Source organism: Paenibacillus sanfengchensis (assembly GCF_036864765.1).
Lineage (GTDB): Bacteria > Bacillota > Bacilli > Paenibacillales > Paenibacillaceae > Fontibacillus > Fontibacillus sanfengchensis.
Map to the genome: position 1 here is coordinate 57,672 of NZ_JBAGJC010000008.1, position 115,343 is coordinate 173,014.

Genomic DNA, 115,343 nt, shown 5'->3' on the forward strand with positions numbered 1-115,343 from the left:
GCAACTACAAAAGTACAACGAATTACGAAACGCTGTCATGGCTGAATATAAATAATGAAAATGTGAAATTTACTCTTGGCGGATCCGGAAAGCCTTTCTCCGGGTCCCTTTTTGTGCTGTCAGCGGATTCTATGACATATATTGATCGAATACGACAAAAAAATCATGGAAGGGAAGGGGGTTATAAGGTATTGTGTTATAATATGTAATTTTGTTTCATCATTTATACATACAGGAGGGAATAGTTTTGCAAGTTTTACGCCAACACAAAAAGCTCGCGGTTTCCTTGCTCCTCGCCTTTGCGGGGGTGGCCGTATTGGTGGTGCTATGGATCTTCAAACCATGGGGAGCAGGTTCCGCCTTGGAGAGTCCCGTCGTCTTTGTCAGAGACGACTTGCTCATGATGATGCAAGAGGATGAGCAGCAGCCGCTCGAGTTGGGTGGACCCTTGCCGGAGGACGAATTAAGGCCGTGGCCGCACTCTTCGGTGGAGAGGTATATGAAAGATAGACTGATCAAGGTAAATGAACGGCGGAGCAGGATGTTTTTTGTAAGGGAGATTACGAAGGATGGTAAAGCTGTCTTATCTTACCGTGATTTGTCCAAAAGTTCCTCCGCCAGTGAACCCGGATCAGACCTGGCTTCCGGCATCAGTGAAATGAATTCGAGTTTTTTCGAGATCAGCGGCGACGGTGAGTTCGCCTTTTACTTGAAGGATGACGACAGGGGAGCTCTTTATGTACATAATCTGGACAAGGAAACTTTAATCGATGAGAGGATAGTCATCTACAACTATATCGATGAGCCTGGACTGCTATACTACATAACCCTGGATGACCAGAACCAACGGACTCTTAAAATGGCCAAACGTAGGGGTTTCCATAAGCAGGCGGTTATTGATACGAATGTGTCCCGTATATCGAATATCGATACTAAATCCGGGGAAATCCATTACTTGAAAAAGACGTCAAACAGATCGAACGATCTTTACAGCATGATGCCCGGCAAATCCCCGGTCAAACTGATCTCTAATGTGGATTATGAGGTAGGGGAAGTGCATGAAGGGGCGCTCTTCTATCGCGCGACCGAGCCAACGAATTTGACGCTTTACGATGTGGTGGTCGACGATCTCAAGGAAAGCGATGCGGCCATCATAAAACCGAAGGAAGAGGATTATGCGAGCGTAGAAAAGAGAACGCTGACTAACTACTGGACGGGCGAGCCCTATGAAGCGGATGTGGAGGTTTTCGATGAATCGGGCTTTGACAAGGCCGAAGAGGCGTATGACAAGAAGGTCGAACGGGACAGATTACGCAGTGTCCTCAAGACAAGGAGCCTGGGCACCTTTGGAAGTCTACATTATTTCAGCGGGGGACAATCTGTGGATGTAACGGATAGATATGAGCGCATGCTATTGGTCGACGCCAAAACGGGCCTAATCATTTACAAGAAATTGCCCGATTATACCAAGGCACCTAAAATTCCGTTATCGGAGGTGGAATTCCCGGAGCAGGCGGAAGCCGATTATAAGAAAAAACTGGACGAGGCTTCGGAGGTTTATCTTTATACGCCCCGCACCGGCGCGGTCAAGCTGGATAAGGACTCGGGCTCCTTGCTGATACAGGCTGCATTAAGCCCGGATGGCAAAAAGCTCTATGGCAATGAAGAAGGAAAGACGTTTGTTTCTTACGATCTGGAGGAAGGCTTACCTGTTCACCGTAAAGTGCTGGATGAGGATGTTTCCTTGTTTTTGCCTCTAGGGGAAAACAGAGACAAGCTGTTCTATTTCAAAATTTCAGGCGAGGAATCTACGCTCTATGCCTATGCCAATGGGGCAAGCCACCAAATCTTTAAAGGCGTCGATTACAGTTCCAATAAATACTATTCGCAGACGGACGAGCTTTACTATTTAGCGGATTACGATTTGGAAGAACGGGCCGGAACTTTATACCGTTATCGCAACGGAAAGTCCGTCAAAATTTCGGAGCATGTCCACGCTTTTGACTATAACGAATCCAGCGGTCTCTACTACATCATCAACTTTGATCCTTCCAAGGGAACCGGGGATTTGATGCGCGAAAAGAACGGAAAACCCGAGCAGGTGGCCGATCGTGTAAGATTTATGCTCGGAGTAGCCGATTACGAAATTCTCTAGCCTCATTGAAGTACGGGTTATGGGGTAATAACTCCTGAACATCGTTTATAATAGTAGGAGTTAAGATTCCATCACTTCTGTAAGGAGGCTGCTCAAAATGAATCGGAACATCCCGGAACATACGCTAAACGATGGCTTAAAGGTCCCCGCGATCGGGCTTGGCACGTATAGCCTGAAGGGGGAAGAGGGCGTAAAGGCGATGGCCGCCGCGATGGATGCGGGGTATCGGTTAATTGACTCGGCTTTTAACTATGAGAACGAGGGGGCAGTCGGGAAGGCGATCAAGCGGAGTTCCGTTCCCCGGGAAGAGCTGTTGATTTGTTCCAAGCTGCCGGGACGCCGTCACGCCTACAAAGAGGCGCTCGCGACCATCGAGGAATCGCTGTACCGGGCCGATCTGGATTATTATGACCTCTATCTGATCCATTGGCCCAATCCCAAGACGGATCTGTACGTGGAAGCTTGGCAGGCGATGATCGAGGCCCGGAAGCGAGGCTATATCCGGTCGATCGGCGTCAGCAACTTCCTTCCCGAGCATCTGGAGCGCCTGATTCAAGAAACTGGCGTGACTCCGAGTATGAATCAGGTGGAGCTGCATCCTTTCTTCGACCAGGCCGATCAGCGGCGGAAGCATGCCGAGCTTGGCATCGTGACGGAATCCTGGAGTCCGCTCGGGCGCGGGAATGATATTGTGGAGCACGAGAAAATCGTCAAGATCGGACAGGCCCACGGAAAAACGGGCGCTCAGGTGATTTTGCGCTGGCACACCCAGCTCGGGGCGATTCCGATTCCGAAATCAGGCTCCGTACAGCATCAGCAGGCTAATCTTGATATTTTCGATTTCAAGCTGTCGGCGGAGGAGATGGAAGTCATCTCGTCCTTCAGCCGCGAAGACGGGCGGTTATGGGGGCAGGATCCGAGCGAGTACGAGGAGTTTTGACCCTAGGACTAAACGATGGAGCATGAGAAGTCCTTGATGGAGAGGATCCGGAAGAATTTTTTCCGGGTCCTTCTTTTTGCGTATACCCCGCTTATAGCCGGAAAAACCATCTCCATTAGATGTTATGAATGTAAAAGGGTTTGGTACGAATTAAAGGGAATTCTTCCCGTTAATTTGGTGCGTGTGCGGCTGCAGAGGCGAATTAGCTGGAAAACCTCCCGTTAATTCGCCTGAAATTGTGTCTATCGGAAATTAGGCCGCCAAATAGATGGAGAATTTCCAGCTAAATCCGCCAAGAGCGGTAAATTAACGGGAGCTTTTCCCGTTAGTGTGTAGACTCCGACGGCGGGACTTTATAAGGGGGCTTATATGGCAGGCTTTTTTGGGTTTTTGTTCATTATATTGGGACTTATAGCCGCAATACGGCCTTAATCCGTATGGTATCTGCAACTTGGATGGAAGTTTAAAGACGCGGAGCCCAGTGCTCTAGCGTTACGTAGGGAACGTTTTGCGGGTTTTATGCTGGTGATGGTCGGCGTCATCCTGCTTGTTTCGAGCTGCTTTGAATCCGGGAGATCCTCGGATGGATGGCCGCGCGCGTTTTAAAGAAAAACTTTCCGCAGATCGGGTGTTAGAAATCAATATCGGGATGACCCACCCTGTAACCTTAACCCAAGAGGAGACAGACACGGTCATCGAAATGATACAAGCGGCGGAGCTTAGCCCCTTCGAGCCAGGCAATGCCTATGGTGCGAGCAATACCGGCGATTTTGTTCAAAGATCATACGAGGGTGAAACTTTTGTTTTTTGGACCATCCGGTGGCATCGAATTGCATCCGGAACAATCCGAGAAAAAGTATGTGATCATAAGCGAGAATTTAATAAAATGGTATCGTACAAATCATTTTGACGACCTATGGAACAAATTGATCGGCATACAGCCACGGTCTAAATTAGAGGGGGAAGGTTCAATATGAGCACCAATGTCGGGGGCGTCCAAACGTTTAAAGCCACAGGAAAGCATGTCAAAAGGCTGGGGCGGACTTATGTTTACAATGATGCGCTATGGCTGGCTTTGTCCGGTGGTGGCGTGGAATTCACGTTTTATGGCAAAAAAGCGGAAGTGACGATAAAGGGCGATAATATCGCGTCAGGCGAGGAGAATCTGGCCCGCATCGGCATCGAGGTGAATGGAGAACGGGTTGTCGATGATCTGGTGAATCAACCCTTGAAAACGTATACTTTTTTCGAAAGTGATGTGAAGCAGCAGGTTACGGTAAGGATCGTGAAGCTGTCGGAGGCGGCGATGTCCACGGTGGGGATTCAGGAGATTACGGTGGAAGCCGAAGAGGGGATCAAGCCCACCCCGGAACAGGCGCGTAAAATCGAGTTTATCGGCGATTCGATCACCTGCGGCTATGGGATGGATGATGAGAAGGTGGAGTCTGTTTTTTCCACGGCGACGGAAGATGCCACGAAAACCTATGCCTACCAAACCGCCCAGGCCCTTCAGGCGGACTACAGCATGGTTTCGTATAGCGGGTATGGCATAATCTCGGGATTTACGGATAACGATCAAAAACTGCTGACGCATCTTCTGCCGGATTATTACGACTTGGTGGCCAAGTCCGAGGGGAGATTTGACGGCATTCTGGACCCTACATCGCTTCGCTGGGATTTCCGGCAGTTTGTCCCCGATCTGATCGTCATTAACCTTGGAACGAATGATGATACCTACGCGAAGGAAGATGCCGACAGACAGGCGGAATACGCCGGACAATACGTCGAATTCCTGAAACGGGTCAGGGCGCAGAATGCGGGTGCGACGATCCTTTGTACGCTCGGGATCATGGGAGACCGGTTATATCCCAAGGTGGAACAAGCGGTTCGCGAGTACACGAAAGAAACGGGGGATACCCACATCTCCACGATGAAGTTTGACGTGCAGTCGGCGGAGGACGGATATACCGTCAACTACCATCCGTCGCATGCGACGCATACCAAAGCGGCGAAAAAACTGGTTGCCTGCATTAAAGGCCTTATGAGCTGGGAATGAGCTGAGTCACTCCCCTCGAAGGGCTGTGTTACCGTCGGTTGCCGACTAAGGCGTTAATGAGCCCGCGCCATAACCCATTATACCTACTCCGCGTTCCATCCAAACGGAACCTTATTCCTATTCCTCCCAATTCAGGTTTTTGGTAAAATATCCTGAATTCGGTGTATGGAATGTTGAGGCGAGTGGGATGCAAAAAACGGATACCCAAAAGATAGAGCAATTATCAAGCGATTTGAGCCGTTTGAGGCAGAACCTGGAGAATTCACTGACCCATCTGTCCGGGAGGTTAAGCAGCCTGATTAGCCAGGTGGAATCTTCCTATCCCGAACCCTCGGTCCGCGACGCGGTGCGTGAGGTGACGGCACAGCTTGGGGAGATGATGAGGATGGCAAAACAGTTGGACGACCGGCTGTACGACAAGGTGAGGGCGCTGGGCGAGGTGGCTAGCGCGTACCTGCAAACGGAACGCGAAGTCTTTGCGCTTGCGCAGGCAAAGCGGGGGGCCGTTTTTACGTTAAAAAGCTTTGCGCTAGGTTTGGCAAGCCGCTTCGATCGGTATAGCCGGAACAATGTGGCCGAAGCGCGGAACACCCCGCTGTCCTTGCTGCAAATTTTGAAGGGAGCGCTACTGGAAGTCCAGGACATCTCCTTGAAGGGGCGTTTAAGCCCGGTCCAAGCCGATAAGCGCATCGGATCCCTGCTGGACATGCTGGATTACGGGTCTCCTGAAGCGCAGAAGTGGGCAAGGGGAGAATTGGAGGACATCGTCGGAACGCTTGAGGAAATCGCCCGCGATCGGTCGGCCTATCGAATTTATGAAACCTATCAAAATGAGAAGTACATGGCGTACATCCATAAACGGATGGATCAGCAGCGCAGCCGATTGGCCGATCTGGGCGTAGCGGAGGAGTGGTATGGCGAAGGGGGAAGTTTGTCCTCTTTTTACAAAGGGTCGCCGTTAAACGCCTGTGACTATAACCCACTAAATAATGATTTCTCACGCATGCCCTTGGAAAGCGAATTGAGATTTGTCATTGCGGCCGGGTTGTTTAACCCCGCGTATCGGAAGTGGGCTGCCCTGCATTATCCTCGAATTGAGGCAGCGGTACATAAGGCGGTCGAGCAGCGCAAGCGGATGGAGCAGGTTCTGGAGCAGTACAATAAAGAAGTTTCGGCCAAGGATATCCGCAAAATGCAGGAACATCTGAAAGAGATGAATCTCTACCATGGGGAGATTACCGGGAAATACAATCTGGAGTTCCTAGTCGCTGTTGCGGGCTATCAGCATATCGGCAATACCGTTAGTTCCGTGGCTGCCGTCCGGCGGGACATGTTTCATTTAGACCGCTATCAGTTCGAGGTAAACGGGAAAATCACGCAGGAACTGCTGGATTTGGCGGCTGCGGAAAGAGGGCTGGGCATCTGGAATAACCCGGATGTGAAAGCCGGCGGCCTCGCGGCTTCCGTGACGCTAGTAGGGGTAGGCGATGGGATTGCTAGCCAGCTCCTCACCGACACATGGGATGCGGCCCAATTCGCGTATAAGACGAACCCCGTAACCCTCCAATACTGGACAGAAACCGTTCCCGCCTATTACGATTTTGGTAAAGCGGTTTATAGCGGCGACATGACCTTCGAAGACATCAAGGCTGCGATCGGCGAGGCGGCGGCCGCGGAATTTGTCGTGCCGTTTCGGGATATCCGGGAGCTGTACGATAAAGTCCTGAGCGGCAAGGCCTCCTACGAGGAAAGTCAGCGTTTTGGGCGGGCGCTGGCCAAGGCGGTGGAAGTTGCCGCCCTGGTTAAGGCGGCGGCCCAGGCCGGCGCGAAAGTCTCCTCCAAAGTAACCAAACAGGTGGACAAAACGTTGTCCCAACTCGAGGAACCCCTGAAACCTCCAGCCCTGAACCCGGAGCGTACCGGCGATTTAACGGTGCCGAAGGTGGATGACCTTGGGCCGCCGCGGGAGAGGGAGCTTGGGGATGGTCGGGGGGCGGGGGAAGTGCGAAAGTTAAATCTATATGATGAATCTGGTAAATATACCGGAGGGAGAACACCCGAGGAATTAGCTGATTTAGCATATGATCCACATAAAAAGAAAACTACAGAGGGATCTGAAATCGAACGAGAAGTGATTCTTGAATTAGAAGAGGAGGGAATAATAAAAAGAGCAATTAGAGACACAATTGGCCAAGGTGATTATATCGACGAAGTAACAGGACTTAATTATGATATAAAGAGCTTCCAATCATACCCTTTGGATAATCAAGGAAATAAAATCACTAATCCGAGAGCAGGAGCATTTAAATTATCTAATGCAATGCGAGATATTATAAAAGAGTTTGATGTAAACGGCATGGATTTTGTTATCATAAACACAAGAAAGGTAGAAGAAGAGCATGTAAGGCAATTGATAGATGCTTTAAAGAGTGCAGGATTGTACGACAAGATTATTTGGAAATAAAGAGGTGTGTTGTAGTCAATGATAAAAATATCTCAAAGCGAATTGGATGAAAAGTTTGCTAAGCATATGAGTTATATTAATACAAAAGGAGAAGAAGGGGAAAAGATAATACTAGATCATGTTGACTTTTCTGATCTATCATTCAATGGAGTTACTTTTATAGACGCCCAAATTACAAGTTCATTATTTAAGAATAACGTTTTTGAGAATACCGAATTTTTCGATTGCCTATTGTGTGATTGCAAGTTTGATAATGTAGCTTTTAATAATATTAACATGGTTAAAGCAAATCTCTCGTATAGTAAATTTGTTCAATGTAGTTTTCAAGGTTCACAAATTTGGAGATGTCAGACTAATGAAACGGAGTATATAAACAGTAATTTTTGTAATTGTAAATTGTACGATTGTTTTGCTTATTCATGTTTAGATGGTATCACCTTTAATGATATAGATTTTGAAAAATTGAATTTCTATTGTGCGTCGGTAAAAAATCTAAGTTTTATTAATATTCAAAATTTTGATGAAAAAAAAGTTGGTAATAATTTAAATATAGGAAACTTTGATGAAGAAAAAATAATAAAGAACGATGAAGCTATCTTTCATTTAAAGTCTCAATCTGTTTGGCTATAAACATTCATTATAGGTTTTTATTATTAAATTGTTACGCTGTAAGCAGCGCAAATTCGATCCTTATGGAGTGTTAGGCTCTATGCGAAGAATGATTGCTTTTACATTTAACAGATCGGTTATGGGAAGGTATTACCATTAATCGATCTGTTTTCTGTTATGCCGACTTTTCACTGCCTGTTGAAATTACTATAATATCTGGCGTACAGACAATTAAACATTGCCCAAGGTGGATGACCTTGGACCGACGCGGGAGAGGGAGCTTGGGGATGGTCGGGGGACGGGTAATAATAAATCTAACAGCTACACTTTAGAAAAAGTAGATATAAATTCAAAAGGGATAGGTGGAGATTTAGCAAGAAGAGGTAAAGAATTAAGAAAAGAGTTACCAAAAAGGAATTCGTAAAAGCGGTAACTTTGGTATAGCTGAAGTTAACACTGACCGTGAGCCTTGTGCGAGCTGTAGTCCGATAATCGAACAATTTAAAGCGAAGTACCCTGATATCGAGGTGTTTGTGTACTTTGTAAAGAGCAAAAAAGATAATGGAAGGTGAGTTGAATGTTTGAAAAAATTACTTGCGAGAAATTAATGGAGTATGTTCCAAATGATTTTGATAAGTTTGTATCCGACGGTTTATCTTCAATTCAAGCTGTTTCAAGGTTAATCAACGAGTATGAAAACCAAACAGATGACTATGAGGATGTCAGGTGGATGTTTACAGTTTTACTAGCCGAGATAGGTATAAAGCACGATTGTTTGAGAGATGAGATTAAATTAGAGGCACTTAGTATTATAAACGATAAGAAATTAGTGGATTATTGGAAAGAAGAAGGGATAAATGATGCAGAAGTATTCAACAGAGTTTTACATTTAGAAAAAGTAAAAAATATCATTATAGAGTTTGGGTCTTAAATCAAGTAAGGGGCTGTCAACATTTTTGTGTTAGCCTATTTATAACCAGTAACTAGATTGTACAACCAATAAACTAAACATTAAATAGTTCAAACACTTGATAAACTTTTATAAGCTCTTCCAACTTAATATATGAGTGGAATGGGCTTTTTTGCGTGATCTTGTCACGGCATCGGCTCGGGAAATAGGCGAGGAAGACCCAAGCTATTATGTTGTTCATGACAGAATAGCCGAGTATAGAAGCCGTTATAAGCTTGAACAGTAGTTCAATCTGGCAGGTAAGAAGTCACCATGAATTAGGGTGTACGAGATGTCTACCTACTAGCGAAATCGCGTTACACGAAACAGGTCGATCCATCATGGTCAGATACCACCGGGATTGATCTGTTTTTTTCGTTCATTTTATAACGCAAGGTCCGCTTATACTACTATATATCCTGGGGGACATAAAAGATGATTTGGAGAATCGAGGAAAATAAGAACATCCTATGGTATACAAGTGATTTATGCCAATTAAAGCTAATAACAGAAGAAGATCGCATACATATTTATCTAAATTACAAAGGTTTTAATATCATTATGCCGATGATAATGTGGGATTTTGATGAAGAAGTAACGGAAAGAGGGATTGAGTACAGTATAGAAGGTGACAAAATGGTCAACTGGCACTTTATTGTACAAAACAAGGATTTACGACTGTTTATTGACCTAATTTACTTTTTTATTAAAGAAAATAGTGCGGACAAAATGCTTGATCCTGATTTAGCTATTGAGCAATGGTAAGCTCTTCAGTATCAACATAACCTTGGATACGAAAGGTGGATTGAAGAAGGTAAAGTAACGAAGTTTTATAAGAGGTGAAAAAAATGGACTATTCGTTATTTATAAATACAAGCTTAGATGGTGGAATGTTAGGGGAGTTGTTTTATAAGCTATTGAGTCAAGTTCTGAAAGAATCCCCGACATTTAATAAGTATCAGCATAGGTATGGATATCGATATATAAATATAGGATGTGAATACTTTCTTTTGACAATAACCCTTGATGACGACGACATGACTGATACTTTAGAGTGTAGTAAAGAAGATTTTGGTATTGAATCAAGCTGGGTAATTAGTGTGCAATTTGTCTCAAGGAATTTTGGCTTAGGTTGGTTGAAATTTCTTGAGGTTATTGGAAAGTTCCTGCGAGAAGTTGAGGGTGAAATGCTGCTTTTGGACGATGGGTCAAGCCCTATCATGAAAAGAGCTGGCGGTACTCTATTCGTAAGCGATGATTTGGATGCACATCAATCAAGTTTTATAACAAATGAAAATCTTAAGAGTCTTAATTATCCATATCTATATGGAAGTATGAGGTGAAATCAAACAATCAACTACCGAATTTAGGGAACCTATATTGTAATGGAATATCCATTTTACCGGAGTGATGGTATGGTCGCATTGAATATAAATAAAACCATGTTTAAGAAACACCTGTTGCAAACCTTGAATGAAATTTCCATATGTCAAAATATTACGATCGACGAAACGTGTAAGTTCATAGTTGTGCCTAAAATGGAGCATGGAAAAAGGCTTAATTCTACCGATGATTCTCTACATCGTTGGATGTTAAATGATTAAAACTTAAGTGGGAGAGAATTTGACTTAGAAACCGTTATTGATATGCTCGGGTGTAAAATTCCATTTTGCCCCGTTTGGATTAATGTAGTACACCCTGTAGCTCAATTAAAACGCTGATTAAATTTGGACTGGGAGAGGGATGTGTTGGAGTGAGTGATAGGAATGAGGCCGATGGCAACGGAGCAGATCCGACTAACCGCCGGCAGAAGAACCAGAGTCCCTGGAAGGAGCCCTGTAACTGGTCAGATCCTTAGGGGGTGAGGCGGTGGCAGATCCAATGAAAACACGACCAATATCTCTATTTGTAGTCGTCGATGGAAAAGAGATTAAGTTCTGGAGAGAGAGCTGAGGAAAACTGCAATAATAATTTATTTCTAAATTTATCCTTGTAAATATTTATAAAAAAAGAGGATTATATAAATGAATGTAGTATATTACATATATAACCTATTTTAGGAAGGAGATATTAAATTATGAAAAAGCTTCTGAAGTCTGTTATGTTGGCTACTGTTGTTTCAGCGTTAGTTCTCTCTTCGCAAGCAATTGCAGCTCCTACGAGTGAAAGGGGGGGGGAAGAACTGATGCGGGAAACCAACAAGATTCTAAGAGAATCAGGGGCACTAACTCAGAAAGATCGCTTAGAGGAGTTAAAAAAACTTGGATGGGAAGTTCAAACTTCGGAGGGTAATGACTCAATTTCACCGCAAAGCCTTCCTGGTGATGGGAAGGTTACTAACTACTTCATGAGAAACCCTGATAAACCTGGGACATATTTAGTTGAAGTACTCTGGGACTATACTGGTACAAATAATACTTGGGATACTACATCAGGATCGGCGTACGACTTTTTAGGTATAGCTATTACAGATGAAAACGGTAGATCGGTTAATGCTCAAGGAACAAACGGTGGCATCGTGATGCAAGATAAAGATTACACCAAATATACTAACGGTGCTTCTCTTTATAGTTATCAGAATTCAGGTGCAACTTATACTTTTGCTGACAACTACGCATATGGGCAAGGTATGCATGGCTATGCATGGTTTTATATAACTAAACCAACCAGTGGAAAATCTTATTATATGAAGTCGCAATGGGTCCACACTTGGAATACTTTAAGTGCAACTTTAACAAGTCTTACTTTAAGCTACCCTTTTAGTTTGAATGCAACATTTACAAGAACTCCATCACAATGGGGTGTCTCCGATCAGGATTCTGTTGTTTTTAATTAACAACTTTTACTGAAGATATCATTCAATAAAGAGACGCCCTTATATTGCCAAATTGGCAAAATAAGGGCATCTCTTCAAGCAGTTTATTTTTTTACAGATTTATAAATTATCATTACTGTCGAATAAATAACCAGTATTAATCCTGTAATATTCAAGGCGTGTAAAATGTATAGTTCAATGTTTGAAAAGAAAAAACCGAAGAACATTTTAAACAAAAATAAAGGTTCTAATGTTGGGGAAAGATTTAACAATAAATATCCTGTTACCAATAAAACCATAGGCCCTACGTATTTTTCCAAAAAAAAACCTCCAATATCATATTGATTTCATTTATTTATTAAAATTAGAAAAATATGATCTTAATTACATATTATATTTTTTTCTGTTTTAGTCAAGTTTTAGGCACTTACCTCGGAACGGATCCGGAAGAACAGAACCGTCGGTAACTTTCGTTTGAAGGATCTGGCGCGGCAGCCGACAGAGAAAGACCAGTTGAAAGGAAGAAGCTCTGCAGTAGGTCAGATTCTGAGGGGCTGAGGCTAATGGGCACGGAGCGAATCGTGCGAGCGGCGGTAGCGAACGGAGAAGCCATGGCGGTAGCCAGCAGAAACCAAAGGAAGACCAGGGAGGGAACACATTTTTAATAAAGTGCTAAGCGCCTGCTCCAATTCATCAAGTGGAACCGCTTGTCTTTTACTAGTGTCCTATCAGACGACCTTGATCTTGTTTGTTCGCGTAAGATAGCTCCGTGACGCTTATTTTTGTTTCTGCAGCTAAGATATGCCTGGATGGCAGAAGATAGATCCTTGTACTCAGAGGCTCGAAATTACTCCATGGTGATGTTCCGGGGAGAAGTTGTTCAGGATGAAATAAAGACGCTCGGAACGATGGTAACGGCGGCGGAGTATCCTGAAAAAGCGCAGATTACCCGTGTGTTTTTTACTCTGTGAAGTGTGGCCATACAACTGGTTCGATCTCAAGTCCAGCGCAGAGAGTAAGTGCTTAACTCCTCTTTTGTGTGTATAGGTGCCCGCAAACACGTTTCGGAGTGCTGCTGAACCTAACTTTTACCGCGATAAGGTTGAAGAGAAAGTGGGCCAAACTCATCACCGCAGATCACCTTACCGTCTTTTGGAGAACTGTTGTATAGGGCTTCGATTCGTTTTTTACTTTCAAATTCAGTATCATCGGACTGCTTCCATGTCTTAGTGTTCTGGTAGGTAATCTTGGCTTCGTCCAGAATCACACGGATGGTTTCAATGGGGATCGATAGGCATTCTCCTTCTGCTCTACTACTTCTTTCAGCTTTAGATAGAGACCAATTCGTAAACTGATAGCTCAGCGTGCGAGGAGGAATCTGTGCCAGTTCAACAATTCGAGAACACTGTTTTTCCGTAAACGTTCGAGGTTAACCTCCTACATAATTAGGTTTAAGCGAGGCTATCCCTTCTTGATTGAAGCGGTGGATCGTTTTAACGATTATGCTCCTGGGAAATATCATAAAGCTGACTTATTCTAAGGCATCTTCATTTTCTGAGCAGAGGCAAGGATAAGGAAATTCCGCCGAACCTGGACAGGATCAGCTCTTTTTCGTTGCAAACTACGATATCTAATGGGGCACCAGAGCGGTTCCGGAGGTATACCTAATGGATTTTTCATTAAACATGGGTTTTGATTTGCCTAAAGAAGGATTGGGGAAGTTGCTCTACAATATGATGTTCGAGGTATTATTTGTAGAATTAATCGATTATGAGGCGGAAGTATGGAATCACTCTTATGGTCAAGAAGTAAGTGTCGGGTGCACCTATTTTTCAATGGGCATTGATTTAGAAGATGAGGATGATTATATGGAGCGTTATCGGCAGGCCAATCTCGAGGCGTATGGGGTGGATACGAATGTTTTTATTAGTATTCAATTTAAATCGTACATCTTTGAGATCGGATGGGTAAAATTTCTTGAAGTCATTGAAAAGCTGTTGCGCTTAAACAATCTGGATTTGCTTGTTTTGGACGACACCTCGTATCCTTTATTCAAAAGAGTTCAAAGGCGTTTGCTGATTAATAGTCATTTAGATTATCGGACATGGTTGATGGCAAAGGAAAATCTGGCGCTGCTGAATTATCCTTATGAAGAAGAGGCTTTCTAGAGAGGGTGAGTAATATCCATTCGCAAAATGGACTCGGCATGTTCCTCACGGGGAGGACCACTGACGACCATCTTCCTTCAATGACCCCATCCCGCTTTCCCCGTTGTTTATTCACCTATACAAAAAACCAGCCTAAGCTGGTTTAATCTCTACCTGGCAGCATCGGGGTTAGAACGACTCTCCCTGTTCTCCGATACTACACATAAAGCTGCACATCCTTCTGCGCTTCATTGACGGGAATATACGTGAAGTGTCTGAAAATATCCCCAGGGTGCGTAACGATCAACGGGCCCCACGAAGGGTTGGCGTCATGCATCAATTTCAGCAGGGTAACCATCCGTTGGAAGACGATTTCCGGATTTGCATTCTTGGATAGAGCTTCTGTAACGGCGGCCGCAACGACATGCGCCGCATAGAAACCATCTCTGTATAGAGCCGGAAGCGGCGTGCCCGTGGTTTGTAATAAAGGGCGCAAAGCAAGGATGATTTGTTCATCCCGGTCTCTCCAGTTCTGGATCTGGCTGAGGCTGGTATGCTCCAAGCTTCTCAGCTTGGCTTTCATGATCGTTTCCGCCACAATCCGGGCCGATTCCCTGGCTGCGTTCGCGTCGACAGCGCGATTTTCGAGGCGAATCGAAGCAAGGTCTTTGTCGGTTTCCGCAAGAATCACGCGCTGCCACTCCTGGGCTCCGGAGAATTCCAAGAGGCCGGTCGCGAAGGCTCCCAAATACCCCCTTAGAATGTCGGCGGGGTGGGAATCATTGGCCGGGCCTATGTTTCTAAGCGCGGCATTTCCCGTGAACGCGGCATTCATCCCTCGAAAATAGCCGATCAAACCGATGGCGGCCGCGGGTCCCACATTTAATACGCCGAGCACGTCCGAAGCGGTTTCGTCGATCCGGGACGCCCAATAATCAGGCAGATTATGACCGACATTGGCCCGGTTTAGTTCGGTCCAAACCGTTTGCGAAAGTTCCTCAAGCAAACCGATATCCGCATGAAGAATGTCGTGGCCGCATACCTCATGAGGCAGGCTGGACCAGGAGAGGACCCCGGCATTCGCATGAATGGGCGGCAGGCTGACGATAGCGGCTTGCAGGTCGAAAACCGAGGTAGCGTCGATCGGCCAGGTGTAGGGGCCGCTTTCCGGGCTTCCCCATTTCACAAGCGCCGGAATAACGCTTAAGTCCGGCGGCTTCACGCCTACACGGTCGGCGGCGCTCAGGAATCCGTCGTACAGGTCGCTTACGACCTCTTGAAAAGCATCCGTGGCCAGCGGCAAGTAACCCTCGCCGTGCTGGAGAATGGATTGGGCGATGTCCAACATCAATCGGGCGCTGGAATTCCGTTCGGGATCACGAATCAGAATCTCTACGAAGCCCCGCGGTCCCAGCTCGTCCAATTTTCTCAGGAAGGGCTTGACCACCGTTTCCTGATAAAGCTTGGGCAGCTTGTCCTTGACCGCTTCCAATCGGCCCCGAAGCTCGTGAAAGTCGGTTGGCGGCTCAGGGGACTGGAGAGGGGTCAAAACCGCTCTTCTGACATCTTCGATGCAAACGGCCAAATTGGAAATGTCCACCGTATTTACGGCGATCCGGTTCGTCACATTTTTATTGAATAACTCTTGCAAACCAATACCTCCTTGGGGTTCATTGGGATTCGGAAGTATTTTTTGCCAAGGGGCTTTACAATATGCGTTTTACAAAATGGTTACCGTCGTTGTTGTGGGTGATAGAATAGGCAGCAGGGTTAGCGAGCGCCATCATCCGGTCGAAAGAAAAAGCGGGCTCATACTGCCGGATCAACAGCGCCATCGAAATCCGGTGCGTAATCAGAAGAAACCCTTCATTGAGATTAAGCAATTCATGCGTCAGTTCAAGCACCCTTGAGGCCACTTCCCGGTTCGATTCCCCGTTAGGGAACCGCAAATCCACATTTTCATCGTGCTTCCGCAGTTCGTCCAGCAGTACGCTTCCATCCTCAGGGGCGCTGCCCAAATTGCGTTCCACCAATCGCGGGTCGGCTTTCATTTCTTTTTCCAATCTTCGTGCCAAAAGAACCGCGGTTTGTCCCGCACGCAAGTAAGGGCTGGTAACAATCCGGCTAAAATCGGTGAAACCTTGTTGAATCAGCAAATCTACCAAGCGCTCCACTTGTTCAATTCCTTTAAGCGTCAAGGGAGCTTCGGGTTCATTGCCGGAGGCTTGACCATGGCGAATCACATAGAAGGTTTGAGACACGGGCGACACTCCTTCTGCAGGAAAGTAACTTTCTCTAAAAATTGGATAAACGCGTATCCGGAGGTTGAGGGAGGTGGAGGAATTATGGAAAACAGCCCCCGATATGTTTGTAAATCAGCAAGAGAATCCCTTATTGAAAAATTAGGGTTACCTGAGCCTGATGAGTTTTGTCAGGATTGGGAATACGTTGTTGCGAACTCATCCCGTTTAGAAGAGTTTCTTGCATTTTATGGAAAAGGTTCACTGAATAGTGAAGAAAAATTTGCTCTTATGGTGATTATCGTATCTTCATTTAATGATCACCTTAGTGAATATGATTTTGATATTGTGATCTGGAACAGAATCAGGCATCTTCTTGAAGAAGATATGCAAATCCATGTGAATACCATTTTATATTGGTCGCTGGAGGGGGAAGATTTGGAGGATTGTTTTCCAATTACTCGTTACATGAGGGAAATAGAGATTAGTCCCTCTCGTGATTGATGGGATAGAGCGAATTTGTGAGCAGACTAATAGCCTGGGAGGCCCGGATGGTGGAAAATAAGGCAAAAAGCGATACGAACGGAGTTGTTGTCTGTGCCAACCCATCCATCGATCGGTGTTATTCTCGCCCAAATTGGAACGCCGTCCATGCCGGAAGCGAAGGCGGTGCGTTCTTATTTGCGGCGATTTTTGTCGGACCGGAGAATCATTGACCGGAGTCCCTGGCTGTGGCAGCCGATCCTCCAGGGAATTATCCTTCGGACGCGGCCCCGAAAGTCGGCCCGATTGTACCGACAAATTTGGACCGAGGAAGGGTCTCCGTTATTGGTGAACTCTTTTCGTCAACAATCCGCTTTACAGGAGAGATTGGGTCCGAAGTTTCAAGTGGAGCTGGGACTGGCGTACAGTGACCATAGCATAGAAAAGGCCATGCAGCGCTTGGAGCAAGCGGGAATCGGCCGCGTTCTCGTTGTCCCGCTGTTTCCCCAATATTCTTCAACAACAACGGCTTCCGTCTATGATCAGGCCTGTTTTGCCGCGCTTGGCCGTGCCAGTTCCAAGGCGCCGGCCCTCAAGCGGCATGTTCCGGCGCTCCGGTTTGTGGAGCCCTATTACAAGGACCCGGGATATATCTCTGCGATGAAGGCGCACTTGCTCCGCCATATGGAGCGGTTGAATCGGGAGCCGGATCGGGTGGTGCTGTCTTTTCACGGGATTCCCAAACGGTATGTGGACACCGGAGATCCTTACCCTGAACATTGCATGGAGACGGCGCGGCTGCTCGCTGAAGCTATGGGCTGGCGGGAGGACCAGTGGCAGGTAGCGTTTCAATCCCGATTTGGCCCGGAGGAGTGGGTTGGACCTTCCACGGATGATGTGATCGGGAGTTTGGCGAAACACGGAGTCGCCCATCTCCTGATCTTTGCCCCCGGTTTTGCGGCCGATTGTCTGGAGACGCTGCATGAGCTGGATATCGAAGGACGGGATCACTTTTGTGCTTCCGGCGGGCGGGCTGAGCAGTTTCATTATGCCCCCTGCCTGAATGATCAGCCGGAATGGCTGGATTTCTTGGCAGGGCTGGTTGAGCGGAATGCCGGGGGCTGGGGATGACCTGAAATTTCCGCGAATCTAGCGGCTGCACTTTTTTCGAAAAGTACGACTGCTTCCCACGCACCGCCCCCGTCAGCGGAGTTAGTCGGTATGGGCAATAGCGCTGATTTCGACTAACTGCTCGGGAAACGCCAGGGAGGATACACCGATGAGACTGCCGGCTGGCCGATGTTGTCCCATGTATTCCTTAAACAGCCCGATGACCGGCTCGGCATGCACTTCCGCGTTGGTTAGATAAACTTCCACATAGGCGAGGTTCGATCTGGTTACACCGAATTCCCTCAATACGCGGTCGAGATTCTCCAGGGTTTGCCGCGTTTGCGCCTCGATATCGCCCTCGCCAATGAAGGCCCCCTTCATGTCGTGGGCAAATTGCCCCGAAATGTAGACCGTTCCGTTGACGCTGTAACCTTGGGAGATGCCGTGATCCCAAAGATCGTGATTGTACATTTTTACTTGAGCCATGTTGTTCTCTCCTTTTATCTGAAAGTAAGGTCAGTATAAAAGGAGAGGACGGCAAAAAGAAGTACGCACTTTTTTGATAGCTACTGTCAGAAAGGATAGTGCAGAAGCGGAGTAAGGTTGACGCTATAGGGTTTCTGGAGGGATATTAGGATGAAAAAAATGACGGTGTTGTTTATTTTGCTGATCGATGCGATAAGTTCATTCCAGGTTGCGGCGGCAGAAATGGCGGCCAGTGAGATGGAAGTGATTGTGAACGGCAACTTTGTGCGGATGGAGGTTCCTCCCGCCGTTATCGACAACTATACATACCTGCCGATCCGGGCGCTGTCATCTTTGGGATTATCTTATAGGTGGGAGCCCGGCTCCAAGACGGCTGTGGTTCAAAACAAGGCAGGGGACGAATTAAAAATTACCGTGGATCAGAAAACAGCCACAAAGAACGGGAAGTCGCTCGGCATGGAGACGCCTGCCCGAAGTCAAGCAGGACGCGTGCTGGTTCCCGCCCGATTTGTAACGGAGGCGCTGGGCTATCGGGTTCAGTATGAATCCATTCGCAGCTTTGTTTTTATCACATCCCCGGATTACCAGACGGATCGCCGTCTGTTGGAGCAGAATGATTTGCAGATTGCGCGCGCAACAGCGATTTCGCTGCCGATTACCACCCCTTTTAAGCCTCTTGCGGCTAAGACATATAAAGATCATGCCTACTTTTTTCCGGGCGGAAGGGCCGATGTTTATGCGTTTTACGATGGATATACGACCTCTGTGATAGAGATTAAAGATGGCAAGGCCATTCTGGCGGGTCAATGGATTCAATCCCCTCAAGGCAATGAATATTTGGGGACAGCAGGTACGGTGTTTCTGTTGAGTGACCCTGCTTTGGAGCCTTTAATTCAGACAGGGGTGAAGTTTTCCAGAACAGGGAACGGGATTACCACAGATTATTGGCAAGAAGGGAGAAAAGAAGGCACCTTTACTAGCCCTTACAAGGTATATTCCGATTTCATTCAACGCGTCCCGGAGAATCTATGAATGAGGACTAAGGACCTCCCCAGTCGACGTGCCGCCAAGTGCACTAACAAGAAGCTGTCCCAAAAGAAAACTTTGGAACACCCTCACCAACAAAATAGGATGTTATCGTAAAAACCAAAGAGCTAAGTGGTCTGTTTTCCCTTAGCTCTTTGGCTTTTGGCGTCTATGGCTGTTTTCTTAAAGTGCCACCGCCGGAGTCTACACATTAACGGGAAAATCTCCCGTTAATGTACCGCTCTTGGCTCTTGGATCGGATTTAGCTGGAAAAGCTCCATCTATTTCGCGGCCCAATTGCGTATATACACAATTTCAGGCGAATTAACGGGAGGTTTTCCAGCTAAATCGCCTCTGCAGCCGCATGCGCACCAAATTAACGGGAAGAATTCCCGTTAATTTGAACCAAACAATTAATGTGCATCCAATCATACTTTTGAGGAGCACTTTGGCGACGTTATTCCCACAGAACAAATATATGGAAGCATGGAAGAGCTGATTGATATCGTGAATAAAAGCGTGAAGGAAGGGAAGAATCTCCTTCCTGAGTATTACGGTTACTAAAGATATTAACGGACTTCTGACAAAAAAATAGACCGCCCACAGGAAGGTACGGTCTATTTCTGTTCCAGCGTTTAACCTCAACCTGCTTTGCCGAGCAAGAAGCTGGCGATCAGAATGACGAAGACGACTGCTGTGATCAGGACAAAACGGTAGTCTTTTTCCGCCCAAAACACAAACAGCGATACGAAAACGCGGAACACCGGGGTCAGGATGAGCAGCAGCAGTCCGGCCTGGATCACTGCGGCCGCCTTTAGGGCGAACAGCCCTGTCATGATGTCCCCAAAATCGGTAGGGAAGGTATCTTCCGGGTAACCGCTGTCCCCAGTCACCAGGAATAGCAGCAGGCCGGTGATGATCACCGCGGCTGCCAAAAGGACGCCGATTCGCAGCATTTTGCTAATGATGATTTCAACTTCAAAGGCGCGTTTCTTTTCCGCCGGATGGCCTTCGTTCATGTTAACCCCTCCATCCCTGATAGATCATTTGGCACGCGATATAGATCATCACCGGAATGAACAGCTTGCGTATTGTTTTGCTTTTCATCCGCTGCATGATGCGCGACCCGACGGTTGCCCCGACGAGAACGCCCAGCGCTACCGGGGCCGAGATAATCGGAATGATGTCGCCGCGCAGCAAATAAATGCCCGCGCTGGCCGCCGCCGTAACCCCCATCATAAAATTGCTGGTGGCCGTGGATACTTTCAGCGGCATTTTCATGAACACGTCCATCGCCATCACCTTAAAGCTGCCGCTGCCGATGCCCAGTAAGCCTGAAACGACGCCCGCACCGTACATGACCCCGAAGCCTTCATAGACCCGGTCGACGTTGTAGGCTACCTGCTTGCCCACCGCCTTGTCGTAATACTCTCCCTGCAGCCCCAGTTTCTCCGCGACGGGGTGAAGCCTGACGCTCGCCGGGATTTCCTCCTTGCCCTTTTTGATCATGGCGTAAGCCGAATAAAGCAAGAGCACCGCGAAGATGAAAAATAAAAACCGCGGCGCGATCAGCGCCCCGAGAAAAGCCCCCGTAATCGCCCCGACGGTCGTGGCGATTTCCAGAAACATGCCGACCCGCAAATTCGTGATCCGGTCGCGCAAATACGCCACGGCCGAACCGCTGGACGTGGCGATCACGGATATGACGCTTGCCCCAATCGCATGATTAATGTCGACGCCAAACAGCAGAGTGAGCGCAGGCGTAACGATAATACCCCCGCCCAGACCTAGAATCGAGCCCACGATCCCCGCCAATATGGCAATCAGAAAAATTTCAATGACGGTCGTTGTCAAAACTGCATCCCCTTTGCTGGTCATTCTTCACGACGCTATGTAAAAGTGCCGCAATACATCCTGTTCCTTTCGTCAGTTTCCAAGTATAGCACTTTGTATTTGGGACTTCATCCTTAAGTTTCGGAAAATCCTGCCGATTTGTTGACGAAATGCTTCCCCATGAGGTTAGAAGCCCAGGTTGGCAGAATACTTTGAAAAAAATATACAATTTATTTATAATGTATAATTTTTATACATTTTTATCTAATTGTATATATAATTTGTTATATATTGACATTATCCTGGGGTTGAACCAGAGTTTGGTGTTGTGTTGAAAATCCTGTTAAAGCAAGGGAGGCACTAGGATGGGAAGTTTTGTGAAAGACCCGAAGGCGATCATGAGATTCAATAACCGACCGAAAACATTTTATGATGCGGAGGTTCTTACGGTTTATTGGGAGACCCGGCGTGAGATCATTGAACGGATCCTTCCGGCGCCGCTCAAAGCGGCCAGTAGGCCGCTGGTTCATGCTTTTGTCGCACATTATCCCAGAACCAGCTTCTCGCTTCCTTACAGCGAAGCGGCATTATTCGTACTGGCGGACTATCATGGGGAGGTCGGCACCTATTGCTTGTCCATGCCCATCAGCGATGACGTGGCCATGGGGCTGGGAAGAGAGATTTGCGGCTTTCCCAAGAAGATCGCGGATATAGAGATGAAGAAGGACGGAAATCTTGTGGAAGGAACGGTAAGGCGGCATGGGATCGACTTTTTTCGGGTGAGAGCCCATTTGAACGGGAAGATGAATGCGGAAGACGGACAGAAGGTTATCGATGAATACTATGGCCATGATTTGGCGGTCTTCAATATTAAATACTCCCAAGCTATAGACGGCAGTGGATTCGATTTAAAGCCAACGCTTGTAAAACAGAATACAACGATGGACGTTCGTGTGCTTCGAAAAGGGGAAGTCGAAATCAGCATGCAGGATTCGCCGCACGATCCGTGGGCGGAGTTGGAAGTCGTAAATTTGCTGGGGGGTGTATACACGGTCAGCGATACGGTTCTCTTAAAAGGGACGATGCTGGAGCAACTGAAGCCCGATGAATTTCTGCCATATTCGTATCTGAGATGGGATTGGTGGGAGGATACTCCCGCAGAAGGAGGAGATGGACGATATGGAGAATCCGTTTGATTTAACCGGCAAAGTTGCCGTGGTTACAGGCGGTTCCGGCGGAATTGGCTTTGAAATCGCCAGAGTTTTTGCTGTCCAGGGGGCCGACGTGGCGCTGCTTGATAAGAAGGCGGATCATCTGGAAGCCCAGGCCGGGAAAATCCGGGATTGCGGAAGAAAGGCGATTTCTGTCCCCTGCGATGTGACGAAGGAAGAGGAGGTCAGGGAGGCCGTTAACAGGGTGTTGGATACATTTTCAAAAATAGACATTCTCGTGAACAACGCGGGCGTTGCGGGGGCCGGGTCGGTCGATCAATTGGAGGAATCGGAATGGGACGCCGTGGTCGATCCGAACCTGAAGGGCATCTATCTCATGTCCAAGCATGTCGTCAAGTATATGAAGCAAAGAAAATACGGGAAGATCATTAACATGGCTTCCGTTTGCGGGCTTGTAGGGAGTAAAGCCGTGCCCCTTCACGCCTATTCGGCGTCCAAGGGAGCGGTGGTCAATTTAACGAGAGCCATGGGAGCTTCCTACGCACAGGACGGCATCACCGTGAATGCGATCGGTCCAAGCCTGTTCAGAACGGAAATGACGGAAGCCGCATTATACAAAGGCGATTTTTTGAAAATGTACAATAATCTATGCCCCATGGGAAGACCCGGAAATCCCGAAGAATTGAATGGGGCGGCCCTATATTTTGCCTCGGATGCTTCCAGCTATACGACAGGCCAAACTTTATTTGTGGATGGCGGCTGGTCGGCCGTTTAATTCGTACGCAAACGCACCTTTTCTCATAAGATGTGGTATGAGAGGAGGTGACGTATGAGAAACATTCCCGTAAAGGGTTATTTGATGGATCAGCATGATAACGATTCAAAGCATTCGCATAAGTTGTTCATTACGTCTTGGGACGGTCGGCCGGTTCATACCCATCCGTTCAAGGGCGTGACTTCCTTCGATGTCGGTCATGATCACCACTACGCCGGGGTTACAGAACCCGCTCCCAATGGTGTGCCGCATGTTCATGGTTATTTTGCGGTTACCTCGTTTAACGATGGGCATGAGCATATCATTCGAGGAAGGACCGGACCGGCTATTCCTTTGCCGAATGGAGGCCATGTCCACCACTTTGAGGGCCATACCACGGTGAATGGGCGTATCCCCCATGTCCATGCCTACAGAGGAACGACTGGTAACGAATCCTGATGAAGGAGCTTGGGTAGATCAAAAAAAGCCGGTTTCCGCTCTTGGAAATGGGCTTTTTTGATTTGGTGTGATAAACATCACCGTAAATAATGTTCAAATTTAAAATAATAGAAGTACCTATAATAATACTAGAGAAAGTCTATTGTGAAGGAGGCATGAGAACATGGCAATCCGCCGTGGCCCCGTGGCACAAGATTATATTATTGAGCGTGTGACGGATTTGTTCCCGTGCAGGGTGTTGTGGAGCGAAGGACGTCCGTGCTTGGAGTATGGCAGTACGGAGGAGCTGGAGAAGATCGGTGAATACGTAAATGGAACCTTTGGCGTAGAGCTGCTGGATGTGTTTTTTACTACCGTGGAAAGTCTTCCGCCGGATCTTTAACTCTGGTCCATATCATCTGCCGCTTGACGATACCGGGGAGCATCCAACAAAAAGCAGTGACTCTGACACTTCGGAGTCACTGCTTTTTGTTGCTGAAGGCAAAAAAATCAATGCCCGATTTTCGGCGGAACGATGTCTCCGGACACGTTATAATCGGAATTGTTACTCGTGAAGGTGCTTCAACCTTCAAAACCGCATAAAAAAGGAGGAGCAGGATGATACCGGCCGACAAGAAACAAGTGTATTATCAGGCGCTTATCGATAAAAAGTCGGAGTATGAAGGGATTTTTTATGTCGGAGTGAAGACAACCGGTGTATTTTGCCGACCTACATGCCCGGCGCGAAAGCCTAAATTTGAAAACTGCGAATTTTATGAGACGGCCAAGGAAGCTCTGCTGGCCTCATTCCGCCCCTGTCAACGCTGCCGCCCCTTGTCTCATCCAAACCATGTCTCGGAGCTTGTCCGCAAATTAGTCGAAGCGGTAGAAGAGAACCCGGAACATCGCTGGAAAGAAGAAGATTTTCGCAGATTATCCGTGGATGCGTCAACGGCTCGCAGGCAGTTCAAGAAAAGATTCGGAATGACGTTTGTTGAATATGCGAGAGCCCGGCGCATGGGCATCGCCTTAAAGCAGATCCGGTCCGGCAGCGCGGTTATCGATGCGCAGTTGTCCACGGGGTATGAATCGGGCAGCGGGTTTAGGGACGCGTTTTCGCGGATTATGGGAGCCGCGCCTGCCCAACTGGGCGAGCAGCAGATTTTGAAGGCCTCGTGGTTGGATACGCGCCTGGGTCCGATGGTCGCCATCGCCGACGAACAAGCCCTATATTTGCTCGAATTCGTGGACCGCAGAGGACTGGAGCGCGAGATAGAGCGCTTGAGAAAACGCACAAAAGCCGCAATCATTCCGGGCAGCACACCGCCGATCGCTTCGATCGAAAGGGAGCTGACGGATTATTTCGCAGGCTGTCTAACGGAATTCAAAACTCCGGTGAAACTGCTGGGCTCGTCTTTTCAGCAAGAGGTGTGGGAACAACTGCGCAAAATTCCGCCGGGTCAGACGGCTTCGTATGCCGGCCTGGCCGCGGCGATGGGAAAGCCGAGTGCTTATCGCGCCGTAGCCCAAGCCAATGGAGCCAACCAGTTGGCGATCATGATTCCATGTCACCGCGTGATCAACTCGAACGGCGATTTGGGCGGTTATGGGGGAGGCCTATCCCGGAAACAATGGCTGCTTGACCATGAGAAGGGTGGGGGGGTGGCGGAGAAATTCATACATACGCCACAAACAAAATAGGGGATGCGGAGGAGTTGGTTTTGGAGACCAAGAATATGTTTAATATCTTCTTATTTGGAAGTGAGTTGATATCCATGAACGATATCATGGTCGGTATTTTATGGAGACAGTTTGAACCAGCGTTGAAAATGTTGAAGCAGCTAATCGGCATATTTTTTGTTCACTTCACATTAAATCATGAAGACTTTATGAAGTTGCTTGTAATTGAGAACGGTTCGCATATAATAATTAGTATAAATATAAAGCATAGCAAGTTAAGGGAATGGGATACACTATCTCTAACTCTATGCTGTTTTACGAAACCAAATTTCCAGGAGGTACGAAAATCATGTCATTGATTGGAAAAGAAGTCCTGCCTTTTAAAGCACAAGCTTATCAAAACGGAAAATTCATCGAGGTTACCGAGGCCGATCTTAAGGGAAAATGGAGTATTTTCTGCTTCTATCCGGCTGACTTTACGTTCGTTTGCCCTACTGAACTTGAAGACCTGCAAAATCAATATGCCACGCTGAAAGATCTGGGTGTTGAAGTTTACTCCGTTTCGACAGACACACATTATGTACACAAAGCTTGGCACGACAGCTCCGAAGCGATCGGCAAAGTAACTTACATTATGATCGGCGACCCTTCCCATACGATCTCCCGCAACTTCGATGTGTTGGTTGAAGAAGAAGGCGTTGCTAACCGCGGTACGTTCATCATCGATCCGGACGGTGTCGTTCAAGCGATCGAGATCACGGCGGAAGGCATCGGGCGCGATGCAAGCACATTGATCGACAAAGTGAAAGCCGCTCAATACGTTCGGAATCATCCAGGCGAAGTATGCCCTGCGAAATGGAAAGAAGGCGGCGAAACTCTGAAACCAAGCCTTGACCTTGTAGGCAAAATCTAAGGAGCGTTAAAATCATGAAACTGGATGCAGATATAAAGCAACAACTGGAACAATACCTCCAGCTCATGGAAGGCAATGTTCTGCTGAAAGTCAGTGCAGGAACCGATTCTGTATCCAACGACATGCTGGACCTCGTTCAAGAGTTGTCCAGCATGTCGGACAAAATTTCAGTTGAACAAACCACGTTGCCCCGAACTCCAAGTTTTAGTGTCAATCGGGTAGGGGAAGATACGGGGGTTACCTTTGCTGGAGTACCGTTAGGCCATGAGTTTACCTCTTTGGTGCTGGCTTTGCTGCAAGTGAGCGGAAGACCGCCCAAAGTGGAACAAAGCGTTATCGACCAGATTAAAAGCATCAAAGGCGAGTACCACTTCGAAACCTATGTCAGTCTGACCTGCCATAATTGTCCCGATGTGGTGCAGGCGCTGAACATGATGAGTGTCCTGAATCCCGGCATCACCCACACGATGATTGACGGCGCGGCATTCAAGGAAGAAGTGGAACGCAAAGAAATTATGGCGGTACCGACGGTCCACCTGAATGGCGAATTTTTCGAGAGCGGACGTATGTCCATTGAGGATATTCTCGGCAAAATGGGCACTTCGGACGCGTCCGAGTTCGAAGGTAAAGAGCCGTATGACGTGCTGGTGGTCGGCGGCGGGCCTGCCGGTGCCAGTGCAGCGATCTATGCGGCACGTAAAGGCATCCGCACCGGGATTGTAGCCGAACGCTTCGGTGGTCAGGTGAACGATACGCTGGGCATTGAGAACTTTATCAGCGTGAAGTACACAGAAGGTCCCAAGCTCGCGGCCAGCCTGGAAGAGCATACGAAGGAATACGGCGTCGACATCATGAAGGGACAGCGTGCGAAGCGTCTGGAGAAGAAAGAACTCGTTGAACTTGAATTGGAGAACGGTGCGGTTCTGAAGAGTAAGACCGTCATCATTTCCACCGGGGCCCGTTGGCGCAATCTCGGCGTACCGGGCGAAGCGGAATTCAAGAACAAAGGCGTGGCTTACTGCCCGCATTGCGACGGCCCTCTGTTCGCGGGCAAACATGTCGCGGTGGTCGGCGGAGGTAACTCCGGGATTGAGGCGGCGATCGACCTTGCCGGGATCGCGGAGCATGTTACGGTGCTGGAATTTATGCCGGAATTGAAAGCCGACTCCGTACTGCAGGATCGCCTGAACAGTTTGCCGAATACGACCGTCCTCAAAAACGCCCAAGTGAAGGAAATCACAGGTGACACTAAAGTAAACGGTGTAACTTACATCGAGCGTGCGACCGGAGAAGAGAAGCACATCGAGCTTCAGGGCGTATTTGTCCAAATCGGTCTCGTGCCGAATACGGATTGGTTAGGCGATACGATAGAGCGCACCCGCATGGGCGAGATTGTCGTAGACAGTCACGGCGCGACCAACGTTCCTGGCGTATTCGCCGCAGGGGACTGCACCCATACTCCATATAAACAAATTATCATTTCGATGGGATCAGGCGCGACAGCAGCCCTAGGCGCATTTGATTATATGATTCGGAATCAATAGTTTTAGATATCTGGCGGTTGACTTAATCGCTTATTAACGGGAATTCCTCCCGTTAATTTACCGCTATTGGCTCTTGGATCTGATTTAGCTGGAAAAACTCCATCTATTTCGCAGCCCAAACGGCCGGGAACCAAATTTCAGTTAAATTAGCAGGAGGTTTTCCAGCTAATTTAACTCTGTAACCGCATAGGTGCCCAATTAACGGGAGGAATTCCCGTTAATTGGGGCACCGTCCCTTCAAGCGTATATCGCTGCTCAAAAACCCGCTCTATGAGCGGGTTTTTGAGTACCCTAAAACAAATTCCAAAACCGAAACGGAATAACCCGCCGCTTCCGCCCGGGTGGCGACTCCCCGGCCGTCTTCAAACGTTTCGTGATACACCGTAACCGTGCCTGCCTCCGGGATCGGCGCCGCAGCGAGTGCATCCGGAGCAAGCCAGCTTGACGGGATCAACAAGGCTGCGGCGAGCAGGATCATGATGGTGGGCTTCATCCTTTTACTCATTCATGGCACTCCCCTCAGTGATATGGTCTCACAACAACAAGGTAAAGCGCTTACATATTGTGAAGAACGTTCCCTCCTTTCGGTACCAGATCATACCATCTTTTCAAGGGACCGACCTTAACCAAATTAAAGGATTTTCCTTGTTTTTCTTAGGTCATTTCTCTTCTTAATGAAAGAGGATGATAACTTTTTTAAAATTTGTTATTTAAGTACATTGACTTTCCTTATAACAGGATATAAATTATGGATAATTCAACGGATACAAGCGCTTAACCGTTACTTTGCATAATCCTCAATACATCCCGCCTATCACTCTCAATCCGGAATAAACTTTCAATCCCTTGACACGAAACTACAGGAAGCATTTCACCAAACCGCAGCAAACGTCCTAGATGTTTTCAAACGAACCTATTTGAAAACATTTATATAAGTTTGAGCACCTTACACCCGCTTTTTGTCAAACCCAAAATGATAGCGCTTACCAAAGAGGTTCGTGAAAGGGGGGATGTGTTGTAGATTGATTAAAATTTAAAACATTTTAAACAAATGACAGGAGACACAAAGTGTAAGGTGTTTCAAAAAGTAATCCATAAATAGGAGGTCAAGGAATGAAGAGGATTTTAGCCTGTGTGGTCGTATTTGGTTTGCTATTTAGCCTCATACCGTCAATGAATGCGGGAGCTGGAGCGGCCGCGGTCAATCTGGCCCAAAACAAGCCGGCGGCGGCAAGCACTGTGGAGGATTCCGATAAAACACCGGCCATGGCGTTCGACGGGAATGCTTCAACGAGGTGGTCATCCGTTTATTCCGATCCGCATTGGATCAGCGTCGATCTGGAAACGGTCCGTGAGATAAACGGGGTCCTGCTGAACTGGGAAATTGCTTACGGAAAATCCTATCAAATTCAAACCTCCTTGGACAATCAACAGTGGGACACCGTTTATTCCACAACGGAAGGGGACGGGGGAATAGACCAAATCTCCTTTGAAACGAAGTCCGCCCGGTATGTGAGGATGTACGGAACGCAAAGGGGCACTCAGTGGGGCTATTCTCTTTGGGAATTTGAAGTGTACGGTCCGGACGGCACGCCTGATACTGCGGCCCCTTCCGCTCCCGCCAATCTTGCTGTCTCCTCCAAAACCGATACGACCGTAACCCTTGCCTGGACTGCGTCCACGGATAATGTAGGGGTAACCGGCTATGACATTTACCGCGGATCGGCGCTCGCAGGTTCAAGTGCCACGACAAGTTACACCGTAACGGGCTTAACGGCGAACACCGAGTACAGCTTTACGGTCAAAGCCAAAGACGCCGCAGGCAATGTGTCGGGAGCGAGCGGTGAAGTAAGGATTACAACCAGTCCTGTCTCAACGCACACCGGGTTCTACATTGACGGGACGACGCTTTACGATGCGAACGGAAACCCGTTTGTGATGAGGGGGATCAATCATGCGCATACGTGGTACAAAGATCAGCTCTCCGCCGCCATCCCCGCGATCGCCGCGACAGGCGCCAACACGGTAAGAATCGTGCTTTCCGATGGCCAACAGTGGTCGAAAGACAGCTTATCCTCTATCCAGAATCTTATTACGCTATGCGAACAAAATAAGCTGGTCGTCGTGCTCGAAGTCCATGATGGAACCGGATCGGACAGCCAAGCGGTCTTGGACAACATCGCAAATTACTGGATCGAAATGAAGAGCGCCTTAATCGGCAAAGAAAAAACCGTGATCCTGAATATAGCGAACGAATGGTATGGCTCATGGGATGGAGCGGGATGGGCAAACGGCTATACGTCCGTCATCCCCAAACTCCGGAATGCCGGCATCAAGAACACGATCATCGTGGACAGCGCGGGATGGGGGCAATATCCGCAATCGGTTTTCGACTACGGGACCCAGGTTTTTAATGCCGACCCTCTTCGAAATACGATGTTTGCGATTCATATGTACGAGTATGCCGGAGGAAACGCCTCGACCGTCAAGAGCAACATAGATCAGGTATTGAACAAGAATCTGGCCCTCGTGATCGGCGAATTCGGAATCCGGCATACGAATGGGGATGTGGACGAGGCCACGATCATGAGCTATAGCGAGGAAAAGGGCGTAGGTTATCTCGGCTGGTCCTGGAAAGGAAACGGTTCGGGGCTGGAGTATCTGGACATGTCCCACGATTGGGCGGGCACCAGCTATACCGAGCAGGGGAATATCCTCATCAACGGGCCGAACGGCATTCGGGCGACTTCGGAGATTTGTTCCGTTTATGATCATGCCCCGTCTGATCGTGAGGCTCCGTCACCCCCCGCGAACCTTACGGGGACATCGCCGGATTACTCCACGGTAGAGCTCGCCTGGAATGCTTCCACCGATAATGTCGGCGTGACCGGATATAATGTGTACAAGGACGAAGTATTGGTGGATATCAGTCCGACTACGACTTATCGGGTAACCGGGCTAAAGGCCAACATGACTTACACTTTTACGGTAAAAGCGGTCGATGCCGCGGGAAACTTATCCGAAGCGAGCAACCCGGCAAGCGTGAAAACCGCGGACAGCCACGATCAAACGGCGCCTACGGCACCTGCGGGCCTCACCGTTGTACCCGCCGTCACAACAGCGAATCTGTCCTGGACGGCATCCACGGACAATATTGGAGTGGCGGGCTATCAGGTGTACAGAGATGGAGTCCTGATCGGCTCCGTCCCGGCAACCGGGTATATCGCTTCAGGCCTGGAGGGGAATACAACGTACACGTTCACTGTGAAGGCTTTTGACGATGCGGGGAATGTGTCGGAGGCCAGCAATGCCGTCACGGTAACCACCGGGGACCCGAATCAACTGCCGGCGATCGATCCGGGCATCATCGACGATTACTCGAACTGGTACGTTGGGATTAACGGCGGTGATCAGCCGACGAATCCGACTGAAGCCAAGCTGGCCCCGCTTGAAAACGGCGGGTTAAACATGACCTTCGATCTCCAGAAGGAGAATTACCCCAGCTTTCAAGTGGATCCCAGCCCGGCGGCAGACTGGAGTTCTTTTAACCACATGAAGCTCATCATCACCAATCCGAATCCGGTTGAAATTCAACTGCAGCCGATTGTTAAAGACCGCACTTGGAAGTGGGTGGAACTTGGCCAGTACATCCAAATTCCGGCGAAAACGACCATGCTGGCTACCGTTCCGCTAACGGCTCTCTCCGATAAAGAAGTAAATCGGATCATTCTTAGGGTGCAAGGCGGAGGCGGCAATCTGAAGGGAAGCATTCAACTGCATACCGTCAGCTTTGATTTACCGGCCGACGCCTATGCGGCGACGATTGCCGAGATGAACCGTCCCAAAACCGCAAGTCATTATCCGTGGAACTTTACGGATTCGGCTTTTACGGGGAACATTTCGAGCGGCTTAAATGGAGAAACCGTGTTTGTGAATTACGCCTCTACCTTAAGCGATACGGTTGCGGCCGGCGTGGCGACCGAGACGAAGCCCGGTTTGGGGAAGGGGGATGACTGGTCCCGGTATGCCGGCATTTCCTCCACATTAACCAATGAAGGAACCAAGCCGATTCGCGTCTCCCTGGTGCTCCGGACCGGTACCGGATGGAATTGGGAAGAGACGGGAGGGCAAACCGCAACGGATCCTTCCGTCGAGCGGGTCATCGCGGCAGGGGAATCGGTGGACGTAACATACGCGTTCAATGCCCCGATCTGGAAATCCAAAGACACAAACTGGGTCCATAGTGCGCCCGTATCCCATCTGACGGACATTCGGGCCATCGCGTTCAAGGTATATGCGGGAACCGGCGAAACCGTAGAGGCGGGTACCCTGAATATCACGAACTTTGAGGTGAATTTCTAGGAGGACCCGTATAGTTCCCATATAATAAAACAAAAAGCAGGGGCCGCTCCCGGGTCATCCGTCGATGGCCGAGGGGCGCCCCTAATTAAATTTTTCTTATATAAGAGTTTTGGTCATTATAAAGTCCGTTTGTTCTTCATCACCCATATAAAAAGAGTGGGCTCCAGTTTGAACAAACCCCATTTTCTTATAAAAAGCAATTGCATTTTCATTTTTTTCCCATACGCCCAGCCAGATATTCTTTTTATTACGTTCCACCGCAATTTCCATAGCTTTATTCAGCAGATATTTACCAAGCCCATGTTTTTGGAATTTGTTCTTTATATAAATCCTCTCGATTTCAAGTGATGCGTCCCCCATTTCTTCGGACTGGGCATCATTGGTATTGACCTTTAGATATCCGGCGATTTCATTATTAAAATAAACAAAAAAGAATTGCGAAGAAATATGGGATAATTCTTGTTCTAATTGGTTTAAGTTAAAAGCCCTTTCCAAATAGGCATTCATATTTTCGGGTGAATTCTGATGCTTAAATGTCTCATTAAATGTTTCATAACTAATAGCTTGAAGTTGGTGTGAATCCTCAAGGGTACACTTTTTTAAATTTATAGTCATCTGAATATGTCGCTCCTTTATGTCATCAATAAGTTCTTTTGTTTCCCTTTTTTACAAAATCCCAGTCTTTTTCTATATTTTTTCTTACTCTTTGAAGAAGATTGAACATGGTTTCCGCTTCTCTTTCGGAGAATCCCTCTAATGCGACGCTATTGGAATAATCATGTTCTCTTTTTAAAAAAGGATATACACTTTTCCCTTTCTCTGATGGAAAGAGCATTTTAATTTTTTTGTTGTGTGTATCGTCTTTCTTTTCAATAAAGCCATTAATTTCAAGCTTTTTTATAGCGCGGGCTGCTGTAGTCCGGTCTACTTTTATCATCTCAGCCAACTTTTCTTGAATGACTCCCGGGTTTTCACAAATTCGTACAAGGTACAAATACTGCCCTTTTGTCAGGTCGTATTCTTTAAATTCAATATTACTTATAGAGTCTAATGCCCTTGCGATCATTCCAATTTCACGCAGAATCTCCTTCATAATTAACTCCTCAGCACATATTTTTGTTGCAAATGCAATAAAAATAATACATATTAAATTTAACCTAATTTTATTGTATTTGCAACAAAAACACGTCAATATCGCAAATTTTTGATGAGGTTGTTCCCGTTTGGGCATCGGACTTGAGGGAGCCCCGAGGTCACCGGAAGTGAATTTGGAGCTCCCTCCTTGTTTGCGTCAGCGCTTGTTTTCGCCGATCATCCGCAGCTCCTTGGCCTGGGCGATGGCACTCATGCGGCGGTTGACCTTCAATTTGGCAAAGATATTTTTTTGATGGACCCAAAAAGCATTTAAGATTCACTAAAGGTTCCTGCCCTAAGATAAGGCCATGGAGATCACGGAAGGAGGTGAGCGCCAATGAAACGATCTTCAATACTTCTGAGTATCGCTCTCGCAGGGATCGCGATCCTGCTGATTGCTTTAGCATTCAAAATGAGCATGGGTGCCCCGTCCGGCGAACCATTCCCACACCGCCAGGCATGGCATGATGGGATGAGGCACGGTCAGCACGGATTTGCGTTTGCGATGAAAGGTGCGAGGTTCGCGAAGCCGGAAATGGCCGGAGCGTCAGACTCAGCAGCCTCGGCAGGAACGATTCTGCTTCAACTGGCGGTCTTGCTCGGGGGCGTCGCTCTTTTTGTAAAAGGTACGGGGATTCTCAAATGGATCGGAGCCGTATTCGCGGCTTTATGTACCCTAAGTTTGCTGACGCCGCTTTGGGGCTTGATCGTGCTGCTTCTCGCTTTTTGGCTGTACAGACGGATTGCAAACCATCGTAACAATACATCCCCCCAGGCTCTTATCGCCTACACTTCTTCCATGGAACCCGGTGTAAGCCGAGGCCGCTTCTTGGATGAATGGGAACGGGATCAACATAAAAAGGAGGATGAATAACATGGGGATTTTCGGAAGAATTAAAGATATTGCCGCGGCAGACGTACATCGGCTGCTCGATCAGGTGGAGGATCCGGTCAGCATGGCCAAGTATTATATCCGGCAGCTGGAGGAGCAGATCGATAAGGTTCGCGCGGCGCTGGAAGTCCAAATCGCGGCGGAGCAGCAGTTCGATGTGCTGATCGCCAGAACCATCCAGGTGGTGGACAAGCGGTCCCGCCAAGCCGGGCTCGCCGTGGACCGCGGCGAGGAGGACATCGCGAAGCTGGCGATTCAGGAGAAGCTGCATCATGCGAAGCTGCATCAGACCTATACGGAGCAGCGCGAAGCGATCCGGCAGCAGATGGAGGCGCTTCGCGGGGAGATGGACCGTCTGCTCGACCTGCGCCGGGAGTTGAACGACAAGCTGACGTTTCTGATGGCGCGCATGAACGCGGCGGCGGCTTTGCGGGCTACGGCGCGCGCTGTTCCGGCCATCGACGCGGGCCGAATTTCCCGCGGATTCGATCAAATGGAGCAAAAAATCATGCGGCTGGAAGCAAGCACCCTGGCCTATCAAGCCGTGGGCCAACCGACTTCCCGCCTGGCGGACTGGTCGGAGCAGGATGAAGTGCAGGCGGAACTGGACAACCTCAAGGCAGCCAGACAAAGCTCATAAACCACTTAACTTAGGAGGAAACTTTCATGAATAAAAAAATACTGGCAGCAGGTGTGCTTGCATTGACTATCACATTGGGCGGCGGTGCCGCCCTGGCCGGACAGGCTTATGCCGCGGCGGCGGATACGGCCGCCGATACGCAGCAATCGTCCGCTTCAACGGACACTGCGGCGAAAGGGACGCTGAAAAAAAGAGGCGGCGCCAAAAAGCTGGACCATGCGGCGATCGCATCGCTGCTGGGGGTGACCGAGGAGGAGCTGCGGACGGCGCAGCGTGAAGGGAAGTCGCTGGCGACCCTGGCCGAAGAGAAAAACATCGAGGTACAGTCGGTGATTGATTTGGTTGCGGAGCAGCTAGCCGCGAATCTGGATGTGAAGCTGGCGGACGGCAGCCTGGCGCAGGATCAATATAACACGGAAAAAGCCGAAGTCTCGGCGAAAGCGGCGGAGCTGGTGAACCGGGTGTCGGATGGAAAAGGCGGGTTTGGCGGACACGGCGGAACTCATCTGGATAAGGAGGGTGTCGCTTCGCTGCTCGGGATGACGGCGGATGATCTGAAAACCGGCTTGCATGCGGGAAAATCTCTGGCTACCCTGGCTGAAGAAAAAGGCGTGGCCCAGAAATCGGTCGTTGACCTCGTCACGAGCGAGTTGACCACCGCGCTGGATGAGCGATTGTCCGACGGCAAGATTACGCAAACGGAGTATGATAGCCGCAAGGCCAGCCTAGCGGATAAAGCGCTGGAGATTGTCAACGGGACGCATACGCATATGGGGAAAGGCGGGCAGCAGGAATCCGGGACTAAAACAGACACGGATGAAGCGCAGACGACGGCAAGCTGATGATGAGAATCCCTCTGCTTCGAATGAAGCGGGGGGATTCTAAATGTTGATACAGCCCGGTAACTTAAGAAGTGGAGCAAGGTTGCTTTACTTTGACAATCCCCAGGAAGATGTATACATTTGTAATCGTATACTTGTCGTATACATAGGTATATGCCAGTGAAGGAGATGACGGAAAACCATGACAAAATTGACGGAGGCCATGAAGACCCGGAGAAATATCAAGATGTTTAAACCCGATCCGGTCGGTGAACAGGACTTAACCGCCTGGCTGGAAGCCGCAAGCTACGCGCCCAATCACCGGATGAACGAACCTTGGGAGATCCTGTTCATCGGGCCGGAGACGAGAGCGAGTTTGAACCATAAAACCGACTTTGGCGGTGCCCCAGTCGTACTTGCAATTTTATCCAAACCGGCTTCCACTCCTTTAGAGCGGGATGAGAATGTGATGGCCGTATCCTGCTTCATTCAAAACTTCATGCTGGCGGCTCATGAGGCGGGTGCGGGTGTGTTTTGGTCGTCCATCGGCGCCACGCCACGTAATCGCGAAGTTCTCGGCGTCCAGGAGAATTACGATGTCGTCGGAGTCTTGGGAGTCGGTTACCCGGCGGAAGTACCGGCGGCCAAGCCAAGAACGCCGATTACCTCAAAAATTGCGTATCTGCCTTGAGCGATCAACATCTGCTCTATGTGTAGGATAGCTGGCTTCTCGGAGGACATTTTTCCTATGGTATAATGTAAGAATCTTGGAGATTTCGTGGAAATCTTCTAACCTAGTTTTAGGTTAAACTTTGCCGGAATTCACCATGTAGATATCAAGCACCACCGTTGGAGTCTACACATTTAACCTCTATCATTAACGGGAAAACCTCCCGTTAATATACCGCTCTTGGCCCTTGGACCCGAATTAGCTGGAAAAGCTCCATCTATTTCGCGACCCAACTGCCGAAATACGCAATTTCAGGCGAATTACCGGGAGGTTTTCCAGCTAATTTGCCTCTGCAGCCGCATAGGCATCAAATTAACGGGAGGAATTCCAGTTAATTTAAATTAAAGAATTGGCATTGCGTAAGAGTACGATAAAGACACTTCACACCTTATCTGGTAAAAACGACAGTTTGACTTATACAGAGGCGTATACTTTTGGTGCGAATATGAAGCGAACATGATTTTCTAGGGGGATTCGCACTAAAATATCTTACTTAAGTTTCCATATTCACATAAAATATACCAGTAAAATAATCACTCAATTGCTTAAAGTAGTCGTTTTGTAGTTTTGAAGTATATTTTCTAACAATATATGTTAAAAAACGCGTCGCACCTTACATAGGTGCGTGGATTGAAATCCCCTTGCCTTCGGCACATCCTTAAACCTTGGCGTCGCACCTTACATAGGTGCGTGGATTGAAATCATTTGGATTTTTACGGCTTTCATGGCCATTCGGTCGCACCTTACATAGGTGCGTGGATTGAAATCTGTCGAATAGCATAATCCTTTGGGCATACCCAGTCGCACCTTACATAGGTGCGTGGATTGAAATAAAAATCGGACCACTTTGGCGAAGTAGCCCGTGAACCGTCGCACCTTACATAGGTGCGTGGATTGAAATTTCATAACACCAAATACCTCGGATTGATCGGGACAGGTCGCACCTTACATAGGTGCGTGGATTGAAATGCTGGAGGATCGACATCAACAGGTTTCGCAGGAGTCGCACCTTACATAGGTGCGTGGATTGAAATATACATTGCCTACTTATTACAAAGGTTTTCGACATGGTCGCACCTTACATAGGTGCGTGGATTGAAATAAAAAGAAAGTCCCCGATGAACCTTCTGGAATCTCGTCGCACCTTACATAGGTGCGTGGATTGAAATCTTTGGTTCGCAGGACATCCCTTTTGCACTCACTGTCGCACCTTACATAGGTGCGTGGATTGAAATTGAGAAGAACGGGGCGCCGCGTCCGGATGGCCGGGTCGCACCTTACATAGGTGCGTGGATTTAAATTTGGCGGATGAGGAATTAATTCCGGCCGATCCATGGTCGCACCTTACATAGGTGCGTGGATTTAAATATTGAGAACACTAAGAAGTTGTGTTACAAATTGAGTCGCACTTACGTAGGTGCGTGGCTTGAAATAGCGGAATGACTTGAAATCATTTGAGGATTAGTCGCACACTTAACTAGGTGCATAGATTCCATGTAAGACACTACGCTACCTAACTTAACATTTTATGGATAAGGCAGCCCGGCAGGGGCTGTTCTTTTTTTACCCAATAGATGTGTACACAAAATGTGAGACTTCATAAGCTAGAAATAAAACAATAAATAAAGAAATATGTAGAATTTTGGAAGGGAAATGCGATAGTGCTAGAGAATTAGTAAATAACAATTTAACGAGTCGTTTGAACTATTTTTTTGAAAGGGGGAGGTAGGGCTATGGAGTTTATCGCTCATATCCGTGAAAGCGACCGGGAACGGCAATCCCTGAAGGCCCATTTGCACGGAGTTCGGAAGCTGGCGGAATCCTTTGGGGCAAAGCTCGGAATCACCCATGTAGCCGGGCTGGCGGGGGTGCTGCATGATATGGGGAAATTCTCGAACGCGTTTCAGGATTATCTGATGGAGGCGGTGAATCATCCGGAGGCTCCCCCCAAACGCGGGAGCGTAGATCATTCCACGGCAGGCGGGCGGCTTCTCTACGATTTGTACCACAAAAGCAATATTGAGCTGGAAAAGGGGATCCTGGCTGAAATTGTAGGCAACGCGATTATATCCCACCACTCTTATGTGCACGACTATCTGGACCCGGATTTGGAATCCCCTTATTTGCGGCGTGTCAGAGACAAAGAAGATATCGCGGATTATGACGAAAGTGTACGCCTTTTCTTTGAACAAGTGATGAGTGAAGTGGAGTTTCAGCATTATGTCGATCAGGCTGTAAGGGAACTAAAACAATATTTGTTGGCTCCTTCTTCTTTTAGCAGGGAAGCTAAATGCATGTTTTTAACAAAGTTTGTATTCAGCGCTCTAATTGACGGGGACCGTACGGATACTAGGCGTTTCGAAGACAATGTTGCTGATGGAGAGGAGGAGGCTCCTCCCGCCAATGAACTCTTTCAGGGTTATTACGATAAATTGATGGCTGTGATCCAGTCCATGGGTAAACAGACAGGCTCATCTTCTTCCATTAACAAGTTAAGGAACGACATGTCGGAGCAGTGTGACCGATTTGCGGACAGGCTGTCGGGGATTTACACGCTGTCCATTCCTACGGGAGGCGGGAAAACGCTGGCGAGCCTTCGATATGCCTTGAAGCATGCGATAATCCATGGCAAAAAACATATTATTTATGTGCTGCCCTACACCACGATCATTGAGCAGAATGCTGCCGAAGTCCGCAGAATTTTGCAGGATGACGCCCACATTCTGGAGCACCATTCCAATGTGATTGAAGATTTGGATGGGGATGATGAAGCGGATGACGGTCTTATGAATGTGCGGCAAAAGCTAAAGCTGGCCAAGGACAACTGGGACTCTCCCGTCATCTTCACTACATTGGTGCAGTTTTTGAATGTGTTTTATGCCAAGGGCAGCAGAAATATTAGGAGATTGCATAACCTTAGCGAGTCCGTGATTATTTTTGATGAAGTTCAGAAAGTGCCGGTTTCTTGTGTGTCTTTGTTTAATGAGGCGGTGAATTTTCTGAATGATTTTTGCCGTACGGGTATCGTGCTATGCACGGCGACCCAACCGGCGCTAAACTTTGTGAAGCATCAGCTCCAGATCCAACAGAATGCAGAAATGATTCAAGATCTGGGTCAAGTGATTACGGCGTTTAAGCGTGTAGAACTGATGGATGAAGCAAGTCATGAAAAATACACGAATGAGAAGCTGGCCAACTTTGTCCTCCATATGCTGAAGGAAAAACGCAATATTCTAATTATTCTGAACACCAAAGCCGTAGTGAAGGAGTTGTATCAGCGTCTCCTTAACCAGCTGCGGGATATCCCGGTTTATCACTTAAGCACGTCGATGTGTCCGGCGCATCGGAAGGATAGGATGGGCAAAATCCGTGAACATCTAGCGAATCAGGAGCAAATGGTTTGCATCAGTACACCGCTGATCGAAGCAGGCGTCGATATCAGCTTTCAATGTGTCGTTCGTTCGTTGGCCGGGCTGGATTCCCTGGCTCAAGCGGCCGGAAGATGCAACCGGCACGGGGAAGACACCTTGCAGCAGGTTTATCTGATCGATCATGCGGAAGAGAATTTGCGGCATTTGCAGGAAATCGGCAAGGGCAAGGAAATCACGAAGCAAATGCTCATTGATCTGCGGCATAAGGCATCCAGCCATGGCGGCGATCTTTTGTCGGTGGAGGCGATGACTTATTACTTTCAGCGGTTTTATACGGAAGTGAAGCCATTCCTGGATTTTAATGTTCCAAAATTGAATATGGACATGACCACCTTACTTTTTGCCGGGTATAAGGAAAATAAATATTTTCAGGACTATTGCCTTAACCATCCAAAGCGGCCCCCTCTGTTTCTGGTCAACAGCTACCGCACGGCCGCAGAGCATTTTCACGTCATTGATAATATGACCACACCGGTCATTGTGCCGTATGGAGAAGGCGAGGAGATCATTACCGAGTTAAACGGGGCAAAAAGTATCGAAGATTTCGGCAGGGTGATGCGGAAGGCGCAGCAGTTCACTGTAAACCTTTTTCCGTATGAATTGGAGCAATTGAGTAAAAACGGCGGTCTGGAATACTGTCTGGATGGACAGGTACGGGTGCTGAAAGACGGTGCTTATAACGAGGAGTACGGATTGGATCTGGAGAATGAGAGCTGGTCGGGGGCTAGTATTTTTTGAAAAATAAAGCGTAACAGTGAACTCGAAAGGAGGTGAATCTATATGATCAGAAACTCCGTTGAATTTTCCGTGTATGGAGATTACGCCTTGTTTACCGATCCGCTAACCAAACTCGGCGGTGAGAAGCTGAGCTATCAGGTCCCCACCTACCAGGCGATCAAAGGGATATGTGAAAGTATCTATTGGAAGCCTACGATCCTCATGATCGTCGACGAGATCCGGGTAATGAATGCGATTCGAATGGAGTCCAAGGGGGTTCGCCCCATTGACTATAGCGGCGGTAATACGCTTGCCAATTACACCTATTTAAAAGAAGTGCACTATCAAGTCAGATGCCATTTTGAGTTCAATATGAACCGTCCGGATATGGCTTACGATCGGAACGAGCACAAACACCATAATATTCTTATGCGCAGCGTCAAGGCAGGAGGGCGGAGGGATATTTTTCTCGGCACTCGGGAGTGTCAGGGATATGTGGAGCCGTGCCGGTTTGGGGAAGGCGATAGTTATTATGACGACTATGGCGAAATTCATCTTGGCACGATGGTGCATGGGATCAACTACCCGGATGAAACGGGTAGAGATCAGTTGGAAGTTCGACTGTGGCAACCGGTAATGAAGAATGGAATCATTACGTTCCCGCGGCCGGAGGAATGCCCACAGGTCCGTGTAATATCGGAGATGGAGCCGAAGCGCTTTGATTCGGCAGATGTAGAATCCGCAGACCAACTGTTGGCCAGTTGGGGAGAGGAGGAATATCTATGAGTTGGCTGCTCAGCTTATATGAAACTTATGAAGCCAATCTGGATCGTGTAGGCGAGATTGAACTGAAAAACGGCCGGGAATACACACTCCTCCCCGTCTCGCACACGACTCAGAATGCACATATTGAAGTGCTGATTACGGAGGAGGGCGAGTTCCATTTCGCAAAAGTGATCGACAAAAGCGACGCAAGCACCTTGATTCCCTGTACCGAGAAGTCCGCCAGCCGGGCGGGGTCCGTCATCGCACCTTACCCGCTGCATGACAAATTAAGTTACGTGGCGGGGGACTTTGTGGCTTACGGCGGGAAAATTAAAGGTGAGGAGCCTTTTGAAACTTACATACATGAATTGCAGAATTGGGCGGAGTCACCTTATGCTCACCCCAAAATAGTAAGCATTTACCGGTATCTCAGCAAAAGAACGCTGATCCATGACCTGGTCAATCATAAACACGTTCTGGCAGTGGATGAGGACAACCGTTTGATTGAGAAATGGGACAAAAAATATGAAGCGCGTTATCCTGAAAAACCGGATATTTTTGGCGTAGTAGCGGGAGATCAGACTAGTGCTTTTGTGCGGTTTAATGTCCATTCGCCGGACCGGATTTTAACCGACATCTGGAAAGATCGCGAAGTGTATGATTCTTTCATCGCTTTTTACCAAGAACGGTTGGGTGAAGAGGATGTATGTTATGTCACAGGAAAAAACTTGCCCAGCACAGAACGGCATGCGAACAAAATTCGCAATGCGGCGGATAAGGCCAAGCTCATTTCGGCGAACGATACCAGCGGATTTACTTTTCGGGGTCGTTTTGTTCAGAGCAGGGATGCCGCCAACATTAGCTATGAGGTATCTCAAAAAGCGCACAATGCCCTGAAATGGCTCATTAACCGTCAAGGAAAGACGATAGATCAACGGGTATTCCTGGTGTGGGGCAATGATTCGTTATATATTCCCGATCCGTCGGAAGACACGTTCGCACTGGATCCGGACGCCATTCCCGCCGTGACTCACAAGTCTAATACGAATGAGTCGTTAGCCCAAGAAGTAGCCAAAGCTTTGGACGGTTACCGAAATAAACTTGGGGAGGGAACTCGCGGCAAGCTCCAACCCACCGTTAATATTATGGTATTGGACTCGGCGACCACAGGTCGTATGGCGGTTTTGTATTTCCGCAATATGGATAAGGAGCTCTATTTGGACAGGCTTGCCGAGTGGCATACCACCTGCGCCTGGCTTCACCGGTACCGGAAGAACAACCAGAGTGAATTTGTCGCTTTTTACGGGGCTCCGGCCACTAAAGAGATCGCATTTGCGGCCTACGGGCCCAGGGCGGGAGATAAGGTTGTCAAAGGTCTGATGGAGCGCATGCTTCCGTGTATCGTGGACGGCACGAGAATTCCTTTGGATATCATCACGAGCGCGATTAACCGGGCCTCCAATCCTGTGGGCATGGAAAATTGGGAATGGGAGAAGACGCTAAGTATCGCCTGCGCTTTGATTAACAAGCATTTAACGGATAAACAGGAGGGAATCAGAATGGCGCTTGATGTAAACAGCGACGACCGCAGCTACTTGTTCGGACGCATGTTGGCCGTGGCCGATGTGCTTGAGAGACGGGCACTGGGAAAAGAAGAGAAACGGGCAACCAATGCCATACGCTATATGAATGCATTCTCCAAACACCCCGAACGGACCTGGCGGATTATTCAGGAAGGCCTGCAGCCTTACTTGGCCCGATTGGGCAGGGATGCCGCATTTTGGACAAGAGTGATCGACGAGATCGGCTTCAAGTTCAAACCGGAGGATTTTAATAACAAACCGTTATCCGGCAAGTATTTGCTTGGATTTTATAGTCAGAGACATGTCTTCTATCAAGGTAAAAATCAAGAAAGCAGCACGGAAGCGGAAGTATCATCAAATATGGAGGAGTGATTGGAATGAGCAGTTTGGACCATAAAATTGATTTTGCCGTTGTTTTGTCAGTGAATTGCGCTAATCCCAACGGGGACCCTTTAAATGGAAACCGTCCAAGACAGAACTATGACGGTTATGGAGAAATATCGGATGTGGCCCTCAAGCGGAAGATCAGAAACCGGCTGCAGGATCTGGGGGAAGCTATTTTCGTACAATCGAACGATCGTAAGGTAGATGAGTATGATAGTTTAAGAGAGCGTGCGGATGGTAATGCGGAATTGAATCAAATTTTGAAATCCAAAACCGCATCGAGTGAGGCTTTCGCCACCGTCGCTTGTCGGGAATGGATCGATGTGCGCAGCTTTGGACAAGTATTTGCTTTTAAAGGATCGGGTAACGGTGCCGGCGTTTCCGTTGGCGTTAGAGGTCCCGTGTCCATTCATACGGCCAGAAGTGTAGATCCCATCGACATTAGTAGTATGCAGATTACCAAGAGTGTCAACTCGGAGCCGGGCAAAGACCGCGGGTCCGATACCATGGGGATGAAACACCGCGTGGATTTCGGGATGTATGTTTTCTATGGAAGTATCAATACCCAATTGGCGGAGAAAACAGGCTTTACAAACGATGATGCGGAAAAAATAAAACAAGCCCTTTTGACGCTCTTTGAAAATGACCTATCGTCAGCCAGACCGGAGGGCAGCATGGAGGTGCATAAAGTGTATTGGTGGGAGCATAGTTCCAAATTGGGGCAATACTCCTCCGCTAAGGTGCATCGCTCCTTACAGGTCAAATCCAAGGTGGAGGAACCGCGTTCCTTTGAGGATTATGCCATCGAACTCTATGACTTGGACGGATTGAAGGTCGAAGTTTTGGATGGACGCTAATCCGGAAGAGGATTATCTGATGCTGTCCGGCATTCAGCATTTTCAATTTTGCAAGCGCCAGTGGGCGCTGATTCATATCGAACAGCAGTGGGAAGAAAATGTGGGAACGATTGAGGGCCAGCATCTGCATCGTAAAGCCGATCAGCCTTTCGTAAGAGAGAAGCGTGGCGACAAGCTGACTGTAAGGGCGCTTCCCGTTAAGTCCGAGGAACTGAAAATCACGGGGATTTGCGATGTAGTCGAATTTATTCGAGATGAAGATGGTGTTGAAATTAGCGAGGCCGAAGGAAGGTACAAGGCTTGCCCCGTGGAATATAAGCGGGGCAAGCCTAAAAAGAACGACGCGGATATTTTGCAACTGGCGGCGCAGGCAATTTGTTTGGAGGAAATGCTGCTCTGCTCCGTTCCGGTGGGCTACATGTTCTACAATGAAATTAAACGCCGAGTCGAAGTACCATTGACCACGGAATTGAAAGATAAGGTACGGGGAATTGTTGCCGAAATGTGGGATTACTATGGGCGAAGATATACGCCTCGGGTGAAGGCGGGTTCTTTTTGCCAAAGCTGTTCCTTGAAGTCGGTGTGTCTGCCGGAGGTTTTGCAAAAGCGTTCGGTGCGAAGCTATATTGAAGGGAAGCTGAAGGAATGAAGAAGCTGCTAAATACGCTGTTCATTAATCAGCCGGACGTTTATTTATCGTTGGATGGCGACAATATCGTACTTTTGAAAGAGCAGGAGAAACTGGGCCGCTTGCCGCTGCATAATCTGGAATCGATTATCGCTTTTGGATATACCGGAGCGAGCCCCGCGTTGATGGGCTATTGTGCGGAGCGGAATATTTCTATTGTCTTCATGACGTTAAATGGGAGATTTCTGGCTAGGGTTATCGGCGCTAGCCGGGGAAATGTGGTGTTGCGTAAGAAACAATATGCCATCTCGGAGAACGAGGCACTGTCAGCCAGAGTGGCGCGCAACTTTATTTTGGGTAAGGTGTACAACCACAAATGGATGCTGGAAAGAATGACTCGGGATTATCCTTTGCGGATTGATGTGCCCCAGTTTAAGGAAGCTTCACTCCAATTGTCGGAACTGATGATGGTCATCCAGGAATGTGAGGACCTGGACCGGCTGAGAGGGCTGGAGGGGCAGGCGGCGTTAAGTTACAACAAGCTGCTGGATGCCATGATTTTGCAACAGAAAGAAGATTTTTATTTTCATACTCGGTCCCGGAGACCTCCACTGGATCATGTCAATGCCATGTTGTCTTTAGCCTACACTTTGCTGGCCAATGATACGGCCTCTGCGCTGGAAGGAGTCGGATTGGATGCCTATGTAGGCTTCTTGCATCGCGACCGGCCGGGGCGAGTATCTTTGGCCCTGGATGTGATGGAGGAACTGCGCGGGATATTTGCCGACCGGTTTGTCCTGTCACTGATCAATAAAAAGATAGTGACTGCAAATGACTTTGTCCGCAAGGAGAACGGTGCCGTACTAATGACCGAGGACGCTCGAAAAAAGTTCCTTTCCGCCTGGCAGAGCAGGAAGCAAGAGAAAATGACCCACCCTTACCTAGGTGAAAATATAGCCTGGGGGCTGGTGCCCCATGTCCAAGCCTTACTGCTGGCTCGATACTTGCGAGGGGATCTGGATGAGTACCCTCCATTTTTATGGAAGTAGGTGGATCGGATGCTGGTACTGATTACTTATGATGTAAGTACCGTTGATGCAGCAGGACAAAGAAGATTACGACAGGTTTCTAAAGCATGTCAAAATTATGGACAGCGTGTTCAAAACTCCGTATTCGAGTGTATCGTTGACGCGGCGCAATGGGCGACGCTAAAAATCAGGTTGATGGAACTCATTGATCCGGAGCAAGATAGCCTCCGATTTTATCAGTTGGGGAATCAGTATAAGAATAAAGTGGAACATGTGGGAATTAAGGCCGCCCTCGACTTGGAGGGCCCCCTCATTCTGTAGTGCGAATGTGAAGCGAACATGATTTTCCCGGGGGATTCGCACCATGAAATTTAAATTAATTTCCATAAAAGCTAAATCTTTTCATTGTAAAAAAGAAGGAATGCGCTAATCAAGGAGTCTATATTAACAGTATTTATATTTTATTACTTTTCTTGTAGTAAAAATCGGAGTCGCACCCTACGCGGGTGCGTGGATTGAAATACAAAAGCTCGGGTTTTGTACATATGTCTTGAATGTCGCACCCTACGCGGGTGCGTGGATTGAAATCAAGCACGAATGGACCTTTATCAATGGTAGCGTCATGTCGCACCCTACGCGGGTGCGTGGATTGAAATGGATACCCCAAAATGATAAAGAAAGACCAGATGACCGTCGCACCCTACGCGGGTGCGTGGATTGAAATATCGATAAAAAGGACGATGACACAAATAAACCTAGTCGCACCCTACGCGGGTGCGTGGATTGAAATGGGTGTACCCCTGCTGCCTTTGCCGCCAAAACAGCGTCGCACCCTACGCGGGTGCGTGGATTGAAATCTCCGTACCGTCTTCGTCATCAATCCAACTCGACGTCGCACCCTACGCGGGTGCGTGGATTGAAATATGACCTTGGCGCAAATACCTATGTGACCAAGGCCGTCGCACCCTACGCGGGTGCGTGGATTGAAATCCAAGCTCCGCGACAAAAGGGAAAAATAATCCCCTTGTCGCACCCTACGCGGGTGCGTGGATTGAAATTAAAGAGTCCTGGTTTAAAAATTCACCAATCGGAAGTCGCACCCTACGCGGGTGCGTGGATTGAAATTACGCCACAGTCCTGGACTTTAACATGGAGTGGGTCGCACCCTACGCGGGTGCGTGGATTGAAATTTTTAATCCGCCTACGGGGATATTTACTTTAACGTCGCACCCTACGCGGGTGCGTGGATTGAAATATTTGTTGCGATCCCTGGTATTCCGGACGGTATGTCGCACCCTACGCGGGTGCGTGGATTGAAATAAGTGGTTAAGGTGGTAAAAATGCCTCCAACAGCTCGTCGCACCCTACGCGGGTGCGTGGATTGAAATATATGTCTGCGCAGCGCCTCTACCACGATGTCTATGGTCGCACCCTACGCGGGTGCGTGGATTGAAATCTTTAGGAAAGCTGTAGAACGCTATGGTATCCCTGTCGCACCCTACGCGGGTGCGTGGATTGAAATTACCACCCCAGGACCTTTCGGATTTCAATCGTCGTCGCACCCTACGCGGGTGCGTGGATTGAAATCAACCTTATCCACGGTGCCCATCAAAGATTTTCCGTCGCACCCTACGCGGGTGCGTGGATTGAAATTCATACTCCGCCTCGTCAAACAGGACCAGCTTGCCCGTCGCACCCTACGCGGGTGCGTGGATTGAAATTTATGGGTGTCCGTCCATATGCAAACGGCGGCCAAGTCGCACCCTACGCGGGTGCGTGGATTGAAATTATCGATGGAGGGATAAACTTGAAAAAGTGGGCGTAGTCGCACCCTACGCGGGTGCGTGGATTGAAATTATCGATGGAGGGATAAACTTGAAAAAGTGGGCGTAGTCGCACCCTACGCGGGTGCGTGGATTGAAATCTTTGCCGCTGGCAAACTTTTTAAGGGCGTTTGGTCGTCGCACCCTACGCGGGTGCGTGGATTGAAATTCAAACTGGATATGGCAAAAGAACTGGCTATGGTTGGTCGCACCCTACGCGGGTGCGTGGATTGAAATATCGTTTTGACTGAAAGGAGCAACAAAGTTGGCTCTCGTCGCACCCTACGCGGGTGCGTGGATTGAAATCCTAGAAAGGTGCTCGCCGCCATGGCAAACGATGTGTCGCACCCTACGCGGGTGCGTGGATTGAAATTGGGGTGGATTGGCTTTAGTCGCTGTTGTATTTAGTCGCACCCTACGCGGGTGCGTGGATTGAAATATTATGCTCGTCCATCCAGAAGTCACACTTAATGTCGCACCCTACGCGGGTGCGTGGATTGAAATAATCAGGAAACAGAACTTTGGCCGGGGGCGCGCGAAGGTCGCACCCTACGCGGGTGCGTGGATTGAAATAATAGTCAAACGTTTGATTGTAGCCATGTTATTTGTCGCACCCTACGCGGGTGCGTGGATTGAAATAGGACAACACGGTGTACAAAGGAACTGCACGATATGTCGCACCCTACGCGGGTGCGTGGATTGAAATGATGGTGTCCACTGTCAACGATAAAATATTTATGTCGCACCCTACGCGGGTGCGTGGATTGAAATTGCAGATCATCCGTATCATCATCGGATTCCGGATGTCGCACCCTACGCGGGTGCGTGGATTGAAATGATTGATCAAGGATTAGGGGGAATGGCGAGTGAAGTCGCACCCTACGCGGGTGCGTGGATTGAAATTGCTCGATTGTGTCGAGATTGGCCAGCAGATCAGCGTCGCACCCTACGCGGGTGCGTGGATTGAAATAAGAATAGGACGGTTCAAGTAGAGGGAGCTTCCGGGTCGCACCCTACGCGGGTGCGTGGATTGAAATAAGGACAAGTGACGCAGGTGGTATTCGATGTATAACGTCGCACCCTACGCGGGTGCGTGGATTGAAATCAAATGGGTTGATGATTTCTGTCTTGATCGTTCTTGTCGCACCCTACGCGGGTGCGTGGATTGAAATGAAATGACGGTAACGTATCTGCCCGTGAATCAGTGTCGCACCCTACGCGGGTGCGTGGATTGAAATTCGATGTCCTTGACGTGGCGCTCGATATCCTCCGCGTCGCACCCTACGCGGGTGCGTGGATTGAAATTTATAAAGGATGGGAAGAAACGGAATATCACCCAGTCGCACCCTACGCGGGTGCGTGGATTGAAATCGTGGTTCGACGCTACGGGGCGATTGTTGACCGTGTCGCACCCTACGCGGGTGCGTGGATTGAAATACTAATACGCGCAAAGGACCGTACTCATCGAGAATGTCGCACCCTACGCGGGTGCGTGGATTGAAATATAGCTGAGCAAGCGGCCAAGTATAAGGAACTTGTCGCACTCTACGCGGGTGCGTGGATTGAAATATCGGGTGGACGATACAGGCAGCCTGAAGGACATCGTCGCACCCTACGCGGGTGCGTGGATTGAAATCAACGTAGACATCCACGTTACAGCAGACAAAAAGGTCGCACCCTACGCGGGTGCGTGGATTGAAATTGTGTATGGACCGCATGGAGCCTTTGCCGTGCCCTCGTCGCACCCTACGCGGGTGCGTGGATTGAAATAGGCACGGTACAAAGCAGGATCGGAAGAAAGAATGTCGCACCCTACGCGGGTGCGTGGATTGAAATGGCAACGTGCAGTTTTTGGTCACTGCCTTATTGGGGTCGCACCCTACGCGGGTGCGTGGATTGAAATAGCTCTCAGGACTCGATAACCCCAAATCGGTCCAGCGTCGCACCCTACGCGGGTGCGTGGATTGAAATATTCCCGCCACAGTAAGAGATAATCAAGCCCTGCTCGTCGCACCCTACGCGGGTGCGTGGATTGAAATAAGGTATACAAGGCTGTCGATCACGTAACCGGCAATGTCGCACCCTACGCGGGTGCGTGGATTGAAATTCGCGTCGGAGCGGGCGTTCGTGTACCGGCAGCTGTCGCACCCTACGCGGGTCCGTGGATTGAAATATACAGACTATCATGTTTCCAGGTGACGAAATCAAAGTCGCACCCTACACGGGTGCACCGATAAAATTTGGCGACCCACGCTGAATAGCGGCTTCCTGTCCGAATGATGAAGCCTTGCCTCCGTTTTCTGACTCAAGGATGCAGTGCGGCATGCAGCGGATTGATGCCACAACTCATCTGGATTAAACAACACAATCCGATATCTCCCCCTCTTTAGGAAACGTCAACTCGTTTTCCGAGAGGGGTGTTTTTTTGGCAAAAATTATTTCATGGCGGCAATATTAAAATCCTCTAAATTTATTCCGATAAAGACTTATTGCAAATTAACACTCCATAAGGAAAGGGCGGAGACAGCAGGAATTTACAGACAAGAGAACATCGGAACGTAATGAGAGATGGAACGTCGCTAAAGTTTATTTCATCCAAGAAGGAGCAACCCAGAATTGAAAAAGAACAAATGGTTATCAGCGGTTCTATCTATCGTATTATCGGCAAGTTTCGTGTTGACCTCCGCCTATGCGGGAACGGAAGCTGCCTATGCAACGGCTGCAATTGTTAATGTGGACAGCGTCGAAATTACCGGGGATGTCGAGGAAGTGTACGTGGGGGAATCCGTGCAGCTGACCGCCCGAGTGCTACCGACCGATGCCACGAATCAAGGAATTCATTGGATGGTTCTATACAGGGACGGGGTAGCGAACATTGATTCGGAGACCGGTATTTTGTGGGGAATTTATCCGGGGATCGTCGAGGTGTACGCCTTGGCTGACGAGAACAACGTCATCCGGGCTACAAAGCAGATTATGGTTAAAGGGCAGACTTTGCCCGCCAGTATGACGATCAGCAATCAAGAAAATACAACCCAGGTTACGTTGGGCGAGTCCTTACACTTTATAGCGGATATTCAGCCCACGGACGCTTTTAACAAAAAGGTGACATGGTCGATTAACGGCCTGCCGACTCCGGGGACAGACGATCAGGGGCGGCCCGTTACCCTGCCGGGAGGCTACGGAAGCTTCGATGAGAATGGCGTGTTGACCACAACTCAGACCGGTAGAGCCGAAGTGATGGCCATATCCGTCGGGAACCCTAATGTGAAAGACACGATGCAAATTGAAATTGTTCCGCCGCAAGTGGATGTGAGCGGAATTACGGTATCTTCTTTGACTGATGAAGTCTATACTGGGGGCACGCTGCCCATGACCGCAACCGTGGCACCGTCAAACGCGACGGATAAACGGGTAACCTGGAGCGTAGAGCCTCTGGACGGCCAAGCCGTGATTCACCCCGTTAGCGGTGAAGTTAGCGGATTAACTCCCGGTGAAGTGAAAATTGTCGCAACTTCGGTGCAAAACCCGGCAGTTAGCGGAAGCAAGACAATTACGGTCAAGGCGCCTCCGGCCATCCCCGTATCTTCCATCGCGATCACTTCGCCCGACACCGTTCAGGTTGAAAATACGTTGCAGTTGAACGCAAGCGTACAACCGGACAGCGCCCATAACCGCGGAGTGACTTGGAACGTGCAGAACGGAACGGGCTCGGCGACAGTGGATGCCGCAACCGGACTACTCACGGCGACGGGGGTTGGGAAGGTAACCGTCACCGCCACGGCGGCCGACGGCAGCGGTGTTTTTGCGACCCAGGAGATCACGGTGACGCCGATTCTGGTGAACGAGATCGTAGTGACGAGCGAAGGATCAGCCACCTCGGTCACTGCCGGAAACAAGCTTCAATTCAGCGCAGAGGTTAAACCGTCCAACGCGACCAACAAGAACGTGATTTGGACGGTTGCGAATGAAACGGGCTCTGCCGTCATTTCCGATGCGGGCTTGTTGACTGCCAACGCAGCGGGAACCGTAACCGTAAAAGCAACAGCAGCAGATGCCAGTCAAACCATTGGAACATTTGATTTGACCATCCTTGCTGCGGCTCCGGGATCGAACCCGGACCCATCCGACGGCGGATCGGCCGGAAACGGCGGCTCCGGTGGAGGAACTGGCGGCGGGTCTAATGGTGGATCCACAGGCGGGTCTACTGGAGGATCCGGCAGCAGCACCTCCGGCGGTTCAGGCGGCAGCTCAGCATCGGCACCGGCCGGCAACACCAAGGAAATTGAAGTCATTGTGGATATGGGCCAAGGTCAGTCCGAAGTTTCCAAAGCAAAAATTCAGCGTACCACCGGAACGGACGGTATCGTCAAGGACAACGTGACCCTCGGCCGGGAGAAGGCGCAGGAAGCGGTGGACAAGGCCATCGCCGCAAATCAGCCGACCGTACGAGTCGTCATTCCGGACGAGGAGGACGAGGTCGGCGAGACCAAAGTCAACGTACCGGTTGCCGCGTTGAATGTCGTAAGTTCCGGGGGCAAAAACCTGGGGATTTATACGGAGAACGGCAGCGTGCTGGTGCCAAACGGCTCGCTGTTGAACTTCCCGGATGATTTGTATTTCCGGCTGGTGCCGGTGAAACAAAAGTCCGAACAAGAGGTTATCCGCGACCGCGCCGTAAAAGAGACTGTGGTTACAACCATCTCGAAGGACTTGGCACCGTTCGTAGTCAGCCGTCCGATGACAATCGAAACCAATATGCAGAGCCGTCCGGTTACTTTGGTGCTGCCGCTGCGCGATGTAACTATGCCGGCCAGCGAGCAGGAGAAAAAGGCCTTCCTCGATTCCCTGGCGATTTACATCGAACATAGCGATGGATCAAAGGAATTGGTTCGCGGTTCGGTTGTGGATTATGGAAGCGGGGAGCAGGGGCTCCAGTTCCAAGTGAATAAATTCAGTACTTTTACCATTTTAAGTTGGGATGGAAAAGACCTGACCGCTCATCAGGCTTACATCAAGGGTTACCCTGATGGCACCTTTAAGCCCGATCGTTCCGTGACCCGGGCGGAGATGGCCATGATGCTGGCGCGGAACCTGGGCTATGCGGGTACGGCAAGCCGCGCGGTTTACCCGGATATGGCGGACGGCTATTGGGCCAATGGAGCGATTTCGTTTGTAAAAGAGAAGAACCTGATGATCGGGGACGAGCGGGGAAATTTCCGGCCGGAAGCGGCCGTAACCCGCGCCGAGATGGCGGTGACCGCCGCCAGAATTAAGCAGCTGACCCCGCTGGGCGAGGCGGAGGCAAGTGGCGCCTTCAACGATATCCAGGGCCACTGGGCCGCGGGTTATATCGCGGCGGGTAAAGCGTCCGGCGTGATCGCTGGCTACCAAGACAGCAGCTTTGCTCCGTCGAAGGAGCTCACCCGTGCCGAAACCGTCACCGTCGTGAACCGGTTATTCAACCGAGGTCCTTTGTACGGCGTAGACATTCGGTTTTGGAGTGACGTTGAGACCGCTCATTGGGCATATCAAAATATTATGGAAGCTTCCTACAGCCATGATTTCGAAGCACGGGCCGAAGGTGGCGAACAGGTGAAATAACATAGAAAGTGCTCCGGAGGAACACCCTCCGGGGCTCTTTCTTTTTCCGCATATGATACAATTGCAATATATTAAATAGGATTGGAGAACATAAAATGTCTAATTTGCCTAATTGCCCGCAGTGCGGATCGGAATATACCTATGAGGACGGTAGTCTATTGGTTTGTCCGGAGTGTGCCCATGAGTGGATGCCCGGGTCCGAGAGCGGGACGGAGCCGGTTGAGGGCGCCAAAACGGTCAAGGATGCCAACGGAAACGTGCTGCAGGATGGCGACTCGGTAACGATTACCAAGGATTTGAAGGTGAAGGGGAGCTCGTCCGTTTTGAAAATAGGAACGAAGGTCAAGAGTATCCGGCTGATCGAGGACGGAGACCACAACATCGATTGCAAAATCGACGGATTCGGGGCGATGAAGCTTAAATCGGAGTTTGTGAAGAAGGTCTAAAGTGGGGAATTTAACCGCTTGGAAGGCAGGGGACGCGGGGCGCGGCCCTTGTTTTTTTTGTGAATTGAATTGAATTTGCGGGAATCCTTCCCGTTAATTTAGTAAAATGTGTCCTTTGAGCAAATGCCGGAATGGTAACGGACACAGGAGCTGCTATTTCGCGTAAAATTGCCGTTTCCCGATTATAACGGAAATCATAGCGCCTATTTTCCGCAATCACACCTCAAATGGCCGCATTTTGGCAAAATAGCAGCTACTATTACCGTTAAAAACTGAAATCGGTATTTTATGCAGTTATAGCGGCTATTATTTCCGCAAGCCATGGGGATGGACCACAGTTTGAGTTCACGCCCGGAAGAACTGAATTCACTCTATTGCCAATCCCCCGCCTCAACGTTACGATAAAAAAAGCTGACAGTTGGAATAGGAAGGTGGGACCGGATTGGGAAGAAACAAGGTGAATTTGCTGACAAAGCTGTTGATTTCTTATCTGCTCGTACTGCTGTTTCCGGTGATGATTCTGTTGTTTTATTACTATCCGTACTCGGCAGAGGTCGTGAAGCAGAAGGAGCTGGACTGGAACGCCCATATTACGGAGCAGTTCATGACTTCCATGGATACGTTCACGCGCTATGTCTATAATCTGCCGTTCGAGCTGGTGCAGAACCGCGAGTTTCGAATGTACCGGGCGGAAGAGAGTGACTATCAGCGGGTGCTGATTGCCAATGAAATGAAAAAATACAACGCGACCGATGCTTTTATCTACAACACCTTGCTGTACGTAAAGAACATCGGTTATTTGTTCTCCAAAACTGGAAGCGCATACATGATGGAGGATATGGCGAAGCCGGGAATCGGCTTTTACTACGAAAACTGGCCGTACGAGGATTTGGCGGAGACGCTGAATACGCTGGACTCCCCTGTCGTCCGGCCCGTGGAGGATGTGATCATTCCGGGGCATAACCGCGTGCGGATGCTGACTTTCCTGCAACCGCTGCCGGTCGGCGGCTCCCACTCCCCCGGCGCGGTGCTGATTATGGTGCGGGAGGATACGATTCTCCGCATGATGAAATCGGTTTCCGAAACGTACCGCGGGGAGTTTTTTATTTTTGACGGGCAGGGAAAACCGCTGGTGGCCTCAAACGGGTCGCTGTACCGCAGCTCGGACGACCTGTCCCGGCTGGTGGACCGGATGGGCCAGGCGTCAGGCCTCGTATCCGGCATCCACAAGATCAACGGCGTTTCCTACCTCATTTCCGCGACGGTTTCGGAGAAAAACGGCTGGAAGTACGTCAGTATGCTCCCGGAATCGGCAACCTTGCAGGACATACGCGCGATTCAATGGAACACGGCGCTCCTGGTCGGACTGATTCTTTTGCTGGAAGTGATCGTAATCTACATTTCGATCCGCAAAAACTACCACCCGATCAAACGGTTGGTCGAGTTTGCTACGGGGCTTTTTGAACCGGGAGCCTCGAGGTCGATGAACGAAATCGAGACGATCCGCTATACCCTGGACGGACTGTCCGCGGCCAACAGCCGGCTGGACGAGGAAGTCAAGGGAACGCTTCCCTACCTGCGGGACAATGTGCTGCTCGAGCTGGTGAACGGCCATTTCACGGCCTGGGAGGATTTTGAACGGGAGGCGTCCCGGGCGGGAATTGTCCTGAATGGCCCCAGCCTGACGGTAGCCGTCCTCTCCTGCGAAGCCGAGCGGGGCGGGGAGACGAACCGGGTGCTTGAGTTTTGTAAAACCCGGGAGTCCGAGCTGCCCGAAGCGATCCGGGGGTATTTTTTCAAAAGTATGTATCATCACGAAATCATCCTGGTCTGCTCGCATGAAGCGGGCGTTCCGGCGAAAGCGCATTTGGCGCAGCTGCAGGAGGCGCTCCAGGCCGAAATCCGGGAGAGGACCCTCGTCGGGATCGGTAGTCCGGCGGAAGCCCGCTGTCCCCACGGGGCGCACGTTTCCTATTTGCAGGCGCTGCGGACGGTGGAGCAACTGCGGCTCCGCGGCACTTCCCGCATCCTCTGCTTTGAGGAGATCGAGGTGTCATCGTCCGGAACGGTCTCTTATTTCGCCGAACTGCTGCAGTCCCTGGAATTGTCGATTCTGAAAAATGAAGCCGCCCAAGTAGAATCGCTGGTCGAGCGCATCATCGGTTATATAAGCGGGGAGGGGCTGTCCCCGCACATGCTGCGCAGCATCTATTTGAACACGGCCAGCGTGATTTTTAACGGGCTGCAGCGCTTCCGGGATGACGATCAGCGCTTGCTGCGCCTGACGGATGCCGCCTTTCAGCCGCGCTATACGCTGGAGCAAATGACGGGGATTCTGCGGGAGAGCAGCGCCAAGCTCTGCGAGATGATTCGGGAGACGCTGCCGGCGTCCGCCCGCTCGGCCACCCGGGAGGAAATCCTTGCGGTCCTTGAAGCGAAGAGCCTGGACCCGAACTGCTCCTTGCAGCTGATGGCCGACCATTTCGGGATGTCGGTTTCAAATTTCAGCCACCATTTCAAAAAAACGGTGGGGCAGAACTTCAAGGAAACCCTCGACCGCCTCCGGATCCAGAAGTCCGTGCAACTGCTTCGGGAGAGCGAGGAAACGTTGGATTCGATCTCTGCCCGGGTCGGTTTCACCAATACCTCGAGTTTTATCCGAACCTTCAAAAAAATCGTGGGCACCACTCCCGGGCAATACCGCCAAACTCATAAGAACTGAGTCCCGGCGCGTTATCCAACCTATCATCTTCCACCCGGGCCGCAGAATCCACGCTCAAGGAAGAACTGCCTAGCGGGAGCCCGATGGCTTCACGGAATGGCTGATCTTAAATTCAAATCTAATAACCCGGAGGGTGATCCGCATTCGTCGTAGGAGGCTGGGAGACCCAAATAACGGGAAAACCTCCCTTTATTTGGGTCCTATGCGGCTGTAGAGGCAAATTAGCTGGAAAACCTCCCGCTAATGCGCCTGAAACTAGGCTATTTCGGCGGTTTGGCCGCGAAATAGATGGAGCTTTTCCAGCTAAATCGGATTCAGGGACCCGGAGAGGAAAATTAACCGGAGTTTTTCCCGTTAATAAGGAGTTAAGTGGAGTAGAACGTTCATTTTTTGAAGATCCACAAAATTTGAATCTTCCGCCATTATTAAGCGCTTTCAAAAAGTGTGAACCGCCGGAAAACTGCCCGTATACGCGGCCCGGAACCTCCCGTTACAGTCATAGGTGCCGGCTTAAGCCAGGCGAAACTGTGGCAGCGATCCAATCGATGTGCCCAAATCCAACGTGTGGAGGTAGAGAAATGCGGAAAAAGGTAACCGTTTTCACGTCGCTCGTCATCATCATGGCCATGCTGTTGTCCGGGTGCGGTTCGGGGGGAGAGAGCAAGGAATCCGCGGAGGCATCCGGGGAGGCGTCGGGTGAAAAGGTGAAGCTGACGGCGATCATGACCAAGCATCCGCTCACCAAGCCGCTGAAGGAAATGGAGTGGCTCCAGCAGGTGGAGGAAGCCGCGGGGGTAGAGATCGAATGGCAAGAGATCACGTCCGACTGGGGGCAAAAGAAAGGAACGATGCTGGCCAGCGGCGATATTCCGGATCTGTTCATCGGACCGAATGTCATTACGGATGCCGATTTCGCCCAGTTCCAGGGGTTGTTCCAGGATCTGTCCACGATGCTGGATCAGGCGCCGAACGTGCAGAACATGTTCAAGGAAAAGCCGGAGACCAAGCTCATCGCCACCCAGCCCGACGGAAAGATCTACGGTCTCCCGAAGTATCAGCGCTTCTGGCCTTCGTCCGCCCAACGACAGTACATCAACCAAAAGTGGCTGGATGAACTGGGCCTCGCCATGCCGACGACCTGGGATGAGCTGTATGAAGTGCTCGTCGCTTTCAAGGAGAAGGATGCCAACGGCAACGGGGATCCGAACGATGAAATCCCGATGGATTGGCCGGGCGGCATCGGCGGCTACTTCAATCCGGCAGTGCTGCTCGGCAGCATGGGCGTCACCCTCTCCGACGGGAACGCGGAGGGCTACTTCGTCGAGGGCGGCCAGGTGAAGAATTTTCTGATCGATGACCGCTACAAAATGATGGTCGCCTTCCTGAACAAACTGTACAAGGCCGGCTTAATCAATAAGGAAGTGTTTACCCATGATTATACGAAGTTCCAGTCTGTCGCCCGCGGCGAGGGAGATATCGCAAAGGTCGGGTTCACCTGGGGCTGGGTGGCCTCGGACCGCTTCGGGGAACAGCTTGCCCCGCAGTATGTGTCCATGTCCCCGCTGAAGGTCTCCGCCGATTATACCGGGAAGCTGAGCTGGAGCTACGACCATTACAACCTGAACTACGGCGTGAACCATATCGTGATGTCGGCCAAAACCAAGCATAAGGAAGCGGCCATGCGGTTTATTAACGAATTATACGATCCAAAGGTGGGCATGCAGGTGCTGTTCGGTTCCATCGGCCCGAATATCAAGGATAACGGAGACGGCAGCTATACCGTTCTGCCTCCGGCCAAGGCGGAGATGGACCCGGGAACCTGGAAATGGACGTCCACGATGGCGGACCACGGCGCTTTTTATATCCCGGATTCCCTGAAGTTAACGCTCGGCAAAGATATGCAGGAAGTGCTCGCGCAGTCCGAACCTTTGAAAGAGGCGCAGAAGGTCGATTTGGACAACGACATCTTCCCGGCTTTGTTTATCAAATACTCCACGATGGATAACAACATCCTTAGTTTGAACAATACAAACGTGATGAATCTGGCCGATTCCAGCTTCGCGAAATGGGTAACCAAAGGCGGAATCGAGGCGGAATGGGACGCTTACGTGAAGGAGGCCCAAAAGGCCGGCATCACTCAGAACCTCGAAATCATGCAGAAATACTACGAGGAATACAAAAGCAAGCAGTAAGGGGGAGATGTTATGCCGTCCCGCAAAGGACTTCAGGTTCTGAAACGCGACTACCAGCTGTGGATTATGATCCTGCCCGCCATTATCGTGATTCTGATGTTCAACTATATTCCGATGTACGGGATTCAGCTGGCTTTTCGCGATTATGACTTCAGCAAAGGGCTGACCGGCGGCGAATGGCGGGGGCTGGCGTACTTTCAACAGTTTATCGACAGCTACCTGTTCACCGATTTGATGCGAAACACATTTATGATCAGTCTGGCCAGTATCGTGCTCGGCTTTCCGGCTCCCATTGTTCTGGCGCTTATCTTAAACCAAATCCGGCGCAAAAAAATGAAGCAGCTCATGCAGACGACGGTGTATCTGCCGCATTTTATTTCGGTCATCGTGCTCGTGGGGATGCTGAACGTGCTGCTGTCCTCCGAAACCGGGGTGGTCGGGCATTTCATGAAATCGATCGGGCTGGGCCATATCAATCTGCTGGCGTCCACCTCCACGTTCATCCCGGTCTATGTGCTGTCCGATATTTGGCAGCATTGCGGCTGGAACAGCATCATCTATCTCGCCGCGCTGTCCTCGGTCGATCCCCAGCTTTACGACGCGGCCAAAATCGACGGAGCCAGCCGGTGGCAGACGATCCGCTACGTCGATATTCCGGCGCTCGTACCGACGATTATCATTCTGTTCATCCTCAGTATGGGCAACATTCTCAGCACCGGATTCGAGAAAATATTCCTGATGCAGAACTCGCTGAACCTTCCGGTCTCCGAGGTGATCGCCACCTACGTGTACAAGATCGGGATCGTCTCCAACCAGTTCAGCCTGGCCTCGGCGATCGGCCTGTTCAATACGCAGATTAACTTCGTGTTCCTGTTCGCCATGAACACGATTTCCAAACGGGCCTCGCAGACCAGCCTCTTCTAAAAATGATAAACCGTGTGAAAGGAGGGACCGGCTATGGAGCTGACCAGAACGCGGGCGGGCAAAGCGTTAAACGGACCGCGGACCGGAGGTAAAGACCTCGTCTTTAAAGTGGTGCTCGGGTTCATCTGTACCGTCATCTTTTTGCTGATCGTATATCCGCTGTACTTTATCGTTATCGCCTCTTTCAGCGATTCAACCCTCGTCTCGACGGGCAAGGTGTTGTTCTATCCGAAAGGGATCAGCTTCTTCGGATACCAGGAGATTTTCAAGGATGCCCGGATTTGGACGGGTTACCGCAACACGGTGTTCTACACGTTATTCGGGACGCTGGTCAACATGGTGTTTACGATGCCGGCCGCTTACGTGCTGTCCCGGCGCGAATTTCGGGCGAGACGGGTGATCATGTTTCTTTTCGTGGTGACGATGTTCTTTAACGGGGGCTTGATCCCGACTTATTTGCTGATGAAAGACCTGCATATGACCAACACGATCTGGGTCTTTATTCTTCCGTTCTGCGTGAACGTGTTTTATCTGATTATCGCCCGCACATTTTTTGAAAATTCGCTGCCGCAGGAGCTGCATGAAGCGGCGGTCATCGACGGCTGCTCCCATTTCACCTTTTTCTTCAAGGTGGCCCTGCCGCTATCCAAGGCGCTGATTTCCGTGATCGGCCTCTACTATTTGGTCGGGCATTGGAACGATTTCTTTACGGCCTTGATTTACATTCGGGACAATGAACTGCAGCCGCTGCAGATCATATTGCGGGACATCCTGCTGTCCAACCAGGTGTTTGCCGGCGGGGCGGGCACCGGCGGTGACGGCGGGGGCTACGCGCAGCGGTATGCCGACCAGATCAAGTACGGCGTGATTATCGTCTCCACGCTGCCGATATTGATCATCTATCCGTTTATTCAGAAGTATTTTGAGAAAGGCGTGATGATCGGGTCCATTAAGGGATGAGGCGGATTGCATAAAAACCTGGCTTATTACAAAAACTGGTCAAAAACGGCCAGGAGGGTGCGCGATGAAACAGGATTATGTGTTTACCGACTTGGAAAAGAAGGAACACTTGATTCAGGAAATCCGAAATCTGGAGGAAAAACTGGAACAATCGACGGGGGAAAAAGTCAATCTGATCGCTTACTCCGAGAAAAAGGCGGATACGGAAGCCGAATGAATGCCGCCCCTGTCCCGGAAGGACCCAACTTTAGAGGTTGGGTTCTTTTTTTATGGCTAGTGCCCCATCAGACATCCAAATCCGTACTAAGCCCACGGCCATCAAGGCGCCGAGCGCACTTCCAACACTTCCAACTCCAAAAAGATGCAAATCTGCAGGTATTTAGGCCGATCCACGAGGGGATTCGAAAAAAGATGCAAATCTGCAGGAATTTCTAGTGATTTTAGAGAACCGAGCCGGTTTCGCCGAAAATTCCTGCAGAATCGCAGGAATTTTGAAATTTTGGCCCCGAACAAGAAAAAAACATGCAGATATGCAGGAATTCTATGTTATCAAGGTTGTCTGACGGGGTACTAGTGTAACTAAATATTCAAAATAAACGTTTTTTTGATGAAACTATATGAATAGATTTCAAAATAAGGAAAGGTGTGACAAGCGTGGACCTCAAGTTGAGCGAAAACCGGGAGAGTAACCCTGAAAAATCAGGAGGCAGCAGGTTATTGATCTTCCTATTTTACTTGATTTTTATTGCCTATGCTTTCATTGCTATTAAAGTTATTTTGTTTAAGACCATTCCTTTTTCCGCACTGTTCCATTCAGGGGTCATGTCAGCATTAAGAAGTATTAATATCATTCCATTACATACGATTATAGAATTTCTTACAAGTGAGAACATGGACATGGGGAGGGCTTTGGCGAATATCGGAGGGAATGTAGCGATATTTGTTCCTTTGGGGATTTTTGTGGCTTATGCCGCACACAACAAGCCGCTTCGCATTTCACTTCTTTACCTGCTGCTGACCTCATTTGCGCTTGAAGTGATTCAGTATGTGTTGGCTTTGGGCAGCAGCGACATCGATGATATTTTATTGAATTTTGCTGGCGGGGCTATAGGTGTCGGTATATATAAATGGTTCCGCAAAACAACGTCCTCCCGGAATCAATTCTTGATGTCTCTTATTGGTTTCTTCTTGGTTACAGGACTCTTGGGGGGCGCCGCGATTAGGATGATTGCTCCCGATTTGCTGCCTTTCTCATCGGCTAAGGTCGAATTTATTTATGAAAATGAGGAGGTAATGGCGGGATGGGATGAAGCAAAGGCAGACTTGGTTGGAGATTTGGCAGGTGTGGAAACAAATAAAATAACAGTCTATATGAATCCTAAATCTGTGCGAACAACTGGGGAAAAAGAAACGGACGATGAGTATGTTCATATCCAAATCAATGCCTCAACCCAAATATTTGCCAGTTATATTTCCTCCAAGGAAAATACCGTCATCAGCAAGTATGAAGAAATAACAGGTTCCGATATATCCTCTTTGTTAGAAACCGGGGATCCCGCTCCCTCGGTTAGGGTTTGGCTATCCAACGAAGATAAGCAGGTGGCTGAAGCGGTTCTCATTAGTACTTTGAAGGAATAGACGGATTACTTTCTACATTTTAGGTAACAATTCTTCCTCTAAAACGTGAAACAATCGGCAGTAAAATAAACGTTGTTTTGGAGGTCAGGATGAGAAGTAAATGGCTACATAAGGCCCTACTGTTACTTTTATGCGGTGTCGTGTTTGGGGGGTGCTCCGGTGCTCCCGCCAAGGAAACGGAGCAGCGCTCCAGTTTCAAAATCATGTATATGGACGATATAAACGAATCGACTTTCTTCCAACAATATTGCGATTTGTTTGCGATGAAACATCCCAACATCGACATTGAAGTGGTCAGCCCGTTTAGTATTTTCAGGGAGGAGGTTCAGGATTACAACAAAGCGTTCGCGGACCTCGTGGAGAAGGAACAGCCGGATGTAGTATTGTTGCGAATGGACACTTACGAGAAATTCGCCGCGGAAGGCAAATTGCTGGACCTCGATACTTTGATTAAACGCGACAAATACGATCTCAAGGGCATTTATCCGGCGCTGATCGAGATTCTTAAGAAGAAAGGCGGCGGCAAGCTGTACGGCTTATCTCCTTCTTTTTACGGTAACGCCCTCTTCTATAATGCGGATCTGTTCGCTAAATACGGCGTCGAAGTGCCGCATGACGGAATGACATGGCAGGAAATCATTGACACGGCCCGGCGGTTTCCGACCGAAGGCGACGAGAAGACCCGTGTCTACGGATTTGGCAGCGACTACGGCATGTCTCTGGAGAGTCTTGCATCGGCCATCGCAGGTACCCAGGGTTTAAAATCTATCAATACGGATACGATGAAAATCACGCTGAATACGGATTCCTGGAAGCAGGCCTATAAACTGGCCAAGACTGCGGTCGATTCGGGTACGATCTACAATCCTCAGGATGGCGGGTTCCAGGGCGGAACGATCGAAGCGTATTACCAGAGCCAGCCTTTTTTGATAGGACGTATGGCCATGACAACCGGCAGCGCGTATTTGTTGCGCAGCATGAAAGAAGCCAAAAGCACACTAAAGGATTACAAACCTTTTCAAGTCGGCGTCGTCGCGGGGCCGGTCGATCCGGCCGAACCCGAAACAACCCGGGATATCGACATTAATGAAATTTTTACCATCCGCGCGGACTCGCCGAATCTGGATGCCGCTTGGGAGTTCCTGAAATTTGTGAACGGGGAACAATACGCCAAAGTTAAATCGAGATCGTTGAATAACGGTTTTTTGTCCCAGATGGGGATAGCGAAGGAATATGACGGCGTAAACCTGGACGTGTTCTACAAATTGAAACCGAATTTGGACGTTGGAAGTCCGCTGGAAATCATTAAAATTCCCCGCGATTTCTACGCTCAATACCAACCGATCGTGGACCGTGAGCTGAAATTGGTCGAGGAGAAGAAGAAATCCATTGAGGAGGCGCTGCGGACGATTGAGCAGGAAGGGCAGGTTGTATTGGATAAGGCGGTAAAAGATGAGGCCGCCAAGAAGAGCGGAGAGTAGGGCGATAACGGCTTCGGAGGCTGTGATCATCGGGGAGGCTGTCGAGGAGGACTCGACAGCCTCTTAGGGTTTCAGAACTGGTATGTCTTTACTCAATCACCGTATTGCCGGTATTGAGATCCGTCTTTTCATTCAATTTCAAACTGCCCTTGAACGCCAGATTGTTCACTACTTTGGTGGACTGCGACTTCTCTGTGACGATCGAGCCGGATAAGGCAAAATTCGATCTGGATCCAATCGAATTTTGCGCGACGAGGGCATCCATGGTGTTCAACAATAGGATGCCGTAACCGCCGTCCGCCGTTCTATTGTAGGTGATCCGGTTACCGGCAATTTCGCCGCGCTCTCCCCCGTCCAGTTGAATCGCCGCCGTTACGCCTGTGCTGTCCGCAATCTCGTTGTCCGTGATCTTGACGCTTCTTTCGGCGGCGCTGGCTCCGTAAATGGCGATATTGCGGGCCCCGCGGATATAGTTGGATTTGATGGCGACATCGCTGTTTTTATCGAAGCTGATCGTGTACGCCGACTGTCCCGTATAACCGGTGCAATCGATATGATTGCCTTCCGCCAACACCTGCGTGCCTGTTCCGCGGTTCGTGATTTGAATGCCGCCCTTGCACCGGCTGAATACATTCCCCCGCAAAACGACTTCCTGGGACTTGTCCACCTCCATGCCGTACCTGTCCGACTGGTAGGCCTTGTTGTTCAAAAGTTGAACATCCTTGCTGTTGTCAACCTTGTATGCCAGGCCTTGGCTGCGGTGAACGGCATTATCCGCAACCAGTACATTTTCCGCATCCCATACGCCGATGCCCGTACCGCTCGTGTTGCCCAAATGGGAAATCGTATTTCCCGTAACGACGACGTCTTTCCCGCGGGCGTCGATGCCGCTGCTGAAGCCTTTGATGCTGTTACCGACAATCGTTACGTTGTTCCCGTCGAGTCCGTTCGACACCTTCTGTCCGGCAATGGCGACTCTGGCGTTATCCGTCCGCAGCAGCACATTGTTGCTGATGACGGTATCCGTGCCGTTGCCGTAGGAAATCGTATTGTCGGCATGGTTGCCGTCAATGATCACTTCGTAACCGTTAAAGCTCAGTATGGACGATTCGGCGTTGCCGCGAAATACATTCCCCCGGACCACGACTTTTCGCGGCTCCTCGTAATCGATATCGCCTTCACCGTATCCTTCGATATCGATACCGGCCCATGGCTTGGTGCCTTTTACGGTGCCCGCGTTCGTAATTTCATTATTTTCGACAAAGACGCCTTCCCCGCCCGTAATCGAAATATTGTTCCGGCGCGCTCCGTCCAGCGAGCAATTTCGGATGGATACCTTCTCCGGCTTGTCATAGTCGGGGTCCACCCCCAAGAGGCCCACCGGACCGAGTAAAATACAGTCCCCGGTGCATTTGCGGATCTTCATGTTTTCGATCACGATGTTTTTGCCTCCGTGTACATAAATCCCCAGCCCCCATTCTTGTGACGATTTGGGAAGCTTGCTGAAATCATGCTGGTCCAGGTCGCCCGTAATGATTCCGCCTGAAATCGTGACATTCTCCACTTTGCGAAGATAAATGCAGGAATACCCCTTGGAACTGTTCGGTTCGACCTTCAACTCCGCCTCGTGATCCAGGGCAAGCTTCATGTGGGACGGTACGTGGATCCCCGCACCTTTCTCCGGGGACGTCGGATAGGCGGTTCCGACACCTTGAATCAAATAGGTTCCTTTCGGAATGAAAACTTCGGGATACCCGGCATTCTTTGCATAGGCGATCGCTTGGTTCAGCCCGTCCGTTGTTTTCAAGGCATCGGTGCCATCCGTCCGAAGCCCCCATGCCGAAGGATCGATAATGTAACAGTTTGTCTTTTTTTGTTCGTTTTCCATAGATTAGTCTCCCATCCGTATTTTTTTCGGTTTACAGATACGGCAAGATCTGTACAACCTAAGGATAGCAAGGCCAAAATCAAGCTAACGGTCAATTGCTGGACAAGCGGCGGACAGAAATGGGGCTCTTCTTTTATCCCCTCGTTTGAAACCAATCTCGTCCATTTGTTGTATTATTAAATAAACTAATCATCGAAGGAGGGACGGATATGGGGATTTTGTCGAGGTTTCGGGACGTGATGACGGCGAATATTGGCGGTTTGCTGGAGAGATCGGAGGATCCGGAGAAAACGGTCGAGGCATGCCTGCGCCAAATGAACCGCGATTTGGGACAGATTAAAGCGGAAACGGCCTCGGTGCTGGCGGAAGAAGGCCGGGCAAAGGGGGAGCTGGAGGAGTGCGCCGAAGAGGTGCGCAAGTTGCAGCGGTACGCGGAGAAAGCGGTGGCGTCGGGCGACGAATCGGGAGCGTTGAAGTTTCTGGAGCGCAAGGTCGAGCGGGCGGAAAGGCTTCACGGATTGCAGTCGGCCTATGACCAGGCGGCCGATCACGCGGCAAAGATGAAGCAAATGCAGGATAAGCTTGCCGCGGATGTAAGCAAACTGGAGGCGCGGCGCACCGAATTGCGCGCAAGGCTGGCGGAAGCCGAGACGCTGCGGCGGAAAGACGGCTCCGGCGGAGCGGGCGAGGCCCTTCGCGCGCTGGAGACCAAGGCAGACCAGGCTCTGAACGAAGCGGAGGCGCTGGCCGAGCTGCGGGCGGGGACGCGGGAGGACGATCTGGATGAACTGATCGCGCAATTGGAACAGGGGACGGAAGCGTCAGTGCCCGGAGGGCCGAAGACGATTGTCCGGGCCGGGGGCAAGGCGGAAATGAACCCCGAAGACGAGCTTGCGGCGATCAAAGCGAGAATGAACAAGAAGGAATCCTGATTTCTTCCTGATGATTGAGGTGAGGCAAATGCCGGTGATTGAATACAAATGTCCGAACTGCGGCGGCGGCATGGGTTTTGACAGCGGGACGGGGATGTTGTCCTGTCCAAGCTGCGGCAGAAAAGACGATATCGGGCAGATTCCCGATCCGCTGAAGCAGCAGGTGTTCACGGAGGACGAGGTGAGGGAGTATCACTGCGAGAGCTGCGGGGCCGTGATCGTTACCGAGCCGGAGACGAGCGCAACCCGCTGTTCTTTCTGCGGTTCGGCCGTGGTGCTCAGCGACCGCTTGACCGGGAAGCTGGCCCCGGCGCAGGTGATCCCTTTTGCCGTAAGCAAGGAGGAGGCGATGGCCGCCTTCAAGAAGTGGTGCCGGAAAGGGCGGCTCACCCCGAAGGGCTTTATGACCGCGGATCGGGTTCAGGGCATTACGGGCGTCTATGTTCCGTTTTGGCTGTATGATCTGCATAACGACATCGATGTCCAAGGCCACGGGACAAAGGTGAGAAGCTACACCAGAGGAGACTACAGATATACGGAAACGGAGCATTACGAGATTTACCGAAAAATCCGCCTTGATTACGTCCGCCTGCCGATCGACGCCTCGGCGAAGATGAACGATGAGCTGATGGATAAATTGGAGCCTTTTCCTTACGACCGGCTCAAGCCTTTCAAGACTCCCTATCTGGCCGGATACATAGCCGAAAAATACAGTTATACCGATGAGGACCTCACCCCGCGGGCCAAGGAAAAGACGGCGCCTTACATGGAATCGTATATTGCCTCGACCGTTTCGGGATATACGTCGGTGGACCTCTCCGAAAAACAGATCCGTACGCAGGTAAAACGGGCCGATTACGTCCTGCTTCCGGTCTGGATGGTCTATTACGACTACAACCGGAAGCCGTATGTCTTTGCCATGAACGGGCAGACGGGCAAGGTCGTCGGCAAGCCCCCGATCAGCAAGGCGAAGGTGGCGGCATGGTTTGCCGGGATTTCCGGCATCTCCTTCCTGTCGTTGAAGCTGGTGGCCTGGATGATGGGGGGAGGATTTCTGTGAACAAGGGGATTAAGCGAATTTGGCTTGCAGCCGCGATAGGGCTGATTGTTTTTTGCTTCATCGTTCCCGGGATGGCCCAGAAGGCGGTAGCGTCTGCGGATATAAAAAGACTGATTTATGACGATGCCCATTTGTTGGACCAGGCCGACTCCGATGAGCTGGACGCCATGGCGAGGGAGTACGGGGCCAAACATGAGATCGAAATTATCATTCTTACGACCGAAAATCCGGAGAATCAGGATGTTGTGAAAATCACCGAGGATTTTTACGATAAAGAGGCCCCGGGATATGATAAAGCCCATGGAAATACAGTCATGCTGACCATGGATATGAGAAACCGGGACATTTATTTGGCCGGATTCTATAAGGGCGAGGAATATTTTGATGATGAACGGCTGGACCGGATTCGGGAAAAAATCGCGCCTTTGTTGTCGGCAGGGGAGTATCGGCAGGCGTTCGAAACCTTTATAAAAACGGTGGACCGGTATATGAAATATAAGCCGGGCGTCAATCCGGACAATATATTGTTCAGCCTCTGGTTCCAATTGGGCGCGGCGTTGGCGATCGGCGGTATCGCCGTCGGCATGATGGTTTATCGCTCGGGCGGCCGCGTGACGGTGAACGGCGGTACTTACGAAGACGCCGGGAACTCGGGCGTGCTTCAGCGCGAAGACCGGTATATCCGGACAACGGTGACGAAACGGAAAATCGAGAAAAGCAGCAGCAGCTCGGGCGGCGGAGGCGGCACCACAAGCGGCGGTCATTCGCACAGCGGCAGCCGGGGATCATTTTAGCGAAAGGGATGAGGAGAATGAGTTTTTTTAGAAATCAATTTTCGAATGTCGTGGAATGGGAAGAGTTTCGCGATGATATGATTTTCTGGAAGTGGAATAACCCCGAAATCAAAAAAGGAAGCAAATTGATCATTCGTCCCGGCCAGGACGCCATCTTTATCAACAACGGCAAGATCGAGGGGATTTTTAAAGATGAGGGCGAATTTCAGATCGAGTCGGACATCATCCCTTTTTTATCGACATTAAAAGGGTTCAAGTTCATGTTTAACAGCGGGATGCGGGTGGAAGTGCTGTTCGTCAACACCAAGGAGTTCACCGTGAAATGGGGGACGCAAAACCCGATCCTGATCCCGACGCCCCAGCTTCCTGGCGGAATGCCGATCCGCGCCAATGGGACGTTCAATTTTAAAGTGAACGACTATGTGACATTGATCGACAAGGTGGCCGGCGTCAAGCAAACTTACCTGGTGGAAGACGTGAAAATCCGGATTACTTCGGCACTGAACCAATTGCTCATGAAGTGGATTGGCCGGGAGGGCAAGGATATGTTCAATCTTCAGGCCAACAGCATGGAAATCGCGCGCGGCATTCGTGAAGACCTGGACATGGAGGTGATAGGCGACGGGCTGACCATTACCGGGTTCCAGGTGATGAGTTTCAATTATCCGCAGGAAATTCAGGATATGATCACCAAGGTCGCCTCCCAGGGGATGATCGGCAACCTGACCCAATACCAGCAGGTCAGCATGACGGACGGCATCGCTTCCGGAAGAGTGCAGGGCGGCGGCGCGGCCGCGGATATGGCGGGGATGATGATGGGCATGAACCTGGCCGGCGAGATGATGAAAAACCTGAGCCAGAACCCGGCCGCGGGGCAACATCCGAATACGATCGCGGGCGCTGCGGGAAATGCCGCCGCCCGTCCCAACTTCTGCCCGAACTGCGGCACGAAGAACGAGGGGGCGAATTTTTGCCCCAATTGCGGTCAGAAGCTGGGATAAAGTGAGGGCGAGTACGATAGTGTAGAGCGGGGACCCCCAACCGATACAGGTTGGGGATTTTTTGATTGAGATGGGCTTCGACCGGTGGCGCCTTAACTCGTTCTAACGGAAATAGCAGCCGCTATTTCGGCATATGCGGCAGAAGTCATATTTTAACGGAAGCAGTAGCGCCTATTTGGCTCTGTGGCGGTCTTTTCTAGGACAATCCAGGGAAATAGGCGCTATTACGTCCGTTAAAATTTCCAAAAAGCGTTTTTTAGAGAAATAGCGGCTATGATTTCCGTTAAACGGTATTCACTGCAAAATTTGCAGAGTGCGCTGTTTTCCCTTAATTACCGCGACAGATAGCTAAGAATCCGCTTTTGGGATTTCAGGTCTTTTGGCCGTTTAGGGTCCTTTTACTGTCTTCGGAAAATATAGACTGCATTTTCCCCGGATGGGGGCAGAAGGAAAGAAGATAGCCGTTCGTTCAACTCCATCGTGAAGCTTTTGGCATCTGCATAAGCCTCGAAATCTCCCGTGACCGCCGGATTTCTGGTTCCGATTACAATGTAGATTTCGCCGGATTTCGTTTGAAAGACATGCTTTTCATATGGGTTTCGGGGCACCGGCCAGGAGTATGGAATAGCCGGAGGGAGACCGGTTTTCGCTCAAACCCTTGTTTAAATAACAGCTTCTGCAGCAGCGTCCCATCCCATAGGTTAAATCTCAAGGTACCGGAAAGCTGCTCCAAGGTGGCGGCGAAGCTTAATTGTTCCATGTAGGAGATGGCCAGTCTGGCTTTGATCACATGGTGAAGGAAGGCCCGAACGGTTTTTTCATTCATTCCGCTTTTGTGAATCTGTTGGCTGGCCATTTTGGCTAGCGCTGTATACTTAGCAATAACCGAATCCGCAAAATCCGAGGCATTCTGATTTCTCAGCTTCCTCAGTTCATCCAACACCTCCTTTTGATATTCGGGAAATAGGCGTTTTAAGGCTTCCGGACTTAATTCGTTGGTTATAATTTTTTGAGCGATCTCTTTACTTAAACTCCTCATAGAGATCTCCAAATTGTGGAAAATGTCTAAATTTGTCTAGTATTATAGCAGGTTGTTATCATTCAGAAAGTTACAAATTTTGCATGAACCAGGACAGGAGTTTTCCTAAGCCGCTATATTAGGTTGAACTATTGATTTGCATATTAGACAGCGGTGTAAAGGTTTTTTTACACTCTTGAACTGCACCTGAATGTTTGGTTTGAATTAAAGGGAGTTCTTCCCGTTAATTTGGTACGTATGCGGCTGCAGAGGCGAATTAGCTGGAAAAACTCCCGTTAATTCGCCTGAAATGGTGTATTTGGGCAATAGGGCCGCGAAATAGATGGAGCTTTTCCAGCTAAATCTGATTGAAAAGCCAAGAGCGGTACATTAACAGGATATTTTCCCGTTAATGACGTAGATTCCGACGGTGGGACTCTATATCTACAATTGTGGATGTTGACAACGCAGTTCCGAAACCCTATCACATCCTTGCCCAACTCCAATTTTTTAGTTCAACCTGTATAGGGAGGATTTTTTTCCTTTTGCTCGAAATGACAAGGGTGTATCATGGAGGGTGGGAATAACACCCATATTAAAGGAGGGAATTGATAGTTGTTCAAAAAATTTTGCCTTATCGCGATCATGCTCTGCGTCTGCTTGAGCGCGCTTCCCGCAGCGGCGGAGGAAAACGCTGGAGGCGGAACCCAGGAGACTGTCGCGGGGGGAGACAGCTCCACGCAGGACGGATCCGCGGAGCAAAAGCAGGGCTCGCTGCCGAAGGTGGTTTACACTGGGGGGCGGGAGATCCTGACCGTCTACCCGGACGGGACAATTGAGAGCAAGGACGTGAACTCTGAGGGAACGCCGCGTATGATCACTCCTGTGGCGGAAAGTGACGGTTATTTTTATACCGCCGGGTCCGTTTTTGACGCGTATCGAGTTCAGAAGATCGGGATGGACGGCGAGGCGGAAAACTATGATTTCGATCCCAACGCCGGCATGTATCTACAGTTTGCGCAGGACGGCTACCAGTATTACAATGCCAAAGGTTATATCGTCAGGGTAAATGAAAAGAATATGTCCGACCGGAAGACCTTGGCGAAAGGACAGCTCCATTCAATAGAAGGAACGTATATCCGGAACAATGAGGTCTGGTTTACGGATGTAGACGGGGATTATGCGATTTATAAACTGTCGAACGGCAAGAAAACGAAACTGTCCTCAAATGATTCTTATATCAAACATGTCAACAACGGCTGGATCTATTATCAATACTACGAAAATAATCGCTGGGCCCTCTACCGGATGACGCTGAACGGCACCCATAAGAACAAGCTGTCGGGCGACGCTGATGTAGCCAAGATATATATTGCCAACAACAAAATTTATTATCTGGATAACCGCTCCAAGGCACTGCGCGAAATGAACCTGGACGGTACCGGTAAACGGGCGATTTGCAAGCTTCGTACCGATGGCGTGGACATTTTCGCGGCGGAACAAGGCAAACTTTACTTTACGGAAGAACAGCATCCCGGCAAGTCGAATCAGCAACTGTACCTGGCGGATCTCAAGACCGGCAAGAAAAAGCTGCTGGTCAATATTCCCCTGGGGTTTGATTACGGTTGGGTACGGATCAAAAATGTGGAGCCTATAGGCGATTATGTGGCATATTCCGTGGCCAACGAAGTGTTTGTGACGAAGCAGGGCGGTACGAGCCCCAAAAAAGTGGCGACCTTGGGAGGTGCCGGGGCCGGCAGAGATTTGCTGCACTATAAAGTAAATTGATTTTGGGGCAAAAGACACCATGACACCCTCATGGTGTTTTTTGCGTCCGTTTTTTAGCTAATTTCGCCGGCGTATCGCTCTTATCCTCGTTCATGCGCTTTCATTAGTCCTCTTCCTAGGGCAGGATGCACTTTTGCGGCTTTCGGCACTATAGTATACTGATTGGCAGGAATAGGATAATTTTTCAACCCGCTCAGTATGAGATTGGCAGGCTGTGGCAGCTAAACCGGATCTCGGTGGCGCAGGAGCATTATTTTACGGCCGCGACACAGGCGATTATGTCACAGCTTTACCCTTATATTTTTACTTCTTCGCGGCGCGGGTATCGGCTGGTTGCCGCCTGCGTCGGTGAGGAGTTGCACGAGATCGGACTGCGTATGGTGTCCGACATCTTTGAATTAAACGGCTGGGAAACGTTCTATATCGGTGCGAACGTGCCTTTCGCTTCGGTGATCCGTACGGTCATCGAAAGGAAGGCGGATGTACTGGCTCTGTCGGCGACCCTGACTTATCATGTGAGCCTTGTCCGGAAGTTGATCGGAGAGATCCGGGTCAATGAAGCTGAAGCATGCCGGAAGGTCAAAATATTGGTCGGCGGCATGCCCTTCAACATCGACCCGGAGCTTTGGCGCAGCGTCGGTGCCGACGGCTATGCCAGGGATGCAAGAACGGCGATCGAGGCAGCGTACGGGCTGCTCGGTGGCCGGGAGTCTGCCGAATTAGGCGAGGAGGCTTGATACGGATGGAACGAGAGGAGTGCATCACTTCGCTGCTATGCACCGTTTCCGGCACAATCATCAAGATCAACCGGGATGACTTCGGCCTGTTTGAAAGGTCCGGAAGCAGCCTGATCGGAACGAGTATTTTCGCGATGATGGACGAGTCGAAGGATTCCGCGTTTAGCGGTTTAGTGGAGCAGGCCCAAAACGGTCAGCCGGTTTTGAACGGGCGGATCTATTTTAAACGGGGAGGACGTCTCGAACTTTTTTATGTCGACGGCGGTATGTTGGATGAGCAACTGCTGCTTGTGGCATCGGACCGGGCTATGGATTCGTCCTGCTTTGTTCGTGAAATGTTAAAGGTAAGCGACGAGCAGTTAAAGGCGCTGCGCGAAACGAACGAGAAGCTGGGCCGGGAGATGGCGCGCAAACTGGAGCAGGAAATGAGAACCTTCGACGAGTTCTCCGCCATGAACAATGAATTGGTCTCCCTGCAGCGGAAACTGGCGAAAACAAACATCGAGCTGAAAGCGGCCAAGGAAAAGGCGGAGAGCGCCGATCGAACCAAAAGCCTCTTCCTGGCGACCATGAGCCACGAAATCCGCACGCCGATGAACGGCATCATCGCCACCGCCGAGCTGCTGGCGGATTCGCGGTTGGATGACGAGCAGCACAAATCGGTTTCGATCATTATGGATTCCGGAAACTTGCTGCTCAATATTATCAACGACATCCTGGATTTGTCCAAAATTGAGGCCGGTCAAATGAAGCTGGATCAAGTCCCTTTCGAACTGCCGGAGCTCGCGGAAAATGTGGTCAAACTGCTGGGCAGCCGGGCGGAGGAGCAGCGCAACGAAATAAAAGTGTTTATCGACCCGCAGGTGGCGGCCGGCCTTCAGGGCGACCCGAACCGGATGCGGCAAATTCTGCTCAATTTGGCGGGGAATGCGGTAAAGTTTACTTACGAGGGACAGGTCGAGATTCGGGTGTTTTTGCTGGAGGACAGCGGGAATCGGCAGCGACTGCGGTTTGAGGTCAAGGATACCGGCATCGGGATTTCCAAGGAGAACGCGGAGCGGTTGTTTCAGCCGTTTTATCAAATCGCCAACAGCTTTTCGGCGAAGTTCAGTTCTACCGGGCTCGGGCTTTCGATCACCAAGCAGTTGGTGGAAATGATGGGCGGAACGATCGGCGTCCAGAGTATGCCCGACGTAGGCTCCACCTTTTGGTTTGAAATCGGGCTGGAGAAATCCGCGGCGCCGCTGACCGGTACGGACAAGCCGGGAAGCGGACAACCCCCTCGGCGCATGGAAGGCAAAGATTTGGACACTTTGATCTTACTGGCGGAAGACAATGTGATTAACCAGCACATCACTACGCTGCAGCTCAAAAAGCTCGGCTTCGAGCGCATTCTGATCGCCGGGGACGGTGAGGAAGCGGTCCGGATGTGGCGTGAGCGCAGACCGGGCTTCATCCTTATGGACAATAAAATGCCGGTGCTGGACGGCTTTGAGGCCTCAAGGCGCATTCGGGAGGCCGAACAAGCGGAGGGAGGGCATGTGCCCATCATCTCCATTACGGCCGACGCCATGCAGGGGGACCGGGAGCGCTGCCTGGAGGCCGGGATGGACGATTATATCACGAAGCCCGTTCATTTGGAGATGCTTCAGGCGGTGTTGGCGCGGTTTCTTCCCGAGGTGCGCGGAGAGGAAGCGGCGGATCGCTTGACGGCAGACCTTCCCGATGCGGAGATTCTGCTGAATCGGAAAACGATAGAGGACATTGCCCCGCCGCCATGGGATGAGCAGGACCGGAGTATGCTGGGTGGCCTGTTTGAGATGTATCTGACGGATACGGCGGTCAAACTGGACGAACTGCGGGCCGTGCTTGATGGACAAGAAGATATGGCCGGCCCCCTGGAACAAATCGCCCACAATATTAAATCGGCGAGCATCAGTGTGGGAATGGTCGAGGTGGCGCGGATTCTGGCCGAGATCGAGCGGCTGGCCCGCGATGGGAACGTGGAAGCCGCAAGGTCGCGGTGGGGACGGCTGGAACGGGTGTATCGGCAATCCTGCCAGGCGTTTCGCGAATGGATCGGCGGCGAGAATATGAAGGTCATAAGTTAGCCGAATAGCGATTCCCATCTCAACGGGAAAAAAGCTCAAGCGCTTCAGTTTCATGAACAGCGCTTGAGCTTTTTTAAGTGTCTATCCTGCTTCAACTTTTCCCACGGATCCGAGATCGGCCATGAGATCTTTGACCTTGGAGATCAAAGCTTCCTTGGCGGGCGCCATAATGACTTTAGGCTCCACCACGGAAGGGTTGAACAGCAGCATTGTCCGCACGGAGGTGGCCCATGCCGTAATCAGTTCAGTGTTGTAATTCACTTTGGCGTGCCCGAGCTCGATGGCCCTCCGCAATTGGGGAACGGGGATGCCGGAGGCGCCGTGAAGCACCAGGGGGATGCGAACGGCCTCGGCGATCTCCTGCATTTCCCGGAAACCGAGCTGGGGCTCGCCCTGATATTTGCCGTGGACGGAACCGAGCGCCGCGGCCAGAGCGTCCACCCCGGTCTCCGCCACCAGCATCTTGCATTCGTTCAAATCCGCGTAAGAAATACCGCCGACGAGTCCATCCTCCATGCCGCCGACCGTCCCGACCTCGGCTTCAACGGACACGCCATGTTCATGGGCGTATTGGACGACCTCTTTCGTATTGCGGATATTATCGGCAATAGGTCCGTGGGAGCCGTCGTACATCACCGAACTGAATCCCGCGTCGATCGCCTGCCTGCAGCGGGAGACGGAGGAGCCGTGATCCAGGTGAAGGGCCACGGGAACGGTGATTTGCTGCTGCTCCATAATGGAGCAGACCATCGCTTGGACCGTCCTGAAGCCGCCGAGGTAATCGATCAGGCGGTCCGACGCCGCCAGAATGACCGGCGATTTTGTTTCTTCGGCCGCTTGCAGAATGGCCTGCACCCACAAGAGACCGTTGATGTTAAACTGGCCGACGGCATATGTGCCGTCCAGGGCCTTCCTCAGCATGGATGTCATGGAGATTAGAGCCATGGTTGATCTTCCTCTCTATCCGGTTTCTAGATTTCATAAGCGATAGCCGTGTTCCGCTTCACGGTTCTCTTTCTTACATGAACAAGCTTAGAAGCATGACGCATCCCAGTCCGGTTACGGACAGCACCGTCGTCAGCAGGGTCCAGGTTTGGAACGTCTGCTTCATGCTGAGCCCGAAGTATTCCTTGATCATCCAGAAGCCGGCGTCATTGACATGGCAGGCGATGACGCTGCCTGCGCCCGTAGCCAGCACCATGAGCGCGGGATCTACCGTCCCGGCCACCATCATAGGCGCTACCAGACCGGCGGTCGTCAAAGCGGCCACCGTGGCCGAGCCTAAACACAGCCGGAGAATCGCGGCGATGATCCAGGCGACCAGCAGCGGCGACATATTGGAGTTGCTGAACAAGGTGGCGACATAGTCCCCGACGCCTCCATCCACCAGCACCTGCTTAAAGGCGCCGCCCCCGCCGATAATCAGCAGCATCATGGCGATTTGGGCAATCGACTTGGATAGCGATTCGCCCACTTCCTTCATGGAGATGCCGCGCGAGCGTCCCATGGTGTAAATGGCGAGCAGCAGGGAAATCAGCATGGATGTTCCCGGGTTCCCGATGAAGACCACGATTTCCTTCAGGGTATTGTCGGCCGGGAAAATCAGCGTATAGAGGGTGGACAGCCCCATAAAAATCACCGGAAAGAGCGAGGTCAACACGCTGATTCCGAATCCCGGGGTTTCCTCAAGCTTGAACGCCTTCCGCTCGCCAAGCGCGCTGATGTTTCCGGCTTTTTCGTAGGCGGTCGGGAAAAACTTCATCGCAAACTTGTTGAACAGCGGGCCGGCCACAATGGTCGTCGGAATCCCGACCAGAATGCCCAGCAGCAAAACTTGGCCGATATTGGCGTTGTAGGCGACCGAGATCGCCGTCGGGCCGGGGTGAGGCGGCAGGAAGGCATGCGTGACATTAAGCGCCGCCGCCATCGGGATCCCGAGGTACAGGAACGGCATTTTCAGTTCTTTGGCGATGGCATATACGATCGGAATGAGCAGAACCAGGCCCACCTCAAAAAAGAGGGCGATCCCGATAATAAATGAAGCGATCACAACTGCAATTTGAATGCGCTTTCTACCGAAGCGGTCGATCAAGGTGATGGCAATCCGGTAACCGCCCCCGGCATCGGACACCAGCTTGCCCAGCATGGCGCCAATCCCGAAGACCAGGGCGAGATGGCCGAGTTGACCGCCGATTCCTTTCTCGACGGTGGAGATGATCTGCGACAAATCCATACCCAGGCAGACCGCCACAATAACGGAGGTAATGACCAAGGAAATAAAGGTGTTTAACTTCAGCTTCATGATCATGAACAACAACAGCAGTACGCCGATGGCTACAATTAGAATTGGCATGGGGTTGCCTCCTAGATAGTCTGTCTGGAATGAGGTTTAAAGGTTTAAGCGCTTTCTAAAACTCCGACCATGATACGCCGCCGCCCCTTAGCCGGATAATCCGGCTTGGGCTGTGATCAGCGCTTCAATCTCGGAAACGGTCGGCATCGCCTCCGAGGAGCTGTGCTTGCTGACGACGATAGCGGCGGAAGCACTGCCATACTGCAGGGCGGTTTGAATATCTTTTCCGGACATCAGCGCGTAAAGGAAAGCCGAAGCGTAGGAATCGCCGGCACCGAAGGTTTTGAGCACTTTGCTTCGGTAAGCCTTGCCGCGGTACACCTCGCCAGTCTTCGTATAGGCATAGGAGCCGTCAACCCCATGCTTGATGACGATAAGCCGGGCTTGATGTTTGAACAAATGACCGACGGTCTGTTCATTGTTACCCTTGCAGCTGTCCATCATATCGAACTCGTCGCGGGTTCCGATAATCACCTGGGCCTGCTCGGCCACCAGGGAGTAGTAAATCGAAGTTTCACGAGGCGACTTCCATGTGTAGCCCCGATAATCCAGTTCAAAAATGATCTCGACCTCGTGCTGTTTCGCATAGGCGATCGCCTGAAACACCGCCTCGCGGGAAGGGCTTTGAGCCAGTGCCGTTCCCGAAACCAGCAGGGCCTTGGCCTGCCGGACATAATCCTCGTCTACTTCTTCGGGGCGCAGGTATAGATCGGCCGCTCCCTCGCGGTACATCAGAATGCTGCACTCCTCGGGGCTCTTGATCTCCGTAAATGCCAGCCCGGCCTTATGCCCTTCCTGATCGACGACCATATGGGAGGTGTCTACCCCGGCGCCTTCCATAAATTTTCGGATAAACCGCCCGTGCTGATCATCCGGAATTTTGCCGATGAATCCGGCTTTCAGGCCGAGTTTGGCGCTTCCGATCGCGATATTGGCGGGAGAACCGCCGACATATTTGGAGAAGGTCAGCGTTTCTTCCATGGGCCGGTTATACTCCACCGCGTTCAGGTCAATGCAGGCGCGCCCGATGGCAATCACATCGTACGCTTTGGATGCTATGGATTGTTGCATGTCGTTCGTCCCCTTTTTTATTCGAATGAAGGCTTAGGATACCGTGCGGTGACCACTTTCTTCCGCGTATAGAAGTCCACGCTGTCCTTTCCGTTGGCATGAAGCGTTCCGTAGAAGGAAGACTTCCAGCCGGAGAAGGGGAAGAAGGCCATCGGTGCCGGAACGCCGAGGTTGATGCCGAGCATCCCGGCGTCGATATTTTCCCGGAAGTACCGGATGGCCGAGGCGTTGTTCGTGAACAGGCAGGCCCCGTTGGCAAATTCCGAGCGGTTGGCGGTTTCGACCGCTTCCTTCAGGTTCTTCACGCGGATAATCGACAGCACCGGCGCGAAGATTTCGTCCTTCCAAATGGTCATGTCGGTGGTCACATGATCAAAAATCGTCGGGCCGACAAAATAACCGTCATCCGTCACATGCTCCCGTCCGTCGCAAACCAGCGCGGCCCCTTCGGCGATCCCTTTTTCGATATATTGTTGGGTCCGCTTCAGGTTGTCCTCGCGGATTACCGGTCCCAGGAAAACCCCGTCCTCCAAGCCGTTTCCGATCTTGATGTTTTGCGCCCGCTCTTTGAGCTGCCGGATGAATTCATCGGCAATGCCTTCTTCCACCGTAACGACGGCACAGGCCATGCACCGCTCGCCGGCCGAACCGAAGGCCGCTGAAATGATATTGGTAAGCGTTTCGTCGAGGTTGGCGTCGTTCAGCACGATGGTGTGGTTTTTGGCCCCGGTGAGCGCCTGAACCCGTTTCAGATGCTCGCTGCCTTTTTTGTACACATATTCGCCGACCGGCTTGGACCCGACAAACGAAATCGCCTTGATCTCCGGGTGCTCCAGGATGCCGTTCACGACATCATGCGCGCCATAGACCACATTAAAGACGCCTTTCGGCAGCCCGGCTTCCGTCAACAGCTCGGCCAAGCGTTCCGTCAGCAGCGGCGTCCGCTCCGACGGCTTCAGGATAAAGGTGTTGCCCAAAGCGATCGCCATCGGGAACATCCAGCAAGGCACCATCATCGGGAAGTTGAAAGGCGCGATGCCGCCGACAACGCCTACCGGATAACGGTAATTGACCGCTTCCACATCGGTTGCGATGGAGGCCAGCGAATCACCCATCATTAATGAAGGGGCGCCTGCCGCGAATTCAACGTTTTCGATCCCGCGCTGCACTTCGCCCAGGGCCTCGGTGAGGTTTTTGCCGTTCTCCAGAGTAATGAGGCGGGCCAATTCGTCTTTGTGCTCCGTGAGCAGTTGTTGATAATTAAACAGGATTCTGGCCCGCCGGGGAACAGGAACGTTCTTCCAGTTTTCAAAAGCCTGTGCGGCTACGCCCGCAGCCTCCTCAATGTCCTCTTTCGTGGAAATGGGAACGTAGGCGATAATTTCTTTGGTCGCCGGATTAACAACGCTTTCATATCGGTCGGTGCGGCTCTCTCTCCATGCTCCGTTTACATAGTTGCGAAGCCTTCTGATTTCCGTCATCATGTCCATCCTCTCTATGATTTGTAAAAAGACGCCCTCTTCGGACCAGCCTGTGAAGGCGCTTTCTCGAAGTGCCGGGAACTGTTGCTTCAGCGGGCCCATAAGTAAGGTGCAGGTTAATAGCTTTAAAAAGATTGTTCAGTCATACTCACCTTTTGGGTATCTTTTGAGTAAATATTATTATTTTAATGATTAAGTGTCAACATAAAATTATTAAGTCATTGTCAACTTAGGTAATTGTTGATTACATTTTGGTTATGTGTTATCTTTTTTTTATGAGTTTACTAGAACAAGGAACGGAGCATAACCATGAGAGAGAGACGTTTGCAGGAATTGGAGGACTACATTCATTCGCTGGGAACGACATCGCTGGATGAGCTGTGTGAGCATTTTCAAGTTTCCAAAAACACCATTCGCCGGGACATTCAAGTTCTGCTGGAGAAAGGAACCATTCAAAAAGTATACGGAGGCGTCACCTCGCTTTCTCAGGGATTGATCCCCTTTGAAAATCGGGATACGACCAATAAATCGGTGAAACGGGCGATTGCCAAGCGGGCGGCGGAGTTCGTGGAGGGACATGAGCTGATTTTCATTGATTCGGGCACGACGACCCGGAATTTGGTCGAATATTTGCCGCGCCTGCCCAAGCTGACAATCCTGACCACCAGCTTGGATGTCATTAACGCCGCGTCCCATTTGGACAATATATCCCTCCTGGTTTTGGGCAATATGTACAAGCGGGACACGAAGTCATTCGTCGGGAGCGACGGGTTGCCTTTGTTGGAGAAATACAACATTAACAAGGCCTTCATGGCCGCCACCGGCGTCTCCATCGCCAGCGGTCTGACCAACTCCGACGTGTTGGAATACGAGATCAAGAAGCGGGTGGCCGAGAAGGCAAACCAGCTTTTCCTGCTTGCGGACGCGTCCAAATTCGGCCGTTCCACCCTGCTGACCTACTCGCCGCTGGACAAGGTGGATGCGGTCATTACCTCGCGGGGAATGCCGGAGGAATATGCGGCCTATTGTGAAGAACATGGCGTTGCCGTCCATATTGCCGAAGAAGAGTAAAGCACAGACATGTTGAAGGAGGGCGAATATATGCCGCTATTACGTTTTGATGTGATTAAAGGAAGAGATGAAGCGAGTCTGCGCAAACTTTTGGATACGGCGCATGAAGCGATGGTGGAGGCGTTTGGCGTTCCGGTCCGCGACCGTTACCAAATCGTTCATCAACATGAGCCTTACGAGCTTGTGATTGAGGATACGGGGCTCGGATTTACACGCAGCCGGGACGTGGTGTTGATCAGCATTGTCAGCAAGACCCGGACCGTGGAGCAGAAAGAGAAGCTGTACGCGCTGTTGGCACAGAGGCTTGAGGCGGAATGCGGGCTTTCTCCGCAGGACCTCATGATTTCGATCACCGAGAACGGAGAGGCCGACTGGAGCTTCGGGCTGGGAGAAGCCCAGTTTTTGACCGGCAAATTGTAGACGGGTTCATGAAAAGCAAGCCCCCTCGACGAAAAAGTTGAGGGGGCTTTTGGCGCTACAACTGGATTTTTACCACCGGCGTACATAAAAAAGTCAGCTGCAATTCGGGGGGAACGCTGTGGTTTTGGTACCACTCGTAATTGGGCCTGGAAGGGTCCGCCCGCCACCCGCTGTCCGGCAGCCATTCCTGCACCCAGCGGTCCCAGGTCGGGCCGATTTCTTCCGAGGAGCCAAAGTGAACGGTTACGGCATAAAGGCCTTCGGGAATCGTGTACTCCTCCAACCCATAGGTGTTCTCGAAGTCAGGGCTTACGACCATGGCGGCGTAAGAGATTTTGTCTTGTACCGGGATGTCGTCGGCATGATCCGGGAACACGGACATCATTTCCCGGGCTTGCGGATATAGATCATGCTCTCCAAGAGTGTGGTGGAATTGCTCCCAAACCCGGGGCAATCCCCAGTAATCCCCGACATTTCTCAGGCCGACGGTCCGTTTTGAGGCAAAAGCGACAATTTTTGTCTGCATAACATTCTCTCCTTCAGGATTGAGGTAGAACCAATAGGCTGGCCGATGCTCGCTGTAGTGCAGACCCACGGAGGAGTGGAGAGCGCCATTCCAAAACGGAAGCCTTCTCGCTTCGCTGGGCGTTAAGCCATAGATTCGCTTGAATGCCTTGGTGAACGCCTCCGGCGTCTCGTAGCCCGAGTCGAACGCGATCGTTGTCACATCGGCCGAGGAGTGGCGGAGGAAGTGCATCGCCCTTTCCATCCGTAGCCTTTTCAGGCATGCATGCACATTCTCCCCGGTCAGCTCGCGAAACTTCCGGTGAAAATGATAGGGCGAGGCATGGACCTCATGCGATATTTGGCGAAAATTCAGCGGCTCATCCAGCGCACTCATGATCCGGAGGATGGCTTCCTCCACTCTCCGGTGCCAGTCGATCTTTGTATTGGTTCTCATAACACCTCTCATGATAATCCTACGGGGAGAGTTTGACCTGTCCGCGGTTGCGAATAGTGCAGTAGCTCGTTGTTTCAAATTACCTGGAAAACCTCCCGTTAATTTGGTGGCTATGCGGCTGCAGAGGCGAATTACCTGGAAAACCTCCCGCTAATCCGCTTGAAATGGCGTTTTTCTGAGGCCGAGGCGCGAATTAGATGGAGCTTTTCCAGTTAATCGGACTCAAGGGTCAAGAGCGGCAATTTTAACGGGAGGTTTTCCCGTTAAATTCTACGTGTCGGCAAAGCTCTCCTTCCTCTGATAGGTATGACATTGAAACTTCGTTTTTCAACGCGCAAATAGTAGAATAGAATAAGTTGGAACTGTAACACATAGTCAAACAGGAGCAAATAATTTTAACGAGAGGATGTAATATAGTGCCGGCCCCGAGTGCGCAAATTTCTCCCAATCTGATTTCATTATTAACGGATCGACCTTTGTCGGAGATCCCCGTCAGTCCGTCTGCTTCTCATCTTCCTGGAGCCCTAGCCAAGCTCATCAATAGAAACCGGAAGAAGTTTGAAGCTTATTCCGAGCCCAACAAGCAAACGCTGATTTGCGGTCACTGCGGCAGACAAGGCCAGTATGATCTTGGACAGATCTTGTTTGATATAGAACAACAGGGGCGGGATGTCGAGGAATCTATAACGACCGACTCAGCAGCACACGATGGAGATATGTTCAAATATTTTCAAGCAACGGGTTACTTTCGCTGCAAGCATTGTAATGGTGCGGGGAACTGGACTGTGAAAGACCCGCTTTTTCTTATGGTTTATCTGCTGAGGATGAAGGCCGACCCCATGGAAGAGCAGCCGAATTTCAGGAGAGGAAAAACGGTCCTTCACGACGGAACCTCTTTTCAATGGGTGACCGATGCGGAAGAGCATCTGCTCGACTTGCTCGCGGACCCGGACCGTAAGCAGGACGGATACCTGTGGAACCGCTTAGGCAACCTGTATATACAAGGGAAAAGACCGGAGCTGGCGGCCGCGGCCTTCGAAAAATCCCTTCAGGCCGATCCGGCTCAAGCCGAATCCCACTTCAGTCTGGGACTCCTGTTGGATCAAATTCGTGAAAACGAGAAAGCGGCCTACCACTATAAGAAGCATTTGATCTGCGCCAAATATGATCGAAGAATGGATATCCTCGATTTAAGGCAGATGATGGCTGCGGCACTGCGGGGCCTGACAGGTATCCATCTGCGAACCGCTGGCGGCATTGAAATCATGCCGACTAAGGAGGATATCGCGGTTTTGGATCCGTATGGAGAGACCGCAGCCGGTTTCGGTTTGGCGGAAGACCAGGGCGGGATTTTGCCCGAGCATTTGGAAATGGATTTCGATCTTATTCCGGATCAGTTGGAATCCTTTTATCCGGTCGCTGAAATGTACTTGGGGGACAGGAGGGAAGAGATACCGGAAAAGCATCGGACTTTTGACGTGATGATCACCAAAACACGAAAAGAGGCTGAGGCCCAGCCGGAGAGCAGGCCAGCGGCAAGCCCGGCCAAATCCGGCAGAACGGTCATCGTAACCGTTAAATCGGAAGAACAGGCCGCTAAAATCTCCCGAATTTGCGAAAAATACGATTTGGAGTGTATCATAGGGATCGAATTTTTCGAGGATTTAAGCGATTTACGAAAAGCGCTGACCGAAAAGCTGTCTCCGTCCAATATATATGAGCCTTGTCCCTGCAACAGCGGCAAGAAGTTCAAATTCTGCTGCGCAGCCAAGCTGAAAAGGTTTGATTTGGACGAGTTTTGAAGAAAGTAGCCAGGGACAAACGGCTTTTTGATCAGATTAACGGGAATTGTTCCCGTTAATCTGGTGCCTATGCGGCTGAAGAGGTGAATTACCTGGAAAACCTCCCGTTAATTCGCCGGAAACCATGTATAGCGGTGTTTGGGCCGCAAAATAGATGTAGCTTTTCCAGTTAAATCGGAACCAAGGGCCAAGAGTGGAAAATTAACGGGGGATTTTCCCGTTAAAACTGGTTAATAAAACTGGTTAAGTGTGAAAATGTTGCAGATTTTAGTTGAAACGTAAGGGGTTTATTAAGAAAAATTAGGAGGGCTCCCATGCCGGAACATCCGCAGCTCAAGGAATTTAAGGATCAGATTAAGGCGACGATTCGCCGCCATTCGGACCGGGGCTTCCTGCCTTACGGAGGCAGTAATCGGGTTGGTGCGGAAATGGTGGCGATCCTGGAACAAGCCGAAGCTATGGACGACTCCGTCCTGGCTTTTGATATCGAGATCATGCTGGTTAAGGAAGGAATCAAACTTCTTTCCCACGCCGATGATTCATCAGGGTCCCTGGGAGAAGCGATCAATTTCAGCATTCAAGCGCTGGCCGCCCTGTGCGAGACGGCGGATGAAGCGAACCGGAAACACTTTTTTGAAACCCTCCTCAAGACCGCCAAACTTCCGGGAATGAGGGATTGGGCCGATTTTGGCTTTCGTCTGTTAAAAGCCGCGGTCGTGTTGGTTCGCGATGAAAAGCAGGCGCAAAAAGTCTACGAGGTGTGCGGAAGTTTCGGGACAATGTTTAGCGGCTCCAAATATCCGGATGAGCATTTAATTACTTATCAAATTGTGGAGCGGCTTGAGGGACCGGAGGCGTCAGACCGGTACCTGATGGAGAATCTGGAAGTGTCCGAGGTCAGGGAACTGGCCGTCAACAAGGCATTGGAAAGAAAAGACTATGCGTTGGCCGAGCAACTTTGCGTTCAGGCGATGTCCCAGAGAAAAGAATGGGGTGACCGTAACCTCAAATGGGCGCAATATCTGGAGTCCATCTATACGGAAACCAACGATTCACAGAAGCTGGAGGAGATTGTTCATTACATCCTGCTCCGCGGTAGAACGTCATATTATTCGAAGCTTAAGCTGCTTTATGAAGCGAAGGGAACTTGGGAACAAAAGAGGGAGCCGCTGCTGCAAGAGCTTTCCACAAATCTCATGTCCCATGATTACGCCTCCTTGCTGAATCAAGCCGGGGAGTTTGCAAAACTACTGGAGCTGCTCCATAAGGACAAGTATCTAATTAGGGAATACGGGAAGCGGGTAGCCAAGGAATTTCCGGAAGAGACCTATCTCCTGTATGAGGAGTTTATTTTGAATCAAGCGAAGGAGGCAACGGAGCGAAGAAAGTACAGAGAAACCTGCAAGCTTCTCAAAGATTACTTCGAGGCGGGTGCCCGGGAGGCGAGTTTGCGGTTGTTGGACCGGTTGAGTGAGATGTATCCGCGTCGCCCGGCCATGCAGGACGAACTGGACAAGCTCAAGAAGAAGCTGGAGAAGCGAAAATAGCGGAGATCCGCACAGCACAAGGATCTCCGCGCCCGCTCTATTTTTACGAAGACAACTCCACCTCTTCAGCATCATCCCCATACCGCTCCAGCGCCTTGGTCGACGCCTCCAGCATCCTCCGCTTCAAATAGTCGCCCTCCAGAATCCGCACCCGTTTGCCGAGAAAACGGATTTTGGACAGGAGATACTCCACCTCGTCCCCCAGAACGCAAACGCGGAGGCGGTAGGTGCCTTGCTCTTCATCGTATTCGACGGTTTTCTCGAAGCAGGAAAAAGCGTACAGAATGCGCGACAACTCTTTGTGGTACTCCCGGACCACCTCCAGGACGGTTTCCGTCTTTCGCGAGTCCAGCGTCCGGGCAATTTCCTCGTAGGCCCGGTCGGCGGCGGCCGGGTCCAGCGGTTCGGGGGCGATGGAGATCAATTTGCTCAGCCGGGTGCTCATCAACGACCGATGGCGCAGATCGTACCAGAGCAGATACCACTCCCTTTTGACCATGGAATATTCCAGCTTGTAAGCAAGCCCCGAACGATCGGGCTGCACTCGGCCGCGCTTCACCTGGAACGAGATCCGGATGCCGCCCCGCTCAATGATATGTTTGCGCAAGGCGCGCAGCAGCGGGTGATATACCTGTTTCTCCGCGCTTTTCGCCTTTTCGGTCAGATAATCCGAAGTGGTCAGCTCCTCTACGCTTTGCAGCAAATCCTGCAGCTTTTGCCGGGTTTCCGGGGTAAAGGCCGCCTCGGCCGCCGGATGCTTCAGCATCTTTTTCAGCCAGGCCCGTTCGTGCGCGGTGACCATAAACGTGCCGGAATCATCCAGACGGGAAATGACCTGGTAGTTAAAAATTTTCTCAAACGGATTCATAATAGGCCTGAATCTCCTTCCACTCGGCAATCATTTCGCGGCGAAAATAAAGCGGTTCGAGCACCTCGCAGCTGGAGCCGAAACTCCGCAGCCACGGCTTGATTTCGGTCGTGCCGTTGACCTTGATTTCGTAGATGAAGCTCTCCTCTTCCTCGGCGACGATTTGCCCCCATTGACCTTGCAGCAGGACGCGCTCCCTGACAAAATTCGGTTCGAAATGACCGGGATTGAAAAAGCGGGCCCGCACCGTCACCGGCCGTCCGGTATCGAGCAGCCAGCTGTACCTCATCTTCTCCTCCAGAGCGGCCGCTTTCTCCGCAAATACCTGCTCGGCCACCGCGTCCTCCTCCTCGAGCTGGGTCATTCCTTCCATCCGGTATTTCCGGATGCCTTCTCTGCCGGAGGCGAGCAAATACCAGCGCCCGTATTGGTGGTCGTAAACGACCTTCAAGGGGAGGGTTTTCTCCAATTTCCCTTGCGATTCCCTTTCGAACAAGGGGTTCGTATTTTGCGCGGCGTAGCTTTTGTCGGCTTTGGGCGAAAAATACAAAAACCGCACCCGCCGCCGATGCCGGATCGCGTCCAGCAGCGTGAACAAATGCGCCTCATCCAGAATCCGCGAATAATAGTGGTATTTATACAAAAAATGCTCCAGCGCCTGCGGCTCGGCCCGGTTTCGCAGCAGATGCTTCTTTAGACCGTCGCGGAGAAGATATCCCTGGACGGAGGGGATCTGCGTATTGGCCATCACATCCACGAAATCGTACAGGTCGTAAAGCTCCTCCTCCGTCAATTCCCGCACCAGGTCGTTGTCCAACCGGTAGCGGTAAGGGCGGGAGGCGGACTCCTTGCGGATGACACCGACCTCTTCCAAGTATTTCAGATCCGACCGGACCGTTTTCTCGTCGGGGAGCGGGATGTCGGAGGGGAGGCTGCCGCAGCAGTAGTCCATCAGCTCCATCGCTGTCAGCGCCTGGTCGTTCAGCGCGGCCAGAAGGAGCGAGAAGCGCACCGATTCCGATCCCTTCAGCGACTTGGCGCGGAACAGAAAGAGCAGCATCGGGTCCGCCGACTCGTAGTAATTAAAGCGGATCGCCTCCGCGAATTCCTTGCTTTGCTCCTGCGGCAGCTGCTGATACATCGTGCCGACGATATCCTTCAGCCGGCGCAGCGTCTTGTCGAACGTATGGACGGAGATGCCGAGACGTTCGGCGAACTGCTGCCTGCTGTAAGCCCCGCTGGTCAGCACGAGCATCCGCAGAAACTGGATTTCCTTATCGAAGCTTTCTTTTGCCACCTCAACCACCTGTTTCCTGATTATGTATAATCCTATTTTAACAGGCGTCAGTCCATTCGGAAAACTTTCCCCTTGGGTACGAAGGGAAGATGGTTTCCTTTCGGAATCAGGAAAGCGTGCTCGCGGCGGATGCTCACCCGATCGCAGTAGCCGTCCGTGATGATCAACAACGGGCCGCTTTTCGGAAAATCCCCGGCATGCTCGAGCAGATCGATGGCCGGCTGCAGGGTCGTTCCGCCCCTGCCTTTTACGGAGACGCGGTCCGCAATCACTTCCGGCGCGAGGTACCCTTGATCGTAGACGGCCGCGTCGCAAAACACGACCCGAACGAGCGGCACGTCCCGCGCCATGCTGTAGCTGGCGATCGCCCCCAGGGCCTTGCCCAGCAGCTTGGTGTCCATGGAACCGGAGGTATCCAGAACCACGCCGAAGGTGCGGCCGTCCTCGGCTCCCGCATCCGGCACCCAGCGGGGGCGGGGAATATCCGGGGTGGAGGATTGCCGGCGGCTGATTCTGGCGTAAGTCCGGACTTTTTCCAGCGGGGAAAAGTAGCTGTCAAACCACTTGGCAAGCTCCACATCCCACAGGATCGGGGGCTGGGACAAGGCCCGGATCTCCTCGATCAGACCCGCCGGCAGGAAGCCCCGGTTTTGGTCGAAATGATAGTCGAGCCCTTGACCGAGACAGCTGCGATAAAAATCATCCAGCGTCAGCCCGTCTTTTCGGTCCCACCAATAGGGGACTTTCGGCTCCAGAATATCGCCCGTTCCGACGCCGCGAAAAGTCGCGACTTTCCGGTACAGCCGCATGTCCGTGACGATCCGGTCGTAAACGGATTCCGCCGACAGTCCTTTAAGCTCGGGGTCATGCAGGCCTCCCACCCGGGGAAAGGCGCCCAACCCCATTTCCATAAGCCACCCGTTGATGACATAGTCGCAGGCGACATTCCACAGGTAGGGGTCGCGCCCCTCCGCGCGGGCATGGTGCCGTAGTCCGACGTGCAGAAATTCATGGGCGAGCACGAAGCGGCATTCCTGCTCATCCAGCCCGGCTACGGGGTTGACGTAAATTTCCTTGGCCTCGGCATCGACGGCGGCCACCGAAATCGACAGGCGGGTGCAGAGCAGAGGATCCTCAATGATTCGAAAATCGGCCGCCATCGCGCCCATCAGCGGGTAACTGCTGACAAACCAGTTGCGGGCTTTCATAACGGGCGTCAAAATATCGCGGTTTGCGCCGAGGTAGGCTTCATACCCCGCCGACACATTGACCGCGCTCGTCACGGCCATGGCGAGCCCTTTGCCCAACAAATCCTGCCAGTTGACGTTCTTGTTACCCCAGTAAGAGCGGTCGGAAGCCTTCGAGTTGAGGAGCATGTCCTGGTGTCCCGGCCCCGCTGTACCCAGGTTGTGGAAGGCAGGGGGGAGCCCCCTATCCATAAATTTCCGGTAAAGCTCTTCCTCGCTTCCTGCTCCGATCTCTACACGCCCGTCCATTCCCTCCGGAGGCTGCCCCAGCCGCATATCGTAAAGAAACTTGGCGATAAAAGCGTCGCAGGCCGTGTTCCACATGTCCTGCCGTTCCATGACCTTGAAATGCCCGAAGCCTAAATGCAGAAGGGCATGGGCCAGAATGTAAATCCATTCTTCGGACAGGGCCCTGCGTTTCGGATGAACATGAATATATCCGCTGTTTGTCGTGACCGCCCAACCGTTATCCGGGCAGAGATTGCCCTCCATGCGCACAAAATGAGCGTGCGACGCGAGCGGGGCAAACATCGGGTGGCGGGAGACAAACCGCAGCCCCTCCTCATAAGCCCGTGTGGCCGGGTCCATTTCTCCGGACTTTTGTTTTTGTTTTCCCATAATCGATCATGCTTCCTTCTTCTGTACAAGTCTAGGCAAGTCCCGAACGATCTCCACCAGGAACCAATCCGGCAGACTCTCGCCGGCTTCGTCCCTGGCCACGGCCAGTTGGGCGATTTCGAGACTGATCGCGCTTAAATTCTTGAGCAGGGCCTTGGCGCGGTGGGCTAGCTTCTTATGATGTTCGGCGAGCGCGTCCTTAGATTCCGGCAGCTCCTTGATCAGGTGAGCCCGGAAAGACTGGGCCATAAAGTAAAGCACATCCCGGTCCTCCGGCAGGTGGGGCCAGTTCGCTCCGCCTTCGATAATTTCATGCAGCTTGTATTTATGATGGCTCTGCTTATAAAAAGCCTTGAACTGTCCGGCATGATGCGGGGATAGACAGCCTGTCGCGAGAATCTCTAGGACCTGCGGCTGCAGCCGATCCCCGTATTCCTTCAGCGCATCGCTTAACATGTGCCACGACCTTGGCGTGGAGAACGGTTCCTCGTGCTTCGGCGGCTGAACCCACAGATGATCCGGGCGCGTCTCGATATACTGGATGACCAGGGGATGGAGGTCGTTCTCGTAAGCCCACTCCAGCCATTCGCGGTGGGAAACCTTAAGCTGCACATGAAACATGCGGTTCATGAGCGCGGACGACATCGGCTTCACAATCGCGCTGTCCTGGGCCCGGTTCCCCGCTCCAATCACGACGGAGCCTTCCGGCAGACGGTATTCGCCGACGCGTTTTTCCAGAATCAAGCTGTAAAAGGCTTTCTGAACCTCATGCGTACATGCGTTCAGTTCGTCCAGAAACAGGCAGTAAGGTTCGTTTCGGGCAATCATGCTCGGCGGGCAAAACCGGCTCACCCCGTCGACGATTTGCGGTACTCCGATGAGATCTTCCGGTGCCAGCTGGCTGCCGAGCAGCGAGACGCAAGGCAAGCCGACCAGATCGGCGAACCGCTGAACCAGCGAGGATTTTCCCACGCCGGGCGGCCCCCAGATAAACACCGGGCGGACGACAGCTACGTTTAATAGCAGCTCCATTAATTGCTTGGATGTTACAGAGGATGAAATATTCATGCTTTATAATGATTTCCTTCCATAAAAATTAACGTTATGAACATGATACCATAGGGCCCGGGAGGCGCAGGCCCGAAAAGTTGGCTATACCCGTTTTGTCCCGGTGAAACAAAAAAACGGTACAGCCAGGGGATCCCCGGCCATACCGTCTGGAATTCGTTCGGACTGGAAGGCAAGTATCGCTTTAGTATGTTTTAGCGTGCCCCAAATATTGGCGCCGGAAGGGGTACCGGCCCCCGCGAGGTCGCTTCCTTCGCTCAGCTTCAGAAAGCTGCCGAGGTTCGGAGAGCCGTTGCTGTTGCGGGTGAGCGTTGGGGTCAGGCTGACGAAGTCGGCTTCGCTCGCGGCGAGCCCTTTGGCGTTGACGCTCTTGTTGTTTTTCCACCAAACGTTGGTGCCGGATACGTCGCTGCCGCTGGTTTGACGAAGACTGGATCGATTGACAAAAGATGCGGCCCAATAACGGGAATATCTCCCGTTAATTTGGTGCCTACCCGGCAACTGAGCTGAATTAGCCGGAAAACCTCCAGTTATTTCAGCCGAGGAAGGGAGAAGCGGCCGGCAAGGCCCTGATTAGAGGGAGTTTTTCCAGCTAAGTCCTTTCAAAGGGCCCACACCGGAAAATTAGCAGGAAGTATTCCCTTTAAATAAAAGGAACCATACCTTTCATCCGTTCAGCTTCCCCAACCCAACCCGGAAATTTTCCCCTCGTAATACTTTCGCCATGTTCGCGAAGCGAAAAATCGGCGAAGATAGGTTCACAAGGTCATCGCCGCAAGGGGACGGCCGAGTGAGATCTTCGAGGCGCCTGGACGGGATCCTTCGCCTTTTAAGCGACTGGCCGTTGGTTCGAATCCAACTTCCGCCTAACGGCGGAATAGCTCAGAGGTAGAGCAGTTTATGTGACCTGTCCGCCTTTTTCCTCGAAGATGAGTTGCATCAAATGCAGGAACGCGCGCGAGGCGCCTGAGAGGGTTACTTCGACTAATTAGGGATTAGTAATGATCGTGCCGGAGGGCACAGCAGCCTTCTCAACAAGCTTTCTTCCTCGCGCACCCGTTCCCAGCACATCTAAATAATACCGGTGAGGCGCCGGGGCGGGTTACTTCGCCATCCAAGCGCACTTATGGAATTACCGGGCTTTACGGCAGGTTCGACTCCTGCACCGAACCCGCCCCTCTTTTTCCTCACCGGTGTTATCTAAATATTCTGTTGGGCGTCATTGCACTCACATACGGATATAGGAGGTTATTTAAAATGAGTTTCGCCCAAAAATTGTTCGGTCCGTTCAGACCGACCACTCGCAACAAAGATCATTATCCCGCTTATACGCGGTCTGCGGAGGAACAGTACCTGCAGACTTTGCTGACCAATACGATGAGCAATACGTTTTATGCCGATCAAAAAGAACTCCTGAGCGATGCCGAGCAGCTCCACCATGAAATGGCGGCGGCCAACCCGACGTTTATGGCAAAAGCGCTCGTGTTCGCCCGCAATACCGGTCTGATGCGCCTGCAGCCGATCTTCGGCCTGGCGGTGCTCTCGGCTTACCGGCCGGATTTGTTTGCCAAGGTGTTCCCGCAGGTCGTGCGGATTCCTTCCGACCTGTTCGACTTCCTGACCATTCTGAAGGGTCAGGGCCGGGGGGAGGGCGGCCGTGCGGTCAAGCGCCAGGTGAACCACTTCCTGGCCGGCGTCAGCGAATACTGGGCTGTCAAATACAACGGCCGCGGCCGCGGCTACAGCCTGGGCGACGTGATCGCCACGGCCCATCCGAAGCCGGCGGACTTGAAGCAGCAGGCGCTGTTCCGGTACCTGCGCGGCTGGGAGGCCGACCTTGAGCTGCTGCCGCAGGTGGCGGCGCTGGAACGGCTGAAGCGCGCCGCGAGCGAAAGCGAGCAGATCGAGTGGATCGGATGCGGCAAGCTTCCGTACGAGACGGTCACCGGCGCAATTCAGCCGACCAAGGCCGTGTGGGAGGCCTTGCTGTACCAGATGCCGACCTTTGCGCTGCTCCGCCACCTGAACGCCCTGCAGCGGGCGGGCGTCCTGGACGATAAGCGGAACGTGGATTACGTTATCGCGCGGTTCAACGATGAAGAGGCGCTGCGCAAGGCGCGCATCCTGCCGTTCCGGTTCGCTACCGCCTTTCGTCAGGTCGAGCATCCCGATCTGCGCGACGCGCTGCGGGACGCGGTGGACCTGACCTTCGGCAATCTGCCGGATTTGGGCGGGAACACGGCGATTTTCCTGGACATCTCCGGCTCGATGGAGGGACAATATCTGGAGACCGGTTCGGTATTTGCCTTGGCCCTGTTCAAGAAGACGCGGGGAAACTCGCTGTTCTGGTTGTTCAACCACGAGGTCCACGACGCGCGACCTTCGAAGCGCGACAGCATCCTCGGCCAAGCGCAGCATATTCGCGCCGGCGGCGGGACCGATACCGGTGCGCCCGTGCGCAAGCTGCTTCTGGAGCGCAAGCGGGTGGATCAGATCATCATCATTACGGATGAGCATCAAAACACCGGCAGCCCGTTCTACCGGGAACTGGCCCAGTACCGCGCCAACATCAACCCGGAAGTCAAGGCGTTCATCGTGGACATCGCTCCTTACCGGTACGCGATGGTGCCGGAAATGGACCGCAACACCTTTTACATTTACGGTTGGAGCGACACGGTCCTGTCCTACATTGCCCAGACGCTGCAAGGCTACGCGTCCATGACGAAGCAGGTGGATGCCATGGACCTCGACAAGAAGGAGTGATCCCCTATGACCCAGGAATCGTCCGAATTCCGCCCCGTCATCCTGAACGAGCTTCGGCGCATTGAAGAGCAGGAAGGGGTTAGTATTCTATACGCTTGCGAATCGGGAAGCCGCGCTTGGGGCTTCCCTTCGCGGGACAGCGACTATGACGTCCGGTTTCTCTATATCCGGCCTCAGGATTGGTATTTGTCCATCTTCGAAGGCCGCGATGTCATCGAGCGGCCGATCAGCGATCAGTTGGACATCAACGGTTGGGATTTGAAGAAGGCCTTGCGGCTATTCCGCAAATCGAACCCGCCCTTATTGGAATGGCTGCATTCTCCGATACAATATTTGGAGAAGTATTCCATGGCGGAGCAGATCCGCCGCATATCCCCGCTGACGTTTTCGCCGAAATCATGCATATACCACTACCTCAACATGGCGAAGGGGAATTTCCGGGGATATCTGCAAGGGGAACGGGTGAAGATCAAGAAGTATTTCTATGTGCTGCGGCCGGTGCTCGCCTGCGGCTGGATCGAGAAGTACAATACGATGCCTCCGGTGGAGTTCGACAAGCTGGTGGAGGACCTGATCCCGCCGGAAAGCGCACTGATGGACACAGTTCAACGCCTGCTGGACCGCAAAAAGGCCGGGGAAGAGCTTGATCTGGAGCCCAAGTTGACCGCCATCCACGAATATTTGGAGGAGCGCTTGGATTACTTCGAGGAGGCGGCCGCCAAATTCAAGACGGAACCGTCGCAGCTCGAAGACGAGCGGTTGGACGCCCTCTTTCGCTCCGCCTTGCGCGAGGTATGGGCGTAGAGGCGGGCAATCGCGTACATATTTTCACATTGGAAGAAGGTTCATTATGGCTATCGTACAGGTTACATCCACGAATCCGAAGTTTTCATTTTTGATCAAAAAGAATCCGCATTCCGGCATGCAGCTGCGCTCGATCCGCAAAGGGACGGCCTACGGCTGGTATACCGACGAACAGACCTTTAACGTCTATTTTAAAGACGCCGACAACGACATCTCGTATAAGCAGCATGAGGGGGAGACCTTCGAGTACCTGAATGTGTCGAGATACAATACGCCGCTGTTTCCGCTGAACGCGATCGGCGAGTTCTTTTCCGCCCCGTTAAAAACGCGGAACGAGCAGGATGCGGAGGGCTATGAGCATACTTTTTTTATCAACATGATCCACATCGAACGTGTGCAGTACATCGCGTTTTTTGAGAAGCACCTGAAGGACTTCACTTTCGAAATCACGCATCAGGCGTACAAAAGCTATTCTTTGACCGTTAAGACGCAAAAAAGCCTGTACCAGCTCCTTCACGCGGTAAGCGTGCTGTGTTTGTTCCTGTCGATGTTCGGCAATGAGTACGTCGATATCTCGGACAGCATTTTGGACAAATATATCAAGAGTCTGAACGTGATTGACGCGCCGTTTTACATCCGGAGCCTGTTCGTGCGGAACTTTCTGGCTTCCCGGGACCGGTTCAAAAAATACAAGGCGGAGCTCGAGAAGACGGACCGCTACAGCATTCGCTTTGCTTTTGGCGGCACGGCGCTGCAGCGGCGGAACTACATCGGAAGCGCGCTCGCTTTTGACAAGTCGATTCTCGACGTGGGCTGCGGAGAAGGATTCTACGCGATTCCTTTTGCCGGGAAGATCGAAGGCAGCTATTACGCGGTCGATATCAACGAGGAGCTGTTGGAGCAAGTCCAGCGGAAGGCCGCGCGAAAAGAGCTGGACAATATCATCACGTTCGCCTCGATCGATCTTTTTCTGGAGAGCTACAACGGGGAACGGGTCGATGTGATTTTGACCGAGGTCATCGAGCATATGAGCCGGGAGGAAGCGGAGCGACTGATCCGGCAAATCTGCGGACAGGTGGATTTCGACCGGTTGATCATCACGACGCCGAATGCCGACTTTAACCGCTATTATGAGCTGGAAGGCTTCCGGCATGACGATCACAAATGGGAGCTGGGCGGAGCTTCGTTCCAGGCCTGGATCGGCGATCTGTTGAAGCGCTTCGCGAATCTACAGTATGAATTTGTAGCCATCGGCGACGAGGTCGACGGGATCACAACGACCCAAGGGGTTATTTTGAAGAGAGAGGGGGCCTGATCCATGGAGTTCCGGAGTAAAGTTCATACGGTTTTTATGCTGATCGGCTCTACCGAATGCGGCAAAACCACGTTCGCCAAGGAAGTGTTGATTCCTGGGCTGCGTTTCGAAGATCGGGACAAAGGGATCAAGAGCAACGTGCAATACCTGTCCTCAGACCAGATTCGCCAGGAGGTGCTCGGCCATGATTACGACAAGTACGATCAAGTGATGCTGGAGGCCAGTGAGCAGGCGTTTCATCTTCTGTTCGAGCGTTTGAAAATGGCGACTTCTTTTCCGGTCAACGCGGAGTTCGTGGTGGTCGATACCACCGGGTTGTCCGAGGATTTCCGGGCCAAAGTGAAGGATATCGCCTATCAGAACAATTATAATCTGGAAGCGATCGTGTTCGATTACCGGAAGCGGGACGATTACTATGCCTCGGAGCGCTCGAAGAAGCTCATTACCAACCATATCAACCGGCTGAGAAAAGAGGTCTTGGGCTCGCTGGCCCGGGAAGGCTATGCCAAAATCCATAAGGTGCGGGCCAAAGATTTCTTCCTGCCTGAGGAAGGGAGAGCGAATCCGGAATACCGCATCGTCATTGAGAATTTGGATGCTTATCTGGCCGGAGTTCTCCCGCAGGATCAGCAGTATGTTATCATCGGCGACGTCCATGAATGTGTAGGCGATTTGCAGGGGCTGCTGCGCGACCACGGCTTCCGGTTGGAGGACGGCAAGCTGTCGGCGCCCGAGCGATTGCGGCAGACGAAGATGGTCCTGGTGGGGGACTGGATCGACAAAGGCCGGCAAACGAAGGAGATCATCGAATTCCTTTACGAGAATCGGGAGTACTTCTACTTCGTGCTCGGCAACCATGAGAACTTTGTGGGTAAATATTTGAACGGGGAAATTCAGGGTGCCGATCATGAGCTGGTTCGCTCGTATTTCGACTCGATTGAGGTATTGCGCGGCGATGCGGAACTTCTGGCAAAATTCCGGCATCTGGTGTCGCTGTCGAAGCCGTTTTACCGGTATGTCGGGGTCCAAGGTCCTTCGTTTTATGTCACCCATGCGCCGTGCCGGAAAAAATATATCGGGAAGCTGGACACGAACTCGGCGCGGCACCAGCGGAATTTCCGGATCGATCGGGAGGCTTCGTTCGAGGAGCAACTGGCCTTTCTGGAGGAGGAAGCGGTGTCCAATCACCCTTACCACGTGTTTGGACATATCGCGGCGAAGCAGCCGTTCCGCATCCGCAACAAACTCCATATCGATACCGGCAGTGTGCACGGGAATCTGCTGACTTCGGTCAGCATCTCGTACAAACCGTTCCTGAAGTCCCGCAAATCGGCCCAGGCGGTCATCGGGGAAGGGGAAGAGCTGAAGACGCTGTTCAAGCGGGAGCGGAAGGTGTCGGTGGCGGACCTGGAAGAGGACGAAATCCGCCGGCTCCACTACTGCTCGCGGCATAAGATCAATTTTATCTCCGGGACGATGTCGCCGGCCGATAAGGACGAAGCGGCCGGCGAGCTGGAGTCCCTGGAGCGCGGGCTGGCTTATTTCAGGGACCGCGGTGTAGAGCGGATCGTGCTGCAGCCCAAATATATGGGGTCGAGATGCAATGTATATCTGCATAAAGAGCCGGAGAAGTGCTTTGCCGTCAGCCGAAACGGGTACAAAATCAATCAGGTGGACTTGTCGGAGATCTTCGGCAAGCTGTTGCGGAAGTTCGGCGGCTATATGGAGGAGCAGAAGATCGCCATGCTGCTTTTGGACGGGGAGCTCCTTCCGTGGAAGGCGCTGGGCGAAGGTCTGATCGAGCGGCAGTTTAAGCCGATCGGGACCGCGCTGGAATCCGAGCTTGCGTTCCTGCGGCAAAACGGCTTCGAGCAGGCGTTCGGGAAGCTGCTTGAGGACTATGAGGCGAGCGGCTTTGAGCAGGACCAGTTCCGGGCTTCGAAGTCCGTTCTGAGCGACAAGTACGGTCCAAGCGTGTACCAGAATTACAAGCATGTTCATGAGCTCCGCGATACCTATGTCCCGCTGGAAGAACACGTCCAAGCTTACGAGACCTACAAGCGTCAGCTGGAATGGTATGCTGCGGACGGCGAAGGCGAGCTGGAGTACAAACCGTTTGCCCTGCTCAAAATCGTCTATGATGACGGACGGGAGCAATTGCCGGATTGGACGACGTCCGACATGTACGGCTTCCTGTCGGAGGACGAAGCGCTGGCGCTGGATTTGTCGGCGCCGGACAGCTTGGAGCGAGCGGAGCGGTACTTCGTCGAGCTGACGCTGGAGAAGCACATGGAGGGCGTCGTCATCAAGCCGGAGGTGTGGACCGGCGCCACCGTGCCTTACATGAAAGTGCGGAACCCCGAGTACTTGTCCATCATCTACGGGTACGACTACAAGTTCCCGCATAAATACCGCAAGCTGCTGAAACAAAAGAACATCAGCCAAAAGCTTCGCACTTCGCTGAACGAATATCGGCTCGGGATGAGTTTGCTGGGCGTTCCATTCGCCGACATTGCCCCCGGGCACACGGCGTATCAGGAAATCGCCGCCAACCTGCTGTTTGAAGTGGCGCAGGAGAAGGCCATCGATCCGCGGCTGTAATGACGATGCACAAGAGCCTGAACCGCCGGGAGGGGGTTCAGGCTCTTTTTGGCGCATCCGCGCCGCTCTGGATTATTAACGGGAAAACCTCCCGTTAATTTTCCGCTCGTGGGCCTTGGAATCGAAATAGATGGAAAAGCTCCATCTATTTCGCGGCCCAACCGTTGGTATACCCTGGTTTCGGATGAATTAACGGGAGGTTTTCCAGCTAAATCGACTCTGAGGACGAATAGGCCCAATTTAACGGGAGGAATTCCCGTTAATTAGGTCACGTCATGCCGCCTCATACCGCCACGCCCCCGTTCGGGGTTACGCTCCGTTTTGTCTTTGCTGCTTCAGCAGGTCGCGGATTTCCGTGAGCAGCGCTTCCTCCTTGGACGGTTCCGGCGGGGTTTCCGGTTCCGGCTCTTCCTTCCGTTTGAACCTGTTGAGTCCTTTCACAAACAGGAAAATGGAGAAGGAGATGATGAAGAAATCAATGACGGTTTGCAAAAAAGCGCCGTACATCAATTTCGTTTCTCCGTATTGAAAGATAAGGTCCTTGAAATCGATGCCGCCCATCAAGATGCCAAATAGGGGCATCAGCATATCATTGACCAGGGAGGTTACGATTTTACCGAAGGCCCCGCCGATAATTACCCCGATGGCCAGATCAAGGACATTGCCCTTCAGGGCAAAGGCTTTAAATTCTTTCCACATCCTAGTAAAACCACCCTTTTCATATATTACAGGCAGTATACCATATGAGGGGCGGACTCCACATCACCGCAGGGTAGGCAGTAAGGTCTGCAAAGGAGACCCTCCGAGGGTTCGGGCCACAGGGCAGGCCTCCGCCTAGGCCGAAAAATGCAAATCCGCAGGAATTCTCCATGGGGGCAGAAAGTAGTTTGCGTGGCGCAGGGAGTCAAGTTGGCGTTCCAATGTGTTCAAGTTGCTTAAATCACCAGGATCGCACAAATTGCAGCAAACCTGATTTCGGGGTCTGCACCAGGGCAATAAGGCCGTTTTGACCGCTATGATTCCCGCGGAGCCGAATCGGCCCGAAATAGCGGCCCAAAGGATCGTTATTTTCACCGAAAACGAAAGCGGCGGACTAATTTGCAAGCTTCAGGCCCTGAACCCCCAGCCGATAGTGACGAAACTCGTCCCCCCACATGACCGTAAGGGCCGGGAGGGGTTATAATGCAATCAGAGATTAGTTGGTATAAGTAACCAAATGGACGAAAGGAATGCCATGATGCTGGATTCAAGCTCCGAAAAAAGTTTAAGCAAGCTGATGAGCAAAATGCTCCGCCATACTCCCGAGGAGTTTGGCCTCCAATTGAATCCCGCGGACGGATCGTGCGAAGTGGACGCGCTTCTCCGGGCGATCGCGGCCCAGCGGCGGTGGTCCCGGGTCCAACGCGAAGATGTGGAGCAGGTCGTCCGCAATTCTGACAAACAGCGTTTCGTCATCGAGGATGACCGTATCCGGGCCAGGTACGGCCACAGCCATGATCGGGTGCAATATGCTCCGGGCGAGCCGCCGGCCGTGTTATATCACGGAACGAACCGGAAGGCGCTACCTTCCATTCTCAAGGAAGGGCTTCACCCGATGTGCCGGCAGTATGTGCATCTGTCGGAAGGGACGCATTTCGCCGCGCTGGCGGGGAGCCGCCGGGGGGAACTGGTCATCCTCCGGATCGATACGCAAAAAGCAAGAGAAACGGGTGTGACTTTTTACTACGCAGGTAATGAAGTGTGGCTGGCTGATCGGATCCCGCCGGGATGCTGCGAGGCAGACGAAAATTAACCGGCCCGCGCCCCGCGGGCGGCGGCGGATTTTATCCACAATATAATTGCGGAGGTTGTACAGAAAATGAAATTTGTGTTTTGTTCGGACCCTTTAAATGAGAAGGCCCCGGACATGGAATACTTGCGGGAATATGAAACGGCCCGCAGGCTTGGAGCGGATGTTCATTTGATTTCTTTGGAGGCGTTGTTGGAGGGGAGTGCGGAACTGGCGGTCCGGCGCGTACCCGCTTTCGAAACGCCGAAAGTGTTTATATACCGGGGCTGGATGCTGAAGCCGGACGACTACGAGCGCTTATATCAAGCCCTGTCCCGCAAGAATGCCATCCTGATCAATTCGCCTGAGGCATATAGGAGCGGGCATGATTTTCCCCGTTCGTACGAGGCGATTAAGGCGGTGACCCCTTACAGTATTTGGGTTCCTCAGGAGGAGCTTAAGGAGGGCCTGGGCCCGCTTTTTGAAAAAATGACCGTCTTTCGGAGCAAACCCGTCCTGGTCAAGGATTATGTAAAATCAAGAAAGCATGAGTGGGAGGACGCCTGCTTCATTCCGGACGCCTCGGACCGGGAAGGGGTTCGCAGAGTGGTGGAGAATTTCCTCAGCCGCCAAGGCTCCGAACTAAACGGCGGGGTTGTCATCCGTGAGTTTGTTCCTCTCGCCCAGCTTGGTGTACACCCGAAGAGCGGGATGCCGCTGGCTCAGGAGTACCGTTTGTTTTTCCTGGATCATAAAATGATCGCTTGCCTGGACTATTGGGATGAGGCCGCTTATGAACGCGCAAGCCGGGTTCATGTTAACCTCGAACCTTTTGGAAATGTAGCCGGGGGGATAGCAAGCCGCTTTTTTACCATGGATATCGCCAAGACGGCCGGCGGAGAATGGCTGGTGATCGAGGTGGGCGACGGGCAGGTTTCCGGCCTACCGATTCGGGCGGATGTCGAACAGTTTTACAGATCGATCAAAGATGGGGGGGCGACGGGATGGGTGAAGAAGCGCTAATCCATAGCAGAATTAAGGGCGGATTGTACGGCGTCGCTGTCGGGGATGCCCTTGGCGGAACGACGGAATTTATGAATGCCCGCGAAATCCGGGCGCAGTACGGATATTTGCGGGAGATTGTGGGCGGTGGAGTGTGGGGGCTTGCGCCCGGGGAAGTGACAGATGACACCATGATGACGTTGTGCGTCGCAGAGGGGATTTTGCACAATCCGGCTGATCCCGAGGAGCCGATCGGGCGTCTTTTTCTGGAGTGGTACCATTCCAGGCCGAAGGATATCGGGAACATTATTCGTCACGTTTTTGAACACTACGAGGGCAGTTGGAAGGAGGCGGCCTTCTATGCGCACATGGATCTCGGGCAAAGCGGGGGGAACGGCTCCCTCATGAGATGCTTGCCCGTGGCCCTAGCCTACAGGGAGCCGGCCGAGATCGAGAGGGTTACGGTGATGCAGTCAAGAATGACGCATTACGATCAACGGTGCAATGAAGCTTGCGTCATCTATAACCGGATCGCCGACCGCCTGCTGCGCGGGGAAGAGCTCGGGGACGCCATCCGGCGCGAAGTTGCCGGGACCGAATACGAAGGCCTGATCGAACAGGAACCTGATTGCGGGCCAAGCGGTTTTGTGGTGCACACGTTTCGGTGGGTGCTGCATATTTTGCTGACGGCCCCGGATTTCAGCGCGGTGGTCGAGCGGGCTGCCAACCTCGGCGGGGATTCCGACACGATTGGAGCGATCGCGGGCGGACTGGCCGGGATTTATTTCGGATACGAGGGCATTCCGTCAAAGTATGCGGAAGCTGTATTGATCAGAGAGCGACTGGATCAGGTTGCCCTGCGGCTGGCGGCCTTAAGGGGAGTGTCCTGAAATTCTGCGGGTATTTTCCTGGGTTTCCTAAATCTATGGTATCTCCAACCGAAAAATATAAATAAAGAAGCATTATTAGAAATGGGAGATTGGAATGTTATCCATTGCCATTTGCGACGACCAGGCTGTGGAGTGCCTTGAGCTTTCAAAAAAGGTTCATGCGGTTTTACAAGAAGCGGGTGTCGCGCATAGCATTAAGCAATTCTTTGCAGGTTCGGCTTTGTTGGAGTCGGCGTGCGCGTTTGATCTTTTATTTTTGGACATCAAAATGGAGCACCTGGACGGACTGACTACGGCCGCCTTGATGAGAAAACGAAGCCGGCCTTTTCTCCTCGTGTTCATTACGGCTTATCGGGAGCATGTTTACGATGCTTTTGACGTAGAGGCCTTTCATTATCTCATCAAGCCTGTCGATGACGGCAAGCTGGCCAAGGTTCTTCTGGCGGTGGTGGATAAGTGCTCGGCCGAGGAACGGGGAGAAGGGTATATTGTCGTGACTCGCAACCGGGAGGCGATAAAACTCGTTTTGGATGACGTGATCTACTTCGAAATCAGCGGCCGCGTCATCAAAGCGCACTGTAACCAGCGCGTGTTAGAGTATTATGATCAGATCAGTGCATTGGAAGAAAAACTTAACCGCCGAAGCTTTTTTAGATGTCACAAAAGCTATCTGATCCACCTTAAGCACGTAATGAGCTTTGATAAAAATGAAATTCTGATGGATAACGGGGACAAGGTGTTACTGTCCAAACGCCGACACAAGGAGTTCATGGAGGCGCTGCTGAATTATGTAAAAAAAGAAGGCGGCATTTTATGAACGTCTGGTTTTTCGCCAAATGCCTTGTGCTGGGCTTCTATGGATACGGGTTCTTTCTTTTTTGCCACAGACTGCTTGGCACCAAGGCTTCGCCGAAAACGGCGGCTGCTGTGCTCGTCCTGTACCCCATCGGATTTGATTACATTTTTCTTAATCGAGTGCTCGGCGTGAATTATTTTGTGGGGACAACCTGCTCTTGGTTGGGACTAATGCTTCTAATCCAGCTCTTGTTCCGGGGCAACCCCGCTCAGAAGCTGGCTATTGCTATCGTTTTATACGTCATTCAACAGCTCACCGCGTATGCGGTTGTTCCGCTGCTTGGAAGATGCGTGGATGTGGCTTTTGACCACTACTTTCATCATGTGCCGCCATTGCATGTCTATTACTGGATCAGCACGCTGAGGTATGCTATCTGCGTGACTCTCCTCGAAGTCATTTCCCGCCGCTGTTCCTCCCTGGGCGGGAACCTCCCGCGCAGAATTTCGGGGCTTCTGCTTCTCCCGATGGCTTTTATCGTGCTGGCGTTGGAAATAGCGGCGTATATATTCAATCACCACCAGTTATTTCATCTACTTTATGTATATAGAAATCTCCCGCTCCCCTCGTTTGTTTTCCAATTTGGGGATCCGGTCATGCTGTTCCTGCTGTCCGTGCTTGGACTTGCGGCAAGCTTGCGGCTGGTCTTCGGAACGAATCATGCGATGCTTCAGTTGATGAACGAGCAGCGGCTGGCCTTGCAGGTAGCGCATTATCAGGCCCTGGAAAACCAGCAGAAAGAATTGCGGCATGTACGGCACGATATGAGAAATCATGTCATCAGCCTCATGGGTTTGCTGGAGGGCAAACGTGTGGACGCCGCCAAAGCCTATCTTAACCACCTTTCCGAAAAAAGCGGCCTGCTGGAGGATTACGCAATAACCGGCAATCCTGTTGCCGATGCCGTACTATACGTTAAGGGTCATGAGGCAAGACAATCCGGAATCGATTTTCAATGTGACTTGCAAAGGCTCGGATTTTCCGGGATATCGGATTTTGACCTGAGTGTTATTCTGGGCAATGGGTTAGATAATGCCATAGAAGCCTGTAAGCGGATTAAGCAGCCGGACCGGCGGAAATTTGTTCACATTCAGACCGGAGCAGCCAAGCACTTTTATATACTGGAAATGAAGAATAGCATGGAAAACGCGGGCGACCCATCCGTAGCTTTAATGACCCGTAAGGCACCTGCCGAGTTGCATGGTATGGGATTGGACAGCATGAAAGCCATAGTGGAGAAGTATCGGGGAACGATGGATATCGAGTTGCAGCCCGGGGTGTTCCGCCTCTCCCTCATGTTGCCCTTGGCGAGCGGACAAGCCGACCGTTCATGACATACAGGCGGCCGATTATGACATAATGCTTTAGATCGCTCCCATTTTCGACGAAACATAAATTGTATTTTTTGTTGAAAGGAGGGATCTGGAATGAGTATGTTACCAATCGGAGTCATGCAGGGGCTGATGGGGGCAGCCTCCTCCATGAAAATGGCGGATGCGTCCATGGGGGTATATCGTTGGGCGAAAGACAGTAAACAATCTGACATCATGAACAATGCGGCAGGGTATGCCTCCAACTCCTTGAAGAATGCCGCCGCATCCAGCGAAAAGGCTGGGAAAGCGCTGGAGAAAGACCAACAGGAGAAGCGGGCTAAGGAAAAGGCGGAGCGCGAAGCGGCCCTCGAAAAGCACCGCCGGGAAGTGGCTGTTCGGGAAGCGGAGATGCGGCGGTATGCCGCAAGCAAGCCGGTGACCGTGGAAACCGGCGGCACCGGACAAGCCGGTCAGAGCCTGCCTGGAGGCGCGTCTTCTGCCGAAGCAGGCCTGCCGGCGGGAGAAGGGACGGACGTGCCGCCGGTTCAACCGGTTGCCGGTTCAACGGCATCCGATGTGAAAATCTACACACCGCAAGGCGCGGCACAGCCGGTGTCCGTCGAGCCGACCATCTCCTTCCGGGTGTGACGGCCGTAAATGAAAAACCCGCAAATGAGCGGGTTTTTCTATGCCAATCTCTTTCGGGCATGAATCTCAATTCCACCTCAAAACTGAATCTTCAGGCTTTCCCCTTCGACATAAACACCCTCGGAGCGGGCAATCGGCAGCTTCTGTTCCGCCGAGAAGCCGATGGTTTCCCCATCCCGCAAAGTCACATTCTGCTCTACGACATACAGAGAGATATCGATTAAGAAGTCGCGGAGCTCGGCTGGCGTCGCCTGGCTGTCCAGCACCTCGATTTCATCCTTGCCAAAAGCCTTCAGCCCGGAAGTATAACCGCTGAGCCCTTTTTCGCTCCCGACCAGGCCAAAGTGAACGAGGTTCATCAAAGGGACGGTATCCTCGGTTTTCATAAGCTCCGCCATATCCAGGTAGAACTGGGGTTCAAATACGGTACCGGACATGTAGAGGCCGACCGCATTCGGAAGCTTCAGGCAGCTGGAGGCCAGCTTCGTGTACAATCTGCCGCTATCGATCGGAGACCCGGACTTGCTGAATACGGCGACGATGATCTGAGCGACATGGGTCGCCGTGACCTCGGCCGCCTCTCGCCACAGGTAGTTCCCCTGTGCGTAATAATCGGCTTCGCCATCCGGGATGGGTGCATCGATAAAACTAAGCGCGAGCATGCAGCCCTCCGCCTCAAAAACAAGAATACCCTCTTTTTCCCCGGCGGTTGGCGGCTCGTCTTCATCGGCCGGGGAGGTGGAGATATTCCAATCCTGCAGCAGGTTTGCTTTAATCTGCTCCATATCGCACTCGGTGGAATTCAACAGGACGAAGCCGTTAAAAACCCCTGATTTTTCCTCCTCCTGCGCCCCATCGGAACCTGCTCCGGCCTGCGCCTGGGCCTGCTCGATTTCGGCTGCCCGCTGCATCCAATAAGCGCGAATCATCTCCACCATGGCGATGGCATCCTCTTCGGCGGTGGCGGGGTCGTAAGGCTGCATCTCACTGAAAATATGACCGCAATGCTCCGTGTCGGACGGGCTCTCATAACCGCCGCAGACGCCGAGGAGCCATTTACCGAGCAGATTTTTTTTGTACTTGAATACGTAATAGTGCATGTCGTGGCGGTCGAATTCCCCCGCGATTTCGATTTTGGCCGGCTCCTTCCCGAGCTCGTTTTCGTGCGCCAGCCAATCCACCATGGATTGCAGGGCCGCTTGCCGTTGGGCTGTCATAAATTCCTCTCCCTTGCATGAAAAATAGGTGCTTAAAGGTACATTCTACCAGTCGCCGGGGGCCGCTTCAATAACAGGCGGACGAGACGGCGGTTTTAAGTTTGACACCAATTTACATATGACGAAAATTTTTACCTACCCCGAACATGATTTTAACAGCCGGCTGATACATTGGAATCATTCCGAACGGACTGGAGGACAACATTTCAATGAAATTAAAAGTTTGGTTAAAGAGGGCAGTGGCCGTTACCTTGGCCGGCAGTTTGCTGACGGCGGGAGCGGTTATCCCTTCCAAAAGCTATGCCGCTTCGGGGGCCGCGGAACCGCTGCAAGGCGGAGGACAATGGATGATCGGCGAGTACCATACGCACACCTATCTGTCCGATGATGCCCAGGAATCGTTGGAGAAGGTGCTGGATCGTGCCCTGGAGCAGAATGACATGGATTGGATCGGGGTCTCCGACCATTTGCGGATGGTGGGACGCGACGATACCGGGGCGGCTTTGCCGGGCGGTTCCATCCCGCTGTCCAAGGGGATCGAGCTGTACCAGCTTCCCAAAATCAAGCAGCTTGCGGATTCGGGAAAATACGAAGGTAAAATCATATTCACCGGTTTTGAGTGGGATATGCCTACCTACGATCATGTGGGCGTCGGTATTTTGCCGAAGCGGTTGGAGGCCGACCCGATCGCCGAAGGCATCCGTCATTTTGAATACCTGTTTACGAATCGCGACGAAAAATATTATGATCCGGCGGAAGTCGCGGCATGGAAATCGCGGGACAGCCGGGCCTACAGCACCAAAGCGGACGCCCGCAAGGCCGTGCAGTGGATGAAAGACAATTATCCGGACAGCTTCATGATTATTAACCACCCTTCGAGAAAACGGGGGACTTCCGCGGAATTCAAAATCGAGGATCTCCGTGATTTCAACAACATTGCGCCGGAAATTGCCTTCGGTTTCGAAGGCATGCTCGGCAACCAGATGGCGCCGGACCGGGGGGAAGTGCCTCAGGTTTACGGCGGTACGGACATCATGGTCGCCCAGCTTGGCGGAGTATGGGATGCGCTGCTTGGTGAAGGCCGACGGTTCTGGAACTTCGCCAACTCCGATTTTCACTTCCATATCGACGGCACCCGGCGATACTCCAGCGGTTACATGCCGGGGGACTACTCCAAGAACTACACCTGGGTGGACGGCTCCGACATGCATGCGGTGGTGGAAGGGATGCGTTCGGGGAAATCTTTTTCCGTCTTCGGCGATTTGATCGACGCACTGGATTTCCGCATCGCGGGCGCCGGCGGGCAGGCGGAAATGGGAGAAGAACTGCAAGTGACGGAAGGGGACGATATGGAACTCACCATCCGGTTCAAAAGCCCGGCGGGCAACCATAACGGGGATCCGGTGCAGGTGGACCATGTGGATCTGATCGCCGGCGACGTGACCGGCTATGCTGAGCCCGGCACTCCGGAGTATACCAAGAGTACCAACGATACGACGAAAGTGATCAAGCGGTTCACGAGCCAGGACTGGACGACGGATGAGGATGGCTACCATGTCATCACCTATAAACTGGGACCGGCCGAGAAGAACAAATACTTCCGCCTGCGGGGGACTGACCTGGGTACGGATGTCCCCGGGGAGACGAGCAACGGCGAGCCGCTGGTCGATGTGAAAAACACGACCGCGGATAACGAGACCCGGTTTGAGGAGATCAACCGGCGGAACTTCTCCGATCTTTGGTTTTATTCCAATCCGATTTTCGTGAACGTCGATCCGTACAGCGACCGGCAGGCGGTGGACGATACCGCGGCTAAGCTCAGTCTGGGCGGTACGAGCGCGGTCGTCGACGATTTGGAGCTCCCCGTGCGGGGCGAGCATGGCGTTACCGTTCAATGGGACAGCTCCCATCCACAGCTGATCGGCCAGGACGGCCGTTTGCTGGTCCGTTATCCGGCGGAGGATACGGAGGTGACGTTGACGGCCACTATCACAAGGGGAACGGTGACGGAGCACAAAACGTTTGTCGTCACGGTCAAAGGGTTCGGCGATACGTCCCCCGCGACGCTGAGCGCCTCCATGAAAACGGCGGACGGAGCGGCATACGCCAGCGGTCAATGGACGAATCAAAGCGTCGTCTCCAGCGTATACGCCGTTTATTCGAATCCGGTAACGGAGGTCGAGTTGAAGCTGTCCTTGGACGAGGGGTCTTTTGTGCCTTACACGCCTCGGGACGAGATTGAGATCGCCGAAGAGGGGCGGCATACGCTCACCTACCAGGCCACCGATAATTTACATCTGCAAAAAACACAGGAACTGCAAGTGAACATCGACCGGGCGGCTCCGGTGATTACGCTCAGAGGAACGCCAACCGTGAACCTGGGGGTTGGAGCGGCTTATGAGGAGGCGGGGGCGGATGCCTCAGATAATATCGACTTGGCCGGCGAGGTGCAAATTACCGGAACGGTGAATACACAGGCGGCCGGAACTTATACTTTGAAGTATCATGTGAGCGATTTGGCGGGCAATCCGGCAAAAGAGGTCATCCGCACGGTGGTTGTTAGCGCGGGCGGGGGTCATTCCGGCGGCAATTCGGGCAGCGGCTCCGGTGGTGAATCCGGTGGCGGTTCCGGCAGTGGGTCAAGCGGCAGCGGCAGCTCGGGCAGCGGCGGCTCCGCCTCCACCGGCGACAAGAACCCCGGCCATGAGCAGCCGGTGGGGATGAACGAAAGCGGTAGCCGTGTGGACGTGGAATGGCCTGCCGGACAGGGCGCACGCGCTCAAATTTCCGGCGTGATGTCCATCGAGGCACCGGCCCAGCCGGGCCGTTCGGCCAGCCGTTTGACGGCATCGGTCGTTCCGGCGGCGTCGGCACCGCCAGCGGGCCATCTCAGCCGCATCAGTCCTGTAGTCGCTCTGGAGAAAACCGCTGAGGGCAGCGCGGTGTCTGTCTTTAACCCGCCGGCGAAGCTTACCCTGAATTATGAAGCGGAAGGTTTAGCGGACAACCGCGTTCCGGCCATTTACTACTACGATGAACGTCAAGCCAAATGGATCTTCCTCGGCGGTATGGATACCGGAAACGGAACGGTGACAGCGGACGTGCGTCCATTCGCCAAGTATGCCGTATTCAGCTATCAACCGGCGGAATTGCCGGATTTGAAGGGGCATTGGGCGCAGCCGTTTGCGTATCGGTTAATCGGGATGCAGGTGATCCAGGGGTCTGGGGATCGGGAGTTTCATCCGAATGAACCGGCAACCCGGGCGCAATTCACCAAAATGCTGGTGGATGCGCTGGGGTTAAGCGCGGCCGGTTCGGCCACCCCGTTCGCCGATGACCGCGAAATTCCGGTCTGGGCGAAGCAACAGGCCGCGGCGGCCTTTGAGGCCGGGCTGGTCAAGGGCGCGGGAGCGCGCGGCAAGCTCCTCTTCAGCCCGGGCCAAGCCTTGACCCGCGCCGAACTGGCCGTCATGCTGGCCCAGGCGCTCCCGGCCGAGGCCCGGTCCAGTGCGGCTGCGACCGGCACCGGCGGAAATGCGGCCGACGCGGCGAGCATCCCGGCCTGGGCGGCGCCATCCGTCAAGGCGGCCCTCGAGTCGGGCCTGTTGATGGGTGATCCGGACGGCAGCTTCCGTCCGGATCAGGCGGTGACCCGCGCCGAAGCCGCCGCGGCGGTCTACCGGCTGCTGGAAGCCCTAAACCGGTAAGCGGCATGGCATACCGGTAGTTAAATCCATGAAGGTTTCCTTAGGACATGTAGTTAAATGTCTTAAGGAAACCTTTTTCGCTTGGGGCGGACGCCCGGGAGTGAGATTCCTGCAAATCTGCAGGTTTTTCCCAGGCTGTAAGCCCGGTCTGCGCAAATTCCTGCAAATCTGCAGGCTTTTTCAGCGAAATCGCCCCGTTGGAGCTAAATCGCTAAAAATTCCTGCATTTTTGCATTTATTTCGCTTCGGGCCCTTCGAGAGGGGAAAAATTCCTGCACATTTGCATCTTTTTGCCCGACCGTATCGATACGTCTTCACCTGCAAACCTACCCGACCTATTTGCCCAACCTACCCCCTACCTACTTACTCTACCTTACCTACCTACCTATCCTACCTATCCTACCTATCCTACCTATCCTACCTCTTTACCTTACCAACCCTTCCGGTCGGCTGCTGCCCTCACCGGCATCATCGCGCCGGATCGGCTCTACTCCACGGCCGCCCGGATCAGCGGCAGGGTGCAGCAGTGAATGCCGCCGCCCATTTTGGTAATCTCGGATACCTCCACCGGGATGACCTCGATACCGTGCCGCGACAGCAGGTCCATCGTGTGTGCGCCGTCGGCGGAGAACAGCAGCTTGCCGGGCGAGAGGGCCAGCGCATTGATCGTGAGCAAGGGGTCCTGCGGGTCGACATGGAACAGCTCGATGTGCCGCCGATCCAGCTCGTGCAGGAACCAATAGGGCAGGAGCGAGATATTCACCAGCGCCTTGTTCCGGTCGACCATCAAAAAGGCCTCGTCGAGATGGATGATCGAGGCCGGCAGGTCGACCGTAAGCAGCTCGATCTCCTGCAGCGCCAAAATCTGCCGAAGCTGGTGGATGCCCTCGGGATTCACGCGCTCCGAACGCCCGATTACGGCGGTTCGCCGGTCCAGCATAATGAAGCTCCCGCCCTCGGCGAAGCCGTGCCCCTGAACGCTTCCGAGGAGCGGCATGCCTATCCGGCTGAGGGTTTGCGCGGCCAGGCGGGTCTCGCCGTAGCGGATATATAACGCGAAGCGGGATAGCACCACCCCGCCGGGGATGACCATCCCGAGGTCCCGGGTAAACATGGCTTCCGGCCAGGCATCCGCGGGACCCTCCAGGGGAACCACCCGGACGCCTTCCTTCTCTAGGGCCGAGGTTAATCCGTCATGCTGACGCTGGAGGAGGTCCAGGTTCGGCGGGCTCCGCTGCCGTTCTGGCTCCCCCTGCCCCGGATCCGATTCAGCAGGAGCGGCCCGGATTCGATCCGTCCGGCTGCCCCGTGCAGTTTCAGCACCTCTTCACCCGGGCGGTGCATGAGGATCCGGTCGATTCGCCCGACCGGATTGCCCGCGCCCCAAGGCTGCCCCCAGATCGACGCCAGGAGTTTAGGGTCGTGAAACGGTTCTCTCACCAACTTGCACGACATTTCGGGAAAAGGGGATGACATGGGCATGACTCCTTTGGCACAAAATGGACGACACAGGGTCTTCTAGTCATCAGCTTTCCCGCCAATCCGAAAATATAACAGGGAAGCGAGCTAATAATGAACCATAATGAAGCTTTTCACCACTTGTGCATATGCACAAAATTATTCAGAGTTTCATCAATTGTTCTAAGGCGGAGATGCTCTTATACTGAAAGCGTATCCAAATGAAAGGGCTTTACAACGATAGATGAAAGGGGTTGCAAAACGAAGCGCATAGAGACGGCATGCATTAATTCGGCAACCAGTACATGTGAAACTTACTACAAGAGCGAATAGAGAAGCCGGAAATAGAGAAACCGGTTAAGAGAAGAAAATCGACAAGGAGGAACTATCATGACAGCAGCAATTGAGATAAGCTGGATTGGCGCGTTGATCGGTTTGGCGCTGGCCATTATATTGATTTTGTTAAAGCTCGCACCCACGTATTCGTTGATTTTGGGGGCGATTGCAGGCGCTTTTATCGGCGGGGCGGACTTTGCGGAAGCCGTCGGCATCCTGATCTCCGGAACCCAAAGCGTGATGGGCACGGTCGTCCGGATCATCGCGGCCGGCGTGTTCGCGGGGGTGATGATGGAGTCGGGAGCGGCGGAAACGATCGCCAAGGTCATTGTGGACAAGCTGGGGGGAACGAAAGCCATGTTGTCGCTGGCCCTGGCCACGATGATTATTACGGCCGTAGGGGTTTTCATCCCCGTTGCGGTACTGATCGTCGCCCCGATCGCTCTGTCGGTCGGTCATAAGATGGGCTATTCCAAAGTGGCCATGCTGGTCGCTTTATCGGGGGGCGGCAAGGCCGGGAACATCATTTCCCCGAACCCGAACACGATTGCGGCGGCCGGCGGGTTTCAGCTGGATGTGAACCAGGTTATGATCGGCGGATTGATCCCGGCGCTGTTCGGGGTGGCTGTGGCTGTCATCATTGCTTCTTTAATCAAATATAAAGGGACTAAAGTGACGGATGCCGAAGTCGAGGAATTGGAAAAAACCAACGCCACGCAGCTTCCCGCTTTATCGAAAGCTTTGGTCACCCCGCTCATCGCGATCGTGCTGCTCATGATCAGTCCGATCGGTTCGATGCTCGGTATCGACGCCCTGGCTTCGTTAAAAATCGATTCCTTGTTCATCCTGCCTTTTGCGGGGATCGTCGGAACGCTGGCATTGGGCAAGCGCACTAAAATTTTGGATTACTGCGGGGCCGGCCTGAACCGGATGACCCCCACGATTCTCATCATCATCGGCGCCGGGGCCATCGGCGGCCTGATTACCGCTTCGACCCTGCCGGCACAAGTGGTGGCGCTTGTCGAATCTTCGGGATTGTCGGGCACCTTCCTGGCTCCGATCGCCGGCGTGCTGATGGCCGCGGCCACCGCCTCGACGTCTACCGGCGTCATCTTGGCGACAGGTTCTTTCTCCCATGCGATTCTGAATACCGGCGTAGCGCCTTTATCCGCCGCGGTTATGACGCATGCCGGGGCGACGGTCATCGACCATCTGCCGCACGGCACTTACTTCCACGTGACCCGGGGCGCGATGAACATGAGCATGAAGGACAGAATGAAGGTCGTTCTGTTCGAAAGTATGGTCGGGTTGACGATGACGATTGTAGCGGTTGTGCTTTACGGATTTATTTTATAAAAAGACAAGGGAGTGGACGCGGGTGGCAACCAAATTTGTACTGGCACCGGACTCGTTTAAAGAAAGCATGACGGCAAAAGAAGTGTGCGAGGCGATGGAAACCGGGATCAAAAGGGCGATCCCCGACGCGGAATGCATCCATGTCCCCATGGCGGACGGCGGAGAAGGCACCGTCCAGTCTCTGATCGACGCCACCGGTGGCACTTTGATTCAGAAGGAGGTGACCGGCCCGCTCGGCACTCCGGTGCTTGCACAATACGGCATTTTGGGCGACGGAAAGACGGGGGTTATTGAAATGGCGTCCGCCAGCGGGATCCACCATGTAACCAAGGAGACCAAAAACCCGCTGATTACGACCACCTACGGAACGGGGGAGCTCATTCGGGACTGCCTCCAAAGAGGCATTACGGAAATTATTCTCGGCATCGGCGGAAGCGCCACGAATGATGGCGGCACGGGGATGGCCAAGGCGCTTGGATATCGGTTTCTCGATAAATCCGGCGAGGAACTGCCGCTGGGCGGAGGATTCCTGGGCGAACTGGAGCGGATCGATACGTCCGGCGTGCTCCCGGGGCTCAAGGACATCCACATTCTGGTGGCGTCCGATGTAACGAACCCGCTTTGCGGAGAGCGCGGAGCCTCGGCGGTGTTCGGCCCGCAAAAGGGAGCCACCCCGAAGATGGTGGAGGTTCTCGACCACAATTTGCGACACTACAGCAGCATCGTCAAAGAGCAGCTGGGAATCGAGGTGGCGGACGTTCCCGGAGCGGGGGCCGCAGGCGGACTGGGAGCCGGGCTACTCGCTTTCACCAAGGCGACGATGAAGAAGGGCATAGAAATCATGATTGAATATACCGGCTTGAAAGAAAAACTCCGGCAGGCGGATTACTGCTTTACGGGCGAGGGCGGTATCGATTTCCAAACCAAGTTCGGCAAAGCGCCTTACGGGGTGGCCCAGGCCGCCAAAAGCGTGAATCCACGGATGAAGGTGATCGCCCTGGCCGGGTATGTGGGCCAAGATGTGGAGGCGTTGTACGAGGAAGGGTTTGACGCCATTTTCGGCATCGTGCCCGGAGCCTCCGATCTCGAAAGCCTGCTTGCGCGGGGCCGGGGAAATGTGGCCCGTACGGCGGAAAGCATCGCCCGCTTGTTAAAATAGAACTCATAAAAAAGGACGTCCACCGAATCCGGCGGACGTCCTATTATTTTGCCCGGTAAACCAGCATAAACAACAGCTCCACAAGCTCCAGCAGATTCTTCGGATCTTTCCCCGTCGTTTTATGGATCCGGCTTAACCGGTAATTCAGCGTATTGCGGTGGATGATGAGCCGGTTTGCCGTTTCATTGGCATTCAGGTTGCACTGGAGGTAGACCTGGAGCGTTCGGATCAGCTCTTCGTTCTTCTCGAGCAAATGAGCGAGCCTTTCGGCTTTGGGGTCGTTCTTTTGCTTTTGCAGCTTCGCCATATCCGCGATGAATTCGCACTCGGCATAGGCCAGTCTTTTTCGCTGAAAAAAGACCCCCTTCAGCACGCGCATCGCCGACCTGGCCTGGCTGTATCCGGCTGCGACCGTCTCGTTGCGGTGGCTGACGGTCATGAACGCTTCCGGATACAGGCCGGCGATTCGCTCCTGAAGCGCCTCCACCGGGCCGTCCTCTTGAATGACGAGGCAGAGCGAGTGGCCGGACGGCTTGAAGGAAGCGAGATCGGCGACCGGCTCTTCGGCCATCTCATCCGGCGCTTCCATATATATGATCCGGGAAGGCTTCGCCAACTGGATCCCGTAGACCGAGGCCTGTTCCGCCAGTTCCTTGGTATAGGCGGTCTCCGGATCGGTGATGACCTGAAAAAACTCCTGCTTCAGGGCGTTTTTCAGGTTTTCCCGCTCGAGGGCCATACTCTGCTCGATGAGCAGGATCACCGCGGAACGCAAAAGATTCCCGAACGGCCTCGTTTCCGCCACCTCGCCGCTGATTCCCACCACGCCGACAATGCGGCCGTTCAATTCGATCGGCAGGTTGATGCCCTTTTTGACGAATCGCTCGTCCTCCGTAATATCGACGCCTTTTTTTTGCCGGATCGCCTCCACGGCGCCATGATGCAGGGTACCGATCCGTTCCTTGTTTCCGCTGCCGATGATTCTGCCCGTATGATCCATAATGTTGATGTTATACGGAATGTCCTTCATCATCTTGTCCACTATGTTTTGAGCCTGAACCGGCGTTAATTCATACATTGCTGTATCCCCTCTGCAAATCTCTTGGTTCGATTGTAAGCATCCGGCCCGGATTTTTCAATGAACCCTTCCACAGGCGCAAACCTCCCACAGGGCGTTATTGCCAGCGCTTTCCTCCCGTTTTATCACCCTCATAACAAACGGTTATCACAATTTTTAACGGATTTTTCCGTAGGATGCCGTAGGATTCCGTAGTCGTTCCTGTACGGTGGGTTTACTACGTAACAAATCATAACATCGGTCCAGGCATATGGCGGTTTTTAGAAGGGAGGGACTCAAACTGATCCAATTTCATCAGGTGGAGAAGCACTACGGGCATTTTCATGTGTTAAAAAACATCAATTTGTCCGTGGAGGAAGGGGAAGT

At 51.7% G+C, this 115,343-nt stretch carries 97 protein-coding genes, 1 tRNA gene, 1 pseudogene and 2 CRISPR repeat arrays (2 of these 101 cut by a window edge); of the genes and pseudogenes, 74 read left to right on the forward strand and 25 right to left on the reverse strand.

Going from position 1 to position 115,343, the window contains the following annotated elements; translation table 11 throughout:
• The 15 genes from V4U84_RS17660 to V4U84_RS17720 all read left to right on the forward strand — a co-directional run.
• Positions 1–55, forward strand: the final stretch of a protein-coding gene (locus tag V4U84_RS17660; protein ID WP_334074139.1) for a hypothetical protein. 623 nt of this gene lie to the left of the window's left edge; only the last 55 of its 678 coding nucleotides appear in the window; its start codon lies beyond the left edge, outside the window; its stop codon occupies positions 53–55.
• 192 nt (positions 56–247) lie between these two features.
• Complete coding sequence (locus V4U84_RS17665) at positions 248–2,155, forward strand: MBL fold metallo-hydrolase (RefSeq protein ID WP_334074140.1); 1,908 nt, start codon at positions 248–250, stop codon at positions 2,153–2,155.
• Positions 2,156–2,252: 97 nt separating this feature from the next.
• Positions 2,253–3,095: an aldo/keto reductase gene (locus tag V4U84_RS17670; RefSeq protein WP_334074141.1), complete on the forward strand. Its 843-nt coding sequence runs from the start codon at positions 2,253–2,255 to the stop codon at positions 3,093–3,095.
• A gap of 444 nt (positions 3,096–3,539) precedes the next feature.
• Positions 3,540–3,701 carry a DUF6199 family natural product biosynthesis protein gene (locus tag V4U84_RS27045; protein WP_464686147.1) on the forward strand — a complete coding sequence of 54 codons (162 nt, stop codon included), beginning with the start codon at positions 3,540–3,542 and terminating at the stop codon, positions 3,699–3,701.
• The gene (locus tag V4U84_RS17675) at positions 3,679–4,005 is read left to right on the forward strand and encodes a hypothetical protein (protein WP_334074142.1); all 327 of its coding nucleotides are present in this window, start codon (positions 3,679–3,681) and stop codon (positions 4,003–4,005) included. Before V4U84_RS27045 ends, V4U84_RS17675 begins: the two co-directional genes overlap by 23 nt.
• A gap of 63 nt (positions 4,006–4,068) precedes the next feature.
• Positions 4,069–5,151, forward strand: a complete 1,083-nt coding sequence (locus V4U84_RS17680; RefSeq protein ID WP_334074143.1) for an SGNH/GDSL hydrolase family protein — start codon at positions 4,069–4,071, stop codon at positions 5,149–5,151.
• Between the two features lie 187 nt (positions 5,152–5,338).
• Complete coding sequence (locus tag V4U84_RS17685) at positions 5,339–7,615, forward strand: hypothetical protein (protein ID WP_334074144.1); 2,277 nt, start codon at positions 5,339–5,341, stop codon at positions 7,613–7,615.
• Positions 7,616–7,633: 18 nt separating this feature from the next.
• The gene (locus V4U84_RS17690; protein ID WP_334074145.1) at positions 7,634–8,245 is read left to right on the forward strand and encodes a pentapeptide repeat-containing protein; all 612 of its coding nucleotides are present in this window, start codon (positions 7,634–7,636) and stop codon (positions 8,243–8,245) included.
• 419 nt (positions 8,246–8,664) lie between these two features.
• Entirely contained in the window at positions 8,665–8,796 is a 132-nt protein-coding gene (locus V4U84_RS26965; RefSeq protein ID WP_148455872.1) for a deaminase domain-containing protein, read from the forward strand.
• A 5-nt stretch (positions 8,797–8,801) separates the two neighbouring features.
• The gene (locus V4U84_RS17695; protein WP_334074146.1) at positions 8,802–9,155 is read left to right on the forward strand and encodes a hypothetical protein; all 354 of its coding nucleotides are present in this window, start codon (positions 8,802–8,804) and stop codon (positions 9,153–9,155) included.
• Positions 9,156–9,608: 453 nt separating this feature from the next.
• Positions 9,609–9,938 (forward strand): hypothetical protein, encoded by a 330-nt coding sequence (locus tag V4U84_RS17700; RefSeq protein WP_334074147.1) that lies wholly within the window; start codon positions 9,609–9,611, stop codon positions 9,936–9,938.
• Positions 9,939–10,021: 83 nt separating this feature from the next.
• Positions 10,022–10,516 carry a hypothetical protein gene (locus V4U84_RS17705; protein ID WP_334074148.1) on the forward strand — a complete coding sequence of 165 codons (495 nt, stop codon included), beginning with the start codon at positions 10,022–10,024 and terminating at the stop codon, positions 10,514–10,516.
• Positions 10,517–11,250: 734 nt separating this feature from the next.
• Entirely contained in the window at positions 11,251–12,009 is a 759-nt protein-coding gene (locus V4U84_RS17710; protein WP_334074149.1) for a hypothetical protein, read from the forward strand.
• Between the two features lie 788 nt (positions 12,010–12,797).
• Positions 12,798–12,959 (forward strand): hypothetical protein, encoded by a 162-nt coding sequence (locus tag V4U84_RS17715; RefSeq protein WP_334077620.1) that lies wholly within the window; start codon positions 12,798–12,800, stop codon positions 12,957–12,959.
• Between the two features lie 696 nt (positions 12,960–13,655).
• Entirely contained in the window at positions 13,656–14,156 is a 501-nt protein-coding gene (locus V4U84_RS17720; RefSeq protein WP_334074152.1) for a hypothetical protein, read from the forward strand.
• A 196-nt stretch (positions 14,157–14,352) separates the two neighbouring features.
• Here the strand turns inward: V4U84_RS17720 and V4U84_RS17725 are convergent, their stop codons facing one another.
• Together V4U84_RS17725 and V4U84_RS17730 are read right to left on the reverse strand one after the other, a co-directional pair.
• The gene (locus tag V4U84_RS17725; RefSeq protein ID WP_334074153.1) at positions 14,353–15,786 is read right to left on the reverse strand and encodes a hypothetical protein; all 1,434 of its coding nucleotides are present in this window, start codon (positions 15,784–15,786) and stop codon (positions 14,353–14,355) included.
• A gap of 55 nt (positions 15,787–15,841) precedes the next feature.
• On the reverse strand, positions 15,842–16,396 hold the full coding sequence (locus V4U84_RS17730; protein ID WP_334074154.1) for a histidine phosphatase family protein: 555 nt from the start codon (positions 16,394–16,396) through the stop codon (positions 15,842–15,844).
• A gap of 84 nt (positions 16,397–16,480) precedes the next feature.
• Between V4U84_RS17730 and V4U84_RS17735 the strand changes: the two genes are divergently transcribed.
• Together V4U84_RS17735 and hemH are read left to right on the forward strand one after the other, a co-directional pair.
• Positions 16,481–16,879 (forward strand): hypothetical protein, encoded by a 399-nt coding sequence (locus tag V4U84_RS17735; protein WP_334077621.1) that lies wholly within the window; start codon positions 16,481–16,483, stop codon positions 16,877–16,879.
• Positions 16,880–16,972: 93 nt separating this feature from the next.
• Positions 16,973–17,989 (forward strand): ferrochelatase, encoded by a 1,017-nt coding sequence (gene hemH / locus V4U84_RS17740; protein ID WP_334074156.1) that lies wholly within the window; start codon positions 16,973–16,975, stop codon positions 17,987–17,989.
• Between the two features lie 81 nt (positions 17,990–18,070).
• Here the strand turns inward: hemH and V4U84_RS17745 are convergent, their stop codons facing one another.
• Positions 18,071–18,454: a RidA family protein gene (locus V4U84_RS17745; protein ID WP_334074157.1), complete on the reverse strand. Its 384-nt coding sequence runs from the start codon at positions 18,452–18,454 to the stop codon at positions 18,071–18,073.
• Positions 18,455–18,604: 150 nt separating this feature from the next.
• Between V4U84_RS17745 and V4U84_RS17750 the strand changes: the two genes are divergently transcribed.
• Entirely contained in the window at positions 18,605–19,486 is an 882-nt protein-coding gene (locus V4U84_RS17750) for a copper amine oxidase N-terminal domain-containing protein (RefSeq protein ID WP_334074158.1), read from the forward strand.
• A 635-nt stretch (positions 19,487–20,121) separates the two neighbouring features.
• On the opposite strand, the gene V4U84_RS17755 is transcribed toward V4U84_RS17750, so the two are convergent.
• Both V4U84_RS17755 and V4U84_RS17760 read right to left on the reverse strand, forming a co-directional pair.
• The gene (locus tag V4U84_RS17755) at positions 20,122–20,499 is read right to left on the reverse strand and encodes a DUF1634 domain-containing protein (protein WP_334074159.1); all 378 of its coding nucleotides are present in this window, start codon (positions 20,497–20,499) and stop codon (positions 20,122–20,124) included.
• A 1-nt stretch (position 20,500) separates the two neighbouring features.
• Positions 20,501–21,334 (reverse strand): sulfite exporter TauE/SafE family protein, encoded by an 834-nt coding sequence (locus V4U84_RS17760; protein ID WP_334077622.1) that lies wholly within the window; start codon positions 21,332–21,334, stop codon positions 20,501–20,503.
• 344 nt (positions 21,335–21,678) lie between these two features.
• On the opposite strand from V4U84_RS17760, the gene V4U84_RS17765 reads away from it, so the two are divergent.
• The 7 genes from V4U84_RS17765 (at position 21,679) to ahpF (ending at position 27,814) form a co-directional block, all read left to right on the forward strand.
• Positions 21,679–22,509, forward strand: a complete 831-nt coding sequence (locus tag V4U84_RS17765) for an acetoacetate decarboxylase family protein (protein ID WP_334074161.1) — start codon at positions 21,679–21,681, stop codon at positions 22,507–22,509.
• The gene (locus V4U84_RS17770; protein WP_334074162.1) at positions 22,493–23,260 is read left to right on the forward strand and encodes an SDR family NAD(P)-dependent oxidoreductase; all 768 of its coding nucleotides are present in this window, start codon (positions 22,493–22,495) and stop codon (positions 23,258–23,260) included. Before V4U84_RS17765 ends, V4U84_RS17770 begins: the two co-directional genes overlap by 17 nt.
• A 54-nt stretch (positions 23,261–23,314) precedes the next feature.
• Positions 23,315–23,698: a YmaF family protein gene (locus V4U84_RS17775; RefSeq protein WP_334074163.1), complete on the forward strand. Its 384-nt coding sequence runs from the start codon at positions 23,315–23,317 to the stop codon at positions 23,696–23,698.
• Positions 23,699–23,861: 163 nt separating this feature from the next.
• Entirely contained in the window at positions 23,862–24,080 is a 219-nt protein-coding gene (locus V4U84_RS17780; protein WP_334074164.1) for a hypothetical protein, read from the forward strand.
• Between the two features lie 215 nt (positions 24,081–24,295).
• The gene (locus V4U84_RS17785) at positions 24,296–25,378 is read left to right on the forward strand and encodes a bifunctional transcriptional activator/DNA repair enzyme AdaA (protein WP_334074165.1); all 1,083 of its coding nucleotides are present in this window, start codon (positions 24,296–24,298) and stop codon (positions 25,376–25,378) included.
• Between the two features lie 328 nt (positions 25,379–25,706).
• Entirely contained in the window at positions 25,707–26,270 is a 564-nt protein-coding gene (gene ahpC / locus V4U84_RS17790) for an alkyl hydroperoxide reductase subunit C (RefSeq protein ID WP_334074166.1), read from the forward strand.
• Between the two features lie 14 nt (positions 26,271–26,284).
• The gene (gene ahpF / locus V4U84_RS17795) at positions 26,285–27,814 is read left to right on the forward strand and encodes an alkyl hydroperoxide reductase subunit F (protein ID WP_334077623.1); all 1,530 of its coding nucleotides are present in this window, start codon (positions 26,285–26,287) and stop codon (positions 27,812–27,814) included.
• 268 nt (positions 27,815–28,082) lie between these two features.
• Here the strand turns inward: ahpF and V4U84_RS17800 are convergent, their stop codons facing one another.
• The gene (locus tag V4U84_RS17800) at positions 28,083–28,319 is read right to left on the reverse strand and encodes a hypothetical protein (protein WP_334077624.1); all 237 of its coding nucleotides are present in this window, start codon (positions 28,317–28,319) and stop codon (positions 28,083–28,085) included.
• A 608-nt stretch (positions 28,320–28,927) separates the two neighbouring features.
• Here V4U84_RS17800 and V4U84_RS17805 point away from each other — a divergent pair.
• On the forward strand, positions 28,928–32,176 hold the full coding sequence (locus tag V4U84_RS17805) for a cellulase family glycosylhydrolase (protein WP_334077625.1): 3,249 nt from the start codon (positions 28,928–28,930) through the stop codon (positions 32,174–32,176).
• Positions 32,177–32,272: 96 nt separating this feature from the next.
• On the opposite strand, the gene paiA is transcribed toward V4U84_RS17805, so the two are convergent.
• Together paiA and V4U84_RS17815 are read right to left on the reverse strand one after the other, a co-directional pair.
• On the reverse strand, positions 32,273–32,791 hold the full coding sequence (paiA, locus tag V4U84_RS17810; protein WP_334074170.1) for a spermidine/spermine N(1)-acetyltransferase: 519 nt from the start codon (positions 32,789–32,791) through the stop codon (positions 32,273–32,275).
• Between the two features lie 25 nt (positions 32,792–32,816).
• Positions 32,817–33,269, reverse strand: coding sequence for a MarR family winged helix-turn-helix transcriptional regulator (locus V4U84_RS17815; protein WP_334074171.1), 453 nt, complete (start codon positions 33,267–33,269; stop codon positions 32,817–32,819).
• A 189-nt stretch (positions 33,270–33,458) separates the two neighbouring features.
• Between V4U84_RS17815 and V4U84_RS17820 the strand changes: the two genes are divergently transcribed.
• The 21 genes from V4U84_RS17820 (at position 33,459) to V4U84_RS17920 (ending at position 63,576) form a co-directional block, all read left to right on the forward strand.
• Entirely contained in the window at positions 33,459–33,584 is a 126-nt protein-coding gene (locus V4U84_RS17820) for a hypothetical protein (protein ID WP_334074172.1), read from the forward strand.
• A 63-nt stretch (positions 33,585–33,647) separates the two neighbouring features.
• Positions 33,648–34,184: a hypothetical protein gene (locus V4U84_RS17825; protein WP_334074173.1), complete on the forward strand. Its 537-nt coding sequence runs from the start codon at positions 33,648–33,650 to the stop codon at positions 34,182–34,184.
• 1 nt (position 34,185) lies between these two features.
• Positions 34,186–34,842, forward strand: coding sequence for a PspA/IM30 family protein (locus V4U84_RS17830; RefSeq protein WP_334074174.1), 657 nt, complete (start codon positions 34,186–34,188; stop codon positions 34,840–34,842).
• A 26-nt stretch (positions 34,843–34,868) separates the two neighbouring features.
• Complete coding sequence (locus V4U84_RS17835) at positions 34,869–35,684, forward strand: hypothetical protein (protein ID WP_334074175.1); 816 nt, start codon at positions 34,869–34,871, stop codon at positions 35,682–35,684.
• A 181-nt stretch (positions 35,685–35,865) separates the two neighbouring features.
• Positions 35,866–36,354 (forward strand): nitroreductase family protein, encoded by a 489-nt coding sequence (locus V4U84_RS17840; RefSeq protein ID WP_334074176.1) that lies wholly within the window; start codon positions 35,866–35,868, stop codon positions 36,352–36,354.
• 644 nt (positions 36,355–36,998) lie between these two features.
• A CRISPR array of direct repeats spans positions 36,999–37,761; the repeat unit is 32 nt; unit sequence GTCGCACCTTACATAGGTGCGTGGATTGAAAT.
• Positions 37,762–38,126: 365 nt separating this feature from the next.
• Positions 38,127–40,562: a CRISPR-associated helicase Cas3' gene (gene cas3, locus V4U84_RS17845; protein WP_334074177.1), complete on the forward strand. Its 2,436-nt coding sequence runs from the start codon at positions 38,127–38,129 to the stop codon at positions 40,560–40,562.
• A gap of 45 nt (positions 40,563–40,607) precedes the next feature.
• Positions 40,608–41,327 carry a type I-C CRISPR-associated protein Cas5c gene (gene cas5c / locus V4U84_RS17850; RefSeq protein WP_334074363.1) on the forward strand — a complete coding sequence of 240 codons (720 nt, stop codon included), beginning with the start codon at positions 40,608–40,610 and terminating at the stop codon, positions 41,325–41,327.
• The gene (cas8c, locus tag V4U84_RS17855; RefSeq protein WP_334077626.1) at positions 41,324–43,261 is read left to right on the forward strand and encodes a type I-C CRISPR-associated protein Cas8c/Csd1; all 1,938 of its coding nucleotides are present in this window, start codon (positions 41,324–41,326) and stop codon (positions 43,259–43,261) included. The genes cas5c and cas8c overlap by 4 nt, the downstream gene beginning before the upstream one ends.
• A gap of 5 nt (positions 43,262–43,266) precedes the next feature.
• Positions 43,267–44,130: a type I-C CRISPR-associated protein Cas7/Csd2 gene (cas7c, locus tag V4U84_RS17860; RefSeq protein ID WP_334077627.1), complete on the forward strand. Its 864-nt coding sequence runs from the start codon at positions 43,267–43,269 to the stop codon at positions 44,128–44,130.
• Positions 44,120–44,779 (forward strand): CRISPR-associated protein Cas4, encoded by a 660-nt coding sequence (gene cas4, locus V4U84_RS17865; protein WP_334077628.1) that lies wholly within the window; start codon positions 44,120–44,122, stop codon positions 44,777–44,779. Before cas7c ends, cas4 begins: the two co-directional genes overlap by 11 nt.
• Positions 44,776–45,807 carry a type I-C CRISPR-associated endonuclease Cas1c gene (gene cas1c, locus V4U84_RS17870; RefSeq protein WP_334077629.1) on the forward strand — a complete coding sequence of 344 codons (1,032 nt, stop codon included), beginning with the start codon at positions 44,776–44,778 and terminating at the stop codon, positions 45,805–45,807. The genes cas4 and cas1c overlap by 4 nt, the downstream gene beginning before the upstream one ends.
• A gap of 9 nt (positions 45,808–45,816) precedes the next feature.
• On the forward strand, positions 45,817–46,107 hold the full coding sequence (gene cas2, locus V4U84_RS17875) for a CRISPR-associated endonuclease Cas2 (protein ID WP_334077630.1): 291 nt from the start codon (positions 45,817–45,819) through the stop codon (positions 46,105–46,107).
• 169 nt (positions 46,108–46,276) lie between these two features.
• Positions 46,277–49,782: a CRISPR direct-repeat array (repeat unit 32 nt; unit sequence GTCGCACCCTACGCGGGTGCGTGGATTGAAAT).
• A 443-nt stretch (positions 49,783–50,225) separates the two neighbouring features.
• A complete protein-coding gene (locus V4U84_RS17880; RefSeq protein WP_334074183.1) occupies positions 50,226–53,213 on the forward strand; it encodes an Ig-like domain-containing protein in 2,988 nt (995 codons plus the stop codon).
• A 95-nt stretch (positions 53,214–53,308) separates the two neighbouring features.
• Positions 53,309–53,659 carry a zinc ribbon domain-containing protein YjdM gene (locus tag V4U84_RS17885; RefSeq protein WP_334074184.1) on the forward strand — a complete coding sequence of 117 codons (351 nt, stop codon included), beginning with the start codon at positions 53,309–53,311 and terminating at the stop codon, positions 53,657–53,659.
• A gap of 442 nt (positions 53,660–54,101) precedes the next feature.
• The gene (locus tag V4U84_RS17890) at positions 54,102–56,381 is read left to right on the forward strand and encodes a helix-turn-helix domain-containing protein (RefSeq protein ID WP_334074185.1); all 2,280 of its coding nucleotides are present in this window, start codon (positions 54,102–54,104) and stop codon (positions 56,379–56,381) included.
• A 578-nt stretch (positions 56,382–56,959) separates the two neighbouring features.
• Positions 56,960–58,573, forward strand: a complete 1,614-nt coding sequence (locus tag V4U84_RS17895) for an ABC transporter substrate-binding protein (protein WP_334074186.1) — start codon at positions 56,960–56,962, stop codon at positions 58,571–58,573.
• A gap of 12 nt (positions 58,574–58,585) precedes the next feature.
• Positions 58,586–59,497, forward strand: coding sequence for an ABC transporter permease (locus tag V4U84_RS17900; RefSeq protein ID WP_334074187.1), 912 nt, complete (start codon positions 58,586–58,588; stop codon positions 59,495–59,497).
• Positions 59,498–59,530: 33 nt separating this feature from the next.
• Positions 59,531–60,457 (forward strand): carbohydrate ABC transporter permease, encoded by a 927-nt coding sequence (locus V4U84_RS17905; RefSeq protein ID WP_334074188.1) that lies wholly within the window; start codon positions 59,531–59,533, stop codon positions 60,455–60,457.
• 64 nt (positions 60,458–60,521) lie between these two features.
• Positions 60,522–60,674: a hypothetical protein gene (locus V4U84_RS17910; protein ID WP_334074189.1), complete on the forward strand. Its 153-nt coding sequence runs from the start codon at positions 60,522–60,524 to the stop codon at positions 60,672–60,674.
• Positions 60,675–61,111: 437 nt separating this feature from the next.
• A complete protein-coding gene (locus tag V4U84_RS17915) occupies positions 61,112–62,095 on the forward strand; it encodes a VanZ family protein (RefSeq protein WP_334077631.1) in 984 nt (327 codons plus the stop codon).
• Between the two features lie 89 nt (positions 62,096–62,184).
• A complete protein-coding gene (locus V4U84_RS17920) occupies positions 62,185–63,576 on the forward strand; it encodes an ABC transporter substrate-binding protein (protein ID WP_334077632.1) in 1,392 nt (463 codons plus the stop codon).
• An 88-nt stretch (positions 63,577–63,664) separates the two neighbouring features.
• On the opposite strand, the gene V4U84_RS17925 is transcribed toward V4U84_RS17920, so the two are convergent.
• Positions 63,665–65,464 carry a right-handed parallel beta-helix repeat-containing protein gene (locus V4U84_RS17925; protein WP_334077633.1) on the reverse strand — a complete coding sequence of 600 codons (1,800 nt, stop codon included), beginning with the start codon at positions 65,462–65,464 and terminating at the stop codon, positions 63,665–63,667.
• A 209-nt stretch (positions 65,465–65,673) separates the two neighbouring features.
• Here V4U84_RS17925 and V4U84_RS17930 point away from each other — a divergent pair, with 209 nt between their 5' ends.
• The 4 genes from V4U84_RS17930 to V4U84_RS17945 are packed head-to-tail and all read left to right on the forward strand — an operon-like array spanning position 65,674 to position 69,251.
• Positions 65,674–66,396 (forward strand): PspA/IM30 family protein, encoded by a 723-nt coding sequence (locus tag V4U84_RS17930; RefSeq protein WP_334074193.1) that lies wholly within the window; start codon positions 65,674–65,676, stop codon positions 66,394–66,396.
• Positions 66,397–66,424: 28 nt separating this feature from the next.
• Positions 66,425–67,456: a TFIIB-type zinc ribbon-containing protein gene (locus V4U84_RS17935; protein WP_334074364.1), complete on the forward strand. Its 1,032-nt coding sequence runs from the start codon at positions 66,425–66,427 to the stop codon at positions 67,454–67,456.
• Positions 67,457–67,464: 8 nt separating this feature from the next.
• Positions 67,465–68,250, forward strand: coding sequence for a TPM domain-containing protein (locus tag V4U84_RS17940; protein WP_416367269.1), 786 nt, complete (start codon positions 67,465–67,467; stop codon positions 68,248–68,250).
• A 17-nt stretch (positions 68,251–68,267) separates the two neighbouring features.
• A complete protein-coding gene (locus V4U84_RS17945; protein ID WP_334074194.1) occupies positions 68,268–69,251 on the forward strand; it encodes an SPFH domain-containing protein in 984 nt (327 codons plus the stop codon).
• Between the two features lie 544 nt (positions 69,252–69,795).
• Here V4U84_RS17945 and V4U84_RS17950 read toward each other — a convergent pair.
• The gene (locus V4U84_RS17950; protein ID WP_334077634.1) at positions 69,796–70,290 is read right to left on the reverse strand and encodes a hypothetical protein; all 495 of its coding nucleotides are present in this window, start codon (positions 70,288–70,290) and stop codon (positions 69,796–69,798) included.
• 594 nt (positions 70,291–70,884) lie between these two features.
• Between V4U84_RS17950 and V4U84_RS17955 the strand changes: the two genes are divergently transcribed.
• From V4U84_RS17955 to V4U84_RS17970, 4 genes and pseudogenes are all read left to right on the forward strand, one after another.
• On the forward strand, positions 70,885–72,057 hold the full coding sequence (locus tag V4U84_RS17955) for a DUF5050 domain-containing protein (protein WP_334074196.1): 1,173 nt from the start codon (positions 70,885–70,887) through the stop codon (positions 72,055–72,057).
• 125 nt (positions 72,058–72,182) lie between these two features.
• Positions 72,183–72,335, forward strand: a pseudogene (locus V4U84_RS17960) (B12-binding domain-containing protein); the annotation flags it as partial.
• Positions 72,336–72,794 carry a cobalamin B12-binding domain-containing protein gene (locus V4U84_RS17965; protein ID WP_334077691.1) on the forward strand — a complete coding sequence of 153 codons (459 nt, stop codon included), beginning with the start codon at positions 72,336–72,338 and terminating at the stop codon, positions 72,792–72,794.
• 5 nt (positions 72,795–72,799) lie between these two features.
• On the forward strand, positions 72,800–74,905 hold the full coding sequence (locus V4U84_RS17970) for an ATP-binding protein (protein ID WP_334077635.1): 2,106 nt from the start codon (positions 72,800–72,802) through the stop codon (positions 74,903–74,905).
• An 81-nt stretch (positions 74,906–74,986) separates the two neighbouring features.
• Here the strand turns inward: V4U84_RS17970 and fba are convergent, their stop codons facing one another.
• The 4 genes from fba to iolA all read right to left on the reverse strand — a co-directional run bounded on the left by fba (position 74,987) and on the right by iolA (position 79,810).
• On the reverse strand, positions 74,987–75,850 hold the full coding sequence (fba, locus tag V4U84_RS17975) for a class II fructose-1,6-bisphosphate aldolase (protein ID WP_334074199.1): 864 nt from the start codon (positions 75,848–75,850) through the stop codon (positions 74,987–74,989).
• A 73-nt stretch (positions 75,851–75,923) separates the two neighbouring features.
• Positions 75,924–77,258 carry a gluconate:H+ symporter gene (locus V4U84_RS17980; protein WP_334074200.1) on the reverse strand — a complete coding sequence of 445 codons (1,335 nt, stop codon included), beginning with the start codon at positions 77,256–77,258 and terminating at the stop codon, positions 75,924–75,926.
• An 87-nt stretch (positions 77,259–77,345) separates the two neighbouring features.
• Complete coding sequence (gene iolC, locus V4U84_RS17985; protein WP_334074201.1) at positions 77,346–78,329, reverse strand: 5-dehydro-2-deoxygluconokinase; 984 nt, start codon at positions 78,327–78,329, stop codon at positions 77,346–77,348.
• A 17-nt stretch (positions 78,330–78,346) separates the two neighbouring features.
• A complete protein-coding gene (gene iolA / locus V4U84_RS17990; protein ID WP_334074366.1) occupies positions 78,347–79,810 on the reverse strand; it encodes a methylmalonate-semialdehyde dehydrogenase in 1,464 nt (487 codons plus the stop codon).
• Positions 79,811–80,119: 309 nt separating this feature from the next.
• Here iolA and V4U84_RS17995 point away from each other — a divergent pair, with 309 nt between their 5' ends.
• Both V4U84_RS17995 and V4U84_RS18000 read left to right on the forward strand, forming a co-directional pair.
• Positions 80,120–80,881 (forward strand): DeoR/GlpR family DNA-binding transcription regulator, encoded by a 762-nt coding sequence (locus tag V4U84_RS17995; RefSeq protein WP_334074202.1) that lies wholly within the window; start codon positions 80,120–80,122, stop codon positions 80,879–80,881.
• A 30-nt stretch (positions 80,882–80,911) separates the two neighbouring features.
• Positions 80,912–81,301 (forward strand): tautomerase family protein, encoded by a 390-nt coding sequence (locus V4U84_RS18000; protein ID WP_334074203.1) that lies wholly within the window; start codon positions 80,912–80,914, stop codon positions 81,299–81,301.
• 55 nt (positions 81,302–81,356) lie between these two features.
• Here the strand turns inward: V4U84_RS18000 and V4U84_RS18005 are convergent, their stop codons facing one another.
• Positions 81,357–82,262, reverse strand: coding sequence for an AraC family transcriptional regulator (locus V4U84_RS18005; protein WP_334074204.1), 906 nt, complete (start codon positions 82,260–82,262; stop codon positions 81,357–81,359).
• Between the two features lie 416 nt (positions 82,263–82,678).
• Between V4U84_RS18005 and V4U84_RS18010 the strand changes: the two genes are divergently transcribed.
• Positions 82,679–84,064: an SEC-C metal-binding domain-containing protein gene (locus V4U84_RS18010; RefSeq protein ID WP_334074205.1), complete on the forward strand. Its 1,386-nt coding sequence runs from the start codon at positions 82,679–82,681 to the stop codon at positions 84,062–84,064.
• A gap of 314 nt (positions 84,065–84,378) precedes the next feature.
• A complete protein-coding gene (locus V4U84_RS18015) occupies positions 84,379–85,611 on the forward strand; it encodes a hypothetical protein (RefSeq protein ID WP_334077636.1) in 1,233 nt (410 codons plus the stop codon).
• A gap of 43 nt (positions 85,612–85,654) precedes the next feature.
• Here the strand turns inward: V4U84_RS18015 and V4U84_RS18020 are convergent, their stop codons facing one another.
• From V4U84_RS18020 to V4U84_RS26970, 5 genes are all read right to left on the reverse strand, one after another.
• Complete coding sequence (locus V4U84_RS18020) at positions 85,655–86,479, reverse strand: WYL domain-containing protein (RefSeq protein ID WP_334077637.1); 825 nt, start codon at positions 86,477–86,479, stop codon at positions 85,655–85,657.
• Positions 86,466–87,776 (reverse strand): helix-turn-helix transcriptional regulator, encoded by a 1,311-nt coding sequence (locus V4U84_RS18025; RefSeq protein WP_334074208.1) that lies wholly within the window; start codon positions 87,774–87,776, stop codon positions 86,466–86,468. Before V4U84_RS18025 ends, V4U84_RS18020 begins: the two co-directional genes overlap by 14 nt.
• A gap of 47 nt (positions 87,777–87,823) precedes the next feature.
• Complete coding sequence (locus V4U84_RS18030; protein WP_334074209.1) at positions 87,824–89,641, reverse strand: vWA domain-containing protein; 1,818 nt, start codon at positions 89,639–89,641, stop codon at positions 87,824–87,826.
• Positions 89,642–89,647: 6 nt separating this feature from the next.
• Positions 89,648–90,709, reverse strand: coding sequence for a MoxR family ATPase (locus V4U84_RS18035; protein ID WP_334077638.1), 1,062 nt, complete (start codon positions 90,707–90,709; stop codon positions 89,648–89,650).
• A gap of 84 nt (positions 90,710–90,793) precedes the next feature.
• Positions 90,794–91,210 carry a hypothetical protein gene (locus tag V4U84_RS26970; protein ID WP_416367266.1) on the reverse strand — a complete coding sequence of 139 codons (417 nt, stop codon included), beginning with the start codon at positions 91,208–91,210 and terminating at the stop codon, positions 90,794–90,796.
• Positions 91,211–91,493: 283 nt separating this feature from the next.
• On the opposite strand from V4U84_RS26970, the gene V4U84_RS18045 reads away from it, so the two are divergent.
• From V4U84_RS18045 to V4U84_RS18065, 5 genes are all read left to right on the forward strand, one after another.
• Positions 91,494–91,577: transfer RNA gene (locus tag V4U84_RS18045), tRNA-Lys, on the forward strand.
• A 389-nt stretch (positions 91,578–91,966) separates the two neighbouring features.
• On the forward strand, positions 91,967–93,472 hold the full coding sequence (locus V4U84_RS18050; RefSeq protein ID WP_334074211.1) for a TROVE domain-containing protein: 1,506 nt from the start codon (positions 91,967–91,969) through the stop codon (positions 93,470–93,472).
• Positions 93,473–93,478: 6 nt separating this feature from the next.
• A complete protein-coding gene (locus V4U84_RS18055; protein ID WP_334074212.1) occupies positions 93,479–94,276 on the forward strand; it encodes a nucleotidyltransferase domain-containing protein in 798 nt (265 codons plus the stop codon).
• 46 nt (positions 94,277–94,322) lie between these two features.
• On the forward strand, positions 94,323–95,591 hold the full coding sequence (locus V4U84_RS18060; RefSeq protein ID WP_334074213.1) for a class I SAM-dependent methyltransferase: 1,269 nt from the start codon (positions 94,323–94,325) through the stop codon (positions 95,589–95,591).
• Between the two features lie 3 nt (positions 95,592–95,594).
• Complete coding sequence (locus tag V4U84_RS18065) at positions 95,595–98,192, forward strand: metallophosphoesterase (RefSeq protein ID WP_334074214.1); 2,598 nt, start codon at positions 95,595–95,597, stop codon at positions 98,190–98,192.
• Between the two features lie 309 nt (positions 98,193–98,501).
• Here V4U84_RS18065 and mscL read toward each other — a convergent pair whose 3' ends face one another.
• Positions 98,502–98,891: a large conductance mechanosensitive channel protein MscL gene (gene mscL / locus V4U84_RS18070; protein ID WP_334074215.1), complete on the reverse strand. Its 390-nt coding sequence runs from the start codon at positions 98,889–98,891 to the stop codon at positions 98,502–98,504.
• 538 nt (positions 98,892–99,429) lie between these two features.
• Here mscL and V4U84_RS18075 point away from each other — a divergent pair.
• The 6 genes from V4U84_RS18075 to V4U84_RS18100 all read left to right on the forward strand — a co-directional run bounded on the left by V4U84_RS18075 (position 99,430) and on the right by V4U84_RS18100 (position 104,666).
• Positions 99,430–99,984, forward strand: a complete 555-nt coding sequence (locus V4U84_RS18075; RefSeq protein ID WP_334074367.1) for an RNA 2'-phosphotransferase — start codon at positions 99,430–99,432, stop codon at positions 99,982–99,984.
• 66 nt (positions 99,985–100,050) lie between these two features.
• Positions 100,051–100,983 carry an ATP-grasp domain-containing protein gene (locus V4U84_RS18080; protein WP_334077639.1) on the forward strand — a complete coding sequence of 311 codons (933 nt, stop codon included), beginning with the start codon at positions 100,051–100,053 and terminating at the stop codon, positions 100,981–100,983.
• Entirely contained in the window at positions 100,965–101,852 is an 888-nt protein-coding gene (locus V4U84_RS18085; protein WP_334074217.1) for an ADP-ribosylglycohydrolase family protein, read from the forward strand. Before V4U84_RS18080 ends, V4U84_RS18085 begins: the two co-directional genes overlap by 19 nt.
• Positions 101,853–101,946: 94 nt before the next feature.
• Entirely contained in the window at positions 101,947–102,669 is a 723-nt protein-coding gene (locus V4U84_RS18090; protein ID WP_334074218.1) for a LytR/AlgR family response regulator transcription factor, read from the forward strand.
• On the forward strand, positions 102,666–104,039 hold the full coding sequence (locus V4U84_RS18095) for a sensor histidine kinase (protein ID WP_334074219.1): 1,374 nt from the start codon (positions 102,666–102,668) through the stop codon (positions 104,037–104,039). Before V4U84_RS18090 ends, V4U84_RS18095 begins: the two co-directional genes overlap by 4 nt.
• 93 nt (positions 104,040–104,132) lie before the next feature.
• On the forward strand, positions 104,133–104,666 hold the full coding sequence (locus tag V4U84_RS18100) for a hypothetical protein (protein WP_334074220.1): 534 nt from the start codon (positions 104,133–104,135) through the stop codon (positions 104,664–104,666).
• A 77-nt stretch (positions 104,667–104,743) separates the two neighbouring features.
• Here V4U84_RS18100 and V4U84_RS18105 read toward each other — a convergent pair whose 3' ends face one another.
• On the reverse strand, positions 104,744–105,883 hold the full coding sequence (locus V4U84_RS18105) for a DUF4261 domain-containing protein (RefSeq protein ID WP_334074221.1): 1,140 nt from the start codon (positions 105,881–105,883) through the stop codon (positions 104,744–104,746).
• Positions 105,884–106,092: 209 nt separating this feature from the next.
• On the opposite strand from V4U84_RS18105, the gene V4U84_RS18110 reads away from it, so the two are divergent.
• Positions 106,093–109,590 carry an S-layer homology domain-containing protein gene (locus tag V4U84_RS18110; RefSeq protein WP_334074222.1) on the forward strand — a complete coding sequence of 1,166 codons (3,498 nt, stop codon included), beginning with the start codon at positions 106,093–106,095 and terminating at the stop codon, positions 109,588–109,590.
• Between the two features lie 487 nt (positions 109,591–110,077).
• On the opposite strand, the gene V4U84_RS18115 is transcribed toward V4U84_RS18110, so the two are convergent.
• Both V4U84_RS18115 and V4U84_RS18120 read right to left on the reverse strand, forming a co-directional pair.
• Positions 110,078–110,746, reverse strand: coding sequence for a dimethylarginine dimethylaminohydrolase family protein (locus V4U84_RS18115; protein ID WP_334074223.1), 669 nt, complete (start codon positions 110,744–110,746; stop codon positions 110,078–110,080).
• A 29-nt stretch (positions 110,747–110,775) separates the two neighbouring features.
• Entirely contained in the window at positions 110,776–111,066 is a 291-nt protein-coding gene (locus tag V4U84_RS18120) for a hypothetical protein (RefSeq protein WP_334077640.1), read from the reverse strand.
• A gap of 372 nt (positions 111,067–111,438) precedes the next feature.
• Here V4U84_RS18120 and V4U84_RS18125 point away from each other — a divergent pair, with 372 nt between their 5' ends.
• Both V4U84_RS18125 and V4U84_RS18130 read left to right on the forward strand, forming a co-directional pair.
• Positions 111,439–112,740: a GntP family permease gene (locus tag V4U84_RS18125; protein WP_334074225.1), complete on the forward strand. Its 1,302-nt coding sequence runs from the start codon at positions 111,439–111,441 to the stop codon at positions 112,738–112,740.
• Between the two features lie 22 nt (positions 112,741–112,762).
• Complete coding sequence (locus V4U84_RS18130; protein WP_334077641.1) at positions 112,763–113,899, forward strand: glycerate kinase family protein; 1,137 nt, start codon at positions 112,763–112,765, stop codon at positions 113,897–113,899.
• Between the two features lie 43 nt (positions 113,900–113,942).
• Here the strand turns inward: V4U84_RS18130 and V4U84_RS18135 are convergent, their stop codons facing one another.
• Positions 113,943–114,977 (reverse strand): CdaR family transcriptional regulator, encoded by a 1,035-nt coding sequence (locus V4U84_RS18135; RefSeq protein ID WP_334077642.1) that lies wholly within the window; start codon positions 114,975–114,977, stop codon positions 113,943–113,945.
• Between the two features lie 280 nt (positions 114,978–115,257).
• Here V4U84_RS18135 and V4U84_RS18140 point away from each other — a divergent pair, with 280 nt between their 5' ends.
• Positions 115,258–115,343, forward strand: partial view of an amino acid ABC transporter ATP-binding protein gene (locus tag V4U84_RS18140; RefSeq protein ID WP_334074368.1) — the 5' portion only. It continues 643 nt past the right edge of the window; only the first 86 of its 729 coding nucleotides appear in the window; the start codon lies at positions 115,258–115,260; its stop codon lies off the right edge, out of view.

Bases quoted from the DNA above. Each gene is read 5' to 3' on its own strand.
- V4U84_RS18080 (WP_334077639.1), top strand. From the start codon at position 100,051: ATGAAATTTGTGTTTTGTTCGGACCCTTTAAATGAGAAGGCCCCGGAC.
- iolA (WP_334074366.1), bottom strand. From the start codon at position 79,810: ATGACGGAAATCAGAAGGCTTCGCAACTATGTAAACGGAGCATGGAGA.
- V4U84_RS17970 (WP_334077635.1), top strand. From the start codon at position 72,800: ATGGAACGAGAGGAGTGCATCACTTCGCTGCTATGCACCGTTTCCGGC.
- V4U84_RS17805 (WP_334077625.1), top strand. From the start codon at position 28,928: ATGAAGAGGATTTTAGCCTGTGTGGTCGTATTTGGTTTGCTATTTAGC.
- cas3 (WP_334074177.1), top strand. From the start codon at position 38,127: ATGGAGTTTATCGCTCATATCCGTGAAAGCGACCGGGAACGGCAATCC.
- V4U84_RS17765 (WP_334074161.1), top strand. From the start codon at position 21,679: ATGGGAAGTTTTGTGAAAGACCCGAAGGCGATCATGAGATTCAATAAC.
- V4U84_RS18005 (WP_334074204.1), bottom strand. From the start codon at position 82,262: ATGAGAACCAATACAAAGATCGACTGGCACCGGAGAGTGGAGGAAGCC.
- V4U84_RS17825 (WP_334074173.1), top strand. From the start codon at position 33,648: ATGAAACGATCTTCAATACTTCTGAGTATCGCTCTCGCAGGGATCGCG.
- V4U84_RS17945 (WP_334074194.1), top strand. From the start codon at position 68,268: ATGAGTTTTTTTAGAAATCAATTTTCGAATGTCGTGGAATGGGAAGAG.
- V4U84_RS18060 (WP_334074213.1), top strand. From the start codon at position 94,323: ATGGCTATCGTACAGGTTACATCCACGAATCCGAAGTTTTCATTTTTG.
- ahpC (WP_334074166.1), top strand. From the start codon at position 25,707: ATGTCATTGATTGGAAAAGAAGTCCTGCCTTTTAAAGCACAAGCTTAT.
- V4U84_RS17735 (WP_334077621.1), top strand. From the start codon at position 16,481: ATGGAAAACAGCCCCCGATATGTTTGTAAATCAGCAAGAGAATCCCTT.
- mscL (WP_334074215.1), bottom strand. From the start codon at position 98,891: ATGTGGAAAGAATTTAAAGCCTTTGCCCTGAAGGGCAATGTCCTTGAT.
- V4U84_RS17925 (WP_334077633.1), bottom strand. From the start codon at position 65,464: ATGGAAAACGAACAAAAAAAGACAAACTGTTACATTATCGATCCTTCG.
- V4U84_RS17675 (WP_334074142.1), top strand. From the start codon at position 3,679: ATGGATGGCCGCGCGCGTTTTAAAGAAAAACTTTCCGCAGATCGGGTG.
- fba (WP_334074199.1), bottom strand. From the start codon at position 75,850: ATGGCTCTAATCTCCATGACATCCATGCTGAGGAAGGCCCTGGACGGC.
- cas7c (WP_334077627.1), top strand. From the start codon at position 43,267: ATGAGCAGTTTGGACCATAAAATTGATTTTGCCGTTGTTTTGTCAGTG.
- V4U84_RS18105 (WP_334074221.1), bottom strand. From the start codon at position 105,883: ATGACAGCCCAACGGCAAGCGGCCCTGCAATCCATGGTGGATTGGCTG.
- V4U84_RS17885 (WP_334074184.1), top strand. From the start codon at position 53,309: ATGTCTAATTTGCCTAATTGCCCGCAGTGCGGATCGGAATATACCTAT.
- V4U84_RS17770 (WP_334074162.1), top strand. From the start codon at position 22,493: ATGGAGAATCCGTTTGATTTAACCGGCAAAGTTGCCGTGGTTACAGGC.
- ahpF (WP_334077623.1), top strand. From the start codon at position 26,285: ATGAAACTGGATGCAGATATAAAGCAACAACTGGAACAATACCTCCAG.
- V4U84_RS17775 (WP_334074163.1), top strand. From the start codon at position 23,315: ATGAGAAACATTCCCGTAAAGGGTTATTTGATGGATCAGCATGATAAC.
- V4U84_RS18065 (WP_334074214.1), top strand. From the start codon at position 95,595: ATGGAGTTCCGGAGTAAAGTTCATACGGTTTTTATGCTGATCGGCTCT.
- V4U84_RS17930 (WP_334074193.1), top strand. From the start codon at position 65,674: ATGGGGATTTTGTCGAGGTTTCGGGACGTGATGACGGCGAATATTGGC.
- V4U84_RS18135 (WP_334077642.1), bottom strand. From the start codon at position 114,977: ATGTATGAATTAACGCCGGTTCAGGCTCAAAACATAGTGGACAAGATG.
- V4U84_RS18015 (WP_334077636.1), top strand. From the start codon at position 84,379: ATGCCGGAACATCCGCAGCTCAAGGAATTTAAGGATCAGATTAAGGCG.
- V4U84_RS17895 (WP_334074186.1), top strand. From the start codon at position 56,960: ATGCGGAAAAAGGTAACCGTTTTCACGTCGCTCGTCATCATCATGGCC.
- V4U84_RS17755 (WP_334074159.1), bottom strand. From the start codon at position 20,499: ATGAACGAAGGCCATCCGGCGGAAAAGAAACGCGCCTTTGAAGTTGAA.
- V4U84_RS18035 (WP_334077638.1), bottom strand. From the start codon at position 90,709: ATGAATATTTCATCCTCTGTAACATCCAAGCAATTAATGGAGCTGCTA.
- V4U84_RS17835 (WP_334074175.1), top strand. From the start codon at position 34,869: ATGAATAAAAAAATACTGGCAGCAGGTGTGCTTGCATTGACTATCACA.
- V4U84_RS17670 (WP_334074141.1), top strand. From the start codon at position 2,253: ATGAATCGGAACATCCCGGAACATACGCTAAACGATGGCTTAAAGGTC.
- V4U84_RS17780 (WP_334074164.1), top strand. From the start codon at position 23,862: ATGGCAATCCGCCGTGGCCCCGTGGCACAAGATTATATTATTGAGCGT.
- V4U84_RS17840 (WP_334074176.1), top strand. From the start codon at position 35,866: ATGACAAAATTGACGGAGGCCATGAAGACCCGGAGAAATATCAAGATG.
- V4U84_RS17995 (WP_334074202.1), top strand. From the start codon at position 80,120: ATGAGAGAGAGACGTTTGCAGGAATTGGAGGACTACATTCATTCGCTG.
- V4U84_RS17785 (WP_334074165.1), top strand. From the start codon at position 24,296: ATGATACCGGCCGACAAGAAACAAGTGTATTATCAGGCGCTTATCGAT.
- iolC (WP_334074201.1), bottom strand. From the start codon at position 78,329: ATGCAACAATCCATAGCATCCAAAGCGTACGATGTGATTGCCATCGGG.
- V4U84_RS17750 (WP_334074158.1), top strand. From the start codon at position 18,605: ATGAAAAAAATGACGGTGTTGTTTATTTTGCTGATCGATGCGATAAGT.
- V4U84_RS17705 (WP_334074148.1), top strand. From the start codon at position 10,022: ATGGACTATTCGTTATTTATAAATACAAGCTTAGATGGTGGAATGTTA.
- V4U84_RS17710 (WP_334074149.1), top strand. From the start codon at position 11,251: ATGAAAAAGCTTCTGAAGTCTGTTATGTTGGCTACTGTTGTTTCAGCG.
- V4U84_RS18090 (WP_334074218.1), top strand. From the start codon at position 101,947: ATGTTATCCATTGCCATTTGCGACGACCAGGCTGTGGAGTGCCTTGAG.
- V4U84_RS18075 (WP_334074367.1), top strand. From the start codon at position 99,430: ATGCTGGATTCAAGCTCCGAAAAAAGTTTAAGCAAGCTGATGAGCAAA.
- V4U84_RS18030 (WP_334074209.1), bottom strand. From the start codon at position 89,641: ATGGGAAAACAAAAACAAAAGTCCGGAGAAATGGACCCGGCCACACGG.
- cas8c (WP_334077626.1), top strand. From the start codon at position 41,324: ATGAGTTGGCTGCTCAGCTTATATGAAACTTATGAAGCCAATCTGGAT.
- V4U84_RS17815 (WP_334074171.1), bottom strand. From the start codon at position 33,269: ATGAAGGAGATTCTGCGTGAAATTGGAATGATCGCAAGGGCATTAGAC.
- V4U84_RS18110 (WP_334074222.1), top strand. From the start codon at position 106,093: ATGAAATTAAAAGTTTGGTTAAAGAGGGCAGTGGCCGTTACCTTGGCC.
- V4U84_RS17950 (WP_334077634.1), bottom strand. From the start codon at position 70,290: ATGAGGAGTTTAAGTAAAGAGATCGCTCAAAAAATTATAACCAACGAA.
- V4U84_RS17715 (WP_334077620.1), top strand. From the start codon at position 12,798: ATGGCAGAAGATAGATCCTTGTACTCAGAGGCTCGAAATTACTCCATG.
- V4U84_RS18100 (WP_334074220.1), top strand. From the start codon at position 104,133: ATGAGTATGTTACCAATCGGAGTCATGCAGGGGCTGATGGGGGCAGCC.
- cas4 (WP_334077628.1), top strand. From the start codon at position 44,120: ATGGACGCTAATCCGGAAGAGGATTATCTGATGCTGTCCGGCATTCAG.
- V4U84_RS17700 (WP_334074147.1), top strand. From the start codon at position 9,609: ATGATTTGGAGAATCGAGGAAAATAAGAACATCCTATGGTATACAAGT.
- V4U84_RS17685 (WP_334074144.1), top strand. From the start codon at position 5,339: ATGCAAAAAACGGATACCCAAAAGATAGAGCAATTATCAAGCGATTTG.
- V4U84_RS17720 (WP_334074152.1), top strand. From the start codon at position 13,656: ATGGATTTTTCATTAAACATGGGTTTTGATTTGCCTAAAGAAGGATTG.
- V4U84_RS18020 (WP_334077637.1), bottom strand. From the start codon at position 86,479: ATGAATCCGTTTGAGAAAATTTTTAACTACCAGGTCATTTCCCGTCTG.
- V4U84_RS17800 (WP_334077624.1), bottom strand. From the start codon at position 28,319: ATGAGTAAAAGGATGAAGCCCACCATCATGATCCTGCTCGCCGCAGCC.
- V4U84_RS17980 (WP_334074200.1), bottom strand. From the start codon at position 77,258: ATGCCAATTCTAATTGTAGCCATCGGCGTACTGCTGTTGTTGTTCATG.
- V4U84_RS18050 (WP_334074211.1), top strand. From the start codon at position 91,967: ATGAGTTTCGCCCAAAAATTGTTCGGTCCGTTCAGACCGACCACTCGC.
- V4U84_RS18085 (WP_334074217.1), top strand. From the start codon at position 100,965: ATGGGTGAAGAAGCGCTAATCCATAGCAGAATTAAGGGCGGATTGTAC.
- V4U84_RS17900 (WP_334074187.1), top strand. From the start codon at position 58,586: ATGCCGTCCCGCAAAGGACTTCAGGTTCTGAAACGCGACTACCAGCTG.
- cas2 (WP_334077630.1), top strand. From the start codon at position 45,817: ATGCTGGTACTGATTACTTATGATGTAAGTACCGTTGATGCAGCAGGA.
- V4U84_RS18095 (WP_334074219.1), top strand. From the start codon at position 102,666: ATGAACGTCTGGTTTTTCGCCAAATGCCTTGTGCTGGGCTTCTATGGA.
- V4U84_RS17690 (WP_334074145.1), top strand. From the start codon at position 7,634: ATGATAAAAATATCTCAAAGCGAATTGGATGAAAAGTTTGCTAAGCAT.
- cas1c (WP_334077629.1), top strand. From the start codon at position 44,776: ATGAAGAAGCTGCTAAATACGCTGTTCATTAATCAGCCGGACGTTTAT.
- V4U84_RS17965 (WP_334077691.1), top strand. From the start codon at position 72,336: ATGTCACAGCTTTACCCTTATATTTTTACTTCTTCGCGGCGCGGGTAT.
- V4U84_RS17745 (WP_334074157.1), bottom strand. From the start codon at position 18,454: ATGGCTCAAGTAAAAATGTACAATCACGATCTTTGGGATCACGGCATC.
- V4U84_RS17910 (WP_334074189.1), top strand. From the start codon at position 60,522: ATGAAACAGGATTATGTGTTTACCGACTTGGAAAAGAAGGAACACTTG.
- paiA (WP_334074170.1), bottom strand. From the start codon at position 32,791: ATGACTATAAATTTAAAAAAGTGTACCCTTGAGGATTCACACCAACTT.
- V4U84_RS17920 (WP_334077632.1), top strand. From the start codon at position 62,185: ATGAGAAGTAAATGGCTACATAAGGCCCTACTGTTACTTTTATGCGGT.
- V4U84_RS18055 (WP_334074212.1), top strand. From the start codon at position 93,479: ATGACCCAGGAATCGTCCGAATTCCGCCCCGTCATCCTGAACGAGCTT.
- V4U84_RS17830 (WP_334074174.1), top strand. From the start codon at position 34,186: ATGGGGATTTTCGGAAGAATTAAAGATATTGCCGCGGCAGACGTACAT.
- V4U84_RS18000 (WP_334074203.1), top strand. From the start codon at position 80,912: ATGCCGCTATTACGTTTTGATGTGATTAAAGGAAGAGATGAAGCGAGT.
- V4U84_RS18120 (WP_334077640.1), bottom strand. From the start codon at position 111,066: ATGTCATCCCCTTTTCCCGAAATGTCGTGCAAGTTGGTGAGAGAACCG.
- V4U84_RS17680 (WP_334074143.1), top strand. From the start codon at position 4,069: ATGAGCACCAATGTCGGGGGCGTCCAAACGTTTAAAGCCACAGGAAAG.
- V4U84_RS17905 (WP_334074188.1), top strand. From the start codon at position 59,531: ATGGAGCTGACCAGAACGCGGGCGGGCAAAGCGTTAAACGGACCGCGG.
- V4U84_RS17695 (WP_334074146.1), top strand. From the start codon at position 8,802: ATGTTTGAAAAAATTACTTGCGAGAAATTAATGGAGTATGTTCCAAAT.
- V4U84_RS17935 (WP_334074364.1), top strand. From the start codon at position 66,425: ATGCCGGTGATTGAATACAAATGTCCGAACTGCGGCGGCGGCATGGGT.
- V4U84_RS18125 (WP_334074225.1), top strand. From the start codon at position 111,439: ATGACAGCAGCAATTGAGATAAGCTGGATTGGCGCGTTGATCGGTTTG.